Genomic DNA, 115,343 nt, shown 5'->3' on the forward strand with positions numbered 1-115,343 from the left:
CGGTACTAGCTCAGTTGGTAGAGCGCGACCTTGCCAAGGTCGAGGTCACGAGTTCGAGCCTCGTGTACCGCTCCAATCTTTTTATATCCTTTCAAAATTCTCTGTATTAAAAATCATAAATAAAATTATAATTTAAAATCTCTCTTATCTACTTTATTCTTTGTGCAATATTCAGCATTAAAGTTTTGGTTGTTAGAAGCTATGGTTTCTCGCGCGAGCTATACGCCTACAATAAAGGTGTTGTACTTTGAAGTTATGAGGTATGAGTGAGGTAAAGAGTCAATACTTTGAAACCGAGAGCTTTTATTAAAATAGCTCCCCTTGAATAGTTGCTATAACTCGTCTAGAGCCACCAGAATCGCGATGTTCACCTAAATAAATACCTTGCCATGTACCTAACGCTAAATAACCATTTGAAATAGGAATATTTAACTCGCAGCCTAACGTGCTGGTTTTTATGTGTGCAGGCATGTCGTCGTCACCTTCATAATCGTGGCGATAATAAGGTTGACGCTCAGGAACGAATTTATTGAAATGGCTCTCCATGTCCATACGAACAGTGGGGTCTGCATTTTCGTTTATTGTAAGGCTCGCTGAGGTATGCTGAATAAATAAGTGCAACAAGCCTATTTTGTAACTCGCCAGTTCTGGAAGCTGAGACAATATTTCGTCATCTATTATATGAAAACCTCGCGGGCGAGGCTTTAATGTAATTTGCTTTTGCTGCCAACTCATAATTTATCGAAACTAACTTCAATGTTTGCATTACCAGCATCACAGCTAAATGGCATGATGATTTTTTTACCTTGGCTTTTGTGAGTAATTGTATGACCCTTACCAGATACCACAATAGGCGTTGCCATATCAAAGTCGAAGCCTTTCTCGCCAAGTAAATTTTTAGCACCACCGGTCACCATGTTGGTTATTTCGCCAACCATATCGGTAACTTCTTCATCTATAGCATCAGGGCGTTCGCCAAGCATACGCTCCATGATGGTGAGTGCTAATTCTTCGTCGAATGTAATTGAAAATGATCCTCGCGTTTGCGGGCCAACCATCCCAATCAAACCTGATACATCACCACAGGCTATCTCATCAGTTTTAATGCGAGGTTTACCTGGCTTCAATTGAGTTTGAGCCATAGTGCTCAAAACATTAATTAAAGAAGATAAAAAGGGATTGATGAATTCTACATTCATAGTGGCTACTCTTAAATTTGTTCTGTGAAATGACTATATAGTTTGAGTATAGTCACTAAGGATAACTTTGAAGGATTATGATGCTCTGCAAGATTCACATTTACCATGTGCTTCTATTGTTTGCCCTGATACAACAAAGCCACCTTCGGCAGCTAAATTATTTAGCTCATGCGAAATTACACTCGAGTGTAATTCTTTGACAAAACCACAGGTATCGCAAATTAACAATTGTACTGGGTGTATATGATCAAAATGATGACACAGCATAAATGCATTTGTGCTTTCAATTTTATGAATAAAACCTAGCTCAGCTAAAAAGTCTAATGCACGATAAATAGTTGCAGGTTTAGCACCCGTTTCAGTTATTTTTAATTGCTCAAGCAAATCGTATGCACCAACACCACCTTGTGCGCTGGCTAATAGGCGAAATACTTTCTCGCGGATAGGCGTAAAACGCGCGCCACGGTTGTCACAAACTTGTTTTGCTTTACTTACGAGTGATTCTATATTCATCATTACTCTTATCCTTATGCTACCGTGATATACTAACATACTGTGTTGTAGTTGCAGCGTTTTTATTAAGCGCTTTTTACCTAGGAAACCCAGTAATGCACGAACTATTAGCTATATTTATTTTCTTTTTTGCGGTTATTGACCCCATTGGTACTGTACCTGTATTTATTGCAGTCACACGTGGTGATGATGAGAAATTTAAACGTAAAGTTATATATAAAGCGGTAGGCGTATCTGCATTAGTGCTCTTATTTTTTGTACTTGCAGGTGAGCAATTACTTAACGCAATTGAAATTCCGCTTTCGGCTTTTCAAATAGCTGGCGGTATCATATTACTTATTTTTGCGCTCTCAATGATATTTGGTGAAAGTAAACCGGAAGCCGAAATTAAAAGTGTACGCGACAGCACTGAAACCGCTATTTTTCCGCTTGCGATTCCCTCTATTGCGAGCCCTGGCGCTATGTTAGGCGCCGTATTAATGACTCGTAATGAAGAATATACCTGGGTTGAGCAGTTACTAACGTCTTCGATGATGCTTGCTGTATTAGCGGTTGTACTGGTTTTGTTACTGCTTGCAACACATGTACATAAATTAATTGGTGATAGTGGTGCAAGTATAATAAGTAGAATTATGGGGCTTATTTTAAGCTCGGTTGCGGTTACCAATATTTTAAATGGCATAGCCCATTATTTTGGCTTGCAGGTTTTCTCTTAACATTGATGCTCGCTAGGCTTTTGTGTAAAATGCAGCGCCTTTTAAGCTGTGCTTAATAACTTTAATACCCTGAGGTTTGCTTTGAATAAATGTACTTTGGATAGACGCTTTTCTGTGGCCCCCATGCTTGATTGGACTGATCGCCATTGTCGTACTTTTCATCGCAAAATGACTAAACATACTGTGCTTTATACTGAAATGATAACCACAGGGGCTATTTTATTTGGTCGCGGCGACTACTTACATTTTAATAAACACGAAGGCCCAGTTGCACTGCAACTTGGTGGCTCAGATCCTAAAGCGCTTGCGCAATGTGCAAAGCTCGCAGGTGAGCGTGGCTATGACGAAATAAATTTAAATGTAGGTTGCCCGTCAGACAGAGTTCAAAATGGCCAATTTGGCGCATGTTTAATGGCTGAACCTCAATTAGTTGCTGAGTGTGTTGCAGCAATGAAAAACGAAGTAAGCATTCCTGTTACCGTTAAAACGCGTATTGGTATTGATGAGCAAGATTCGTATGAGTTTTTATGTGCGCTTATTGAAGCGTCTCATAAAGTAGGGTGTGATGATTTTATTATTCATGCTCGTAAAGCATGGCTTAATGGTTTAAGCCCGAAAGAAAATCGTGAAGTTCCACCGCTTGATTACCCACGTGTTTATCAACTTAAAAAAGATTATCCGCAGCTAGATTTAAGCCTAAATGGCGGTGTTAAAACAATTGAGCAGAGCCTAGAACATTTGCAACATATTGATGGCGTAATGATTGGGCGTGAGGCTTATAGCAACCCATTTATGCTCAATGAGGTTGATGAGAAAATTTATGGTGATGCTGCAAATACGCAGTCACGCCACGATGTAGTGCGTTCAATGTATGACTACATTGAAGAAGAAATGCGTTTGGGTGCTAATTTTTGGCATATTGCACGTCACATGCTCGGTATTTTTCAGGGGCAGCCTGGTGCGCGAGGTTTTAGACGCCACCTTTCTGAAAGTGGTCACGGTAAGCAAGCTGATTTATCGGTAATGGATAAAGCATTAAGCTTTGTACCAGAATAAAACTAAGCTTGAAAAATTCTAAATTTAAGCCACTTTCGAGTGGCTTTTTTGATCCTAAAAATTAGTCAAAATCATAATTTATTGGCTAATTACACTCTATGTTGTTCAGCTTAAAGTCACTAAAATTTAGAGTGGTTGTTATTTACCATTATGATTTTAAATGCTTTATTTTATTTTTGATGGACTTGGCACAACTCTTGGAATCTTCTTGTTGAAATTAATTAAAAATCAACAGGAGAATACCATGGGAATATTTAACCGCGTAAATGATGTAATTCAATCAAACATTGTCGCCATGCTTGATAAAGCAGAAGATCCAGAAAAACTTTTAAACCTAATGCTTACCGAGATGCAAGATGCATTGAATGAGTGTCGTAGTACAGCAGCCGCTTTATTGTGTGAAGAGAAAGTAATTAATCGCCAAATTGATACTAAAAAAACAGAATTAGCAGCTTGGCAAATGAAAGCAGAACGTGCGGTTGAGAAGGGCAGTGATGACCTTGCTAAATCAGCTTTACTTGAGAAGCAACGCGTTAACGAAAGCATTGAAAATAAGCAAACTCAACTAGAAATATTGCAAAAGTCTATTGCAAAAATTAAGTCTGATTGTGAACGCTTGCAGCAAAAAATGGCTATGGCTAAAACTAAGCAAGCTCAGTTAATGCAACGCCATAATGTTGCTATTGCTAGAGGGCGAATCAGTACGCAACTACAAAGCGATAAAGTAGCTCATGCGTTGTCTCGTTTTGAACAAATAGAGCAGCGTGTTGAAGGTATTGAAGCTCAAGTAGAGGCTTATGAGCTGACTGATACAGCAAGCTCTACCAGTGCCCAAATTGAGTCGTTAGTTAAAAATGAAAAAATTGATGCTGAGTTGGCTCGCTTAAAGGCGAACTTAAATACTAATTTAAAACACACTGCTTAGGAGATTGCTATGAACAGCTTTAATCGTCAACAAGGTTGGTATAAAGATACTCTGAATAAAAAAATATCGGGTGTTTGTAGTGGTTTAGCCCATAGATTGGACTTTCCGGTTTGGGCAACCCGCCTAGTTACTATTTTATTATTTTTGAGTTTTCCGTTTGCAATTGCACTTGGTTATTTTATAGCGCATTGCTGTCTTGAAAATAAAGAGTATTAATAGCAACAGGCATAAATATTTGAACAATTTAACGAATTAAATCACCCTATAACGTTATTAAAAATTTTAATTTAGAACAGCTAAGTATAAAAATTTTTGCCTAGTTATAGCGCAATTTTCTTATCGTTAAATAGGCCTCATATATAAGCCGGTTGGTATAAGGAGAATTACTATGAAAGCTTTGGCAGTATGTGTATTTATCTATTTATTACTGTTTACTGATTTAATAACGTTTGTGCAGATTGATTCTTGGCAGTTGCCGTTATGGATTGCTGATATTAGTTGGGCTGGGCTCGAGCTTGTAGGTGCTTTAGCCGCAATTATTGCTGTAGTTGCGGTAGTGGCTTTAATTACTATGGGATTAGTTGGTGCGGGTGTAGTGGCATTAGCAGGGACTGTTTTAGCGCTTTTATTCGGATCTATAATGATTGCATGGCCGTTACTATTTGTTGCAGTGTTGTGTTGGCTTGTTGCCGATAACAAAAAAGTAGCCTCTTAATCCTTAATTTGACTGACTATTATAGGTTAACTATGTTAAATTTAGCCTGTAATTTAAAGTTTTCATAAGGATAAGAATGATGACGAAACTATGTTTTTCGATGGCTTCTGCATTAATATTTAGTTTTTTTTCGTCATCGTTGGCGGCGCACTCAGGGCACGATCATGGTTCTGATGTGGCTGTGCTCGAAGTAACTAACGCGCAAGTTAGAGAGTTTTTACCTGGCAGTACTTCAACTGTAGGTTATTTAACCCTTATTAATCACAGTGGTGCCGCAGCAACTTTAACTAAGGCAACTATTGATGGCTTAGGGCGTGTTGAAATACACGAGCATTCACATGTAGACGGCATGATGAAAATGCAACAAGTTGAATCGGTTGAAATTAAGGCGCACGAAAGTGTCAGCTTTCAACCTGGCGGTTATCATTTAATGGCATTTGAACCACAAGAGCCATTAAAAGTAGGACAAGAACGTAAACTCACACTATATTTTAGTGACGGTAATCGCTTATTTACTAATGCTCAAGTAGTGTCGCTTGAAGCGCAAGCTAAGCAGTCAAAACCATCTACTCAACACGCTCATCATTAGGAGTACACATGTCGCAACATAAAGGAAAAATAGCAGGAATAATTGTTTTACTGCTTATCATTTTTTACGCAATTGCTGTTTATTGGAGCACAGAACCTTCGCGTTTTGACGTTGTTGCAAACGCGAAAGAGCAAGCGCAGCTTCGTAATGAAAAAATAGTAACGGGTTATGTAACTACTTCTACATTAATTACGGTAGCCAATACCTTACTAGAAAAACCGGGTGGCTACTTATCAAATGATGTAATACCACCAAGTATTATTATGGATGATATGCCAGCGTGGGAATATGGCGCACTAGAAATGGTACGTGATTTATCGCTTTCTATGCGAAAAGATTTTAGCCGTTCTCAATCACAATCAACGGAACATGAAGCCCTTAAAAAGGCGCAGCCGCAGTTTAATATAAGCTCTGAGGCATGGGCATGGCCAAGTGCCGAAGGTGAGTACCAAAAAGGTATTGACTACTTAATGGTATATCGTGGACAAATTGCTAATGAGCATGAGCGCGATAGCCAATTTTACGCACGAGCAGATAACTTACGTAGTTGGCTTAAAGAAGCTGAAAAACGTTTAGGTAGCTTAAGCCAACGTTTAAGTGCCAGTGTAGGCCAAGAAAAAGTGAACACCGACTTAGCGGGTAATTCATCTAATAAACAAGCAACTCTTGCGCCACTGCAGCAGCAAGTAAGAACACCGTGGTTAGAAATTGACGATGTGTTTTACGAGTCGCGGGGTGCAACTTGGGCATTACTGCATTTTTTACAAGCGATAGAGTATGACTTTAATGACGTGCTTGAAAAGAAAAATGCACGTGTAAGCTTACAACAAATCATACGTGAACTTGAGGCGACTCAAGAAACAGTATGGAGCCCACTTATTTTAAACGGCAATGGTTTTGGCTATGTGGCAAACCATTCTTTAGTTATGGCAAATTATATTTCTAGAGCCAATGCGGCTTTAATCGAACTCAGCGAACTACTAGCTCAAGGATAAAAAATGAAAAAGTATTGTTTAGCAGCAGCCCTTTCAATGGCATGTTTAGCACCGGCAGCGCAAGCTGACACTCTACTAGGTTTATATGTAGGTGTTGATGGGTGGAAGTCAGATAACGATGGTCAATTTTCTTATAAAGATAAAGCATCTCAAGGTTTTGATTTTGAGGATGAAACATTTGTAAGCTATTACGCAGCACTTGAGCACCCAGTGCCGCTAGTTCCAAACATTAAGCTAAAATATACAGAGCTTGAACTTGATGGTGATGCGGTTATTGGCGATACGTTTAGCTTTAATGGCAGTACCTTCGATACAAACAGAAAAGTAAATACTGTTAGTGATTTATCGCACATTGATTATATTCTTTATTATGAAATTTTCGATAATGATTTAGTTTCTATTGATTTAGGTTTAAATGTTAAGCAGTTCGACGGTGAAATTACAGTAAGCTATGATCCTGAAGAAAAGCTTTCTCAAACTGAAACAAAAGACTTCTCTGGTTTTGTTCCTCTTGCATATGGCCGTGCCGAAGCAGGCTTACCATTTACTGGTTTAAGTGTATTTTTTGAAGGTAGCTTTTTGGCTATTGACGATAGCAAAGTACAAGATTACCAAGTAGGTGTAGCGTGGGAACTTATTGATAACCTAGCAGTAGATGTTGCTGTTAAAGCAGGTTACCGCTCTATGGTATTAGAACTTGATGATGTAGATGATATTACGACTGATATTGATGCATCTGGCCCATTTGCGGGTATTCAGGTTCACTTTTAATTAGTATTTTCTAATTAAACAAAGCGTGGCATATTATTTTATTGCGTGCCACGCTAAATCAAACTCTCCCTCCAGCGCATTATTAATTAACTGCTTATAAATTTTATTTACAGGAAAATTAATGAGTTTAGATAACTCATCACCTGTTTGCGTGAATTTATAATAGCTTAATACCAAATCACTGCTTTTTGCTTTTAACGTTACTTTTTGCGATAAAAATGAAAGGGTAAGTTCTTGTCCCGCTTTAAGCACTGCAGATTCAATTTCTTTTCTATACAGTAAATTAAGATCCATAAGTGTTAAAATATCAGGAAAACTAATACCTGTTTTACCTAAATTTAGAGACACTTTATTGCCTTTTCGTAGCAAATCAAACAATGACGGTTTTTTGTAAAAGCCGAGTAATATAAAGTGGCTGTCGTCTTTTTCGTTATAGCCTGAGAGCGACACACATTTTTGCAAAGAGTCAGCTTCTCGCTGTGTCATATGCTTTAACGTTTGCAGGCTTTTAATTGAAAACGTACCAGGGTTGAGTGTTTCTCCCGTTAAAATTTTGGCCCATAAAGTTTGCATTGACGCATTTGAAGTATCTTCGCACAGTGCGATAAAATGCTCTACCCAGTCAGCATCAGGTTGTTTAGTACTTGCTACATCGGGGCAAAACCCCATAGCCATTGCTAAAATTGACTCTATATTTTGTTGTTGTTTTATTAGTAGTAAATCTTGGCGCTTTTGGGCACGAGCTAAAACAGAGTTTTCACTGTTGATATGATAAAGCGGCTTAACTTGGCCTTTAATATCGTAATTTTGTTCGGGGGTAGGCAGTATTCCGTTACTGCCTATTTTTGTTATAGGGTAACCAAGTAAGGATTCGATAATGTTAGCAAGGTTAATTCTCGCTTGTGCTGTCTTGACTGGCATGGCTGTGCATTGTCCTTTGTGAATGACTAAGCTGAGCAACAGTTTTAAGGTTATTTAACCCCATTGAAACTGTATTACGGAGCACATATTCGCTCAAAATTGCGGTGTAACCCGATATTAAAGGGGCGGTTGTTTGTCCGTTAATCTTACATATTAAAGTGACGATACCGTTTTGCTCACTAAAATTAAAAGTCCCCCTAATAATATGCTCAGCATTTAAAAGTATATTAAAGCTGACCTTATTTTGACTCACCGAAGTTATGATCATTTCACCATACCCCCATTTGCCCTTCCAAGACTGATGAGCACCCAGGCCAGAGCTTGGTTCGCCCAAGGTAAAACGTATACTGGGGTCTACTTTTTCCCATGGAGACCATTTTTGCCATTGATTAAAGTCAGTAATAAGCGGTTTTACTGCGTCAATATTTGCATTGATTTCTATTGTTTTATTTACATTATAACTTTGGGGAAGTATCAGCCCTACCAGCACTAATACCAATAACAATAACAGTACGCCTTTGATTAATATTTTTAATGGTTTAATAAGCACACCTTTTATTAGTTTTTTGAGTTGAAATACAACAACTTTTTATTAATCGACTATAGTATGAATTAGATTATAAACCAAAAATAATTTATAAATTGCTACCTAGGAGAGCGAATGTCGTCAGATCAAAACGATTTTTTATTTTTTGAACAAGACTATGAAGATGATGCAGTAATTGAGCCGACTAAGTTTTGGGATATTTTAATTGTTGATGACGAACCTGAGATCCACTCTGTAACAAAGTTGGCTTTGTCTGGGGTTGAGTTTTGGGGGGCAGGCTTGCGATTTCATGATGCCTATTCGGGAGCTGAAGCAATAGAGATTTTAGCTAAAAATAACAATATTTCAGTTATTTTTTTAGACGTTGTTATGGAAACTGACGATGCTGGCTTGCAGGTTGTAAAAAGGGTGCGTGACGAATTAAATAATCAACATGTAAGAATTATTTTAAGAACAGGGCAAGCTGGTAATACACCAGAGGAAAAAGTAATACGTGAGTACGACATAAATGATTATAAAACTAAAACAGAACTCACTCGCTCTAAATTAGTAACATCGCTCATAACCGCTATTCGCTCTTACGAGCAGGTATGCCAGCTTGAATATCAAAGTGATGCAATGAACACGATTGTTTCTGCATCAAAGTCTATTTTAGGGCTTACTGATATTAAGCAACTATGCAAAGAAATCATCAAGCACATGAGTATTATTTTAAAGTGTTCACCTCGAGGGCTTGTGTGCAGCAAATTAGATGGCGATGACTTTATTCAAGTCTTAGGTGGTTGTGGGCATTACGAAAACTACTTTGGTGAAAAATTAATTAATGTTGATAGCAAAGTATTTAAACAAGTCGAGTCGTGTTTTGATTTATCAAAGCATCAACATACAGACTCAAGTGCAACATTTGTATTAAAAAGTAAGCATAGAAAAGCGGCTTTATATATAGAATGTGACCATGTTCCTTTGCAAGCACAATTGCAGTTTGCTGAAATCTTCTTAACAAATGTGAGTGTGGCCCTCGATAATATAAGGCTGTTTGTAAAGTTAAGAGATGCAGCTTATAAAGATGTGCTTACAGGTATTTCAAATCGTACCAACTTTATTGAACGGGTAGGGCGTTATCAAAAGCCGCACGTGAATGATTATGTATTTGTACTACTTGATATAGTTAATTTTGCTGATATTAATAACGGCTTAGGGCAAGAGGTCGGCAATAAAGTATTAATTGGCATTGTGCAAAGGTTAAAAGAAAACTACCCAACAGCTAAATTATTATCTCGTATTGGTGCTGATGTTTTTGGTTTTATTATTCGTCAAGATGAACTCGACCTAAAAAAATTGAATGAGCAGTTAGGTGTACCATTTTGCGCAGAAGAGCATACATTGCCTATCGATTTTAGATTGGGTTTATGCCAACAGCAAGACTTTCAAAGTAGCGGGATTGATACACTTAAAGTTGCTTATATTGCACTTAATCAAGCTAAAAAAACAAAACACAAAGAGGGAATTTATTACAGTGTAGACATGCAAGATAAAATGGCTTGGCGCATAGGAATTATTAGACAATTACGCCATGATTTTGCTCGAAACAAGTTAGAGGTATGGTATCAACCTCAACTTTCATTAGATGACTTGTCTTTAATTGGGTGTGAGGCATTACTTAGGTGGCCCACTGGTAATGGATCATATATATCGCCAGCGGTATTTGTTCCACTTGCAGAAGATGCGGGTTTGATTGTTGATATAGGGCAGTGGGTTTTAGAGCAAGCTTGCCAACAACAAAAGCGCCTAGAAAATATGGGTACCGAAATTTGTATTGCGGTTAATGTGTCTGTTCCGCAGTTTAAAGTAAAAGGTTATGCTCAAAACGTTAAAAATACATTATTAAAATATGGTGTTAAGCCAAAAAACATAGAATTAGAAGTCACTGAAAGCGTAGTAATGGATGAACTCGAAACTGTTATTAATACACTTAGAGAGCTTCAAGAGCTAGGGATGGAAGTTGCTATTGATGACTTTGGGACTGGCTTTTCATCGCTTAGTTATATACAAAGTTTACCCTTGGATAGATTGAAAATAGATCGTGCATTTATTAAAGATCTGCCAAATGATGACACTGGCGCTATTGCTGCCTTAGTTATTTCTCTTGGTGCTAAGTTGGGTTTAAAAACGATTGCTGAAGGCGTTGAAACACAAGAACAAGCCCAGTTCTTAAAAAACTTAGGCTGTGATGAGGTACAAGGTTTTATGTATGCTAAACCCATGCCTGAGCATGAATTGATAGAATTTATAAATAAACGCTAAAAAAGATTAACTTATTATTTAAGCTAATGAACGATTTAGAATTTAAAGCGCGATATGCTTTGACTACTTTGTATATATAAAGAATTTAGTAGGGTATAATTCGCGCCTTTTGTTATTCTACGGCCACAATTATGAGCACACTCAAAGCTAAGCGCGCCTTATTTTCATACCCTAAATACTGGGCTGAATGTTATGGCACCGCGCCATTTTTACCAACTACACGTGAAGAAATGGATGCACTTGGCTGGGATAGTTGCGACATAATAATAATTAGTGGTGATGCGTATGTTGATCATCCTAGTTTTGGGATGGCGGTAATTGGCCGTGTACTTGAAGCGCAAGGCTTTAGAGTGGGGATTATTGCCCAACCGGCATGGGACTCTAAAGATGCATTTATGGAACTTGGCAGACCGAATTTATTTTTTGGTGTAACAGCCGGCAACATGGATTCGATGATCAACCGCTATACAGCGGAAAAGCGCATGCGCCACGATGATGCTTACACGCCTAATAACGTTGGCGGTAAGCGCCCAGATCGCGCCGTGATGATTTACTCGCAAAAATGCCGTGAAGCATACAAAGGTATCCCAATTGTTATTGGCGGTATTGAAGCCAGCCTTCGCCGTATTGCTCATTACGACTATTGGCAGGAAAAAGTACGCCGTAGTATTTTGTTTGATGCAAAAGCCGATATTTTAATTTACGGTAACGCAGAGCGCCCGCTAGTTGAAGTTGCACACCGTATTGCGGCGGGTGAAACGATGGATACGATTCAGGATATTCGCGGCACGGCTGTTATTCGAAAAGAGCCTCTACCTGGTTGGCGTGGCAGTGATTCTACCGCTATTGATAAAATTGGTAAAATCGACCCTATTCCAAACCCATATGGCGCGGATGATGTTGGCTGTAGTAAATCAGAATTTAAACAAGCCGGTATTGATTTAAAAGCAGAAGCGGCAAAACCAATCATGGTTCAGCCTGCACGTCCTAAGCCGTGGGAAAAAACTTATGTTAAGTTACCTGCTTATGAGCAAGTAAGTGTTAACAAACCTTTATACGCCCATGCCTCGCGAATTTTACATCAAGAAACAAATCCTGGTTGTGCAAGGGCGCTTTACCAACGACATGGCGATCGCTCTATTTGGGTAAACCCGCCAGCTTATCCATTAGAAACACATGAAATGGATGCTGTATTTGGTTTGCCATATCAGCGTATTCCTCACCCAAGTTATGGTGATGCTAAAATCCCTGCTTACGATATGATTAAAACGTCAGTTAATATTATGCGTGGCTGTTTTGGTGGTTGTTCGTTTTGCTCAATTACAGAGCATGAGGGGCGCATTATTCAAAGTCGTTCGCAAGAATCTATTATTGAAGAAATTGAACAAATTAGAGATAAAGTCCCCGGCTTTACTGGTGTTATTTCTGATTTAGGTGGCCCAACGGCGAATATGTATAAGCTGCGCTGTACTAGTAAAAAGGCCGAGAGTACCTGTAGACGCTTATCATGTGTGTATCCAGATATTTGTAAACACATGGATACAGATCATACGCCAACAATAGATTTATATAAAAAAGCACGTGAAGTTAAGGGTATTAAAAAGGTATTGATTGCTTCAGGTGTACGTTACGATTTAGCTGTACGCGACCCGCGTTACGTTAAAGAATTAGTAACGCATCATGTAGGCGGTTACTTAAAAATAGCGCCAGAGCATACAGAGGATGGTCCATTATCAAAAATGATGAAACCAGGTATGGGAGCGTACGATCAATTTAAAGAACTATTTGATAAGTACTCTAAAGAAGCCGGTAAAAAGCAGTATTTAATACCTTACTTTATATCTGCTCACCCAGGTACAAAAGATGAAGACATGGTAAACATGGCTTTATGGCTTAAATCAAACGACTTTAAGCTTGATCAGGTACAAAATTTTTACCCATCACCTATGGCTAATGCGACAACTATTTACCATACAGAGATGAACTCTTTACGTAATATAAAAAACAACTCAGAAGTTGTTCCAGTACCTAAAGGCGCACGCCAACGTAGATTACATAAAGCTATTTTACGCTACCACGATGCAGCTGGTTGGCCAATGATACGTGAAGCTCTACGTAAAATGGGTAAAGCTAATTTAATTGGTAAAGGGCCTAACTGTTTAGTGCCAGAAGAAGGGCGCGATGAAAAAGCAGGTAAAGGTGGTAAAAAAAGTGGGCGTCCGGCACTAACGCGACATAGCGGTTTTAGCCAATTTAAAAAGGCAAACACTAAGCCAAAAGTGGGCGGTAATCGTCAAAGCACACGTTAGTAATTTTATTTGCTAATAGATAAGTTTAATTGCGGTACGCGCTTTTTCATGCGCAAATTAAGTAAGCCTTGCTCTTTATTATCTATATTATTGTAGGTGATAAAGGGTGAGGTTTTAGAGCCCCTCTCTTTAGATATCCTGTGCTAAGTTTAGCTTTTTTAAAGCATTGATGATAACCACAAACGCAATTTAAGTGACCATAACGGCTGAATGCCGGTGAGTCCTTGCGTCATTTTATTATCTTTTAAGATTATATAAGATGGCGTGACTTGTCCCTGCCAATCGGAAAATATCTCCCCGTGTTGATCGTTAACAGTACTGAAGCTGTAGCCTTGCTCATTTAAATAATCATGCAGCTCTTGATCAGAGCCTGATTTTATCGCGATGCTCACAACGGGGTATTTATTCTCGTTTGCGAGTTCGTTTATGGCAGGGGAGGTAATACTACAAATAGGGCACCAAGTTCCCCAAAAATACACAAGCGTGGGTTTATCTTGGCTCATTGCTGCTAAATCAATGTTTTGCCCTTTATAATCGATTAATTGTAATTGAGGATTTGCTGGCATGACAGGTTGCCGCCACCAATTGACGGCGGTATAAATGACAAAAAATATAGAGCCATATACCAGTACACTTTTTAATATGGATACGCTTTTTTGTTTTAGCGTTTTTTTAGGTATGTCATTTTTATGTTTGGTATCCGTTGCCATAGCTACTGATTTACCCTAAGTATTTTTACTGTAGTTTTTACATTTAAAGCGTTTAATTTATATCAGCAACCATGTAGCAGTACCTAAAAAGGCGAATATACCAACAATATCTGTCACCGTGGTTAGCACCACACTCCCTGCAAGAGCAGGGTCTATATTCATTCTTTTAAGAATTATTGGAATACTTGCACCAGCAACACCTGCCACCACTAAGTTCATAAACATAGCGAAGGCAAGTACGCCACCAAGCATAAAGTCCCACTGCCATAGCGCAATAACACCCGCAATTAATAGTGACCATAAAATACCGTTTAGCGCGCCAATGGCCAGTTCTTTCATCATCAAGAAACGTTGGTTTGTTTGGTTTATATGACCTACAGCAATACCACGGATAACAAGCGTTAATGATTGGCTACCAGCAACACCACCCATAGAAGGGACAATACCGTTAAGCACAGCCAAAATAGGGAGCACATCTAAAGTGCCTTCAAAAAAGCTAGCTACAAAAGCAGCAGCAAGTGCGGTTAGTAAATTAACTCCTAGCCAAACTGAGCGTTTTTTAGAGCTTTTTAGTACAGGCGCGAATGTATCCTCTTCATCATCAAGACCGGCTAGGCTTAATAAGCTATGCTCGGCATCTTCTCGGATTACATCAACGATGTCATCGATAGTAACACGACCGAGGAGTTGGTCGTTATCGTCCACCACAGGGGCCGATATCCAATTATGACGCTCAAATAATTGCGCTACTTCACTTTCATCCATTGAGATTGGGATAGACTCACAATCTTCATCCATTAAATCGCGGACAATTTTTTCTGGCGGATTAGTTAATAATGTACTCAGCGATAAAGCGCCTATAAAGCAGTTATGTTTATCAACAACATATAAATCATCTGTACCCTCTGGTAGCTCACCACGCAGCCTAATATAACGAAGTACAACATCGAGTGTTACATCAGGGCGAATGGTCACCGTATCGGTGTTCATTAGCGCACCAGCTGAACGCTCTTGATATGACAGTGCTTGCGTGGCACGTTCACGGTCTTGAATGTCCATCGCGCTAACAACGTCTTTATAGACGGTATCTGGCAGGCTACGTAATACTTCACCTAAGTCATCGTGGCCCATATCTTCAGTTGCGGCGGCAATGTGCTTAGGTTCCATTTGGGCAATAATGCCTAAACGAACATCTTCAGATAATTCTTCAAGAACATCACCCTGCACATCAGGATCGACCAATTGCCAAAGCAGTCGGCGAATTTTATGCGGTGATGATTCTAATAATAATGCGGTATCACAAGGAGCCGTTTTTGCGAGCATGCGCCTAACTTGAACAAATTGACCACTATTGAGTGACTTCGTCACCTGTTTTAGTTGTTGTAGTGGGTAATCTTGTTCAAAAGCTTCTGGCATTGGCGTCCTTTATAAATTGTTATATTACTTTATGGGGGGAGGTGAGTTAACTGGCGTTACTAACCTATTTATTTTATATATCTGTCTTAATTGAAGCATTAGTAATGCGAATATTGTTTTTATAAAACAGGTTATTCTTGTTCATTAAAGCGTTGTGCTATTAATTCTCCAACAGCGTGTAAAGCTTGCTCAGAATCAGGGCCTTTACAAACAACTTTAACTTCTTTTCCTTGGCTACTTTCAAGTAACATTAATGCAAGTACGCTATCGCCTGCGGCTTCTTTGTCATCTTGGAATAATGTGATTGTAGCATCAAATTGTACTGCTAATTGCGCAAGCACAGTAGCTGCTCTGGCGTGTAAGCCTAATTTGTTTTTTATTAAAAAGGTATCTTCACAATGCATAACTTACTCTACCTAAGCTGAACAGGTGATTATTCAGCTATATTATTTTTCTTGCTCGCGATGGCGAATTTTTACATTGGGATGTGTCATTGCAAAACTTTCACCGATAGTTTGCGCTAAATACACAGAGCGATGTTGCCCGCCTGTACACCCAATAGCAATGGTTAAATAACTGCGGTTATTTCTTTCTAAATGCGGTAACCACGTTTGTACAAATGTTTGAATTTGCCATGTGAATTTTTGCACTATGCTGTGATTAGCTAAATAGTCTTTAACCGGTTGATCTAACCCATTTAAAGGCTTCAACTCTGGTTCCCAGTGTGGATTTGGTAAAAAGCGTGCATCAAATACGTAGTCTGCTTCTTTTGGTATACCGTGTTTAAAACCAAATGATTCAAATGTGACAATCAGTTGCTTATCTTTTTTACCTAAAATCTTTTCACGAATAGATTCAGCGAGTTGATGAACACTTAAATCAGTCGTATCTATCATAAAGTCGGCGCGAGTGGTTAATACATCAAGTAATTCTTTTTCTTTTTTGATGGCTAAATCAAGCGGCAACGAGTCTATTGATAGTGGGTGTAATCTGCGTGTTTCTGAAAAGCGTTTGATCAATGTCTGATCGTCGCTATCTAAATAAAACAACGTAGGGTTTGCAAAGCCAGGCAAGTATTCAAGAATATCGTTAAATTCATCTTGTTCTTTAGGGATGTTGCGCACATCAATGCTAACAGCAATTTTATCGTAGCTATCAGACACACTGCGAACTAATGAAGGTAGTAGGTTTACTGGAATATTATCAACGCAATAATAACCTAAATCTTCTACAACGCGCAAAGCAACCGACTTGCCAGAACCAGAACGGCCGCTTATGATAATTAACTCCATTTAACACCCTTTATAAAACTATGATTGATCGACAATAACTTGGTAAAGCTCAGTATCAGATTTTGCACTGCGTAACTGTTTACAAAAATCTTTGTTGTTTAGTTTATCAGCAATGGTTGCTAGAGTCTTTAAGTGCTGCTGGTTATCGCCATCTGGTACGATGAGTGCGACAAAAATATCAACAGGGCGATTATCGATTGCATCAAAGTTTATTGGAGTTTCGCTAACGAGCACTAAAGCCAAAGGCTCTTCTGCACCGCTCATTCTTCCATGAGGAATAGCAATGCCACGTCCTATACCTGTACTACCTAATTTCTCTCTGCTCATTAAAGCATTAAGAATATCTTGTTGCGGTAAATACGGAAGTTTGTCGTGAGCAAGTTCGCTAATGAACTCTAAAATTCTTTTTTTGCTATTAAAAAGGACCGCAGCTTTGCTGCAGTCCTGGCATATAAGTGAACTTAATTTCATCATATTAGTGTCGAGCAAGCTTCTCTTTGTGTTTGATTACTTGGCGATCGAGCTTGTCGATCAACGAGTCAATAGCGGCATACATATCTTGATGTTCTGTAGAGGCAAATAGCTCAGCACCGCTTACGTGTATTGTGGCTTCTGCTTTTTGATTTAATTTTTCTACATCGAGAATGACATGAACATTATTTATATGATCAGAGTGTCTTTCAAGCTTCGCAAATTTAGTATTAATATAGTCTCTTAGTGAATCGGTTAATTCTACGTGACGACCAGTTAAGTTTAGTTGCATAAGCATTACCCTCTTAGTTTAGCGTCTTAAATCAGACTTTTACGCTGATTTGACGGTGGAATAGCAAGAGATTCGCGGTATTTTGCGATTGTACGTCTTGCTACTTTAATTCCTTGCTCAGCCAATATATCCGCTATTTTGCTATCACTCAATGGTTTTGCTGAGTTTTCTGCTGCGATTAATTTTCGGATAAGCGCACGTATTGCTGTAGATGAACATTCACCACCGTTTTCAGTACTTACATGGCTTGAGAAAAAGTATTTAAGCTCAAATATACCACGGGGTGTATGCATGTACTTTTGAGTAGTTACGCGTGAAATTGTCGATTCGTGCATTTCTACCATTTCAGCGACATCATTTAAAACCATTGGTTTCATGGCTTCAGGGCCATGTTCAAAAAAGCCTTGTTGTTGCTTAACAATACAATTAGTAACTTTTAATAGCGTGTCGTTTCTACTTTCTAAGCTTTTAATAAACCATTTAGCTTCTTGTAAATGTGAGCGAATAAACTGGCTGTCGCCACTTGATTTTACAGTGCGAGACATTGCCGCGTATTGGCTATTAACACGAATTTTAGGCATGCTATCTGGGTTTAATTCAACAACCCAGCGGCCTTTAATTTTTTTAACTGACACATCAGGAATAACATACTCAGATTCTTCCCTTACAATAGTATCTGCAGGTTTTGGGTTGAGAGTATGTATTAGTGTCATTACTTCTTTAAGCTCTTCTTCTTTGAGCTTAGTTTTTTTCATTAATGTACGATAGTCGCGAGCTGCTAATAGATCAATATGCTCGGTTAAAATCATTTTCGTTTCATTAATGTAAGGTGTTTCTTTATCAAATTGATTAAGCTGAATACACAAACACTCTTGTAAACTACGTGCAGCAATACCAACAGGATCAAACAGTTGGATGCGTTTTAATACCGCTTCAATTTCATCAAGTTCAACTTCGTTATCATCTTCGTTTTCTTGATTAAAGCTTTCTAAAATTTCTTCGCAACTGAGAGTTAAAATACCTGAATCATCGACGGCTTCTACAATCGCAATAGCGATGGCTTCATCGGTAGGGCTAAATGGTGTTAGTTGTAATTGCCACATTAAATACTCATGGAGCGTTTCAGTAGAGGCGCCTTGGTATATTGATTCGTCTTCAGGCATTGGACCTGATGAGGCTGCAGGAGCGGCACTCATGTACTCATCCCAACTAACATCCATAGCCATGTCGTCACTTAGCGTGTCTTTTGCAAGTGCTTCACCAGTATCTTGTTCGTATTCGCTCGGAGCATCATCAGCAGATGCGCTAACAGTTATGTCATCGGTATCAGCTTTTTGCTCGTTTTTACCAGCAGCGTCTTCAGAATAGTCTGCCTCTTCAACCTCTAATAGTGGATTACTGTCGAGAGCTTCTTGTATTTCTTGCTGGAGATCCAATGTACTGAGTTGCAACAAACGAATAGCTTGTTGCAACTGTGGAGTCATTGTAAGTTGCTGGCCCATGCGCAGCTGTAGTGATTGCCTCATGTATCTCTAACAATCCTTTTATGTTGTTATAATTAATACTAGCAGATGCTTAAAGACATGGCGTAAATGTTACAGCCTAAATTGCTCGCCTAAGTAAACATCGCGTACTGTTTTATCATTTAATACGTGTTCTGGAGTACCTGATGCAATCAGCTCCCCATGAGAAACAATGTAGGCTTTTTCACAAACATCAAGGGTCTCTCTTACGTTATGGTCGGTAATTAATACACCAATCCCACGATTTTTAAGATGTTCTATTATTTTCTTTATATCTAATACCGAAATAGGGTCAACACCGGCAAACGGTTCATCCAGTAGTATAAATTTAGGATCTGCTGCCAGCGCTCGTGCTATTTCTACACGACGACGTTCTCCACCCGACAATGCCATACCTTGGCTATCACGAATGTGTTGTATGCTAAATTCATCTAATAAGTTATTGAGCGTGTCTTCTCTGGCTTGTTTATTTAGTTCTTTGCGCGTTTCTAAAATGGCCATTAAGTTTTGATAAACAGTCAGCTTTCTAAAAATTGATGACTCTTGCGGTAAGTAGCCTATGCCTAATCTAGCACGACTATGCATAGGTAAAAGAGTAATATCGTTATCATCAATAGATATTTTACCTTTGTCGCTAGGAACAAGCCCTACAATCATATAAAAAGTCGTTGTTTTACCAGCACCGTTAGGGCCAAGTAAGCCAACTATACTGCCAGCTTGTACTTCAAGGCCGACGTTTTTTACAACTTCACGACCTTTATAGCTTTTTGCCAATAGTTCTGCTTTTAATGTGCTCATGGTTGACCTTTATCGCCTTTTTTACTTTTTTTAGTTTCGATCGGTACTAAAATTGTGTGAACGCGGTCAGTTGAGTTTTCATCTTTTTCGGCACTGATGAGCTGCTGCTCTATGTCGTAGGTAATGCTTTTAGCATTTATTTTTTGTCCGGCTTGCGATACTTGTGCATTACCAACAAGCGTTAAAAAACGCTTAGATACATCATAACGTACTTCGTCAGCACTGGCGCTCATAGTCGTGCCGTCTGATTGCTTTTCTTCAAAGTGCGCAGGGCTACCTGTGGCAATTAATAATTGTTTATTATCACCAAGTTCATCACGTTTGTGTACTTCTAGGCGATCGGCTGTAATGCGGCGATCACCGTGAATTATCTCAACGTTTTTCTCAAAAATACCCACATTAGCTTTCAATTGACCTTCTTGCTTGTCGGCACTTATTGAAATTTGATTGGCAGCAGGTTGCGTGTTTTGCTCTGCAGCACTACTATTAAACGCTAGTATAAGTGTAGGAATTATCAGTGATTTTAATATTTTATTGGTCATAATATATGGTTCGCGTATGGTTAATTAGTTTTATCACTTCGGTTTTTAAGTCGGCCTCTAGGCCTTTACCAGTGATTTTTAAATTGGGTCCAGTGATAATGACGGGTTGCTCCGAACGCATTGTTAATAGCTTTATATCTACCTGAATATTATCAGCATTGATTTTGTCTATCATGGCGTTATCGGTTAAATTTTTGGCAACCACATTACCTTCTAAAATTAATTGTTTATCTTCGTATAATGTTGCTTCGTCTGCATTTATTTGCCACGTTTGTTGTTCGTTATATAAAGTAAAAATGGGTTTTTCGAAAAACGTGAAACCTAATTGCTGGTATAGCTCCATTTTAGCCGCAGTGACTTTGTGGCTAATTTTACCTTGCTCATCATATGCTGTCTGTTTGAGCTCAATAGCTATGTAATCAGGCTTAGCAATAACTTCTGGCTCAGCCTGAGGCACAATATTTGTTTGTGTAAAATAAGGGTACCAAAGCCAAACCATACAGCTAATGAATAAAACGCTTAATATTATGCGCGCTGCATTCATGAACTAGTGCCTTGTGTAGTCAATGCTTTACCATTTTCAAGCATGAGCAAATCGGTGAGCTCTCTCACAGCACCAAAACCACCAGGCATTTGCGTTACATAGTGTGACAAACGCTTAATAAGTGGGTGGGCATCATTTACTGCAACGGCAAAGCCTACTAACTCCATAACAGGCATGTCAGGACCGTCATCACCAATATAAGCAATTTGTTCATCGCTAAGGTTGAGTTTATCTTTTAATTCTTGATAGGCAATGAGCTTATTTTCTTGGCCTTGATAAATATGCTGTACGGTTAAGCTGCTCATACGTTGTTGTACTATCTGTGAATGACGACCAGTAATAACAGCTACTTCAAAGCCACTGTTTATAAGTGCTTTAATGCCAAAACCATCTTTTGTATTAAATGCTTTTAGCTCTTCACCTTGATTGCCAAGGTAAATACGGCCATCAGAAAATACACCATCAATATCGCATATAAGTAGTTTTACTTTTTTAGCGCGTGCTTTTGCATCATCGCTCAGCGGTTGATAGAGTTCTTCAAATTGCATTTATAACACTCCTGCTTTTAATAGGTCTTGCATATTTAATGCGCCAATAGGTTGGTTTTTCTCATTGACGACGATTAGGCCATTTATACGTTTACGTTCCATAATATTGAGCGCTTCAGCGGCTAAAATATCTTGTGTAGCTGTAGTGCATGACTTAGTCATAACAACATCTATTTGTGTTGTATGAATGTCAATTCTTTGCTCTAAAATACGACGTAAGTCACCATCGGTAAATAACCCTACGAGTTGCTGATTTTCATCAACAATGGCTGTCATACCTAACCCTTTAGCTGACATTTCTATTAGGGCATCTTTAACTGTTTGTGAAACATCAATAATAGGTGTATTTGCGCCGCTGTGCATAACATCTTTTAAAGTAAGTAATAAGCGCTTGCCTAAACTACCACCTGGGTGAGATAGCGCGAAGTCATCAGCTGTAAAGCCGCGAGCTTCTAATAATGCAACTGCCATGGCATCGCCCATCGCAAGCGTTGCAGTGGTACTTGATGTAGGGGCTAGACCCAATGAACAGGCTTCTTTTTCTACTTTAATGCACACATGTACATTAGCAAGGGCCGCCATGGTTGATTGCGTATTGCCAGTCATCGCTATCATTTTGGCACCAAGTCGTTTTAAAACCGGAATGATATTTAAAACTTCGCTGGTTTCCCCTGAATTAGAAATAAGCATAACCACGTCATTTTTAGTGATCATACCTAAATCACCATGACTTGCTTCACCAGGATGAACAAAAAACGCAGGGCTGCCAGTGCTTGCAAGGGTTGCCGCTATTTTATTGCCAATATGGCCTGATTTTCCCATGCCAATAACAATAATACGGCCTTCACAGTCGTACATTAATTGGCACGCGTTATGAAAATTTTCATCTACATATTGTGCAATATCACTAAGTGCTTGGCGTTCAACATCTAAAACGCGAAGGCCTTGTTCAATAAAGTTTAGCGTTGCCATCATTTACCCTACTTGACTAAAAATATACCCTTGGTAACCCAAAAACGCTATTAGCAATAAGCCGCCTTCTACTCTATTGATACGCTGGGTGCCTCTAAAGTTCAATGACATAATAATAAGAGCAAGTGTTGCACCAATCATAATTAATATATCTCGGCTTACTAACGATGGATCAATTGCTGAAGGATTAATAATACCTGCTAGAGGTAATACAGCTAAAATATTAAATATGTTTGAGCCAACAATATTACCTAGTGCTAAATCATCTTCATTTTTAAGTACACCTGCAACCGAGGCGGCAAGTTCAGGCAAGCTAGTACCAATGGCAATAATTGTTAAACCAATGACTAAGTCGCTTAAGCCGAAGTATTTAGCAATATCAACAGCTGAGCCGATTAAAAAATGAGAACTAACCGGCAGGAGTATCATGCCGACAATTAACCAAAATACCGCTTTTTTAGTAGGTACATCGTTTGGTACATCGTCGCAGGCTTCTGAGACAAATGGGTCATCTTGGTTTTTTGCACGCATAGATACAATAATTAACCCACCGATGAATACGATAAAGCCAACTAAAAGCGCAACACCTTCACTAAATGAAAAGTAGTTATCTGAGAACACATACCAAGTAGCTAAAGATACGAGCATAACTAATGGCATTTCACGTTTTAACGTACTAGATGAAACTGAAAGAGGGCGAAATAGAGCAGTGATACCTAACACAAGTAAAATGTTTGTAATATTAGAGCCAACAGCATTGCCAACCGCTGTGTCGGTTTTGTTAGCCAGAGCGGCAGAGGCTGAAACCATCATTTCAGGGGCTGAAGAGCCCATGGCTACAACGGTCAAACCAACAATAAGTGTAGGTACACCAAAGTTTTTAGCAAGAGCCGCAGCCCCATAAACAAACCTATCGGCACTCCAAACAAGAGCTGCAAAACCAAGAATTAAAATAACAAACGAGGTAACCATTGTGTTAAGCCAGTTATACAAAATACGGATGGCGCGAATAGTAACAAAAGCCAAGATGAAAGTATAAATAAAAGAGTAAGGTCAACTAGGTAACAATGTTGCTTTTAAACAGCTAATTTAAAAATTTAAGCCGGGGTTAAGCTGTTTTGAGCGAGTCTTATAATCCTTTTCATGGGTGTATTACAAAATCTTACGAATTGTTTTTTCCATCTTTGACAAAAAAGCTTTAAAATAGGGGCACTAGTGAACATTTTTATGGAGAGCGACTTGTCGCAATCAATAGTAGAAGTCAAGGATGTTAGCTTTTCGAGAGGCAATAGAACCATATATAAAAATATGAGTTTTAGCGTTCCTAAAGGTAAAATTACTGCGATTATGGGGCCAAGCGGAATTGGCAAAACCACTATGTTGCGTTTAATTGGTGGTCAGCTTAAACCAGATTCAGGTGATATTTTATTTGAAGGTGGCAGCATTCCTAAAATGTCTCGTAAAGAGTTATACGAAGCACGTACTAAAATGAGTATGCTTTTTCAAAGTGGTGCGTTGTTTACTGATATGTCGGTATTTGACAATATCGCGTTTCCTATAAGAGAGCACACAAAGCTAAGTGAAGACCTGATTCGATTAGTTGTGTTAATGAAATTGCAAGCGGTTGGACTACGTGGTGCTAAAGATTTAATGCCATCTGAGTTGTCTGGCGGTATGGCAAGACGTGCCGCACTTGCACGCGCTATAGCACTTGATCCAGAGCTAATCATGTACGATGAACCATTTGCAGGACAAGATCCTATTTCGATGGGCGTATTGGTTAAGCTAATTAAATCGCTTAACGAAGTATTAGGTTTATCGTCTTTAATCGTGACGCACGATGTAACAGAGGTAATGAGTATTGCCGAACACGTTATAATTATCGCCGATCAAGGGGTAATTGGTTCTGGTACTCCAGATGAAATGCGTAATCATGAATCTCCTTTAGTTCAACAGTTTTTAAAAGGCTTGTCGGATGGTCCTGTACCATTTCATTTTCCGGCTCAGGCTTATGCAGACGAACTACTTGGAGAAAAAGCATAATGTTGGATTTATTTCAAAAGCTAGGGCATAAAACGCTAGGACGTTTTGCGGCTCTTGGCCGTTCTGCTTATATGCTGTTTAGTGCATTAGCGCATGTTCCTAATTTTAAAAAAGGCACCCCGTTACTTGTTCGCCAGCTCTATATGGTTGGTTCGCAATCGTTACTCATTATTATGGTGTCGGGTTTGTTTATCGGCATGGTGTTGGCTCTACAAGGTTACACCGTATTAGTTGGTTATGGCGCTGAGGATAGTTTAGGGCCGTTAGTGGCACTGAGTTTATTGCGAGAGTTGGGCCCGGTTGTTACTGCATTACTATTTGCAGGACGCGCAGGTAGCGCTTTGACCGCTGAAATTGGCTTAATGAAAGCAACAGAGCAACTTTCATCACTTGAGATGATGGCAATCGATCCGCTAAAACGTATTATTGCACCGCGCTTTTGGGCGGGTTTTATAAGCATGCCATTGCTTGCATTGATATTTTCAGCTGTAGCAATTATAGGCGCTCATTTAGTGGGTGTAGATTGGCTGGGGGTTGATACAGGTAGTTTTTGGTCAATCATGCAATCGCAAGTGTCGTTTCAGCAAGACATACTAAACGGTATTATTAAAAGTTTTGTATTTGCCATAGTGGTGACCTGGATTGCGCTTTATAAAGGATATGACTGTGTGCCGACCTCAGAAGGGATCAGCAAAGCAACCACCGAAACGGTTGTTCATTCGTCATTAGCAGTTTTAGGTTTTGACTTTATTTTGACAGCGGTAATGTTTACCAGCTAATAGGGTATAGATAATGAATTCACGGAAATTAGAAATTTTAGTTGGTTTTTTTGTAGCACTTGGCATTTTAGCTTTTGCGATGCTTGCACTTAAAGTTGCCAATTCAGGTATTAGTGGCTCTGGCGAAACATATACGCTTAATGCCAAGTTTGAAAACATCGGCTCGTTAAAAGCGCGTGCGCCGGTAAAAGTAGGTGGTGTTGTAATTGGTCGTGTTGAATCAATTTATGTTCACCCACAAGAGTTTTTACCAGTCGTTAATATGACCATTGACGCACAGTACTTATGTCGTTTTTCAGACACAAGCTCAATCTCTATTTTAACGTCGGGTATTTTAGGTGAGCAGTACTTGGGTATTCACCCTATAATTTCTCCAGATTCTGCTAAGCAACGTTGTTTAGGCGAAACAGTGACAGAAAACAAGCAAGATGAAGCAATTGACGATTTATTCGGTGTGGAAAGCAAGGCACTAGGTGATGGCGATTCAATCACTGATACTAAGTCTGCCATTGTACTTGAAGAATTAATCGGGCAGTTTTTATTCAACCAAGGTAGTGAGTAATTATTATGTTGAAAAAGTTTTTAGCTATTGTAGCAATTGGCACAATGACGCTAACTCAAAGCGTAAGTGCAGCAGATGTGAAATTAATCGATCCTAATAAAATGGTACGCCAAGTTGCCGATAATACATTTGCGCGCATTAAAAAAGATCAGCCATTAATTGTTAAAGATCAAGAATACCTTCGCGTAATAGTTGAAGAAGAATTAATGCCTTATATCGACTATAAATATGCAGCACTTCGTGTACTTGGCAGTGAAGTATCTAAAGTTCGTGCAATTACCGACGAGGCTGAAAAGGCCAAAGCAATTAAAGAAATTCAACGCTTTATTGGTGTATTTAGAGAGTACTTAGTTGCTACTTATGCAGGTGTATTTACTCAATACACAAACCAGAAAGTTGAGTTTGGTGCAGAGCAAGCGTTTAAAGGCAAAGACGTTGTTGTTGTTAAGACTAAAATTATTGAAGACGGTAAACCTGATATCAGAATCGATTTTAAAGTACGCGAAGACCGCGACGGTGAGTGGCGCGCGTACGATATGATTGCCGAAGGTATTAGTTTACTAGACGCAAAGCAAAGCGAGCTGCAAGGTATTTTGCGCCAGCAAGGTATTGATAATGTAAGTAACCTTTTAGAGCAAAAGAGTCAGCTACCAGTTCAGTTTAGAGGCAGTAACTCGAATGACTAAATTGGCAATAAGCCAAGTTGATGGACAACATTTTGGAGTAAGCGGTGAGCTTACTCGAAATTCAATTGGCGATGAACAGCTTCTGAACAATAAGTTATTAACTAAGCATAAAATCATCTATTTCGACCTAAGTGGAGTATCAAGGGTTGACACAGCAGGCTTAGCTTGGTTAATTCACTCTTTTGCAGAATTAAAGCAGCAAGGCATTCGCCTTGAATTGCAAAACCTACCTGAGCAATTGCAAAATTTAATGCAATTGGGTCAGGTTACAACCCTATTTGAGTGAGAGTTATGGAAACTAGCCAAGTCGAAACATTATTACGCGAAGAACTTCAATTAGCTGAAGTACATGTAAAAGCCAATGGTAGTCATTATGAAGTTGTTGCGGTAGGCGAATGCTTTGACGGTTTAAGCCGAGTTAAAAAGCAGCAGCTAGTTTATGGTCCATTAATGAATACAATTTCAGATGGGACAATTCACGCAGTATCTATTCGTGCATTTACTCCTGTAGAGTGGAAGCGTGAACAAAAATTCATTTTACCGCAATAACTAGGGCCTCCTAATGGATCAATTTGTAATTCAAGGTGGCACTTCACTTGCTGGTGAAGTGACTATTTCGGGCGCTAAAAATGCCGCACTTCCTATTTTATTTGCTTCACTATTAGCTGATGGTAAAAGTATATTTACTAATGTACCGCGTCTTCGCGACATAGTGACCACTGAAGCCTTATTAAAAACTTTAGGTGCAGATGTTAATTGGCAGGGCGATACGCTAGTAATTGACGGTGCAACGGTTAATAAAACATTAGCGCCTTACGACTTAGTAAAGCAAATGCGTGCCTCAGTGCTTGCATTAGGCCCTCTAGTTGCACGTTTTGGTGAAGCTCAAGTCTCTTTACCTGGTGGGTGCGCTATTGGTGCTCGCCCAGTTGATATTCATATTCAAGGTTTGGAGCGCATGGGCGCACAAATAAACGTTGAAAATGGTTATATTAATGCCAAGGTAAATGGTCGCTTAAAGGGCGCTGAAATTTTTATGGAAATGGTAAGCGTAGGCGCTACCGAAAACCTATTAATGGCAGCGGCCCTTGCTGATGGTAAAACCATACTTGATAATGCGGCACGCGAGCCTGAAATAATTGATTTAGCTAACTGCCTAATTGCTATGGGCGCTAAAATCACAGGTGCAGGTACTAGCCGCATTGAAGTTGAGGGCGTTGAGCGTTTAGCGGGTTGCGAGCACAGTATTTTACCTGACCGAATTGAAACTGGGACGTTTTTAGTCGCAGCAGCAATGGCTGGCGGTGAAGTACTTTGTAAAAATACAGACTTTCATTCTCTTGAGCCTGTGATTGAAAAACTACGTGCTACGAATGCACACCTAGAAGTACATAACGATAGTATTTATCTTGATATGCGCGGCCGAGAACTTAAAGCCGTGAATATTAAAACAGCTCCACACCCAGGTTTTCCTACGGATATGCAAGCTCAGTTTACAGCATTGAATGTAGTAGCAAAAGGTAGTGCAACGATCACAGAAACGATTTTTGAAAACCGTTTTATGCATGTACCAGAGTTGCAGCGTATGGGCGCTAATATTCGTTTAGAAGGGCATACCGCAATTTGTGGTGAGACTGAAAGCTTAACGGGTGCGCAAGTGATGGCAACCGATTTACGCGCTTCAGCTAGTTTAATTTTAACGGGTATAGTGGCACAAGGTGAAACGGTTGTTGACCGTATTTATCACGTTGATAGAGGTTATCAGCGCATTGAAGATAAGCTAAGTGCGTTGGGTGCAAACATTAAACGTAGAAGTAGCTAAGTAGATAACTAGTTAAGCTATTTTAAAAAGGTCGGATACGCAAATTGCTATCCGACCTTTTTATTGACGATTGGTATTACTCTTTATTAAAGCTTTGTTTCAAGCTCAGCTACCACTACCATGATTTTTTCTATTTTTCCATCTCTGTAAAGCTCAAATTCTATTTCTTTACCGGGCTCTGTATTACCTATTTTTTCAAGCACTTTTTGTGGGTTTGCTACCGAAAGCCCTGCAATTTTAATGACGATATCTTGCTCTTCAATACCCGCTTGCCATGCTGGCCCCAAAGGGTCTAAATTAGTAATGCGCATGCCGGTAACCGGCGTTAGGCTGTCGTTTACTTCTTTACCTGTACTATCTACTGCTGTGCCTTCAAAGCCTAAATAGCCGCGTACAACGCGACCGTGACGAATGAGTTTACCCATCACTTTTTTAGCAAGTGAGTAAGGAACCGCAAAAAATATTCCTTGAATATTCAAGTTCTCACGGGTTTTAAATTGTGCAGAAGTAATGCCGACTAAATCACCATTGGAGTTAACTAATGCGCCGCCGGAGTTGCCCACGTTAATAGCTGCATCCATTTGCAATAAGTTATTGTAAGGGCTATCTGTAATTTTTTGCTTACCCGTTGCACTAATAATGCCTTGAGTGATTGTTTGCCCTAAGTTAAGCGGGTTGCCTATAGCAAGTACAACATCGCCTACATTTGATACATAGCTATCGTTTACGGGAATCACCGGGAGGTGATCTGCATTGATTTTAAGTAAGGCTAAATCAGTAATGGTATCAAAACCAATTAGTTGCACATCAAAAAAGCGTCGGCCATCGGTTAAGATAACCATAATTTGGTCTGCATTATTCACAACATGGTAGTTAGTAAGAATATAACCGTCTTGCGACATAATGACGCCAGAGCCTAGCTCTTGTACCGTGTTTTTTCTTTTATAACGAGGTTCTTTGGAAATGCTTTCTGAAAAAATAGTAACTACAGAAGGAGCTGCTCGTTTAACTGCATCAGAAAAACTCAAGTGACTCGCACTCATCGCGCTTGGAAGGGGAACATTAGGAAGTAAGGCGGCTCGCATATTAGGGCTGAAAAAAACCACTAAAAAAGCAATACTTAGACCTGCAAATAAAGGGGGAAGAATAAATTTTATTAATTTCAGCACAGTTTTCTTATTATGTAAGTGAGCAATCTCTTTATGATGACATAAAAAAAATAACAGCGGCAAGTGCCACTGTTATTTTTATTACATTAATAGTGCTATTTATTACTGAATTAAAATAAATATAGACTCACGACCACGTTGCACGCCAAGTACGATATTACCTTTAGTGTTTTCGATAATCTTGTTCATATCACGAATAGTCTCTACTCGTTGGCGATTCACTTGCATAATAATATCACCTTCTTCAAGGCCAACACGGGCAGAAGGTGAGCGAGGGTCTACAGACGTAACCTCTACACCTTTATTACTATTTTTTTGCACGTTTTCAAGTGTCGCGCCTTGGAACGCAGGATGCAGCTCTTCGCCAGTCGCTGTAACACCTGATGCACCATCAAGAGTTACTTTTACCGTTTTAATTTTACCATCGCGGTAAATACCAAGTTTTATTTCGCGGCCTTCACCTAGCGTAGCAATTTTGCTGCGCAGCTCGTGGAAACCACTAATATCACCGCCATTAATGCTAACAATTACGTCACCTGCTTTTATACCTGCTTTACTTGCAGCAGTGTCGTCCATTACTTGCATTACATAAGCACCTTGTTTAACGTCAAGTTGCTGCGCTTTAGCAAGGCCTGCATCAAGTGGGCGGCCAGAAATACCCAGCGAACCTCGGCGTACTTCACCGTGTTCAACAATTTGATCAACTAAGTTTTTCATCATGTTTGATGGAATGGCAAAACCAATACCCACGTTACCGCCAGAAGCACCTAAAATAGCAGTGTTAATACCAATCAATTCACCGTTTAAGTTAACTAATGCACCACCAGAGTTGCCTTGGTTAATAGCAGCATCGGTTTGAATGAAATCTTCGTAGCCCTCAATATTTAAACCACTACGGCCAAGAGCACTAACAATACCAGATGTAACTGTGTGGCTAAGTCCAAATGGGTTACCAATAGCGACAGCAAAGTCGCCCACTCGTAAACTATCTGAATTTGCGAGTTTTATTTCAGTTAAGTCATCAGCGTCTATTTGTAAAAGAGCGATGTCTGATTCTGTATCAGTACCAATTTTAGTTGCTTCAAATTCACGGCCATCTTCGAGGGTTACTACCATTTTTTCGGCATCTTGGATTACGTGATTATTAGTGACTACATAACCCTCATCAGCATCAATAATTACCCCAGAGCCTAATCCACTAAATTGACGCTTTTGACTGCGAGGCTGTTGCTGTCCAAAAAAGTATTCAAGCGGATCTGCACGGCGGCGTACTTCTTTTGAGCCTGAAACTTGGATACTTACAACACCTGGAGATATTTTCTCTAGCATGGGGGCAAGAGTTGGTAGTTGTTGACCATTTACTGCAATTGGCATTTTTGCATAAGACGCTACAGGGCTCATTAACAAGCTTGTAGATAGAATAGCTGCGCTGATAAGTGATAATTTCATTTTCATAGTCAGGGGTAACTCCACTTAAGATAAAGCAAAACAAAAAGGGCTACTTTACAGCAGCCCTTTTCGGTTTATTAAGATAAAACAACAAAGCTGTTATATCTAAAGACTATGGGGTCAAAAAAAAGTTCATCAAGATGCTTTAGAATGTTCTGAAACTTTATTTTGACCAGCAAATAAACCTGATTCACCTGATACATAATCAGCTGGTTGTGCTGCGGCTGTAGAACGATCGCATTGACGCTCTTTTAATGAAGCCTGCAGTTGTTCTGTTGTTTCTTTTGAAAAAAATGGTTCAGCTGGTGCTTTATTTCTATCTTCTAGAAGAAGCTGGTTTGTTTCTTCAACGTGACTAAGCAGTTGATCATAGTTTTCTTTCATTTTATTTACGAGCTTACCAGTATTCGCTAAATGATCAGCTACATCTTGGCGATACTGCTCTAACGCATTTTCAGCTTGCTCTGCTTGCTCTTTTAATTCATCTTGTTTGAACTGTTTTTTAGTAACAAATGCGCCAATAAAAAATGCTACAACAGCAACAATAACAATCAAACCTACCCACATAACTGTGCCCATAAAAACTACCCCTTTGGGAAAATAACTAACGAATGCCGATTCAATTATAAATCATACTAAGTGTAATATACCCCGAGTTATGATGCGTGTTAATATGCTTTGCAAATTAAACTGTGTTTTAACTGTAAATAGATATGACTCCTTGGCAAACATACCAACAAGACTTAAAGCGAGATGACTTTGTACACGACGCAGCACAAGAAAATGCTGTGCGCCATTTACAACGTCTATACGATGACCTAACTCAGACAAAGCCAAAACAAAAAGGCTTTTTTGCTAAGTTATTTAGTAAAGAAGAACCTGCGCCTGTAAAAGGTTTGTACTTTTGGGGGGGAGTAGGGCGTGGTAAAACTTATTTAGTTGACACTTTTTACGAATCATTACCGGGCACACGTAAAATGCGTGTGCACTTTCATCGATTTATGCACCGAGTGCATAATGAGCTTAAAAAGCTAAATAATACGGCTAATCCATTAGAAAAAATTGCTGACACTTTTAAAGCTGAAACAGACATTATTTGCTTTGATGAGTTTTTTGTACAAGACATTACTGATGCCATGCTATTAGGTGGCTTAATGGAAGCGCTATTTGCACGGGGCATAGTACTTGTAGCAACCTCTAATATAGTGCCTGATGAACTTTACAGAAATGGCTTACAGCGAGCGCGTTTTATGCCAGCAATTGAGCTTGTTAAAAAAAATACCGAGATAGTTAATGTAGATTCAGGTATTGATTACCGATTACGTACTTTAGAGCAAGCTGAAATTTTTCATAGTCCGTTAGATGAAGATGCGGATAAGAACCTATTTGAGTACTTCGATAAGTTATCGCCAGAGCCAGGACAATTAGATGAGCCGATAGAAATAGAAGGGCGAAAAATCAAAACGCGTAAAGTAGCTAAATGCGTTGTGATGTTTGAGTTTAGTGAATTGTGCGAAACAGCACGTAGCCAGGTCGATTACATGGAGATTAGCCGCTTATACAATACGGTGATTATTTCTAACGTAAAGCAGCTAGGGCAAACTAATGATGATGCTGCTAGACGTTTTATTGCTTTAGTGGATGAATTTTACGAGCGCCATGTAACTTTAATTATATCGGCTGAAAAACCTATTACCGAACTTTATACCCAAGGTAATTTAAACTTTGAATTTAAGCGTTGTATTAGTCGTTTACAAGAAATGCAATCCTTAGAATATTTAGCTAGAGAGCATTTAGTTTAAATAAGTAAGTAAATGTGTAATAGGGCAACTATAAAAAAGAGGTACATATATAGTACTTCTTATTTCTGAAATTTCTTGTGGAAAAAACAACCGGTGAGTAGCAATGTGTTTTAAGTGCTGGTATACTCCCGCGTCTGCCACGTTGCGTTCTATGTCCTCATATAGTCTAGCCACTTGTGAGCGGCGCAAAAGTCTAAAACTCGAAGGGGTTATAGCAAACTTAGAGCAGTAGTTAATATTAACTACTTGTGGTTTTAATTGAAAAACATTGGATTTTTATAAATGAAAACGTTTGTTGCTAAACCAGAAACAGTAAAACGTGACTGGTACGTAGTTGACGCTGAAGGTAAAACTTTAGGTCGCATCGCTACTGAAATCGCTCACCGCCTACGCGGTAAGCATAAAGCTGAATACACTCCTCACGTAGATACTGGTGATTACATCATCGTTATCAACGCTGAAAAAGTTACTGTAACTGGTAACAAATTCAAAGATAAAGTGTACTACGCTCACTCTGGTTTTCCAGGTGGCCTTAAGTCTACTACTTTTGATAAACTTCAAGCTGCAAAGCCTGAAATGATCATCGAGAAAGCTGTAAAAGGCATGTTGCCACGTGGTCCTTTAGGCCGCGCTATGTACCGTAAACTTAAAGTTTACGCAGGTACTGAGCATAACCATGCTGCACAACAGCCTCAGGTTCTAGACATTTAAGGAGCACCATCATGGCAAATCAATACTACGGTACAGGTCGTCGTAAAAGTTCAAGTGCTCGCGTATTCTTACGCCCAGGCACTGGTAACATCGTAATCAACAAACGCTCTCTAGAAGAGTATTTTGGTCGCGAAACAGCACGCATGGTTGTTCATCAAGCTCTTGAGCTAGTTGATATGACTGAAAAATTTGACCTTTACATCACCGTTTCTGGTGGTGGTACAACTGGTCAAGCTGGTGCTATCCGTCACGGTATCACTCGTGCACTTATGGAGTTTGACGAGTCACTACGTCCACAACTTCGTAAAGCAGGTTTTGTTACACGTGATGCACGTAAAGTTGAACGTAAGAAAGTGGGTCTTAAGAAAGCGCGTAAGCGTCCACAGTTCTCAAAACGTTAATCTATACGTTATCAAGAATTCAAAAACCCAGCTTATGCTGGGTTTTTTGTTTTCAAATCAAAAAGTTTACATTTGCTACTTAATTTAAATTTGTTTATAGCGGTCGCCATACTTGGTATTGCTGTAATTAATGATGATCAAATTTATTAATAACTGCGTATTAATCGAACGAAAGTTAAAAAACACTCAGATAGCTGCAAAAAAGTTAAATAATTATCGTAATTAGTTTAAATCCATCAGTTAATTGGTGGAATTTTTTGCTACAATTGGCGTGGAAGTAAAATGAGTGAGTTTAACGACACTATGTACAGTTTTTACTGTTTCCTCTTAGTGGTGTTGATCTCGGTCAGTATATTGTTTTTACAGAAGCGTTATTATAGTCGTTCGGCTTTATTCTCGAGCTAGCTTAATCAAATTTTTGATCAAGTCAGGTTTATTCGAGCATGGGGCTTTGAATAACCTTGTTTTAATCAAGGGTTTTAATTATGATCGCTTCTATTTTAAAAATTTCGAATAATTAACCTGCTGTAACTGATGTTCTCAATATAGCAAGTGTTGAGAATCATAGTGGAGATAAGTGGATGAGCAATGCGCCTGTAGACAATGGCCGACGTCGCTTTTTAACCATAGCTACCTCTGTTGTAGGTGGTGTTGGTGCGGCTGGGGCTGCTGTTCCTTTTATTGCGTCTTGGAATCCAAGTGAGCGAGCTAAATCTGCGGGTGCGCCTGTAGAAGTAGATATCAGCAAACTTGAGCCTGGACAATTAATACGTGTCGAGTGGCGTGGTAAACCTGTATGGGTTGTATCACGTACCCCAAAAATGCTTGAGCAGATGAAAGAACATGAAGGTCAACTTCGTGATCCGCAATCGCAAGAGCCACAACAATTAGAATCATCAACAAATGATTACCGTTCATTACGTCCAGAAATATTTTTGGCTGTAGGTATTTGTACGCATTTAGGATGTTCACCAGGCTTTTTACAAGGTAATTTTGGTGAGAAAGTAGAAGGGACTGATGACGGTTTCTACTGCCCGTGCCACGGTTCTAAATTTGATATGGCTGGTCGAGTATTTCAATCGGTACCTGCACCATTAAACTTAGAAATACCACCTTATACTTTTCTAGATGACACCACTATTTTAGTGGGCGAAGAAAGAGGGGTAGCCTAATGTTTGGTAAGATTATTGGTTGGATAGACGACCGAATCCCAATGACACGTGTTTGGAACATGCACATTGCACAGTATCCAGCACCTAAAAACTTTAACTTCTGGTACTTTTTTGGCTCACTAGCCATGTTAGTACTAGTAAACCAAATCCTAACAGGTATTTGGTTAACGATGAACTTTGTTCCGTCTGCTGAAGGTGCTTTTGCTTCGGTAGAGTACATCATGCGTGATGTAGAATATGGCTGGTTACTACGTTACTTGCACTCAACAGGTGCATCAGCGTTTTTCATCGTTGTATATATGCATATGTTCCGTGGCATGATCTACGGTTCTTACCAAAAACCGCGTGAATTACTGTGGTTATTTGGTATGTTCATTTTCTTAGCGCTAATGGCTGAAGCATTCATGGGATACTTATTACCATGGGGCCAAATGTCGTTCTGGGGCGCACAAGTAATCATTTCATTATTCGGTGCTATTCCGGTTATTGGTGATGACTTAACACTTTGGATCCGTGGTGACTACGTAATATCAGGTGCAACGCTTAATCGCTTCTTTGCATTACATGTAATTGCACTACCACTGGTTATTGTAATCTTAGTTTTCTTACACATTGTTGCTCTACACGAAGTGGGTTCAAATAACCCTGAAGGTATTGAGATTAAACGTAAGAAAGGCTCAGTAGCTGAAGAAGATAAGCCTAAATTTAAATTCCACGAGTATTACACTAACAAAAAAGACATTGTTGATGCGATACCGTTCCACCCTTACTACACAGTTAAAGATATTGTGGGTGTGGTTGGTTTCTTAATACTGTTTTGTTGGGTTGTGTTCTTTATGCCGGCGATGAATGGCTTCTTTTTAGAAGGTCCAAACTTCGAGGCAGCTAACCCACTTAAAACACCTGAGCATATTTTCCCGGTTTGGTACTTTACGCCATTCTATGCAATCTTACGTGCAATCCCTGATAAGTTAATCGGTGTTGCGGCGATGGGGGCATCGATTGTAGTACTTGCATTACTACCTTGGATAGACCGTGGTAGAGTTAAATCGGTTCGTTACCGTTGTGGTTTCCATAAATGGAACATTGCAGGCTTTGTTGTAACTTTCGTTCTTCTTGGTTGGGTGGGTGCAACTCCACAAACTGATATGAAAACGATTATTTCTCAAATCTGTACTGTGACTTACTTTATGTTCTTCGTACTGTTGTTTGTATACAGTAAGAACGAAAAAACTAAGCCATTGCCAGAGAGGTTAACGAAATGATGAAGAAGCTTATTATTGGTTTATTTGCTTTATCAGTAAACTTGTTGCCTAACATGGTTATGGCAGCAGGACCGTCGGTTCCTTTAATGGAAGCGAATAACGACCTTACTGATCAACCATCTTTACAACGCGGTGCAAAGTTGTTCATGAACTACTGTCTTGGTTGTCACCAAATGCAGTATCAACGTTATGAGCGTACTTTTCGTGATATCGGTATCCCAACAGAAGTTGGTTTAGAGCAGTTAATTTTTGACGGCTCTAAAGTAGGTAGCCATATCACCAACGCAATTACAAAAGACGATGCAGCAAAATGGTTTGGTGCGGCTCCGCCGGATTTAACTCTTATTGCACGTGTAAAATCACCAGATTATATTTACACGTACCTAAAATCGTTTTATAAAGATGAATCTCGCCCGTTTGGAGTTAACAATATTGTTTTTCCATCGGTAGGTATGCCTCATGTTCTTCAAGAACTACAAGGTTTACCAACGCCTATCACTAAAGAAGTAGAAGAACATGGCCACACTGTGACCAAAGTTATTGCTACTGAAACTGATGGTACGGGTGAATTAAGCGTAGATGAATACGACCAAGCGGCTCGTGATTTAACAAACTTCCTTGAGTACGTGGGTGAACCTTCACGTCTTGAATCGGAAGCGCTAGGTATTAAGGTAATAGGATTCTTAATAATTCTATTTATCTTGGCATTTATGCTTAAGAAAGAATACTGGAGAGATGTTCATTAAGTTGAACATTTTTAAAGGTAATTTTGCAATAGGGGCTTAAGCCCCTTTTGCTGTTTTAGTTATTTAATGGAGGTATAGGCATGGCCGTAGCTGCCAATAAGCGCCCTGTAATGACCCTTTTTTCTGGTGCTAACTGTATGTATAGCCACCAAGTACGTATTGTACTTGCGGAAAAAGGTGTAAGTGTAGATATTCATTTGGCTGAAAAAGATAACTTGCCAGAAGCACTTCACGAAATTAACCCTTACGGCACAGTGCCAACACTGATTGACCGTGAGCTTGGTTTATACCAGGCAAACATCATCATGGAATACCTTGATGAGCGTTTTCCTCATCCTCCACTAATGCCTGTTTACCCGGTAATGCGTGGTCGTAGCCGCTTAATGATGCATCGTATTGATACTGACTGGTACAGCCTAGCTGACAAAATCAGTAACAACACGTCAGATGCTGCTCAAGCTCGTAAAGAGCTAACAGAAGCATTACTTGCTGTAGCACCTATTTTTAGCGAAGCACCTTACTTTATGAGTGAAGAGTTTAGCCTAGTAGATTGTTATTTAGCTCCACTATTATGGCGTTTACCAGAGTTTGGTATTGAGCTTAATGGTGCAGGTTCTAAAGAGCTTAAAGAGTACATGATCCGTTTATTTGAACGTGAGTCATTCCAAGCCTCTTTAACTGAAGCTGAGCGTGAGATCCGTTTATAATGACGCCTAATCGTCCTTATTTATTACGTGCTTTTTTTGATTGGATAGTCGATAACGAGTGTACACCGCATTTAGTGGTAGACGCTGGGTTTGCAAATGTACAAGTGCCAACACAGTTTGTTCAAGACGGACAAATTGTTTTAAACATAAGTCCATCAGCGGTCACACAGTTTTCGTTAGACTTAACCCAACTTAGCTTCAATGCGCGCTTTGGTGGTCAGCCAATGCAAGTGTATGTGCCTCTAGGTGCTGTGCTTGCAATATACGCGCGTGAAAATGGCGAAGGAACAGTCTTTACTGCAGATGAGTTTTTAGAGGACGAAGACGATTTTGTGCCTGAGCTTGAAAGTGTTGATTCATCAGCTGAATTTATTGATGAAACACCACCAGAAAAGCCACAGAAGAAAAAAGGCTCTCATTTACGCGTTATTAAATAATAAGTAAATGCAAAAAAAAACCGCTTAATAAGCGGTTTTTTTATGTCTGTATTTTGTGTTTACATATATTCAAATACTTTAATTACCCGCTCTACGCCAGATACATTTCGGGCAATGTTTACAGCTTGAGTAGACTCAGAGTCAGATACTAAACCCATTAGAAATACTTCAGCGTTTTCAGTAACTACTTTAATGTTATTACTGCTAATGTCTTTTGCTGTTAGTAGTTGAGCTTTAACTTTAGAAGTTAACCAAGAGTCATGAGTTTGTGTAGTAATGCCAATATTTGAGCCAATACGAATTTGGTTATGTATCTTACGAATACCTGAAACGCCCTCAATGGTACGCTGTGCTTCGTTTCTCATTTCTTCATTAGATACTTGGCCTACAAGTAAAACAATACCGTTAACGCTTACAGCGCTTATATTGGCAAACTTTTCAAGGCGTTCTACTTCGCTAAGTGCAATACTCGCTTTTATTTCAATATTGTTATCGTCAATTTGAGAGCCAATGGTACGGCGATCGTTCGCTGCAGTTACTGCACTGGCTGTACCTGCAACAACAGCAGCTGCGCAGCCTTGTAGTAATACAACAGTACCTAAAACAATAAGAGAGCGTTTAAACATAATTTTCATCCTGAGGGAAAAGCGTTAAATCAACAAGTTCGCTTAAACAATGTAAGTTAACTAAATGGGATTCGATAATGCGGCTAGGGCGTTTAGATGGGGATCTAATTTCAACATCGTTAGGGCCAAGTAGGCCAACCAACTCGCCACCATCATCACCAACCATAACTATGACCTTCATATCTTTAGTTAGTGCTGCTTCAACGGCAGAAATAACATGCTTTTCGTTACCGTTAATAGCCAGTACGAGCAATAAGTCGCCTTGCTGGGCAAAAGCGCGGACTTGACGAGCAAATGTATCGTGATCGTCTACCTGAGTACTTTGCCCAAGATTAACGTTTTCTTGCGATAGAGCGATTGCAGGTAAACAAGGACGCTCGGTTTCATAGTGATTAACCAATACACCCGCCATATGCTGAGCGAGCATGTGGCAATTTGCAGTACCGCAGCAAATGAGTTTATTTCCGTTGATCAGACTTTGTGCAATAGTAAATGCAGCTGACTCAAGCGCACTAGGTAGCACTTCACCAGCAGCGATTTGAACTTGAATGCTTTCTGTAAAAATTTCTTTAATTGTGTCTTGCATAGCCTACCAATAATTTATCTTTGTATTTGCGTTTAAAATACATTTTTAAGCCAATTAATATTAGGAGATGCTTCTCCTGTAATGGCTACATAATCAATTCTTAGTGCTTGGTTAGTTAAATTTTTAGCTGCTAAGTAATGATAAATACTACGTTTTAATCGAGCTTGTTTTTGTGGGCTAAGTGCATAGTTGGCACCGCCACGGGCATTATTTTTGCGAAACTTGACCTCAATGAATACAAGGGTGTCGCCTTCTTTCATAATGACATCAAGCTCGCCAAAGGGGCAGTAATAATTACGTTCAATGGGTGTTAAGCCTTGAGTAACTAAGTATTTTTGCGCTTCAAGCTCATAATACAGGCCTTTTTCGCGACTATTGTGCCACAGCTCTTTAAACCACGACATGCCGCCCCCTTAACTTAATAAAGTTTAATTTATAGTTTGTATATCACCCGCTGATTGCATAAACAATGGTACCGGGCGTTGTGTTTCTAATTGCACAGGCTTAATGCGACGGTTTGTATATTGAGCCCAGTCGAGCATACGTTCTATATGGCCGCTGGTATTAACAGACAACTTACCACTTAAACCACTATATTGATTACCAGGCATTACGCTTAACTGTCTAATGTCATGTAATATTGATACTGCATCGTATGCCATTGCAAATAAGCGTTGGCTAATATCAATTTGCTCTGGCCATAGAGAGTTGTACTGCTGGCGTAAATTATGTTGTTTAATTTGTGAATCAAGCATCCACGGTAATTCAGTGAAGTATAGGCCGTCTAAGTCGCCTTTGTCTGTACTGTCAATTTGTTTACTATGACTTTTAGAGCTTGCATAAAGTGGGATACGATCAGCAAATGTACTGACGTTTACATCAAGGTAAGGTTTAATTAAGCGAGTTTCTATTGCATCACCCAAAATATAAATAACGTCTATATCACTGCGTGAACGCGTTTCGTTTTCTACTTCTTGCTTAAATAATGCTTTAACTGTTTGTATGCGATCTTTTGACTTATCAACTTCTAATAAGCTGGTAATTGTGTTCGGCATATCTTTTTTATCATTATAAAAACCGATTTGTGGCTTGGTTTCGCTGTAGCGTTGCCACTGTAGGTTAAAATAATCAACTAAACGTTGGCCATTTGCATTATTTGGCGCAAGCAGCATAGGCTTTTGATAGCCCTTAGTTAAAAAGTGTTCCAGAGCTTGTTGTACTTCGTGCTCAGGGTTCAATGCAAAGTAATAATGCTGAAGCGAAATGCGCTCACCATCAAAGGTGTTTAAATGCAGTACCGGAGTATCAATAAGAGTTTGTGCATTGGCTAGTTTATCAATATTTGCTTTAAGTAGAGGACCAATTACAAAATCAGGCTTTATTTCTTCAAGTTGCGCTGCAATTTCTTCTGTACTTAAGTTTTCATCAATAAAAATAGTGTCGTTGATAGTTTGCGTATCAAGTGCAGCTAACACACCGGCTTTAAGCGCATCACCTAAGCGTTCGTTAGGGCCTGATTGTGGAAACAACACAACTAAACGCTCTATATTAATAGGGGCGAGCTCAGTAAGCATTTCGTCTTGTTCAGGTAATACAGAAAAAGCCGGATGCCCAATATAGCGCCTGCGCCAATTATTAATTGCTTGGTCTAGCTCCACGCCACTACTAGCATATACTTGATAGTATAGACCAAGGTTTACCCAGCCTTGCTGGATAACCGAACCACGGTTAAAACGTTCAAGCGCATATGAAGAGAGCTGTTTTAAGTTATCCCACAAATTTTGATTGAGCTGAGGGATTTCTATATTGTTTTTTGTTGCTGTTTCAGAGGCTCTAAAGAAATAGGGGGCAGCTTTTTTAGGAAAATTTTGCGATGCATAAATACTGGCTGTTAAAAACTGATGCCAAGCAAAATGCTCAGGTTGAGTAAGTTGTCCGTCAAGCGATTGTAAAATCACCAAAGCTTGATCATTCTTATTCTGTTGTTTTTGTGCAAATGCAATATAAAGACGGTTTTGGATTTGATCAACACTTGCGGTTAATTCAAGCTCATTACCAATTTTCTCTAACAAAGGCCAGTTTTGCTCACTAATTGCAGCATCACGGGCGCTATACAATAACTGTATTTTATCGGCACCTTGGCGGTTTTGCGCCAATTGATAGATAGATTGCGCACTGGTTGCCTGATTTTGCAGTGCATTAGTGCGGTTACTTACGTTATCGCTGTTTTTAGTTGGTTTTTCGGTTGTGCTACACGCCGATAACCCTGACAATATAATTAATAGACTAACTAGTTTAAGTCGCACAATGATTTCCCAATACGTTAACGCGATTTGCTTATATTACTGACTGACGCAGGAGACCTCAATGTTAAATGAGGAGAATTCACAGAAAATTGGCACTCTTTACATTGTTGCCACCCCAATTGGCAATTATGACGACTTAAGTCACCGTGCCATTGCGACATTATCGCAAGTTGACTTAATAGCTGCTGAAGACACTCGCCATACCGGCAAGCTACTTAGCCACTTTGGAATTAAGGCAAAAACGTTTGCATTACACGACCACAACGAAAAGCAAAAAGCACAACAAATTATTGATCAACTTAATCAAGGTTTAAATATTGCTTTAGTATCTGACGCTGGTACGCCACTAATTAGTGATCCAGGCTATGCGGTTGTAAATCTATGTCGCGAACAAGGCGCTCATGTTACACCTATCCCAGGTGCATGTGCTGCCATTACAGCCGTATGTTGTTCAGGCTTACCAACCGACCGCTTTCAGTTTATTGGTTTTACGCCAGCTAAAAGTAAAGCTCGCCAAGACTTTTTTATCGAAGCTGTTAACTCAGGTATCACCAGCATAATGTACGAAAGTACGCACCGTATTATGGCAAGCCTTGATGATTTAGCACTAGCACTTGGCGACGATCAACACGTTGTGTTTGCTAAAGAGCTAACCAAAACCTTTGAAACATTTTTTAATGGTAGTGTAAGTGAGCTTAAACAGTTTTTAACTGATGATCCTACCAAGCAGCGCGGCGAAATAGTGCTTATGCTTGCGGGCAAACCAAAGCAAATAGACGATGTTCCGCCTGAAGCGCGCAAAATGCTGGCACTTCTTGAAAGTGAAATGCCAATGAAAAAAGCCTGTGGAGTTGTAGCCGCATACTTTGGAATGAAGAAAAACGCTTTATACAAAACAATTATTGAAGAAAAAGAGTAAATTTTACTGCGCTTGGTATTAGCCTCATGTATACTGCGCGCCGAGTCAGCCAAGATGATCGCTGCCTGTGACGAAAATGATCAGGGGGAGGAAAGTCCGGGCTCCATAGGGCAGAGTGCCAGCTAACGGCTGGGGGGCGTGAGCCCACGACAAGTGCAGCAGAGAGGAGACCGCCAATTTTCGGATTGGTAAGGGTGAAAGGGTGCGGTAAGAGCGCACCGGGCCGCTAGTAATAGTCGGTTGCAAGGTAAACTCCACTCGGAGCAAGACCAAATAGGGTTCTATCATTTTAAATAATGAACGCGTGGCCCACGTGAGAACCGGGTAGGTTGCTTGAGCCATAGAGCGATTTATGGCCTAGACGAATGATTATCACTTTCTTCGGAAAGGACAAAACCCGGCTTATAGGCTGACTCACTCATTCAACAGAAAAGCCCGCAGTTAACCCTGCGGGCTTTTTTGTGTCTAAATTTTAGTTAATACAATTTAAGCATCTTTAAATAATATTTTTACCTTGTTCTGGGTCTCTTGATTGCTCTGCTTGTTCACGTATTTCGTCGGTATCACTGCTCACATCATCAAGCGTTTTAGTTTGATCAACAGTTTCATTTTTTTCGCTTTGTATTTGCGATGGTTGTTTTTCCTCTAAGCTAGAAACATTTTCACTAGGGTCGGTGAGTATAATTCTTTCTCGTGCGTCATCAGGCATACTGATGTTTTGTTTTGTGAATTCATTGACTAATTCGCGCATAAGCTGGGAAGCTACTTTTAATGGACTGTGTTGCTCGCTATTAACCCAAAAATACAAAACGAAGTTAATAGTAGATGAGCCTAAGTTTTTTATTAAAACTTGCGCGGGTGGATCGCTAAGCACCGCATTTTGTTGATTGGCAATATCTAGGGCGAGGGTTTGTGTGCTGCGTATATCGTTATCATAGCCAATACCAATTTCTACTTTTCCGCGCATTTTTGGATTGGCAGTCAGGTTTTTAATGGTATTTTTATATACCGTCGCATTGGGTATTTGAATATGATTGCCATCGTAATCAACAAGTGTGGTTGCTCTTGCGGTTACTTTTTTAACAACACCTAAACGATTGTCTACTTCAATTACATCGTCGATTTTGAAAGGCCTTTGTATGCTCAGTAATAAACTAGCGATAAAGTTCTCAGCTATGTCTCTAAAGGCAAAACCTAATATAAGTCCAATTAGTCCCGTGCCACTCATAATGGCAACAGCAAACTCGGTAAGCCCTGCTAAACGCAGGAATAAGTACACGCCAAATAAAATAATTAAAGTGCTTATACTGCGCCTTACAACTAGATGAACTAGTTTACTGTCAGTCATGTAGTCAATAGGCTTTATAAGCAATCGAGAAAGTGGCCCTGCAATTAAATAGCTCAATGCTAAAAGTATTATACCGAGTAATAGTGTGGGTAATATTTGCGCTGTTGCATGAAGTAATTGCACAGCTTGTTCATGAAAAAACTGCCACGTAAACACATCGCCTTGAAAACTTTGCGTGCTGGGAGGCGTATTGTTTAAAGCTATAATGTTTGATTGGCTACTAGGCATGGTTTATCGTCCGTGTTTGGTTTTTATAATCGTTAATATTAGGTAATAGCAAGTTTAGTACCAAATACTTTATTTAACTTGGCAAACATTTTGCTGTAGTAATGTAATACAAATATTGAGGTTTAGAATGAAAGAAGCTAAACGAGGACAGCAAGCTGAGCAGCCTGGTCATATCCCTTTTATAGGTTGGTGGGATATTGTTAAACGCATTTTTAAGCAAATGAGTGAAGATAACTTATCTATAGTGGCAGCGGGTGTGGCATTTTATGCGTTACTTGCTATTTTTCCGGCCATTGCGGCGATGGTATCTGTGTATGCGTACTTTTCATCCCCTGCAGATATAAGTGAGCATTTAAGTAAAATAGTTACTTTGCTCCCACCAAGTACCAGTGAACTAATTTTATCTCAGGTTTCTAGCCTTGCAAAAACATCAAGTGCCAGCTTGAGCTTAAGTGCAATCGGTACGCTTATACTTACTATTTGGAGTAGTTCTAAGGGCAGCCAAGCACTTATTACTGCGTGTAATATTAGTTATCGTGAATATGAAAAGCGTTCATTTTTTCAGGCTCAATTAGTACGCTTTTTATTTTCAGTAGGGGCGATTGTTGTCGCAATTTTTGCGCTACTAATTATTGGTATTTTACCTATTGTGCTTAATTTAGTGGGGCTAAAAGAAAGTATAGATTTATTAATTAAACTCATCTCTTGGCCATTATTAGCTTTTACCTTTAATTTTGCATTGGTACTTTTATATCGTTATGCCCCACATCGTAAACCGGCCAAATGGCGTTGGATCACGATGGGGTCGTCTATTGCTACTGTGCTTTGGATTTTGGCATCTATAGGTTTTTCTTTTTATGTGTCGCGTTTTTCTAGTTACAACGAAACTTACGGCTCACTAGGTGGTGTAGTGATCATGTTGATGTGGTTGTATATCAGCGCTTATATAATCACATTAGGTGCTGTAATTAATGCAGCTACTGAGCAGCAAACAGGTAAAGATAGCACTGTAGGACCGGCTAAAGAGCGTGGACAGCGAGGCGCCTATGTAGCAGATCACCTCGATGTAAAAAATGAATAGCTATTAGCTAGCTAAGTTAGTGAGAGCCGTAAGCTGCTCTTTAAACTCTTGTGCTGCAGGACCAAGCCTGTCGTTGTCGTTGCACATTAAATATAAATTAAGGGTACGGGTTGTACCTTGGTCTAAATTAAGTGGGATGAGCGTTTTATTTTCAATTAAATGTGCTATTTGTGTTTTTGGCAGCCAAGCGTAACCCAAATTTTGACTAACCATATCAATAGAGTTGCGTAAATGGCTGACTGTCCAGCGCATATCAGCACCTAACCAGCCATCATTGTGACTGGTGTGTGTTGCTGAGTCGCGAACTACTATTTGCCGGTGTAGCTTTAAATCGCGAAAGTTGAGTTGTTCAGTTTGTTGGTGTAATACATGGTCTTTATGCGCAACGGCTATAAACTCTATATCGCATAACGTACTGCAACTAATTCCATAGATAGGGATTGATGAAATGGCTAAATCAACCACTGAGTTATGTAATAATTCGTTTGCACCGGTTAGCACGCTTTCTACTAAATCAATTTTTAAAAGCGGGTAAAGTTCACTCGTTTTAGCAAGTGCCTGGTATAAAATGGTGTGTGGAAAAACCTCATCAACAGCTATTTTTAACGTGCTTTCTACGCCTTCGCTTAGTGTACTTGCTACCGATTCTATTTTAGTTGCTTCTTCAATTAAAAATTCAGCTCTGCGTAAAATTAGTTTACCGCTATCGGTTAAAAATGCTTTACGACCTTTTACTTCAAGCAACTTAATTTGCAAGGCGGCTTCAAGTTTTTGAACAGCATGGTGTACGGTTGACTGACTTTTATGTACAGCCGCACTTGCGCCTGCAAATCCGCCGTGATCCACAACCGCTTTAAACATTCGCCATTGCTCTAATGTTGCTTTTGCCATTTTTAAATCCTGTTACTACTTATATCTGATTGCTTAACTTGACCGCGCAGACGCATTATTTATTGCGTAACAGTGATTTTTTGTTTATTTATTTTAATAAAGCGACTTTTTTATCAGCTAGAAGTGCCATAAAACTGCTTTTATTTAAAGGTCTTGAAAATAAATAACCTTGTCCGTAATCACATCCGGCTTCAAGTAATAGCTGCATTTGTAATTTAGTTTCAATTCCTTCGGCGATTACTTTTAAGCCCAGTTGATGCGCCATAACAATTATTGCTTCACACAGTGCAAGTTCTTGACTGCCTACTTGGATATTATCAACAAAACGTTTATCTATTTTTAAATAATCGGTATCCATTTCTTGTAAGTAAGCGAGTGACGAATATCCTGTACCAAAATCATCAAGGGCAAGCTGCATCCCTGATTTTACTATTTCTTTTAAGCGACGTTGCGTTAATGCTTCGGGGTTAATCATTAGGCCTTCAGTTATTTCTGCCACAATTGAGGATGCAGGTAATTTTGCAGCTTTTAGCATATCGTACCATTCATCTATACCACTCTCTGGCGTGGATAACTGCACTGGCGACACGTTTACACTTATTTGAAAAGTGTCATCGGTTAGGGTTTTTATATCGTTAAGCGTTTGCAGAGTTTGAGCAAATACAAATTGGCCAATTGCATTTATTTGCCTGGTCTCTTCAGCAAGAGGAATAAATGCGACAGGGCTAATTAGGCCTTTTTCGGGATGTTGCCAACGAATAAGTGCTTCAGCTTTATGAATATGTAAATCATTCAAAGCAACAATGGGCTGATAAAACAACTCAAACTGTTCAAGTTCAATGGCACTTCGTAAGTCTTTTAATAGCACCATGCGCGCGTGTGCATATTCGCGCATGTCAGCAGAGAAAAATTCAAAACAGTTACGACCATTACTTTTTGCTTTATACATAGCCTGATCGGCTGCTTTTAAAAGCTGTTCAGTATTTTCACCATCATTAGGGGCGCATGCTATGCCCATGCTGGCGCTAATAAATAATTCTTCGTTTTCAAGATGTAAAGCCGACGATAGGCTAAGCAAAATATTACTGGCAATTTGATTAATATGACGCGTACTTTTTATACGATTAAATACAATAACAAACTCATCACCACCAATACGTGCCACAAACTCAGCATTTTTTGCCGACTGAACTATGCGTTGCGATACGAGTTTTAATAAGTTATCGCCATAGTGGTGGCCTAATGTGTCATTAATATCTTTAAAGTGATCAATATCTAAAAGCATGACAACCAATTGATTGTCGGGAGTAACAACATTTGAAAATCGTTGACTTAATCGCTCCTTTAACTCTAAACGATTTGGTAAGTCAGTTAGGTGATCATAGTGAGCTTGTCGCCAAATTGTTTCATCGGCTTGTTTTTTCTCAGTGAGGTCTGTGAATATCGCGATTCGACGAATAGGTGCTTTGTTTGTATCATAAACCGTATCGATTGTGAGCCACTCAGAGTAAAGCTGCCCGTTCTTTTTACGGTTAATAACCTCGCCTTGCCAGCGGCCTGTTTGCTGTAATTCAGACCACATTTTATTGTAAAAATTCTTATCATGTTTTCCTGATGAAAGAATTGAAGAGGATCGCCCAATAACTTCTTCTTTATTATATAAAGTCGTTTTGCAAAACGCAGGGTTTACATCAAATATTATACCCGCTGGATCGGTGATTGCCATGCCTTCACTACTGTTGTTATACACCAGCGAGGCAAGGTGGAGTGCTTCTTCATTTATTTTTCGTTGTGTTATATCCCTTAGCACAACAACGTATTCATTTTTACTTTGCATTGCACTAATACGCGCTTCAAAGCTGCGTTTAGGATCTGATTTTTCGAGTGTAAATTCTAAATTACTCGAAACATCAAGCTTAGATAACTGCGATAACAAAAGCTGCACATTGTTGTGAGAAAGTATTGATGATAAATGAGGTGCTGCAGTGCTGTTTGGGTTTACTTGAGGCTTAAATTGCCCCGTTATGTTGAGAATATCGCCATGGATGTTAATTCTAACGTAACTGTCGGGTAGAGTATTAAGCAAGCTGGTAAGCTCATCGTGCTTGTTTTTTAAATTAGCCTCGGCTGTTAACCTGGTTTGCGCCATTGATTTAAAGCGCTGATAGAGAGTATTTAGCTCTGGATTATTTGGCTGTATTTTTTGTGACGGCATTTCGCCCTTAGCCAACACGTTTGTTGCATTTGTTAGATTATTAATTGGGTCGATAATGCTGGTTTTAAGCAGCTTACGGGCAATTAAACATAGCACTAGCAGTGATAAAATAAACACACCAATCGCTATAAAAAAATTATTATTTATTTGCTTTAAAGCATGAGTAATAGGAAGTGCAATATGTATATTTAAGCTGTTATTACTCGGATCTTTATAAATAATAGAGTGATGAAGCATTCGATCTTCACCCTCAATAGATTTTATTTTTGTTGATGCCTCATTATCAATCGAAGAATCAGTTGCTAATAAAGTCTTTGCAATATTATCGCCAAGGGCTGCAGTTGTTGGTGGGTAACGCGCTAAAATTTTTCCATTAGAATCAGCGATTGCAGCAATAGAGCCAGTCGGCAGTTCAATATTATTAAAAGCATTGTTCCACCAGTCAAGCGCAACAACGATAACTACAACGCCCTGAATTACATTTTTTTTATTAATGATAGGCAACGCAAAGTTAAGGGTGTTTTTTTGCAGGCTTCGGTCGTGCTGAAAATAACCTACCGACAATTGGTTACTTTTTAAGGCATTTTGAAAATACGCACGATCTGCAATACTTATAGTTTTGGCTAACCCGCTTGTTGTACACATAACAATGCCATTTGGATCTATAATCCCGATATTGGCAACATGGGCATAAATAGCTCTAAATTGATTAAAATAATTAGGGCAGGACGTTGCTAAATTTTCTTTTTTACTTTCCTCTTTAGCCAAATAACGCGCTAAACGGTTAATATCATCGACTAAGTGCTTTTGCTGTAAAATTAATTGCTTAGCAATGTTTTCTACTTTTTTTTCACTTTGCTCAATAGAGTGGTGGCGTTCAAGCAGCAGAGTAAAAATAATTACAGCTGTGCCCGGAATGCTTAGCAATATAAGCAAACGATAAAGCTGATGTTTGAGAGAATAAGTAAAAATAACCATTCCTTAGTTTCGTATTTTGCAATAACAATTGTAGCCAAATTCACTCCAAATAACCATAGTAATTATAAGGTTGAAAATGTAACCAATGAATCAATGTCGTTCTATTTATTAGAACCTTAAGCTCGATTTAAAGACATAGTTGTTTTGTTTAATGAATGATTTAATAGCCTCATAAACTTATTCTTTAGAGTGAATTAAAAAATGAAAATATCAAAAATACTTACAGCTTATGCAACTCAAGATGGCGATGGCGTGAGCATTAGCCGTATACCTGGGTTTGATGGTAAATATTTAGATCCATTTTTGATGATTGATGAACTTAAGTCAGATGACAAAAAAGATTATATGGGAGGCTTTCCTGAGCATCCGCACCGAGGAATTGAAACGTTTACTTATATTCTAAAAGGTGGCTTTGAACATCGTGACCAAATGGGTAACAGAGAAGCAATTAAAGCAGGCGATGTGCAATGGATGAGTACAGGGCGCGGCGTCATGCACAGTGAAATGCCACTCGCTGATGCTATAGATGGTCTGCATGGCTTTCAAATTTGGATAAACATGCCAAGCGCAGAAAAAATGCGTGATTCACGTTATCAAGATACGACTAAAAGCCCAGCCCCGAGTTTCACAAACACGCAAGGCGTGACGTTAAAAACACTTGCGGGATCGTGGCAGTTCGAAAGTGAAACGCTTACAAGCGAGCTGCAAAGTTTAGCTGCTAATGCGGCGCTCGCTGATATTACGTTACCTGCTGGTAAAAGCACTTATTTAGAGCCTCTTAGCCAACAAAAAGTAATGCTTTATATTCATAGCGGCTCACTAATTACGAGCGACAATCAAACAATACCAGCGGGTAAGTTACTTATTTTAGAACCAGGCAGTGATATTAATATTAGCTCTGAACAAGGCGCTGGAGTTTTGGTTTTAGCAGGCGCTCCACTTAATCAGCCAATTGCTCATATGGGTCCGTTTGTAATGACGACGCAAGCAGAAGTACAGCAAGCAGTGCGTGATTATCAAAACGGTGAGTTTGGCAAAATATAACGGTATTTTTAGGAGAGTTTTATGGGATTATTAGTTAACGGCCAATGGCAAGATAAATGGTACGACACAGATTCAAGTAACGGTAAGTTTGAGCGCGAAACGGCGCAGTTACGTCACTGGGTAACTGCTGATGGTAGCGCTGGAATAACGGGCGAGGCCGGTTTTAAAGCACAAGCCAACAGGTATCATTTATATGTATCCCTTGCGTGTCCTTGGGCGCATCGAACGCTTATATTTAGAGCGTTAAAAGGACTGCAAGATTTAATTACGGTGTCTGTTGTTAGCCCTGATATGCTTGATAATGGTTGGGCTTTTGATACGCAAAACCACAGTACTGGTGATGCTTTATTTAATAGTAACTACTTACATCAAGTGTATACAAAAAATAATCCTGAGTATTCCGGGCGAGTCACCGTACCTGTATTGTGGGATAAAAAGCTAAATAAAATTGTCAGTAATGAGTCTGCCGATATTATACGTATGTTCAATAGTGCGTTTAATGAGTTAACAGGTAATAACGATGACTACTACCCAGAGGCACTACGACCAAAAATTGATGAATTAAATGCGTTGATTTATCCAAATATAAATAATGGTGTTTATCGTACGGGGTTCGCAACAACTCAAGATGCATACGAAGAGGCGTTTAACGATTTATTCAAAGCACTCGATAAAGTAGAGGGGATACTGAGCAAGCAGCGTTATTTAACAGATAATAGGCTCACCGAGGCAGATTGGCGACTATTCACCACTCTCATTCGGTTTGATAGTGTGTACGTTGGCCATTTTAAATGTAATTTACGCACAATTGAAAGCTATCCTGCATTAAGTGGATACCTTAGAGAGTTATATCAAGTTAAAGGAGTGGCTGAAACAGTTGATTTTTATCATATTAAGCGTCATTACTACTTTAGTCACACAATGATCAACCCAACACAAGTTGTGCCAAGTGGTCCAAGTATTGATTACTTATCTGATCACGGTAGAAATGTTTAGCGCTTAAGCTATTAGGTTTACTAGCCAGCCGTATTTTCTTACCAAACTGGTTTCGCTTTTACCAGCTTGAACTGCTGCACCTGCGATAAAGGCACTTGAAAGCCCCACTTTGGTTGCGGCAAAACGCTTTAGTCTATATTGAAACGCTGCATGATGTTGGCGTTTCAATTCACTGCGCGTATCCATTTGCTTACTTAGAGCATCAACGTTTTCATTAGGTGCTTTAATTAAGTAGTTAACTAACATACTAATTTCCTTGTAGGTTAAATAGCTGCTTTAAACTTTTAAGCGTTTTACTAAAGCCAATTTTATTGCTTAAGTAAACTGTATTTTTCCAAAGCCATATTAAACAAGCAACTTGTAGCAAAGTAGCTGTTGCAATACTTAGCCATACCGACCCAAAAACATCGTATACACCGTATCCAACAGCACCTAGAAATCCTGCCCACAACAAAACCAAACCACTGGCAAAGCATCCTAAAAATATAGTGATCAATGCAAGCGATCTAAGCGATAACCGCCATTCAGCTTTAGCAAGCTGGTGGGTGATCTTTCCTTGAGTTTGGTAATCATCCTTGAGCTGCTTAGAATACTCTAAAAGCATTGCAACATGATCTTGCCAATCGTCCTTTTGGCTATGTTGCTCAGTAGTTTGGTCTTGCGCATTACCATCCTTGGTTGCTGTTGTTTGTGGGTTATTCATCACTAATTACTTACGACGAAGTAGTGATGTGATTAGCATACCCGCAGCAAAAGCAATACCCGCCGTTGCTAATGGGTTTTCAGAAGCAAAAGCACGAGTTTTTGCAGTACATTCACTTAGTTTTTCACGTGCAATAAGTTGTTTTTCGCTTAATGCATCTGCTGAGCTAGAAGCTCCTTTACGCACACTGCTTTCAGCTGTTGCAGCTTTGCTAGAAAGTGCATCTACAGCATCGTGCGCCGCTGATGTTGCTTTCTCTGTAAGAGGAGACTCAGTATTTGTTAGTTTAACGTCAGGCTTAACATCTGAAGTTGTATTTGGTTTCGTATTCGTTGCAGTAGCCATAATCAATCCTTAATAAGTTAAAAATTTAAATAGTGATTTAGATGATGCAATGATTAAACCAAACTTGTTATTTATTTTAACCTAATGAATTTGATAGGTTTTGTTTGTATTTTTTTAATTTTTGATAATTAGTATTTTAAAATAAACAGTAACTATTACTACACGGCTAGGTAAATTTTACAAAGAGGATAAAAACGCCTTAAAAATTGTAAATATTCATTGGTTATTCAGTAAGCAATGCATGTAAACAGAAAGTTATAAAAGCAAAGCTGGTATTTTTCTTTACCTCAATCCCACTTTTTCCCACGTAATTCAAACGCTTCGCTTGAGCCCTTATTTTTTCTAGCTTTGAGACTCACTAAAGCTGGTCAGCTTACTTGACAAAATGGCTTGTCAAGCCCTAAACTGGAGCACTGTGGTAAAAAGTGGTTTTTAGTGGATCTCATTGGATAAAATAAACAAAAAATTGAATAAAACAATTTCAAAGTAGGTTTTTTATGTTTCGTGGTGCGAGTTCACTGAGTTTGGATGATAAGGGGCGTTTTGCGGTACCGACAAAGTACCGAGAATCTCTGTTGTCTGAAGATCAGGGGACAGTTATTTGTACCGTCGCATTAAATGAACCGTGTTTATGGTTATATCCATTGGCTGAGTGGCTCGAAATAGAAAGCCGTTTAGCGAAAATATCTAATATGAATCCACGAGCTCGACGAATGCAACGTATGTTGCTAGGTAACGCTACAGAGTATCAACTTGATAAAAATGGTCGAATTTTGCTTGCGCCGTCATTACGTGCCCATGCATCTCTTGGCAAAAAAATCATGCTGGTTGGTTTGATGAATAAGTTTGAAATTTGGGACGAGGCGCGTTGGCACGAGCAAATGCAGCAAGATACTGAGCTTGAAAGGCTTGGTGATTTTGAACCTAACCAAGATTTAGATAATTTTACACTCTAACGGCACAAAAAAAAGGCACACAATAGCTAATGACAGCGCAATTTGAACACGTATCCGTATTAATGGATGAGACCATCGATGCCCTTGCAATTAAGCCAGACGGCATATACATGGATGGTACATTTGGACGTGGTGGCCACTCTGGGCAAATTTTAGCACGCCTTGGTGATGAAGGTCGCCTGCAAGCAATTGACCAAGATCCACAAGCAATACAATCAGCTGAAAAATTTGCTGATGACCCACGTTTTGCAATTGCACACACTCGCTTTTCAAACTTATACGAAGTAGCACAGCAAAACGATCTAATTGGTAAAGTCGATGGCATTTTATTAGACATTGGTGTTTCGTCACCACAACTAGATGACGCTGAGCGTGGCTTTAGTTTTATGAAAGAGGGCCCACTCGATATGCGTATGGACCCTACAACAGGTCGCAGTGCAGCACAGTGGTTAGCAGAGGCTGAGTTGGATGATATTACCCACGTAATTAAAAAATTGGGCGAAGAAAAGTTTGGTAAACGCATTGCACACAAAGTACTTGAAGTTCGTGAGCACACGCCAATCACAACTACCAAGCAGCTTGCTGACCTTGTTGATGAAGCTGTACCGGTAAAAGATAAGTTTAAACACCCAGCTACCCGTACTTTTCAGGCTATTCGTATTTACATTAATAGTGAGCTTGAAGAAATTCAAACTGCGCTTCAGTCTGCAGTTAAAGTGCTAAAGCCAGGCGGACGTTTAGTGGTGATTTCGTTTCATTCTTTAGAAGACCGTATTGTAAAACAGTTTATTAGAAAACAGAGTAAGGGAGAAGCATTACCCAGAGGTCTGCCTTTAACTGATGCACAAATAAATAAAAATCTGACGTTAAAAGCAGTGGGTAAAGCTATTAAGCCAAGTGCTGCAGAAGTAGAGCGTAATCCACGTTCTCGTAGTTCTGTACTTAGGATTGCACAGAGGTTGGGATGAGTAAAAAAGCGAGCTATCGGCAACCTAATTTATTCTTTGAAATATTAAAAGGCCTAGGAGCTAATAAGCTAACCTCGGCCTTGTTGGTTGTGATATTCGCTTCTAGTTTAGCTGTTGTGCAAACAACCCACTTAGCTCGTGGCCAACTTATACAGCAAGATCAATTATTACAAGAACGCGATGAGCTCGATTTAGAGTGGCGCTACTTACTTGTTGAAGAAGAATTTTATTCGCAACATGCACGCATTGAAGAAGTAGCTACATCACAATTGAAAATGAAAAGACCTACGAGTCAAGATGAGCAGGTAATAATAGTACAATGAGAAATAGAGGCAAAAAACCAGTCACTAATTTAATCACATGGCGCTTTATGCTGGTGTGTGCAGTTGTGTTTATGGTGTTTGTAACACTCGTATCTCGCGCTGCTTATTTACAAGTAATAGAACCTGATAAAGCACGTTCAGAAAGTGACAAACGAACCGTGCGCGTTGAAAAACTACATGTGCAACGCGGGATGATTTTTGACCGTAATGGTAAAGAGTTAGCGGTAAGTGTGCCTGTGGTAAGTGTATATGCTGATCCTAAAGCATTGCACAAGTCGCTTGTCTCTAAAGTAATTAAACAAGCACGTAAAAGCGGCGAAGATCATTTATCTTTAGCTGAAAATACCGCCGAGCTTGATAAGCGTACTGCACTATATTATAAAAACGATTTACGCTGGCGTGAGCTTGCTGATGTATTGCGCATTGATCCTAAGAAGATTAACTCTCGACTATTAAACGATCCCTCGCGTCGCTTTGTTTATTTAAAGCGCCAAGTTACTCCTGCTGTAGCAAATTATATTGGCGATTTACGCCTACCAGGTATTCATTTGCTAGATGAATCTAAACGCTATTACCCCGCCGGTGAGGTTACCGCTCATGTTATTGGTTTTACTAATATAGATGGTAAAGGCATTGAAGGCATTGAAAAGCTATACGAAAACGCTTTAACGGGCGAGGAAGGCCGCCGCACTATACGTAAAGACGCACAAGGGCGTGAAGTAGAAGTGCTTGACGAGCGTGAGCGCGTAGAGCCAGAAAGTATAGAACTAAGTATTGACCAACGAATTCAAGCTATTGCCTACAAAGCTGTAAAATCAGCTGTACTGACTTACAAAGCCACATCGGGCTCAGCTATGGTAGTTGATGTTAAAACCGGTGAAGTACTGGCAATGGTAAATAGCCCTTCATTTAATCCAAACAACTTAAGCGATGCTGCACCTCATAAGCGTCGTAATCGCGCAATTACAGATTTGTTTGAACCAGGCTCAACTGTTAAGCCTCTAGCCATTTTGGCTGGGCTAGACTACGGCGCCATTCAGGCAGATGACACGATTGATACCTACCCAGGTTGGATGCGTTTAGGTGGTAGTTTAGTTAGAGATACTCGTAATCACGGCGAACTAACACTGCGCGAAATACTAAAGTACTCCTCAAATATGGGGGTTGCGAAGGTTACTCAGTTAGTGCCTAAAGATTACCTTGTAGGCTTATATCAAAAAGTAGGCTTTGGCAGTGACACCGGTACTGGAATGGTAGGTGAAAGCAGTGGTTTGTTTTATCCAAATCGTCGTTGGTCTGACTTTGAAATTGCAACTTTATCATTTGGTTATGCAATTTCGGTAAGTACTGCGCAAATGGCGCGCTTTTATACCATGTTAGGCGCTGGTGGAGTTAATCGACCACTGACTATTTTAAAGCAAGATAATATACCTGAAGGCGAACGTATTTTTAAACAAAAAGACGTAGAAGCCGTAGTCCACATGATGGAAAGTGTATTTGAAAAAGACGGTACTGCTCGCAACATAAAAGTTGATGGGTATCGTGCTGCCGGTAAAACAGGTACATCTAAAAAAGCCGTAGCAGGTGGTTATGGTGATGAATATGTAGGTTACTTTGCAGGTGTAGCACCGGCAAGTAATCCTCGTTTAGCCGTGGTAGTTATGATTAATGAACCAGGTGGTGATGTGTACTATGGAGGTGCCACCGCTGGCCCTGCATTTGCAGAAATCATCTCTAACGCATTAAGAATATTAAACGTAGCGCCTGACAAGGAAGAGGTTGCGTACGTACAAGGTAAAGATAACGATGCGTGATTTAAAGGATATTTTAAAATACATCGAAATAGATGCGCCCTCGCAACTGGTAAAACATTTACGCCTTGATAGCCGTGAAGTAACGCCAGGTGATGTATTTGTTGCTATTAAAGGCCATGCACTTGATGGCGGTCAATTTATTAATAAAGCAATTGAAAATGGCGCAACAGCTATTATTGCTGACAGATTATGTGAATTTGAAACAAGTTTTGAGCCACTATATTTAGTTTCGGAGCTTGATAAAAAGCTTCCAGAATTAGCAAGTCGCTTTTATAGCCAGCCAAGTCAGGCTCTTGATTTAATTGGTGTGACAGGTACAAACGGTAAATCGACAACCACAGCAATGATTGCCCACTTAGCGCAATTTTGCAGTACTGATTCGGCTATTATTGGCACTTTAGGTTATGGTCATCCTGATAACTTAATTCCACTGATAAACACTACGCCTTCAACAGTTGATTTACAGCATATTTTGAGCGATTTAAATTCGCAGCATAAAAAGCTGGTAGCCATGGAAGTATCATCTCATGGGTTAGTGCAACAACGCGTTGCTAAATGTCAGTTTAAAGCGGCTGTGTTTACTAATCTTTCGCGCGATCACTTAGATTACCATGGTGATATGGCAAGTTACGGTGATGCGAAATTAATGCTTTTCCGTGATTTTGAGCCGCAAGTTGTAGTGCTCAATCAAGATGACTTTCAAGCTGAGCAATGGCTTGAAAAGTATGATTTTAATAACCTAATTTGTTATGGCCGCAAAAACTTAGCTCCTAAGAATGCCCGATACGTTTATTTTTCTGATGTTGAATATTCAAGTGAAGGTATTTCGGCGCAGTTGTCGACAAGTTGGGGTGATATTTCTATTAAATCGCCTCTGTTTGGCGAATTCAACTTATATAACTTAACGGCAGCGCTCGCTACATTACTAGGGCTAGATTATCCGCTTGAGCAACTAGTTGCTGGTTGTGCGCAGTTACAGCCAGTCGCTGGTCGAATGCAAGCTTTTAGTCAAGCTGGCATGCCAACGTGTGTTGTTGATTACGCCCATACACCCGATGCACTTGCACTTGCATTACAAGCATTGCAGTTGCATGTGCCAGGTGGTGTAAGTTGTGTATTTGGTTGCGGTGGCGACAGAGACAAAGGTAAGCGCGCATTAATGGCGCAAGCTGCAGAGCAAAACGCTAATAAAGTTATTATTACCAGCGATAACCCTCGATCTGAAAATCCTGATGACATTATTGCAGATGTAGCAGGCGGTCTAACCCATCCTCAAAATGCACATTTAGAGGCTGATAGAGCAACTGCAATTCGTTTAGCTATAGAAAATGCTACAGCTGATGATGTTATTTTGATTGCAGGTAAAGGCCACGAAGATTATCAAATTATAGGCGATAAGCGCATCGACTTTTGCGATCGCCGCTATGTACAAGAACAACTAAAAAAAGCAGTAAGAGGGATAACACAATGATCCCAATGGATTTTGATTGGTTAGCTAATGTACTAACAACCGATTATCAAGGTGATAATCAACACGTGCTAAATATAAATACTGATACTCGTACAGTGTGCGATGGCGAAGTGTTTTTAGCACTGAAAGGGCCAAATTTTGATGGCCATAAATTTATAGCTGAGGCTAAACAAAAAGGCGCTATAGGCGTTATTGTTCAGCACAAAGTTGATGTAGATATTCCACAATTTATAGTAAGCGATACACGTATTGCACTAGGTGCAATTGGCACTGCGGTTATGGCGCAAGTGGCGCCTAAAACAATTGCAATTACAGGGAGTGTAGGCAAAACCACCGTAAAAGAAATGTGTGCGGCAATTTTGTCGGTTCACGGTGATGTATTAGCTACTAAAGGTAATTTTAACAACGATATTGGCGTCCCACTTACGTTATTGCGCTTAGAGCCTCAACATCGTTTTGCTGTTATTGAGCTAGGTGCAAATCACTTAGGTGAAATTGCTTACACAACGGCAATGACAAAACCAGATGTGGCCGTTGTATGTAATGTTGCAGCAGCCCACTTGGAAGGTTTTGGTAGCTTAATGGGCGTTGCAAAAGCTAAAGGTGAGATTTTTGATGGCCTAAAAGATGACGGTGTTGCCATTGTTAATTGCGATAGTGAATTTAGCCAGTATTGGTTAGATAAACTTGAAGGGCGTAATGTTAAACGCTTTTCTACAACCGAAAAACTAGACATTTGGGCAGAGAACATCACGCTTGATGCCAATGCACGTGCAAGCTTTACGCTTTGCACTAAAAACAAGCAAGTGCCTGTTACTTTGGCACTACCTGGTAAGCATAATATTAGTAATGCACTTATCGCTGCGGCGCTGACCAGTGAATTTGATGTAACCCTTGAAGAAATAGCCAATGCACTTGCCACAATGGGTGATGTAAAAGGGCGCGTTAATTTAATTGAAGTGTCTGATTTACTTACCGTGGTTGATGATACTTATAATGCCAATGTTAAGTCGGTAAAGGCTGCGATTGACTTGTTAAGTGATATGCAAGGTCACCGCATTTTAGCACTCGGAGATATGGGTGAGCTTGGTGAAGATGCACGTAAGTACCATCAAGAAGTTGGCGAGTATGCACTTGAACAAGGGATTGATGAGTTATTTACATTAGGCGTGTTAAGTAAATACGCAAGTGATGTGTTTGAACTCCCTAATCGTCACTTTTCGAGCCGCGAACAGATGCAGCAAAAAATTCAAGAAAGCATTAATAAAGTGAATAAAAAAACAACAATAGTAGTGAAAGGATCGCGCAGTTCTCGCATGGAATTATTAGTAACCGATTTAGTTAATGGCCAGCAACAAGCCATCAATGGAGTATCATAATGTTAGTTTGGCTGGCAGAGTATTTAACACAGTATTTTAGTGGTTTTCATGTTTTTTCGTATTTAACGCTACGTGCCATTTTAGGTATTTTAACTGCGCTAATTATGTCTCTTTATTTAGGGCCTAAGTTAATTCGTGGTTTGCAACGTATGCAAATAGGTCAAACAGTTCGCGACGATGGTCCTCAATCGCATTTGTCTAAGTCGGGTACACCGACTATGGGTGGCTTACTTATTTTAGCGGCTATTTTTACCAGCACGCTACTTTGGGCCGATTTATCAAATAAATATGTGTGGGCAACACTGTTTGTAATTGGCTCATTAGGTATTGTTGGCTTTGTTGATGATTACCGTAAAGTTATTCGTAAAGACCCAAAAGGTTTAATTGCTAAGTGGAAGTACTTTTGGCAATCGGTCATTGCATTAGTTGTAGCTACTGCTTTGTACTTTACCAGTGCACAAGCATCTGAGACATCTCTTGTTGTTCCATTTTTTAAAGACGTATTACCGCAATTAGGTTTGTTTTATATTGTGCTTACGTACTTTGCGATAGTAGGTACATCAAACGCGGTAAACCTGACAGATGGTTTAGATGGCTTGGCGATTGTGCCAATTATTTTGGTGGCTGCAGCATTGGCAATTATTGCTTACTTAACAGGTAATATTAACTTTTCGGCTTACTTACATATTCCACATTTACCGCTGGCGAGTGAGCTTGTAGTTGTGTGTACTGCCATTGTGGGCGCAGGGCTTGGCTTTTTATGGTTTAACACTTACCCAGCACAAGTATTTATGGGCGATGTTGGCTCATTAGCACTTGGTGGTGCATTAGGTATTATTGCTGTTTTAGTACGCCAAGAATTACTGCTTATTATTATGGGCGGTGTATTTGTAATGGAAGCACTATCGGTAATATTACAAGTGGGGTCGTATAAATTACGCGGACAACGCATTTTTAGAATGGCGCCGATTCATCATCATTATGAATTAAAAGGTTGGCCAGAGCCTCGCGTTATTGTGCGCTTTTGGATTATTTCTGTTGTGCTAGTGCTTGCTGGCTTAGCTACTTTAAAGATTCGATAAATGCAGTATTTAAACGAGATAAAAAACAAACAAATAACAGTGCTCGGACTCGGTGTAACCGGTCTGGGCATTGTGCGTTTTCTATTATCTCATGGCCTCACACCAAAGGTCGTTGATAGCCGAGTAACCCCGCCGGGGATTGATTGGTTAAAAGAGCACGCGCCAACTCTAGATACCCACTTCGGTAAGTTGGATGACGCAGAGCTTTGTTCAAGCGATATGATTATTATAAGCCCTGGGCTTAGCTTAAAAATACCAGCTGTTGCAGATGTAATTAACGCAGGTGTTGAAGTGATTGGCGACGTTGAGTTATTTGCACGCATTAATACAAAACCTGTTGTTGCAGTAACGGGCTCTAACGGTAAATCAACCGTGGTGACGCTCGCTTATGAGGTGTTAAAAGAAGCCGGCTATAAAGTTGCTTTGGGTGGGAATATTGGCACAGCGGTACTTGATTTACTCAATGATGATTTTGATGTGTATGTGCTTGAGTTATCGAGTTTTCAGTTAGATACCACAACGAGTTTAAAACCTGTGAGTGCAACGGTATTAAATGTGTCTGAAGATCATCTTGACCGCTACGACAGTTACCAAGCTTATATAGACTCAAAGCTAAGTATTTATAATTTTGCAGAGCTTATTGTTGTCAATGCAGACGATAGTCAAACACATCCTGTTGAGCGTGGTACGGCTCCTCTAATTAGCTTTGGTGCTCAACAAGGTGATTACCATTTAGCGCAGCACAATGGCGAAACTCACTTTATGGTTAAAGGCGATGCCTTTTTACCTGTTGATACGCTTGCGGTAGTGGGTAAGCACAATTATTTAAATACGCTTGCAGTAATGGCGCTTTTAAGTCCGTTTGAAGTAAGTAAAGCGCAATATAAGAACGCGTTAGGTCAATTTAATGGATTGGCTCATCGCTGCCAATTTGTAGCTGAGCTTAACGGTGTAAAGTATTTTAACGATTCAAAGGCAACGAATGTTGGAGCGACCATTGCTGCAATAGATAGTTTGGCTAGTGATGGTGAAAACCTGATTGTTATTGCAGGTGGCGATGCTAAAGGCGCTGATTTAAACGCACTTAAACCCTACATAGAACAGCATGTAAAAGCATTAATTTGTTTTGGTAAAGATGCAAGTGACTTAGCTGCGATTACCAATAAGAGCTATTTAACTAACAACATGGAAGAAGCCGTTGCTTTGGCCAACGTACTTAGTAGTACAGGCAATATTGTTTTGTTAGCACCCGCATGTGCCAGCATTGATATGTATAACAACTATATGCAACGTGGTGATGACTTTATTCAATGTGTTATGGCAGGGCAACTATGATTGCTTTTGCCGATATAAGAGATGCATTAACACCAAAACCTTCAGGTCAGTTGTATGATGTACCGCTGCTATACTGCGTAATTATGTTAATTGGTGTTGGTTTTATCATGGTAACCAGCGCTTCAATGCCGACCGCTGAGCGGTTATTTGATGACCCATACCATATTACTATTCGCCACAGCATGTTTTTGGCAATGTCTTTTGTGCTTTTTTGGATAAGTGTTTGTGTGCCAATGGATTGGTGGAAACGTTCCAACCCTTATTTATTAATATTAGGCATGGTGCTGTTAATAGCGGTATTGATTGTTGGGCGTGAAGTGAATGGTGCTAAACGATGGATACCTATTGGTCCTGTTGGTTTTCAGGTTGCTGAGGCCGCTAAATTATACTTTTTTAGTTATATTGCGGGTTATTTGGTAAGAAAACGCGAAGAAGTACAAGAAAATATTAAAGGCTTTGCAAAGCCAATAGCTGTATTTGCAGTGTATGCGCTGCTTATTTTACTGCAACCCGACTTAGGCACAGTGGTTGTTATGTTTGTAACAACGGTTGGTTTACTGTTTTTAGCTGGCGCTAAATTATGGCAGTTCTTTGTACTTATTTTAACGGGGGTCGGTTTGGTTGTATTACTGATTATTGTTGAACCATATCGAATGGCGCGTGTTGTCGGCTTTTTAGACCCTTGGGATGATCCTTTTGGTAAAGGTTATCAGTTGGTTCAATCGCTAATGGCTTATAGCCAAGGTGGTTGGTTTGGCCAAGGCTTAGGTAACAGTGTACAAAAACTGCAATATTTACCTGAAGCGCATAACGATTTTATTTTTGCTGTAATAGGTGAAGAACTTGGTTTAATAGGCGTTGTAAGTATTTTAATGGTATTAGCTACTTTAGTATTTAGAGCGTTATTAATAGGCCAACAAGCGCTTAAGTGTGGCAAAGAATACGAAGGCTATTTTTCGTTTGCCATTGGTATTTGGTTTGCATTTCAAACCATGGTGAATGTAGGTGCGAGCGCGGGTATTTTGCCAACTAAGGGTTTAACCCTGCCATTTATTTCTTATGGTGGTTCAAGCTTGTTAATTATGACCATTGCCACGGGCATTTTATTGCGCGTAGATTTTGAAACCAAAATGGCAACCAAACAAGCCACCTCACGTGGAGGCAAGCGATGAGTAAAAAATTAGTAGTAGTGGCTGGTGGAACTGGCGGACACATTTTTCCTGGTATTGCAGTGGCTGATTATTTAAAACAGCAGGGCTGGCAAGTTAGCTGGATTGGCACACCAGATCGAATGGAAGCAAGCGTTGTACCTAAGCATAATATAGATATTGATTTTATTAATGTAAAAGGTGTTCGTGGTAACGGATTAAAACGTCTTATTAAAGCCCCATTCATGGTAGTTAATGCAGTATTGCAAGCGCGTAAGGTATTGAAAGAACAGCGTCCAGATGTAGTACTCGCAATGGGCGGTTATGTTACGGGACCCACGGGAATTGCCGCAAAGAGTTTAGGTATTCCGCTGGTTATTCACGAGCAAAACGCTGTAGCGGGTATGAGCAATAAACTGCTAGCTAAGGTGGCTACACGTGTATTAGCAGCATTTCCAAGTGCTTTTGCACAGGGTCAAGCCGAGCTAGTAGGTAACCCAGTTCGCCAAAGCGTTATGAGTATAGCCAAACGCGATGTATCAAGCCCTATTAATATTTTAGTGGTAGGGGGCTCGCTCGGTGCACAAGTGCTTAATCAAACATTACCAGAAGCATTTAAAGTACTAAATAATACAGCTCCTATAAGCGTATGGCATCAAACAGGTAAAGGTCATTTATCTACTGTAGAAACAGCTTATAAAATGCATGGCTTTGCGGATGGTAATACAAAAATAGCTGAATTTATTGATGATATGGACGCGGCGTATAGCTGGGCTGATATTGTTGTTTGCCGCGCTGGTGCATTAACTGTTAGCGAAATTGCAGCAGCAGGTAAAATGGCTGTTTTTGTTCCTTTTCCACATGCCGTGGACGACCATCAAACAGCAAACGCACAATATTTAGTGATGGCTAATGGCGCATTATTAATGCCACAAGGGCAGTTTAATAAACAATCAATTGTTGAACTATTAAGCCCATATTTAGCCCAACCTTCATTAATTACTGAAATGGCTACAAATGCAAAAAAACAAGCCATTTTAGATGCCACAGCAAGCGTAGCAACGCACTGTGAGCAAGTAACAAATAAGAGAAAATAAGTGAAAGAAACGTCAGTACAAGAAAAACACACGCGCCCAGCAATGCGCCGAATAGAAACCATTCACTTTATTGGTATTGGTGGAGCCGGTATGGGCGGTATTGCTGAAGTACTCGCTTTTGAAGGCTACCGTATTACAGGTTCTGACATTGCTCATAGCGCTATGACAGATCGCTTAATAAAAGCCGGTGCTGAGGTATTTATCGGCCATCATGAAAATAACGTGAAAGATGCCAATGTAGTGGTTGTTTCAAGCGCGATTGATGAAACAAATCCTGAAATTATTGCAGCTAAAGCCGCAAGAATCCCTGTTGTGCGCCGCGCAGAAATGCTCGCAGAACTAATGCGTTTTCGCCACGGTATAGCGATTGCGGGAACGCATGGTAAAACAACGACAACAAGCCTAATTGCGAGTATTTATGGACAAGCAGGACTTGATCCAACTTTTATTATTGGTGGCTTGTTAAATAGCGCAGGTAGTAACGCAAAAGTAGGCAAAAGTGATTTTTTAATAGCAGAAGCTGATGAAAGCGATGCGTCGTTTTTACACTTACAGCCAATGGTCTCGGTGATCACAAATATTGAAGAAGATCACATGGATACTTATGGCGGCAGTCTTGAAAAAATGAAAGACACGTATGTCGATTTCATTCATAACTTGCCGTTTTATGGTTTAGCTGTTGTATGTATTGATTCTGAAGTTGCAGCAGAGCTTATCCCTCGCTTTGGTCGCCCAGTTATTACGTATGGTGAATCGAAAGATGCTGATTATCGCATGAGCGACTTTAGCCAATCAGCTAATACGTGCACATTTACAGTAACTAACAAACAAGGTGAGTGTTTAACTGCCACATTGAATATGCCAGGTAGACACAACGCACTTAATGCAACCGCTGCGATTGCTGTTGCAAAAGATCAAAACATTGCGAATCATGCAATTTTAGAAGCGCTGCAGAAGTTTGAAGGCATTGGTCGTCGTTTTCAGCACTATGGTGAATTTGAAAACGAGCGGGGCAACGTGATGTTAGTTGATGATTACGGGCATCACCCTTCAGAAGTTGCAGCAACAATTGCAGCAGTGCGTGAAGGTTGGCCTGATAAGCGTTTAGTAATGGTTTATCAACCTCATAGGTTTTCTCGTACACGCGACTTATACGAAGATTTTGTAAAAGTTCTTGCTGATGTAGATCAGTTACTATTGCTTGATGTGTATAGCGCTGGTGAAGATCCTATTGTAGGGGCCGACAGCAAAAGCTTATGCCGTAGCCTTCGCCAACGTGGCAAAGAGCCGCTTCACGTAGCAACAAATGCTGAGCTTGCAGGTGTTTTGGCCGCAAATTTACAAAACAATGATTTAGTATTAACCCAAGGCGCTGGTAATATAGGTCAGTTAGTTAAAACATTAGCTGCAACGGGTATGTCGATAGAAAAACTTAAGCAAGGTGAAGTATGACTCAGGTAAACACACAATTTGGTAAAGTAGCGGTACTGCTAGGTGGTAACTCAGCAGAGCGTGAAGTGTCTTTACGATCGGGTCAGGCTGTTTTAAATGCGCTGCAAAATTGTGGTATTGATGCAATTGCATTTGACCCACAAAGTCGTTCTTTGTGGGAGTTAAAAGAATTAAATGTAGATCGCGTTTTTATTGCTTTGCATGGCCGTGGTGGCGAAGACGGCACAGTGCAGGGTGCACTTGAATTTATGAACTTGCCTTACACGGGCAGTAATGTACTCGGTTCAGCACTTGCTATGGATAAAGTACGTTGTAAGCACTTATTTAAATCAGCGGGTTTAAGTACTGCACCTTATACCGTAGTTGATGCTAAAAAAGGCTTTGATGCTGCAGCCATTATGGATGAGTTTAAAAAGGTAATGGTTAAGCCATCGCATGAAGGTTCAAGCATAGGTATGGCGCAAGCAAGTACAACACAAGAGCTTGAAGATGCACTTGCTAATGCATTTAAGTTTGATAACCAAGTACTTGTAGAGCAGTGGATCACTGGTCGTGAGTTTACAATTACGGTGCTTGGCGACGATGTACAACCAGTCATTGAGATGACGACACCTAATGGTTTTTACGATTACCAAGCTAAATATCAATCAAATACAACCCAGTATCATTGCCCTGCAGATTTATCAGAGCAAGATACTAAGTACTTACAAGCCATATCGCTAGATGCGTTTGATTTAGTGGGTGCAAGTGGTTGGGGTCGTGTTGATGCTATGCAAGACGAGCAAGGGAATTTTTACCTGCTTGAAGTAAATACAGTACCAGGCATGACTGAAAAGTCACTAGTACCGATGGCTGCAAAAGCGAACGGGGCAACTTTTGAGCAATTAGTTGTTCGCATTTTAGAGCAAACGCTTTAATATGCATCCCCTTTTAGAAAAAGCTCAACAACTAAAACAGCAACTTAACTTTAATTGGTCGCTGATTTTTGGAGTGAGTTTTTTTCTGGTTGTGGTTATAGGCTTAGTACAAATAACCACCGGTGTATCTGATTGGTTAGTTGAAAATAAAGATGCTCAAATTAAGCACCTTACAGTGCAAGGGCATCCCAAATACACAGATGAAACGGCAATTATAAAAGCAATTAAAAAAGCCGATTTAAGTAGTTTTTTTGAACTTGATGTTAAGCACGTGCAGCAGCTAGTTCAAGACTTGCCTTGGGTTGCTACCGCTTCGGTACGTAAACAATGGCCTGATACTATACAGGTGTATGTAGTTGAACATGAAGTAGTTGCTCACTGGAATAGCGACTTGTTGCTCAACCAAAGTGGCCAAGCATTTCAAGCCAGCAGCGATAAGTTAGATGATAACTTACCGCAGTTATATGGCCCAGAAGGTAGTGAAGAAGAGGCGTGGGTTGCTTTTAAGCAATTTGATGAAATGCTCAGAGTTAATGGTTTAACATTAACAAGTTTGGCATTATCGGAGCGTTTTTCGTGGCAACTTTGGCTAGATAACGGGATTCGCTTAAATTTAGGGCGTAAAGATAAAGCCAAGCGTGTACAACGTTTTATAGACGTTTATCCACGAATGGAACAACGTGCAGATGCACAAGTAGATACAATCGATTTACGGTATGATACCGGCCTTGCAGTAAGCTTTAAGCCAATGCAAGAAGAACAATTACAAAATAAGAGTAAGGCATGACTAAGTCAGCAGAAAGAAACCTAGTAATAGGATTAGACGTTGGCACCTCGAAAGTGGTTGCCACGGTAGGTGAAATCACCGCAGATAACAAGCTCAGCATTGTTGGTGTGGGCAGCCAAGTATCTCATGGTATGGATAAAGGCGGCGTTAACGATTTAAACTTAGTGTCTGAGTCTATTCGACGAGCAATAGACGAGGCCGAGTTAATGGCTGATTGTCGTATAAGCTCTGTGTATTTGGGTATTTCTGGCAAACATATACAGTGTCAAAACGAAAGTGGCGTGGTGGCAATCAATAACACCGAAGTCACTGACGAAGATATTGAAAACGTAATACATATTGCGCGTTCTGTGCCTATTTCAGCAGAGCGTAAAATGCTACATGCATTGCCACAAGAATACAGCATCGATATGCAAGAGGGCATTAAAAACCCACTAGGCATGAGCGGCGTTCGTATGGAAGCGCGTGCACATATCATTACGTGCTCAAACGATATGGCAAAAAATATCGAAAAATGTGTAGAACGCTGTGGTCTTGAAGTCGATCAACTTATCTTTACTGCACTTGCGTCTTGCTATTCTGTACTAACAGATGACGAAAAAGAGCTAGGTGTTGCAGTACTTGATATTGGTGGCGGTACTATGGATATCACCATTTATATTAATGGCGCACTTCGTCACTCTGCGGTTATACCTGTAGCGGGTAACCAAGTTACTGGTGATATTGCAAAAATATTTCGCACACCTATATCACATGCAGAGTCACTCAAAGTACAATACGCATGTGCTAGTAGCCAAATGGCAAGTAGCGAAGACACAATTGAAGTACCAAGTGTAGGCGGGCGACCAGCAAGGTTAATGTCGCGCCATACATTATCTGAGGTGGTAGAGCCTCGTTTTAGAGAATTATTTGAGCTTGCGATGGAAGAAATTCGTCGTTCAGGCTTAGAAGACCAAATTGCGGCAGGTCTCGTTATAACAGGCGGAACTGCTAAAATGACTGGCGCTATGGAAGTGGCAGAAGACATCTTCCAAATGCCAGTAAGAATAGGCAAACCAATCGGGATGGTTGGTTTGACAGACTATGTAGATGATCCTTCGTACGCAACCGCTGTTGGTTTGTTACAATACGGGCGTACCATGCAATCGATGAATGCACAAAAGTCGAAAGCAGAGGATAACAATAATTGGTGGAACCGCATTACTAAATGGTTCCAAGGCGAGTTTTAAGACTCAAGTCGGAGAGTAAACATGTTTGATATAATGGAACAACACAGCGAAGAAGCTGTAATAAAAGTAATCGGCGTGGGCGGTGGTGGCGGTAACGCTGTTGAGCACATGGTAAAACAACAAATAGAAGGCGTGCGTTTTATAGCCGCTAATACGGATGCGCAAGCATTACGTAACTCTGCTGCCGATATCACAGTTCAACTAGGCACGCAAATAACCTCTGGGTTGGGTGCGGGCGCAAACCCTGAAGTAGGCCGTAAGTCGGCTGAAGAAGATGCAGATACAATTCGTGCCAGCCTTGAAGGCGCCGATATGGTATTTATTGCAGCCGGTATGGGCGGTGGTACAGGTACTGGTGCAGCACCGGTAGTTGCTAAAATTGCTAAAGAACTCGGTATTTTAACTGTTGCAGTTGTAACACGTCCTTTTGATTTTGAAGGTAAAAAACGTGCAGCAGCCGCTGAACAAGGCATTAATGAATTGTCAGAAATTGTAGATTCACTTATTACAATTCCTAACAATAAATTGCTTAAAGTTTTAGGGAAAGGGACTACACTTCTAGATGCCTTCGCTAAAGCTAATGACGTATTATTTGGTGCGGTACAAGGTATAGCAGAGCTAATTACACGTTCTGGTTTAATTAACGTGGATTTCGCCGATGTTAGAACTGTAATGTCTGCAATGGGTACTGCAATGATGGGAACGGCGTCTGCGTCAGGTCCTGATCGTGCACAAGAAGCTGCAGAAGCCGCTATCTCAAGCCCACTACTAGAAGACGTTGATTTAACAGGTGCTAAAGGTATCTTAGTTAATATTACCGCTGGTATGGACATTGCGATTGAAGAATTTGAAATTGTTGGTAATCACGTTAAAGCACTTGCGTCAGAAAACGCAACGGTTGTTGTTGGTGCGGTAATCGACCCAGAAATGACTGATGAGCTACGTGTAACGGTTGTTGCAACTGGTTTAGGCGGCGATCGTCGTCCACAGTTTGGTATTGTTGATAACGGCTTTAAAAAAGCATCAGGTTCTGATGTTGCAAGCACATCAAACCAAACGAGCAGTATGTACGTACCAAGCTTTGCAAGCCAAGATACAAACACTGAAGAAAATACGACTAAAGAGCAAGCGCAAAGCAAAGAAAAAGCGCCTTCAACGAGTTCAAGTAGTTCAAGTTCTTCAGCGCAAAATAGTAAAAAAGCAGATAAATCAGAAGGTGGTGATTATTTTGATATTCCCGCTTTTTTACGTAAGCAGGCAGATTAACATTTAATAATACTTTTGTTTGAAATATGTACAAATATTGAAAGGCAAAAGGATTTATGTTAAACTCCACCGTCTAACTGTAACTGATTTAAAAGTGAGCATACCTATGATTAAACAGCGTACGATTGCACAAGTAGTCAAAGCCATAGGAATTGGACTTCATAAAGGTGAGAAGGTCACAATAACTCTCCGACCTGCGAGCGCAAATACTGGGATTGTATTTCGTCGTGTCGACCTTGATCCGGTTGTTGATTTTGAAACAACACCTGAAGCCGTTGGTGATACGCAGTTGTGTACCTGTTTAATTAACAAAGATGGTGTTCGCTTATCAACTACTGAGCATCTTATTGCAGCCGTGGCTGCAATGGGGATTGATAATCTAATTGTAGAATTAGATAGCTCAGAAGTGCCGATTATGGATGGTAGTGCATTACCATTCATATATCTGTTACAAAAAGGCGGAATTGAAGAACAAAACGTTGCTAAACGCTTTATCCGTATTAAAGAAAAAGTACGCATTGAAGAAGATGGTAAGTGGGCTGAAGTTGAACCATATGATGGTTTTCATATCGACTTTGAGATTGCATTTAACCACCCAGCTATCAATGAAAGTCGCCAACGTATTGGGTTGGATATAACAACGCAAAGCTTTATTGAAGAAATTAGCCGTGCGCGTACTTTTGGATTTATGAAAGATATTGAATACATGCATGCAAACAACCTAGCGCTAGGTGGTAGCATGGATAGTGCTGTGGTACTTGATGAATTCAAAGTTTTAAATCCTAATGGCTTACGTTATAGCGATGAGTTTGTTAAGCACAAGATATTAGACTGTGTTGGTGACATGTTTATGACAGGTCATAATCTTTTAGGTAAAGTAACAGCATTTAAATCGGGTCATGATTTAAATAATAAATTACTACGTAAAATTATGGCTACAGAGTCAGCATGGGAGTGGGCAACATTTGAAACGCCTGTGACGATGCCTGCACCCGGTCTTGAGTTAGCTCCAGCCTAAAAGCAGTAAAAGAACAGCTCGCAAACAGTTATAAAAAATGACGCTAATTAGCGTCATTTTTTTTGCGTAAAATTTACTCTATTATAACTCTAAAAGATCTTGTAACTGATTTAAATGAGTTACTGTATAGGTTGGTTTTATTCCATCGGCTAATTGCTCACCAGGGTGTTGTAACCAGCAAGTATCAATACCTGCATTGTTGCCGCCAAGTATGTCGCTTGCAGCAGTATCACCCACCATAAGTATCTCGCTTTTATCAGGGTTACCCATTAGCTCAAATGTGTGCTCAAAAATCGCTTTATTTGGTTTTGCTATACCCACAAGTTCAGATATTACTAACCATTCAAACATATCTTTTAAGCCAGTATGCTCAAGGCGTACGGTTTGTAAGCGGGCAAATCCGTTAGTAATAATACCTAATCGAGCATTTGGCTTAAGTTTATTTAAAAGCTCAATAGCACCAGGTAATGGCTCGCAAATTTGCGCCATAGCATCTAAAAAAGCATCGTTTAGCTCTTTTGCGGGCACATTAAGTTTTGAAGCCCACTCATTAAAGCGTGTTACTTGTAAGTAATCTGCGCTAATAGTGCCATTTTGATAATCAACCCACAGCTGCTTATTGGTTTTTTGATAATGAACATAATCGTCTTGGCTAAAATCTACGTTGTAAGCTTTAAACATGCGAGTCATGCCCGCTAAAATATCAAACCTAAATAAGGTTTCGTCTGCATCAAACAATACATAGTTGTATTTCATTAAACTTCCTAAATTAATTTGTTTGGCTGTAGAGATCTACGTGTAGAAAGGGCGCCATAGCTAAAGTGAGTGCTTGTGTGTAGGTGCTTTCGCGCGTGGCGTGATTGTTTGTAAGTAACCCAATAGCGCCCCCTTTTTGTTTAACGTTGGTGGTATTAAATGCTTTGTCCATTACATCGCCAAGCTCTTCGCCATTAAGTAATGCGTTATAAAGCACTTGAGGCAAGGGGAGGTTGCTGCTGCGCCCTACAACCTGATTTAAGGCATTATCAATAACTACGTAAGCAAAGGTTGCTGCACCATAGCTAAATTGCTCTGCACCGCCTTCCATTGCCACGTAGTAGTGAGCTTGGTAATGCTCTTTGCAATAATTAACACGGTTTTGTGCGCCAACACGTGTTTCTTCTTCGCCAATAGGTTGATCTGGCACATTGGATGGAGCATCAACACCTTGGCAATCAATTTCATGTTCAGGGAAATACATTGCAAAAATATGTTTAGCAGCGTTAATTTTTACAGGGTTTTTAGAACCCACAATAATTTTTAATGAGTACAACACAATGTCCCTTATTGTTACTAAAAATCAGCAGTGTACGTGAGAGAGCTCAATCTTAGAAGAGGAGTTAAATAGGTATATCCAAAGGTGCTAAGTTTTCCAGTGCACGCTTTTTCAAAATAATATCTTTAATAAGTGGAGTAAGAACCAGCTCCATAGCTAAGCCCATTTTGCCCCCTGGTACTACAAGCGTATTAATACGAGACATAAAACTGCCTTCGATCATCCGTAAATAATAAGGAAAATCAACATCATCAATACCCCTAAAGCGAATAACTACAAAGCTTTCATCAAGAGATGGAATATCTTTGGCGCTAAATGGGTTTGATGTATCAACGGTCGGCACGCGTTGAAAATTAATATGGGTACGAGAAAACTGCGGGGTAATATGATTTATATAGTCATCCATACTGCGCACAATAGAGCCCATAACCGCTTCGCGAGAATGGCCTCGTTCGGATGTATCGCGTATTAATTTTTGAATCCACTCAAGGTTAATAATTGGAACCATGCCTATTAATAAATCGACATGCTTTGCCACGTCTACATCTTGATCAACTACACCACCGTGTAACCCTTCATAAAACAAAATGTCAGTATTATGATCAAGATCTTGCCAAGGTGTAAATGTTCCAGGTAATTGATTGTACGGAACGGCTTCATCAAAGGTGTGTAAGTAGCGGCGTAACTTTCCTTGACCTGTTTCGCTATAGTTTTCAAACAGCGTTTTTAAAGCGCCAAAGTCATTGGCCTCTCGGCCAAAGTAACTAATATGTTTACCTTCTTGTTGTGCTTCTCGAACTTTTTTATCCATTTCGGGGCGAGTGTAACGATGAAAGCTATCTCCTTCGACAAAAGCCGCTTGAATATTAAGGCTACGGAAAATATGTTTAATTGCATTCGTTGTGGTGGTTGTACCCGCACCAGATGAACCCGTAATCGCAATAATAGGATTTTTAGCTGACATGTTAATTCTCTTTTTTAGGACCAGGTTTATAACCAGACTAAACTTAACATTATTTTAAGTCGTTTGGGTATCTTAAGAGTTGACTGACTTAGCTCAAGTGACGCCATCAGCAAATAACGTTATCATGAGGTGCTTAAAATTAAAACGAGAGAAAGCATGAAACTTATTAAACCATTACTTGGATTATTTTCTATAGCAGCGCTGAGCCCAATAGTGGTGCAGGCTAGCATGCCAAAAAGCCAAGTATTACTTGCTGATTTAAATACACCTTTCGGGGTACAAGTTAGTATAGTGAGCGATAAAAATAGTTATAACAACCAACCGCACTTAACAAGTACAGGTTTATACTTTACTCATGAAGTAATTAATAAAGGGCAAAGCCAAACTGATATTGCTTATTATGATTTCACGTCAAAAAAAGTTACCAATATAACTAACTCTCCTGTAAGCGAATATTCACCAACGGTTATGCCAAGTGGTGATGCGATATCAGCGATTGTTGTAGAAGCTGACGGTAAGCAAAAATTGTGGCAATACCCACTCAAAAACGAAGATGCGCCAAGTCGTATTTTTGATTGGATTGAACCTGTTGGATACCATGCATGGGGTGTCCAAAATGATTTAGTGATGTTTATTTTAGGAAAGCCTCATACTCTTCAATATACTTCTGTTGCACAAGCGAAGGGGGAAATAGCTGCCAGTAATATTGGCCGAACGCTTATTTATAACAACTCAATGGCTGCATTTTTATTTAGTTACACTAAAAACGAGCAACACATTTTAGCGAGTTTTAATCCACAAGATAAACAAGTTGAAGACTTATTAAGGTTACCGGCTCAAGTTCAAGATTTTATTTTAAAAGATAATACGACCATTGCTTATGCTATTAAAAACCGCGTTTATCAGCGTAAACTTGATGGAAGTGATGAAGTATCGCAATGGCTTAATTTAAGCACCTACTGCGAAACAAATATAACAAGAATGAGTTACAACAATGAAAAACTCGCTTTTGTATGTGATATAACAAAGTAAAGCAAACAAATAAATTCAGATTTTATTGTGTGTATGCGTTAATCTAATACGCAAATTAACTAATAGGGATTACACGTGGCTTATAGTGCAGACGAGCTGACAGAACAGCTCATTAAATTACAGTGCAGAAGTAATTTTAAGATTAAAAATATTGCAGAGTACATGTTAGTAAACTCTAAAGAAGCATTTTATACCCACAGCGAAAGCGGCAAGGGTAAAATAGTAATTCGCCCAGCATTTGAGGTGTTTAGCGATGATTTTAATGATATTGATGGCGTGACGCGTGCGCAAGGGTACTTCCATAGCAGTGAGATGACACGCTTTCCTACGCGCATTTTTAAAAGCGCTCAACCTATTCACTACGGTGTTGCGTTTAAAATAAACTCTGAGCAAGCAGCCAAAGATTTTATAGCCAAGCTAACTATGATTATTGGCAACTAATTTTATATAAAAAGTAAAAAGCCGCTGAATTTATATTCAGCGGCTTTTGTATTTTTATAGCTCAATAAATCTAATAATTACTTACTTTTTAAGAAGCTATTAACCGATTTAAGTTCACGTGTTTTAAGCGCGATACAATCGTTTGTGCTTTCTTCAAGCTTACTTAATGTGCGCGCGTAACCAGCTACATCAGCTACTTTTTCGTTAAAGAAGGTTTTTGTTGTCGCTAAGCTTTCTGCATCACAGCTTGCAGTTGTAAAGTACGGCAAGTTAGGAATAAAGAAAGGCGGTAAACTTGCTGTTACTTTATCGTAGTTACTGTAAACCCAATCAATAAATAATGCCTGGCGCTCATCTGTGTAACTTTGACCTGACAAAATAGTACGCATGTCAGATGCCGTTACTTCATCCGTTAAGCTATAAGCTAATACTGCTTTTTGTAACTCAGGTTTACCAAAAAAGCCCATAGCTGCAAGCATGTTTGTGCGTACTTGCGGATCTTTAGTCGTTTTGAACGTTGTCATGAATTGATCAAGCAGTGCTTTATCACCATGAAAAGCAGCAAGAGTTAAGTACGTACCCGCTAAGTATGGGTCTACTTTTTGTGGATCATTTAAATAAACTTGCGTTTGTTCTTTGGCTTTATTGATGACGTTTTGATCTTCACCATCAAAACCTAAGCGTGATACAACGGCTGCACGAAGTTGTGCAATAGCTCCGTCTTCACCCGCTTTTGCTTCTAAACCATATTTTTTAGCAGCAGGCGTTACTGCACCGCGAATAAATTCAGGCCATAGGTCTTTATTGCTATCGTCTTTAAAAGTGCGCTGTTGCGATACTAAGTAACCTAGTGCAGTATTTGCTACGCGAGGGTGGCTATCGCTTACGAACACTTCAAGTGTTTGCATTAACTTAGCAGCAGATATAACACCAGCATCAAGTAGCGCATCAGTAGCCGATAGTAACGCTAAGCGTTCACGGTCACTCAGTACGCTTGGCGCCTTCTTAACAAGTGCGCTAAATTGTGCATCATCCATTACCCAGCGGTAGTAGCCTAATGCACCTTGGTCAGGATAAATCCACTCTGGTTCAAAGTCTAAATCTAGTGTTTGGCTTTGTTTATTAAGTAATACGTTTGCTGTTTTTACTTTATCGCCAGCACCATATTTAATTGCAACAGGTACATTCCATAGCTGCTCTGGCGCATCAACGCCTGCGTTTACAAAGCGGCTTTGTGAAATAGTTACTTTGCTACCTTGTTGAGTTACTTTAACTAGTGGGAAAGAAGATTGCTCAATAAACGATTTTAAAACACTCGCTACGTCTTTATTTGACGCTTTACCAAGTGCTTCCCATAAGTCGGCCGCTTCAGCATTTTTATATGAAAACTCTTTTAAGTAGCTTTGAATACCTCTTTGAAATGCATCTTCGCCAATCCAGTTTTCAACCATAGCAAGTACTGAACTACCTTTACTGTAAGCAAGACCTAAACCGTCCATAATGTCGGCTTCGGTTTTAATTGGCTTACGAATAGGCTTGGTGCTTAGGCGTGCATCAAGTGCCATTACGTTGTTTTGTGGCAGGTCTAAGTGCGATTCAAACTCAGGGTTAAGCTGCTTAGTAATTTTTGCAGCCATCCAGCTAGCAAACGCTTCGTTTAACCATAAGTCGTTCCACCATTTCATGGTTACTAAGTTACCGTACCATTGGTGAGCAAGTTCGTGAGCAATAATTGATACATTACGTTGTTTTTTACTGCGTGTTGCTGCAGCTAAATCAACTAATAAAATATCTTCTCGGTAGGTTACTAAGCCTGAGTTTTCCATTGCGCCAAATGGAAACTCTGGTACCGCTACTGAGTCTAATTTTTTGTAAACGTAAGGAATACCAAAATACGCTTCAAGTGCACCTAGTACTTTTGGCATGTTTTCTTTTGCGTATTGGGCTAAGTGAATTTTACCTTGAGGGGTAATTACACGACCAGGAATTGGCATGCCTTTAATATCTAACTCTTCAAATGGGCCAACAGCCATTGCGACTAAGTATGAAGGAATTGGCGGCGTTTTATCAAAGTAGTGTGTGGTCATATCGCCATCAACCGTTGCTTTAAGCTCAGGCGTATTTGAATATACTTTTTGTGATGTAGGCGCAGTAATCGTTAACTGAAATGGAATTTTGTAACTTGGCTCATCAAAAACAGGGAATGCACGGCGTGCATCACTCATTTCAAATTGAGTAAATAAATAAGGTGTTCCTTGGTCTAACGTTTTGTATAAACCAACACTTTGACGGTTATATGGCGCTGAAAAATCAACTTTAAGGGTGTATTTACCTGGTTGGATTTGCTCATCACAGCTAAATTTAACTTTACCTGTTTTAAGCATTTCGTTGTTTAAGTCACAGTTTTCGTCGCCAAGCAATTGCGCCATTTTAACAGCGTAAGCTACGCCATTTAATTCAATGTATTTTGTTGGTTTTAGTACTTCTAGGGAAATCTCAGTCATCCCTGTGAATGTATCTTGGCTCGGATCGAGTGTTAACGATACCTGTTGTGAACTTGGTTTTGCGAGTTTTTCAATAACGAATTCGTTAGCGTTTGCAGCACCCATTGCCAAAGCAACGCTCACTGTTAAGAGGCTTTTAAGAAACATAGTGATCCCTAGATTGTTGTTGTTAGAAACTACCCTAAATAGGCTTTTTTATGCTCATATTATTAGGGGGTTAGATATCCTAACAGTTTTTTTTAATAGAGTAATTGATTATAACGGTGACTTTAAGGGGAAATAGTAACAAAGTTTGTCAGTGGCTTTCGCGCGTTATAAAACGCTGCCAATGCAGGTGTGAGTTAATAATACGTATTTTTTGGATCACGTTATTTAATAAAAGAACGTCCTTAAATTCATTATGTGGGTATTCGTTAAATCCCATGAGGTAATTAAAGGCGTCTTTAGAGTTGGCTTGCAGAGCATGTATACGCACTTGTTGTTCAAAGTTAAGACGAAGGCTGCTTACGGCTGTTTTCATACCGAGTTGATCAACGTTTGGTATATCACACTTTTGTAAATAGCCGGCTCGCTCACCTTCACCTGAAAACCAAATACGGACTTTTTCACTGTATCTGCCAGTTTTAGCGGGTAAGTCGAACATTAATCGTTGTTGATTTTGTGATTTTATGAATGCTAAATATTCATTAAACCCGGCATCTATAAGTGCCTGATGCACAGGAACTAAGCGAGGTTTTATCTTACCGTGAGTATGAAAATTAAAACATAAGACATCTTTTTCAAGAGACAGATCATCAAGCGTTAGATAGCCAATTTCATCGCTATATGCACCACTGTAATATGCAATTAGAGGAAGCCAAAAATGCCAGTGTTTTGGTTGCTCACGTGCAACTTTAAAATCACTGTATATATATCCATTATAAAGAGTGTGCAGTTCCATGGCTGAAAAGGGCCGGCGACCAAGATGGGTTTTCAACGTAATACCTTGAAAATAATGATGTGTTTTATTTTATACCCAACTAGCAGTAGATGCTAGTCGGGTTTTATCCGCTCTTAAAATAAAGCGTATAAAGTATTACTCACTTAAAGCGCGAGCTAAACCAGTAGGTTCAATCTCTGTACATACTTGGTCATCATTCCAGTTAATGCCAACAAGTGCGTTATCTTCATTTAAATCTTCAACCCATGCATCTAAAAATTCATCAAGATTTATTTCTACAGGGCTGTAGTCTTTCCACTCTTCTTTACATTGCGCTTTAGCTGCTTCTTCACTTTCCCAAAGCAGTAGTACGTCAGTTTCGTCAAATTGGTTAGAATCGCACACTACAAAGCCATTATCTTCTGCACCAAGTGCCCAAATTACTTCGCTAACACGTACTTTTTCTACAAAGTTAACTAGTTGTGATTCAATTTCGATATCGCTCATGTGTTTACCTTTTTAAATTAGTGACGAGGATTAGTATCTATTGCTGCTTGACGCTTGCCATATTGCTTATGAAAAGCAACAAGCTCTGAATACTGACTAAAGTCAGTTAATTCACGAAAGCAAATCCAATCAAGCAGGCAGTATAAACTGATGTTGAGGTATTCACAGCTTTTAAATTCTTCATCGCTTAAATGGGTATTTAAAAAGCTTAATGTTTGTTCAATTCGTTCGTTTTGCAAATTAAAAAAGAGTTTATCGCTTTTGGTGTCAAATCCAGAGCGTTCACATAGCAGCATTTCTACTAGCGAATCGTTACAGGCATTTATAGTCGTAAGTAAGTGCTCTTGCGGCCACGTTAGTTTTGGTTGCCCTGTTTTTTCAAGTAAATAGCGCAATATAGAATTAGAGTCACTAAGTGTTAAGTCGCCATCTACCAGAATGGGAATCTTTCGAGCTGGATTTTTACTGGCCATAGTAGGGCGATCTTGCTCAGAAAATATATCAAGACTCACAAGCTCTAGTTTACAGTTGTTTTGTTGTGTCCAAATTCTAATTCGGCGCACGTAAGGTGAAGGTACAGAACCAATTAATTGCATAATTACTCCATAAAAAAGCCGCATAAGCGGCTTTTATAAAACGTTACTTACGATACAGTTAAATTTATTCTGAACGGCTAGTAACTTCAAGTAAATGATAACCAAATTGAGTTTGCACAGGGCCTTGTACTTGGTTAATTGGAGCTGAAAACACAACTTTATCAAACTCTGGAACCATCATACCAGGACCAAACTCACCAAGAGCACCGCCATCTTGACCTGATGGGCAGTTTGAATGCGCTTTGGCTAATTCAGCAAAGTCTTCGCCTTGCTCAATTTTTGTTTTTAAGTCTAAGCATTGTGCTTCACTGTCTACAAGTATATGTCGTGCGCTTGCTACTGTCATAAAATCTCCCGAGTATAGTGTGGTGTTTTTTTAACCGAATTAAAATATCATTCTAGTTAGTTTCAACTAATTGTACCAGTATAAACTTATTTATCAGAAAGCACAGTTTCAATTGCAGCAATCATTTGTTCTGAATCAGGTGCTGCTTTGCTGTTAAACCGTAAAACCGTCTCACGATCAGCAGACACTAAATACTTATAAAAGTTCCAATTTGGAGAGCTAGTTTGCTCATTCAAATATTTAAAAATTGGATTCGCTTTACTACCACGCACTTCGCTTGTAGCAAACATAGGGAAGGTTACACCATAATTTACAAAGCATACTTTTGCAGTTTCTTTTTCACTATCCTCTTCTTGAAAAAAATCATCAGAAGGGAACCCTAATACGACTAAACCTTGTTCTTTGTATCGCTGATATAGCGCTTCAAGGCCTTTAAATTGGGGTGTAAAACCGCAGTTGCTTGCCGTGTTTACTATTAATAAAGGCTTATTTTTAAATTGGCATAAATTAATAGATTCTTTTGAGCGCAGCTTTCGAATATCGACATTGGTAAAATCTTGACAGTCTTGGGTAGAGGTTTGGTTAATAGTTGATGATGTTTCAGCGTGGAGTGGGGCATTAATAAATAAAGCCATTAATCCTATTATAATTTTTTTTAGCATTACATTACCTAAACTTTTCAATTGTTTGATTGGATAATCATACGCTAATATGAAACAAATTGATCAACCTTTGAATGACCTATGACAACCCGTTTAGCAACTATTGATGATCTTAGTGAAATTGTAGCCATTTATAACGAAACCATTGCAGGGCGAATGGTAACTGCAGATACCGAAGAAGTTACTGTTGACGAAAAGCGTGACTGGTTTAATAGCCATAACGATAAAAGGCCTATTTATGTTTACTGCGAAAATAACCAAGTACTTGCTTGGGTAAGTTATAAGTCGTTTTATGGGCGCCCTGCTTACGATGGTACAGTAGAGATGAGCATTTACATTACCCGTAAAGCACAAGGTAAAGGGCTTGGTAAAAAGCTAATGATATTTGCTCAAACACAAGCTAAGCAATTAAATATTAAAGTATTGCTTGGTTTTATTTTTAGTCATAATTTACCCAGTGTTAAATTATTTAAGCATTTTGATTTTGAAATATGGGGCGAGTTGCCAAGCGTTGCCATAATGGATAACAAGCCCTACAGCCTGACTATTTTTGGAAAGCATCTTAAATAAACTGTTTTATGAAACCTTGTAATATTTTTTTACAAAAAAACGATAGGGCTTTATGCCAATTAAATAAAAATAGACTACGCTATTAGGATATTAAGTTTATTAATTTGAAGTGTGGCTTGATGATTCGAAAAATATTAATTATTGATAGTAGTAGTGTCATCGCGATGCGTGTGAAAGTGCTTTTAGAATTAATAGGGTGTGAAGTCGAATTAATTCATTTCAGCATGCTAGACATGTATACCAATATAGGCGATTACGACTTAGTTGTTGTTGCCCATGGTGTGCCTGTTGATTCTATAAAACCGCTTGTAAGCGAAGTAGCGCAAGAGCGCTTTATGCTGCTTGCGCCAAAAGCACAAAGCGGTGAACAACTAACTGCGTTTAGCGAGCTAAATCATATTGCGCCTGACGCAACCGTGGTCTACCCATTTTTTTCTAATAAAGAAATTACTTCTCTTTTAGAGAGCCTATTAGAATTAGGCTCTAACCATATTTTGCAATTACCTACTATTTTACTCGTCGACCATGTTCCTGAACGTCTCGAAAAAATGAAAAATAGCTTAATCGGTGCTCATATCGAGACTCATACTGCAACAACCTCCGCAGAAGCTTTAGAAATTAGTAAAGAAAAGCAAATAGATATACTGATAAGCGATTTTGTTTTAGATGACGGAACAGGTTTAGGAATTTTTTCAAATTTAAAAGTAACCCAACCGCATTGTCGTTGTTTGTTATTTACCTCACGCCCTGATCAAGTTTCAATGATCGAAGCAATTCGTCAAGGCGTAGAAGATGTACTCATTAAACCTTTAAACGATAGCTCACTATTACAATCAATACATAAATTATGGCAAACAGAGTTATTAAAACGTCATAACGCAGAGCTTGTAGAAAGGCTACAAGATACGGTTGATGCCCTGATTGAAAAAGACAGCCTACTTCAGGTTATTTATAAACATACGCCCGATGCAATTATGTTATTTGAAAAGTGCGGTAGAGTGATAGAAGCTAATGATGCTTGCTTGAGACTATTTAATTTACCGTTTAATGAACTCGAAGGTAAATCAGTATTTGATTTTTTAGACGATGATTCAATTTTAGGTATTAAAGATAAGATTTCGACATTAAATAGTAATCGACAATTTAGCTGCGATTTACGTTTATCTAAAACAGCAGGAGGTTATATACCCTTAGTTGGCTCTTTTAATGAGATAGATCACCATGGCGAAATAGCACTTGCGGTCATATTTAAAAATGTAACTCATCTTAAGCAAAAAGAGGATTTATTACTTGAAGCAAAAGATGTTCTTGAAGAGCAAGTAAGAGCGCGTACTTCACAACTCGAGCATGCTAAAAATGTGGCTGAGGCTGCAAACTTAAGTAAATCAGAATTTTTAGCAAACATGTCGCATGAACTGCGTACTCCTATGCACTCTATTTTAAGCTTTTCGCGTTTTGGTTTAAGCAAATTAGAAACTGGAGATTTTGCAAAAGAAAAACTCATTAAGTATCTATCGCGAATAGAGAGTAGTGGTGAGCGTTTACTGTCGTTACTAAATAATTTACTCGACCTATCTAAGCTAGATGTAGGTAAGTTTCCATTTAACCCTCGTCCCTATAATTTAGCGAATATTATTAAAACAAGTATTGACGATGTGTCTGGTACGGCAATGGAAAAAGAAATTGAGGTTATATTTACCGCACAGCCATTACCTGTAATTGCACAATGTGATGAAGAGCAAATAAACCAGTTACTTCGAAACGTACTAGGTAACGCACTTAAATTTAGCGAACCTAAAAGTAAAATACGGGTAAATTTAGAGTCAGATAATAAGCTTGCTACTATAGAGGTTACCGATAATGGGGTCGGTATACCAGAAGATGAGTTGGAGCATATTTTTACTAAGTTTGTGCAAAGCAGTAAAACAAATAGTGGTGCTGGTGGCACAGGGTTAGGCCTTGCATTGTGTAGAGAGTTTGTATCTTTACACCAAGGTGAAATCACTGCACGTAACAACGAAAATGGTGGTGCAACTATATCTATACAAGTGCCATTAGAAATAAACTTAGACGAGCATTTAGCTGAAGATCAGTTAATACAACACAGTAATTAATTGCTTTTTGGCATACCAAGTAACTTTTTAAAGAATTTGAATGGATGATAAATTATGGCCTTAACTAAAATACTTGCCGTTGATGACGAACCCTTTAACCTTGAAATTATTGAGGAAATTTTAGAGGAGCTTGATTTTGAATTACAAGTAGCAACAAGTGGTCCTGAGTGTTTAAACATGGTTGAAGGTTATATGCCTCAGGTTATATTACTCGACGTAAGTATGCCGCAAATGAACGGCTATGAAGTATGTAAAGCACTTAAAGCAAATCCAAATACCGCACACATTATTGTTATGTTTGTTTCTGCTCGCGGCACTGTTGAAGAACGCATGGAAGGCTATTCTGTTGGCGCAGAAGACTATATTGTAAAACCTTTTGGCCATGACGAACTTAAATCTAAGCTTAAAAATTTAAATCAAGTACTTGTTGAAAAGCAAAGTCTAGAAAAGCAAGTTGAAGATGCAACATCAACTGCATTTAATGCAATGGCCAATAGCAGTGAAATGGGGCAAATAGTTAACTACGTTGAAAACATTGGCTTTATTAACGATCCTCAAGAGTTAGGTAAAGCGCTTGTAGATTGCCTTCAGTCTTTTGATTTACAAAGCAATGTAGAATTTAGAGAAAATAATGAAATTAGCCACTTTGCACTAAACGGCGTGTGTTCACCTATTGTGGTGGAGCTATTTGAAATGCTGAAAAACAAAGGGCGCTTACATGAGTTTTCGCACCGAATTTTAGTTAACTATGAATTGATTAGCTTACTTATTTTAAATATGCCCGATCATGATCCTGATAAGCATGGCCGTATACGCGACCACGTATGTTTTATTGTTAGTGTTACCGAGCAGCAGCTACGCGCCATCATGACCAAGAAAATGCTTGAATCACAACGAGCGAAACTTAATGCCGTAGCAAGTACTGTTCATAGTAAGTTTCATAGCTTAATTAGCTTGTTGAATGAAAACCGTCAAAACAACGAAAAAGTGTTTAAACAGTTACAAGAAGAGCTCGAAGAACGTATCCCATCAATGGGACTGGATGAAGATCAGGAGGTGTTTATTTATAAAAAAGTAGATGAAACTATCCAAAACTCAGTAGCAAGAGAAGAGTCTGTTAAACAAGTCAAAGCAGCCTTTACAGAGATAGAACAAGATCTATCGTTACTTTTGAAAAACTAGTTACTTCGCAATATAAAGGTTTACTTAAGCGGTGCTATGCATCCCTTGGTAAGCCTTTTTCTACAATTCTAATTAACCTAGCTGTTTTACGAATTTGTAATCGTTGTTTATCGTTTTGCTGAGCAAGTGCCCATTCAATATGCTCTAAAACAAGTTCGCTGCATATTTGGCTTTTATCTTGTAGGGCATTAATAATAGCGGGGCTGAACTCTGCATTACCTAAACCAACTGCTATATTACGTAACCAACGTTCGTGGCCAATGCGGCGAATAGGGCTGCCTTCGGTATTTTTTAAAAATGTAGGCTCATCCCAAGCAAACAGCTCAAGTAAATCTTTATTTTTTAATTGAGTACGGGGATGAAAATCATTTTCGTCAGTTATTTGTCCATAACGATTCCAAGGGCATACTAACTGACAATCATCACAACCATAAACACGATTGCCTAATAAAGAACGGTATTGCTCTGGTATTGGCCCTTGGTGTTCTATGGTTAAATAGGATATACATTTACGTGCATCAACAACGTAGGGCTCTACAATTGCACCTGTTGGGCAAAGAGTAATACAAGCAACGCATTTACCGCAGCCTTCAAAGGTGTTTTCTGCATCAATTGGTAGAGGTAAATCAATAAATAGCTCGCCTAAAAAAAACCACGACCCAGCTTCTTGGTTAATTAATAAAGAATGCTTACCGCGCCACCCTAAACCGGCTTTTTCGGCAAGTTGACGCTCAAGTACAGGGGCTGAATCTACAAAGGGTCTAAAGCCATACTCGCCAATTTCTTGCTCTATTTTTTGGCCGAGTTTTTTTAAACGATTACGCATTAATTTATGGTAATCACGACCTAATGCATAGCGGCTTATATATGCTTTTTCTTTATTTTTTAAAGTTTTTGCAAAGCCAGCATCGGGAGGCAGATAATTCATTTTTACGGATATAACACGCTGTGTACCAGGCACTAATTCAGCAGGGCGGGCGCGTTTCATACCGTGGGCAGCCATATAATCCATCGAGCCGTGGTAGCCTGCATCCAGCCAACGTTGCAATTGGGCTTCGTGCTTAGATAAGTCAATATCAGTAATGCCCACTTCGCTAAAGCCAAGCTCTTGCCCCCAGGTTTTTATTTGCAGGGCTAATTTTTCATAGTCTGGGGTAGGGTTGCTCACACGCTTTACACACTTAAATTAATAGCTGCGTAATTTACCATATTTCTCTGAGCCCGAAAACGCTTCTTAGTGCACAAAGCGTTTTAACTGTTGTTGGGTTTGCAAGCTTAGCTGTTGAGATTGCTCGCTATCGGCTAATGCCGTATCTATTTGCTGTTTAGCTTGCTCCCCTAAAGCTACGATTTGCTCTACCGATTGGTGAGTCGTACTCTGGGTGCCCTCAAGCAAATGTACAGCACTGGCTATTTGTTGTAGCTGCTGCTGGTTGTGCTCAAATTCACTAAGCATTTTAGTAAAGCCATCACAGGTTGCACTAATTGAACTTTGTGCGTTATTGGAGTGAGTCATTAATTGCTCTGACTCTTTATTTGTCTCGTTTACCAAATCATTCATCTGATTTATAAAGTCGCTAATCTGTCTAGTTGCGCCACTTACTTTTATTGAAAGCGTGCGTACTTCGTCTGCAACTACGGCAAACCCTCTGCCAGCTTCACCCGCTCTAGCTGCTTCTATTGCGGCGTTAAGGGCTAACAAATTAGTTTGATCGGAAAACTCTTCAACCATTTTTAAAATACTACGAATGTTTTCACTGTTTTCTTTCAGTCCCGCAATTGTATTTGAAAAGCTACCTAGCATATTAGTAATAAGTTTTACCTGCTCTACTAAAGCAGCGAGTTCTGACGCAGATAGTTTTACAAAGTTAAGATGTTCATTATTAACGTTATGTACGCTATCTGTATTATTTACTATGTCCTGTAAGCTTTGGGTTATTTGCATACTGGCATTAATAATACTGTGGCTTAACTGTATTTGTTGCTCACTTGATTGCTCAGTATTTTTCATTGATTCAGTGACTTGTGTATTGCTGTGTGCACTAGCTTGAGCACTGTTATATGTTGTGCTGAGTAACTCACTTAAATGGGCTGTAAATATATTGTATTGTGAACTTAAATCTTTAAATTCGTCATACGAAAAGTGGGGAAGTTTTGCTGCTAAATTTGCATCTTGTTGGTTTATTTCTATCAAAGTATCGCGCATAGCAGTAACAGGGCGAACAATTAAAAAACGCATATAAAAAAGAGTAAAAATAAAACCAGATATAATCACAAGCGTAAGCAGCCAAAATAGCCCTGTACTTTGCTGTTGTTCGCTTAAGCTCTGATGCAGCCAAAATAACGTAATTGCTTGGAACAATAATACAAAACTTAAGTTACCGACTATTTTACGGGTTAACGTAAAAAAGAATGTTTGCTCTATGTAGTTATAAATTTTCATAAAACCACTCATTATGCTCAAGCCCTACGATTGTTATTTAAGTGAGGGGAATGTAAGTTAGCCTTTTTGTAACGACAACAAGTAAGCTTTGGTTCGCGCTGGGTAATTTGTAAAAATTCCGTCTATGCCATACTCAAGCATTAGCGCTATATCTTCTTCCCTATCGACTGTATAAGCATAAATCTTTAGGCCTCTTTTTTTTGCATCGTCTGCAAAAGCCTTATTTATAAAGGTTTTATCTGCATGTACGCTATAAGCGTTTAAATCACTAGCAAACTTTGCATAGTTAATTGGAATAGAAGAAGTAAGGGCACCTATTTTAAGCCATGGTAGCTTGTTTTTAAGCCACTGTAGTTGATGATGATCAAACGATGATACTAAAATATTGGCTTTCGATATTTTTTTAGCTTCAATGTTTTGTTCTAATTGAGCCACAAACCTTTCTAGTGCAAACGTGTGTTTAAGCTCAATATTTAATAAAGATTTATTGTTATTCCAATCAAACAGCTGCTGAAGAGTAGGAATTTTTTCACCATTTCCAGCATCAAGCTTAGAGAGCTCATGAGCAGTAAAGTTACTCACCCTACCTTTACCGCTGGTGGTTCTATCAAGCCATGAGTCATGTATTACCATGTAATCATCTAAGGAACTTTGAATATCTACTTCAATACCATCAACACCTACTTTTAACGCTTCTAAAATAGCGCTTTTGGTGTTTTCAGGAAAATCCCCACTGGCACCACGGTGTGCAAATACTTTCATTGTCGAGCCTTTTTAGTGATTGACCACGTTTCAAAACAAGCGGCACTCACTATGAGTGCACCACCAACTAACGTCATAACAGTAGGACGTTCATGGATAATTACTATAGCCAGTATGGTGCCATAAAGTGGCTGCAAGCAAGAAATTAACCCCGCAGTTGCCGCTGATAAATGCTTTAAACTTGCTGCAAATAACGAGTGCGGTGTAGCTGTAAATATAACACCCGCTACAGCAATTAAAATCAGGTCGTGATTACTAACCTCATACACTGGTACTTCTATAAATGCACACAACATAATGCTTGCCACTAAGGTTTGATAAAACATCGTTTGCGGCCCGCCATATTGGCTAAAGTAGCGCTTATGAGTAATGTTTCTTATTGAAAAAAACAATGCCGATATCACACCTGTTATTACACCTAGGGTTACATCATCGCCTAAGTTTGCACTTGGTACTAATAAGTAAATACCTAAAACAACCACCGCTGCACTTATTATATCTTTTGCTTTTGGCCTGCTTTTATTAAATAAGGGTTCTAAAAACACCGTCATTACGGGATAGCTAAAAAATGCCAGCATTCCAATAGTTATACCGGCCATTTGCATACCAGCAAAATAGGTAACCCAGTGAATACCCACAGCAACACCTAAAAATAATGCAATAAGATAGTCTTTAGGTTTGTTGAGTTTAATTTGTTTTTTTTGAAAATAAAGCATGGCTAAAATAGCCATTCCTGCAATTGCAGTTCTGTAAACGGTAATATCTAAAGCATTTAAACCAATAAGTTTGGCAAATAGAGCGGTCCCGCCAAAAAGTAATACCGCTATGTGTAAATAAATTAAACTTTGTTGCTGAGGTTGCATTTAATTTCCTTGTTGTACTTTTTGAATATATTAACATTGCTTAAAAATTCTTAAGATGAATTTTTTCCGCATGACAAAAGTCATTAAAGTTGATGACACTTCACACTCTTATTATTTTTGTACGCGGGCATAGTTACCTTACTCAACAGGAGATAATTATGAATTCTTTAATTTTAATCAGCTTAACTATTAATGAAGTGCTAGAGGCGTTAAGTTTTACGATTACGTACGCAGATTGCTTTATGCTGGTATGCATTTTTATGTTATTTATATTTATTAATAAAAATAGTGCTATAAGTAAAAATAATATGCCTGAGGTATTAGTATGAGCTCGTTAAGCAGCTTTTCTCAACAAAGCGATAAAGGTTTTTGGAAATATGGACATTTAATTTTTACCGGCTTTTATTTACTCCCGCTAATAATTAATTTTGCGAGCTTTACAGTTAACCAAATTGTTATGTCTTTAGCCTTCTATATTGCTTTTATTCTTTTGTATGTAAAAGCAATAAACTGTAAAAGTGCAGGGGTGACTAAGTTATTTTTAGCCATGCTCTTAATTTGTTTTTGCGCTACTTTTTACACCACAGGTACGCCTACTTTATTTGGTTTCGTAGCTTATATAGCAGGCTACTCTTACAGCTCCCGTCAAAGAATTTATGCTGCGATCGCAATTATATTCACGGTTTTATTAAGCACATATATTGGAGATATAGGTAAGGTTCAATACTTTTTAGGCGTTGCTTTGATTCTATGCGCCACATTATTTAGTTACGGTATTGCAGCAAAAAGAGAAAGCTTATACAAAAAGCGCGAACAAGAAAGCGCTAACCAACTAGAGCAATTAGCAGCTATTGCAGAGCGAGAACGAATAGCTCGCGACTTGCATGATATTTTAGGCCATTCACTTTCATCTATTGCTTTAAAAGCTGAGCTTGCTAATAAATTAAACCAAGGAGAGCGCTACGCTCAAGCAAATAGCGAAATTGCACAAGTGGCCGATTTGGCAAGGCAGTTACTTAGCGATGTAAGAAGCGCCGTAAGTGATTTAAAACAGCTTAATCTTGTCAGCCAAGTAGCACAGTTAAAGCAAAGGTTAATAGAGCAAGGATTTAACGTTTCATTTAATGTGGTTTTAAATGCTCTGCCCGCTAAAGTAGAGGGTATAGCAGGCCTTATAATTAAAGAGGCAGTTACTAACTTATTACGCCATAGCAACACAAAAAATTGCGAAATAAATATAGAACAAACAGCGCAGCAGTTACTTATAACCGTAATTGACCATGGTCCGTGCAGTACATTGAATTCGGGCAATGGCCTAAATGGTATTAAAGAGCGAGCAGAGCAACTAAATGGCAGTGCAGCATTTACCTGTGGCGATAATTTTACTTTAAAAGTAGTGCTGCCAATTACAGCTAAGGATTTATAATGATCAGAGTATATTTAGTGGAAGATCAGGCGCTTGTACGCGACGCAGTAGCAGCATTGTTAGGGCTTGATTTTAATATTGAGATTATTGGGCAAGCAAGTAACGGGCAAGATGCACTTAATGCAATTGAGGCGCTTGATAGTGATTTACATCCCGATATAATTTTAACCGATATAGAAATGCCAACCATGAATGGTATAGAGCTTAGCGAAAAAATAGCTGTTAAATTTCCTACTATAAAAATGGTTATTATGACTACATTTTCTCGTGCGGGTTATATTAGGCGAGCGCTTACGACAGGCGTTAAAGGTTTTATTTTAAAAGAAGCACCAAGTGAAGAGTTAATAAATGCGCTTAAAAAAGTAATGCAGGGACAAAAGGTAATTGACCCAGAGCTTGCTATTAATGCATTGGACGATGCAGATCCACTTACCGATAAAGAACGCAAAGCCCTTAAACTTGCAAGCGATGGCCTTAAAACAAGCGACATAGCCAAGCAGTTATTTATTAGCGAAGGGACTACGCGTAACTACCTATCGGATGCCATTGCAAAATTAAACGCCACTAACCGCATAGATGCTGCGCGTATAGCTAAACAAAAAGGGTGGCTTTAATTAGCGGGTTTATAAATTATAAGCAAAGTATTACTATGTTATGTAAAAGTAACGAACAGCGCTTAAAACTAGCTTAAAAAGCGCTAAAAGAGGTTTTAATGGCAAACTTAATAGAACTAACAACTAAAAATAATATCGCTATACTCACTATGAATACCGCTGAAAACCGCCACAACCCAGCGTTTTTGGCTGAGTTTAATTTACACCTAGACCACATTGAAGCAGAACAAAATATTAAGTCAGTTATTTTAACGTCTTCAAGTGATAAAAACTGGTCATTGGGTATCGACCTTCAATGGATGTCTAATCCAAGTATTTTACCTGCAGCAATTTCAGACTTTATGATTCAAATAAGTGACTTATTTAAACGTATAGTTACTTTTCCTATGCCTATTATTGCTGCGTTAAACGGGCATACCTATGGTAATGGTTCTGTACTTGCGTGTGCGTGCGACTTTAGATTTATGAAATCAGACAAAGGCTTTTTTTGTTTTCCTGAAGTGGATGTAATGGTGCCATTTGTTCCGTCGATGTTTCCTATAATTAATAAGGCTATTTCGCAAACCTTCTTTAATCGTCTAGCTATGTCAGGAGAGCGGGTTGGTGCACAGCAGTTGCTAGAGAACAAAGTAGTTGAAGCTGTGTTTGCAAATAACGATGAACTACAAGCGGGTGTACTTGAGTTTGCCCAGCAGTTTAATAAAAACCGTTGGATTTACGCTCAAAATAAAACACAAATGAATAAGCAGATTTTACTTACGATGAAAGAAGAAGACCCAAGCTTTATTGATAATATAAGTAAACTGCTGTGGAAAAACCTACAAAAAAAATAGTATAGATTTTAGCATTGCTACGAGATGACTAAACACTTTGCAGTTAAGGGATCGTTAAGTCCCATTGCGCTAGATTTTTAAACTATACAGTAAGGTAAAAGTGCTTTCTTAAAAGTTTAATAGCTTTTACCTGTCTCATTATAACTATATGGGTTAAAATACCTACATAACCAACTAACAAGATAGTGAATGTCAAACCAAGATCCAAATCTCAGTCGAGAACAAGAAAAGTACGAAAACCCAGTCCCTAGTCGTGAGTTTATACTTACTCACCTTCAAGAGCGTTCAAAGCCTGCTAACTACGCGCAATTATGTGAAGAACTAGCAGTAAACGATGACGAACGCCAAATAGCATTTAAACGCCGCCTTCGCGCTATGGAGCGTGACGGACAGCTGTATTTCAATAAATTTAAATGCTACGCCCTAATTGACGAAGCCGGTTTAACCAAAGGCAAAGTAATAGGCCACAGAGACGGTTTCGGCTTTTTAGAAGTTGAAGGCGAGAGTAAAGATTGGTTTATTGCTAAGCACCAAATGAATATGGTGTTACATGGCGACATTGTACTAGCTAAAGGCACTAAACGTGGTTCTGGCTCAAAATGCGATGCACGTATTATAAAAGTGCTTACTAACGAGCGCGCGCCAATTGTTGGCCGTTACTTTGTTGAGCACGGTGTTGCTGTTGTAGTCGCTGAAGACCCGCGCATAACGCAAGATATAATGATTTTACCAGGCAACGAAAACGGTGCCCGCCATAACCAAATGGTGCAGGTTAAAATTACGCAAAACCCAAGTCGTAACATGAACGCGGTAGGTAAAGTTATAGATGTACTTGGTGAGCATTTAGCCCCAGGTATGGAAATTGAAGTTGCACTGCGCAATCACGATATTCCACATGTATGGCCAGAAGAAGTTGAAGCACAAGTTGCTCATCTAGGTGAATTTGTTGAAGAAGCTGACAAACAAGGTCGTGTAGATTTACGTGATTTACCACTTGTAACTATTGATGGCGAAGATGCACGCGACTTTGATGACGCCGTATATTGTGAACCTAAAAAATCAGGTGGCTGGCGCTTATGGGTTGCCATTGCCGATGTATCGCATTACGTAGGAATGAACACGCCGCTTAACAAAGAAGCAATTTTGCGTGGTAACTCAGTGTATTTTCCTGAGCAAGTAATTCCGATGCTACCAAAAGTGCTTTCTAACGGATTATGTTCACTTAATCCAAAAGTAGATCGCTTATGTATGGTTGCCGAAATGACCGTGTCGAGCGCGGGTAAACTTTCGGGCTATAAGTTTTACGAAGCGATAATGAACTCGCATGCACGTTTAACTTACACCAAAGTAAATGCCATTTTACAAAACGACGAAAAACTACGTGAAGAATACTCAGCCGTTGTGCCACATTTAACTGACTTACAGCAAATGTATATGGCACTTAAAGCTGCACGCCAAGACCGTGGTGCCATTGAGTTTGAAACCCTAGAAACACGTTTTGTATTTAACGCTCAGCGTAAAATAGAATCAATAGTGCCTGTTATTCGTAACGATGCGCACAAACTCATTGAAGAATGTATGATTTTAGCCAACGTATCAGCGGCTAAAATTCTTGAAAAGCACGAAGCGAGTGCGCTTTATCGTGTGCATGACGAACCAGACCAAGAAAAACTAGGTAACTTTACTAAGTTTTTAGGCGAGTTAGGTATTGAAAGCACATTAAGCGACGAGCCAACACCAAAAGAAATAACGCAAGTATTAGCGCGACTAGGTGACCGCCCAGAAGCTGAACTTATTCAAACTATGTTACTGCGTTCAATGAAACAAGCTGTATATCAGCCAGATAACATTGGTCACTTTGGTTTAGCGTTATCGGCTTACGCGCATTTTACATCGCCAATACGTCGTTACCCAGATTTAGTAGTGCATCGTGCTATTAAAGCAGTAATAAAAGCACAAGGTCAGCAAACGTCTGGCGAATATGCTTACACCGACGACGAAGTTGATCAACTAGGTGAGCAGTGTTCTACAACAGAGCGTCGCGCTGACGATGCAACTCGCGAAGTAGCTGATTGGCTTAAATGTGAGTTTATGCAAGACCATGTAGGTGAAGAGTTTGATGGTGTTATTTCATCGGTTACCAATTTTGGTTTGTTTATTCGTTTAGACGATTTACAAATTGATGGGCTTATTCACGTTACTAATTTAGGCGACGAGTTTTTTGCGCATGATGCTGCAAAACACACCCTAATAGGTGAGCACTCTCACAAAGTTTATCGCCTTGGCGATAAAGTAACAGTAAAAGTTGCGTCGGTTAGTTTAGACGATCGCCGTATAAACTTAACGCTTAAAGGCGATGTTGCACAAGACAGATACTCACGTCGTCGTGCACCAAAAAAAGGCTCAGGCAAATCTGAGCATGCGCCAGCAAGTGTGCGTTCGCAATTAAAAGCAGGCAAAGTACCGGGTAAAAAGTCGCACAGCGATGACAAACCAAAAGGTAAAAAAAAGCCAGCAAATAAAGATAAAGGCAAGCCTGCAAATAAGTCTGCAACAAAACCTGCAGATAAAAAAGCAGCAGACTCTGCCGTAAAGAAAAAACCAAAAAAGAAGGCCGTTAAAAAGCCTAAAAGAGCAGGTAAAAATGCCCGCAAACGTACTAGCCCAGGAGCAGACAATACGTGAGTAATGAATTAATTTTTGGCTTTCATTCTGTTGAAGCAATTTTAGAAAGCGAACCAGAGCGCTTTGTGGAAATTTACGCCCTTAAAGGTCGTGACGACAAACGCTCAACTCCGATTATTGATGAAGCACGTAAATTTGGTATTTCAGTACAGTTTATGCAGCGTAAAGCCCTTGATAGCAAATCAAAGGGTGAGCAGCATCAAGGTATTATTGCCAACGTAAAAGCAGCGCCAACGTTTAATGAAAAAGATCTTGATGCGATAATCGCTCGTGAAGACACACCGTTTTTACTTGTGCTTGATGGTATTACCGATCCGCATAATTTAGGTGCATGCCTACGTAGTGCAGACGCGGCAGGTGTTCACGCTGTGATTGTACCTAAAGATAAGTCGGCTAAGCTTAACGGTACCGCACGTAAAGTAGCCTGTGGCGCAGCCGAAACAGTACCGCTTATTCAAGTGACTAACCTTGCGCGTACGCTTCGCGAAATTAAAGATGCAGGCGTATGGGTTGTAGGTACCGCTGGCGAAACTGATAACCACGTATTTGATGCAAGCTTAACGGGGCCAATGGCTATTGTTATGGGCGCAGAAGGCGAGGGCATGCGACGCTTAACGCGTGAGCATTGCGATATGCTTGTTAAAATCCCAATGGCGGGTACTGTTTCAAGCTTAAACGTATCGGTAGCCACGGGTATTTGTTTGTTTGAAGTATTACGCCAACGTAACGCAAATAACTAATATATAAAACGATAAGTTTTATGTATTAAAAAGCCGAGATTGAAATTCAATCTCGGCTTTTTTGTGTCTGTAATTTACGCTTTAACTTTGTAAGCTTTGGTAAACGGTTTAAAAACAAGGCAATAATTTTTGGTCTTACATAAAAAATTATTAACGCTGTTAGTGAACCGTTTAACCAGCTTTCAATTTAGAATGAGTAAGTGTAGCCCATCTGTACAGTACGCGGCTTACCTGGTTGAATGCCACCGTTTGAACGGTTAGCAACGTATGTTTTATCAAACAAGTTATCAACGCTTAGGTATACTTTTTGATTTTCATCGATTAAGTATTTAGCAGCTAAATCCCATACTACGCGGCTATCAATTGCGTTTAAGCCCGACTGCGTTAAGTTAGCATGCGCGTCAGATACGTAACGTATTTGGCTGTTAACTACAAACGCAGAAAACTCAGCACCTAACGATAACGCTACTTGGTTTTCTGGTACGTAAGGCATTGCATCGCCTTTTTCTACCGCGCCCCAAATTTCTGAATCAAAATCGTTTTTAAACTCAGAGTCTGTGTAGGTGTACGTTAATTTAACTGGGAACATCGCTGTATCAGTTGCAAAAGTACGTGCTGCACTAAATTCAAAGCCCGCTACTTCTACTTCACCGTAGTTGTATTGGTCGCCAATGTTGTCGTCGCTACAACCAACCGCTGCAGTACAGTTACCGTGCATGTTGTCGTAGTCTGAGTAAAACGCAATTACTTCACCGCTAAAGCCATCCATATTAAAGCGAGAGCCAAACTCAATGTTTACACTTTCTTCTTCTTCTTGGTCAGCATTACCAGGTGCAGCTGGTGCATACCCTTTTTGAATGCCCGCAAGTAGCGTTACGTTTTCGTTAAGCGTGTATGTAGCGCCTAACGACGGCACTAAAATTTCAGTGTCGTTCGACACATCTTTAGTTAAACCGTTGCTGCGTGTTGGATCTGATTTAGACCACTCTTCACGCGTAATAGTAATGTCTTCATAACGAAGACCTGCACTTACTACTAATGCATCAATTGTCCACTCGTCTTGAATAAACAAGGTACTTGCTTCTGCGCTATCTACACGGTTGCTGTCTGAGCCCGGAACGCCTTGCTCTGTAAGCGTTAAGCTTAGGTCTTGATTAAGTGTGTATTTGTCTTCCCATTGAAAACGATCCATTTCGTCTTCGTGGTAACGTACACCAACAGTCACATAGTGATCGCCTGCAGGAATATGTAATTCAGACTGAATACCTTTAGCTTGGTAGTCGCGGTTATTAGCTTTAACGCCAATACCTTCAATGCCTTCGCTTGTTGGGTTTGCTTCAAATTCACTGTATTGCTCAAGGTAGCTTTCGCTTACTTTGCTGGCTTTATACCAGTTACGATGAAAATCGTTTAAGTAAGCCGTAGCTAAAAACTCATAGCCATCACCAAAACGGTACGCGTAGTTAAGTTGGTATGCGTTGTGGCGCGTATTCATTTCATCGTTTTGCGATGCAGCATAACGACGGTAAGGACTTTTTTGATAGTCTTCGTCAGTTAAGCCCATGTATGTTTCGTCTGATGTTTCGTCAGAGTACTTAATTTTTAGCTCAAGATTATGCGCATCGTTTTGACCAAACGTATGGCCAAACTTTAATAGTAAATCTGTTTTTTCAAAGCCGGTGTTGTCATTGCCTACTGGCAGCTCTTTAAAGCCATCTGCGCCGTAAGTAAATACTTCAATTAAACCTGCTGTGTTATTTTTTTCTTTACCAAAGTAAGCGTGGCCTTTGTAGTAACCGTCGCTACCAAGGGCTGCATCTACCATACCTTTTGAGCTATTTGGCTCAGTTGGTAAGCTGCGCGAAAGTAAGTTTAAAACACCACCCGTAGTACGCGGGCCGTACTTAACTGAGGCTGCGCCTTTTAATACTTCAATAGATTCCATACGACCCATAGTAGGGAAGTAGTATGCAGAAGGTGCTGAATATGGTGCTGGTGCAACTAATACACCGTCTTCCATTACTGATATTTTATCGTTACGGCCAGTACCTGTACCGCGCATACCAATGTTAGGACGAAGGCCATAACCGTCTTCTTCTTGCACGTAAACGCCCGGAACAGACGCTAGAACGCGAGAAATATCGGTAAACTGGAATTTTTGAAGCTCTTCTTCAGAAATAAACGTAGCCGAACCAGGAATATCGTTAATTGCTTGCTGTGAGCCAATAACAGTAATTTGTTCAAAGCGTTGTTCTTTATTGCTGGTGTCTTTTGCTATTGCAGTAGCACTAAAAGACAAAGCAACCGCAGTTGCCAAAGTAGATACTAAAAACTTAGGGTTCATTGTGTTCCTAATCATGTCAATTATCTTAATTGGCGTAATTTGAACACGTTAACGAATACGAATCAATGTTATTAACTATTTAATTATTCAGTTTAATAGAACTAAAAACACCTGCTTATGCAACTTAATTAACTAAATTGTTTCTTTTGTATTATTTTGTAATTGTTTTACTAACTATAAAGGCTGAACGAATTATATGTGCTACGTAAGCGCTAGCCCAAGCGTAGAGCTATAAATTCAGCGAGTTTATCTACCGCATTTTCCGACTCACCCGAACTTTTAACCAAGCTAATACCAATATTACCAAGAGCTGGTAAATGCTTGGTTTGAACCTGATAGTTAAGCTCACTCGGTACTGTACTTTTGGCAAGTACCGTAATACCTAAGCCTTCTTTTAATGCAGCAATAAGGCCGGTTAAATCGGCGTTGCTATAAACTATTCGGTATCTAATGCCTGCACTTTTTAACGCATCAGTAGCACGGCGACGATAAATACACCCCTCTGGTGCGGTAACTAGGGTAACCACCTCATTATGCGCAAGTGACAGGTCGCCCACCCACACTAGTTCGTCTTGCATAAAAATAGGAAACTTATCAGAGTTGAGTCGCTCATTTAGCGCAAGTACTAAATCAAACTGATCTTGGCGAGAAGCCGAAAGCAAATGCTTACTTAAACGCGACTTAACCTCTAACGACACCTCAGGGTAGAGCGCCACAAAGTCGCCAATAATAGAAGGTAGTATGCGCGCTGCAAATTCGCTCGGAATACCCAAGCGCACTTTACCTGCGATGTTTTCTGAGGTGAACTGCTGCAAAATAGCATCGTTGTGTTGCATCATTTGTTTTGCCATAGGCAATAATAGCTCGCCGTACTGGTTTAATACTTGGCGCTGCCCTTGTTTTTTAAATAGTTTATAGCCAAGCACGTCTTCTAAGCGCTTTATTTGCAAACTTACAGCAGGTTGCGACAGGCCAAGTAAATCGCCTGCTTTAGCAAAGCCACCTATTTCAACTACCATTACAAAAGTACGTAAACCGTCTGTTGATATGTTTTTCATATTTAAAATTACAATTTATATAGCCATATATATAAGTATTATTTATCAATTGATAAATAATTACAATTTGTTGTTGATAGGCGTGGGCAATATACTTTTGTAATCGAAAATACACAGGTGTTTGTTATGACTTTTAGCCCAATAATGTTTGCCCGCCACAGCAACGCAAGTAGTGCGGTTACTAACGCTTTGCAAACTAACAACAATCACGTTGTAATGGATTTTAGCGGCACCGAAACCAGTGTATTTTTAAGCACTATTTTAGGCCTTGATTTAACTAAGCTTACCGCCAGCGGTTTAGGCTTAAAAGGCACGCTTGATGGCGACTATAATTCTGACTACAGTTTTGCTGTTTATTACTTTAGCGAAACCGCCTTTAGATTCGTACTGCCACACAACGCAAGCCTTCAACTACAAGCGCTTATAAACGAGCAGCAATTACGTTTTGATATTGATTATGTAGTACGCACCGATCTGGCAAGCTTTATTTTAAGTGGCGACAACGCCTTTGATACCCTAGTTAATGCTTTTAAATTAACACCAGGTTTGCGCCTTTCTGACGCGAAACTTTGCTACGGTGCACAAAGCGGTGATGTATTTATTACCGCCATTGATAAAAACGACGAACAACACTTTGTATTAGTAGCTAAACAACAAGAATTACAAAAATGGCAAAGCTACATGCAAGCGCAAGGTTTTGCACTTATGCATAGTGAAGCCGCATAACGAATAAAAACAACAGGTGAGCATTACAATGTTTACCTGTTTTTATATCTATTTAAGCCACGCCCTAAACAGGGTTAATTTAAACGTGAAGGAATGTTATGACTTCTAAAACTGTACTACATGCTAAGCACCTAGAAGCGGGCGCAAAAATGGTTGATTTTCATGGCTGGGAAATGCCAATCAACTACGGCTCACAAATAGAAGAACACAATAGCGTACGTACCGACGCTGGTATGTTTGACGTATCACACATGACTATTGTTGATATTGAAGGGCCTCAAGCAAAAGCATTTTTACGTAAGCTAGTAGCTAACGACGTTGCAAAATTAACCGTACCAGGCAAAGCGCTTTACACAGGCATGCTTAACGAGCAAGGCGGTGTAATAGACGACTTAATTATTTATTTCTTTAGCGAAACCTTTTACCGCCTAGTTGTTAACTCAGCAACGCGCGAAAAAGACCTAGCGCATTTAGCTAACGTATCGAGCGACTTTGACGTAACTGTTACAGAGCGCCCAGAGTTTGCAATGATTGCAGTGCAAGGGCCTAACGCTAAAGCAAAAACAGCTACTCTTTTAAATGCTGAGCAACAAGCCGCTGTTGAAGGTATGAAGCCGTTTTTTGGTGTTCAAGTAGGTGATTTATTTATTGCCACAACGGGTTATACTGGCGAAGACGGTTACGAAATAGTAGTACCGAACGACCAAGCAGCCGATTTATGGCAACAACTGCTAGACGCAGGTGTTAAGCCTGCTGGTTTAGGTGCACGCGACACGCTACGTTTAGAAGCAGGTATGAACCTTTACGGCCTAGATATGGACGAAAGCGTATCACCACTTGCAGCTAACATGGCATGGACCATTGCATGGGAACCAGAAGATCGTGACTTTATTGGTCGTGACGTACTTGTTAAGCAACGCGCAGAAAAAAGCACTGACAAACTAGTTGGCTTAGTGTTTGAAGAAAAAGGCGTTTTGCGTAGCGGTTCTAAAGTAATTGTTGACGGTGGGGTAGGGGTTATTACCTCAGGTACTTTCTCACCAACACTTGGTTTTAGTGTAGCCCTTGCACGTGTACCACGTTCAACAGGCGATACAGCTCAAGTAGAAATGCGTAAAAAATTAGTAAACGTTAAAGTAGTAAAGCCTAGCTTTGTACGTAACGGTAAATCAATAATTTAAATAATTTGGTTATATCAATCAGTGTAATTACAGTGATTGATATCCTCCCAATATAAACCAAAGGACAAATAAAATGAGCAACATTCCTAGCGAGTTAAAATACGCACCTTCACACGAGTGGGTTCGTAACGAAGGCGACGGTACATTTACTGTTGGTATTTCTGAGCATGCGCAAGAGCTTCTTGGCGACATGGTATTTGTTGAATTACCAGAAGTTGGCGACGAAGTAGACGCTGGCGAAGACTGTGCAGTAGCAGAGTCAGTTAAAGCAGCATCAGACATTTACGCACCTATCAGTGGCGAAATTGTTGCTATTAACGAAGAACTTGAAGACTCACCTGAAACAGTAAACAACGACGCTTACGGCGACGGTTGGTTATTCCGTATTAAAGCATCTGACGAGTCTGAGCTAGACAACTTATTAGACGCTGAAGGTTACTCGCACACTATCGACGAAGAATAATTATTCTTTGTAGATAACTAAAAGCCCCGCGTGTTTTATTTAGATATCGGGGCTTTTATGATTTTACAGTTAACTTTTCCATACAAAGTGGGCTGTTAAATCATAAGAACTTTAAGTTATTGCTGTTTACCCATCAGCAGTAGCCACATTTTTTGGATCATAGGAATCTGGACACATGTCAAACGCCAAATCTCTTGAAGAACTAGAGCAAAAGCAAGATTTTATTCGCCGCCATATTGGGCCAAGCCCAGCACAAGTAAGCGATATGCTAAGTGCTTTAGAAGTATCGAGTGTGCAAGAGCTCATTGACCAAACTGTACCGGCTAGCATTCGTCTAGAGCAACCGTTAACAGTTGGACAAAGCCGTACTGAAGTTGAAACACTAAGCTACTTAAAATCAGTAGCCAGCAAAAATAAAGTTTTCAAATCGTACATTGGCCAAGGCTACCACCCAACTAACGTACCGCACGTAATTTTACGTAACGTACTAGAAAATCCAGGTTGGTATACAGCGTACACACCGTATCAGCCGGAGATTGCACAAGGGCGTTTAGAATCATTATTAAACTTCCAGACTATGACCCTAGATTTAACCGGTCTTGATTTAGCAAGTGCATCACTACTTGACGAATCAACAGCCGCTGCAGAGGCTATGGGCCTTGCAAAACGCGTATCAAAAGCTAAAAAAGCCAATGCCTTTTTTATTGCCGACGACGTACACACACAAACAATCGACGTAGTAACAACGCGTGCCGAGCAGTTTGGTTTTGAAATAATTGTAGGTAAAGCAGAAGATGCCGTAAACCACGACATTTTTGGCGCATTGTTCCAATACCCAACTACATCAGGCGAAGTGGTAGACATAACTGACCTAATTGCTGGCGTACAAAGCAAAAAGGCGATTGCCTGTGTTGCTGCCGACATAATGAGTTTATTACTGTTAAAAGCACCGGGTAAACTAGGCGCAGACGTAGTACTTGGTTCGGCTCAACGTTTTGGCGTACCTATGGGTTACGGCGGCCCACACGCTGCATTTTTTGCAACACGTGACGCATACAAACGTTCATTACCAGGTCGTATTATTGGTGTATCTAAAGACCGTTTAGGTAACGATGCACTACGTATGGCAATGCAAACGCGCGAACAACACATTCGTCGCGACAAAGCCAACTCAAACATTTGTACAGCGCAAGTATTACTTGCCAACATGGCAGCGTTTTACGCGGTGTACCACGGCCCACAAGGCTTAAAAACTATCGCGCAGCGTATACATCGCTTTGCTGATATTTTAGCAAGTGGTCTTAAAGCTAAAGGCATCGCACTTAAGCACAGCACTTGGTTTGATACGCTAACAGTAGTAAGCGATAGCAAAGACGACGTAATAGCGCGTGCAATTGCAAAAGGCGTAAACTTTGCAACAAATCACGAAGGCGAGTATTCAATTTCGGTATCAGAGACAACAACACGCGCCGATATTACTGAGTTATTCGATATTATTTTAGGCGAAGGCCATGGCCTAAGTGTTGACGCTATTGCAGCAGACGTTGAAGCAAATGGCAGCGAGTCAATTCCTGCAAGTTTAGTACGTGATGACGAAGTACTAACGCATCCAAACTTTAACAGCTACCACAGCGAGACAGACATGCTTCGCTACATTAAGCGACTAGAAAGCAAAGACTTATCGCTTAATCACTCAATGATCTCGTTAGGCTCATGTACCATGAAACTAAACGCAACAGCTGAGATGATCCCAATTACGTGGCCTGAGTTTGCAAACCTTCACCCATTCTGCCCGCTAGATCAAGCAGAGGGTTACCAAATAATGATTGGCGAGCTACACGACTGGCTTGTAAACATTACCGGTTACGATGCAGTATCACTTCAGCCAAACTCTGGTGCACAAGGTGAATACGCAGGCTTAATCGCGATTCGTAAATACCACGAGTCACGAGGGGATGCACACCGTAATGTATGTTTAATACCAAGCTCTGCGCACGGTACTAACCCTGCATCAGCGCAAATGGCGAGCATGAAAATTGTGGTAGTTAACTGCGACAAAAACGGTAACGTAGACATGGCCGACCTTAAAGCGAAAGCTGAGGAAGTGTCTGAAAACTTATCGTGCATCATGATCACATACCCGTCTACGCATGGCGTATACGAAGAAACAATTCGCGAGATTTGTGACATTATTCATGAGCACGGCGGCCAAGTTTACATGGACGGCGCTAACATGAACGCGCAAGTTGGTGTAACAAGCCCTGGCTTTATTGGCTCAGACGTATCGCACTTAAACTTGCATAAAACGTTTTGCATTCCACACGGCGGCGGTGGTCCAGGTGTTGGCCCAATTGGTGTTAAATCGCATCTTGCGCCGTTTATGCCAAACCACAGCGTAATTAACGTACCAGGTACTAACATTGGTAACGGTGCGGTATCGGCAGCGCCTTACGGCTCAGCCGCTATTTTACCTATTTCATGGGCTTACATCACCATGATGGGTTCAGAGGGCTTAAAACAAGCTACTGAAATGGCAATTGTTAATGCTAACTACTTAACGCATGAGCTAAGCAAGCACTTCCCAATTTTATACCGTGGTCGTAACAACCGTGTTGCTCACGAATGTATTGTTGACCTGCGCCCGCTTAAAGAGCAATCAGGCATTACTGAAATGGACGTAGCTAAGCGCTTGCAAGATTACGGTTTCCATTCACCAACTATGTCGTTCCCAGTAGCTGGCACATTAATGATTGAGCCAACTGAGTCTGAATCAAAAGGTGAGATTGACCGCTTTATCGAAGCAATGGTGTCAATTAAAGGCGAAATTGAAAAAGTAATCTCTGGCGAATGGTCAATCGAAAACAACCCGCTAGTGTTTGCACCGCATACACAAGGCGATGTGTTAGGTAACGAATGGGACCGCGCGTACGACCGTTTTTACGCTGCATTCCCAGTGCCTGCAGTAGCTAAAAACAAGTTCTGGCCAACCGTTACACGTATTGATGACGTATACGGCGACCGTAACTTAGTGTGTGCTTGTCCACCGGTTGAGACTTATCGCGACTAAGAACAGAGACTAATTTTTTGACCTTTAATGGGTAGTAAGTCCCATTATAGTTTGGGAATTTATCAAAATTAAAAAAGTCGTTGCAGCAATGCAACGGCTTTTTTGTGTGTGGTGATTCGCCATAAATTATATGGGCGTAGGTTGGGTAGAGTGAAACGAAACCCAACGAATCACAAATATACTTACTCGCTCACAAACCAAGAGTATGTGTTATTTATTGTAGGCGTTTAGCTTGCTGACGCGCGGGCGGTAGCCCGAATAAGTATTTGAATAGGTGTTTGAGGTTATCATCACCGATAACGCGAATACGTTTGGTACTTCTAGAAATTAGAAACCTTATTCGAGGTTTTTTGCCAGATTGCTGGCGGCAACCAAGGGGCGGCTAACGCCGACCGCCCCTTGGAACCCCACGGCGCCCCGAGCATCACGCTTAATCCTTCAAATAATTAATTGATGTGAACGTAAACGGCGAAGATAGGCCATCCATGGCCTAGTTTCGCCTTATCGCGCATCCATGCGCAATATTACTCATCAATTGCTTTTTTCAGGGCATGATGACGGGGGAGGGTGTTAAACGTGATTGCGGTGCTTGTCCTTGGCAAGATACAAGACTTGGCCCTCCGCATTTTTTGAACCTACACTCTGTTTGTATTCATATTTTTATTTACTATTTGTTGAAAGTTATGTATCAAAACAATAGAGTCTTACTTTGAGAAATATTTATAGGATCTAATATGGAAGTTATCGCTAATAATACTCAGCTTGTCCAAGAGCATGAAACTTTAATAAATAAAATAAAAGCAGGAAAAGCTATTCTGTTTACAGGGGCAGGTTTTTCGTATGGCGCGATTAACTCCCTTGGGAATGAGCCTTTAGGAGCTAAGTCACTGTCAAATAAGTTAAGCGAAGAGCTTGATATTGAAAAGCATGATGATCTCATGTTTACATCTGATTATTTTTTAAGTGTGAAATCTGATGTTGAGCTAATAAATATATTAAAAGAAAATTACACTCTAAAATCTACATCAAGCACTCAAAACTCTATATGTAGTCTTCCTTGGACCAGGGTATATACTACTAATTATGACTTATCGGTTGAGATTGCATCTCAGAATTCAGGTAAAGTTTTTGAAACCATTGATATTAGTCATAGTTTTGGCGAATTCTCACGCCGAGGAACGTCAATGTGTGTCCATTTAAATGGCTCAATTAACTCATTAAACTCAGAGAGCCTAAATAAATCCTTTAAATTATCTAATTCATCTTATGTATCTCCTGAATCATTTATTAATTCAGAGTGGCGTTATTGCTTCAAAAATGACTTAGATAGAGCTAATGCAATAGTTTTCATTGGTTATTCACTTTATGATATTGATATTCAAAGGCTTTTATTTGATGACTCTACCTTGAAAGACAAAACTTACTTCATAACAGTTGTAGAACCTGACATTCAAACGAAGTTTACTCTTTCGAAATATGGGAAAGTGATTTCTATCGGTGCAGACGGTTTTGCTGAGTTAATTGATAAATTTAAAGATAGTTGCACTATTGATTTTGATTATCACTTACAATCAATGAGTAAGTATGAAATCAGCAGCGATGAAGTTGATATTCGTGATAATGATGTTGAAAAACTATTACTTCATGGCAATATTCCGGATTCACATGTCGATTATTATATGCTTGGTGATATGAAAGTCCCATATCTAGTTCATCGAAATTATAGTGACATTGTTATTAACTCTAAATTTAACGATCGTCATAGTATTTTTTACTCATCATTAGGCAATGGAAAATCGTTGCTTCTAAAGCAGTTGAAAGTTGAACTTTCAAAAAAGGATCTTCATGTATATGAAATTGATGATATATATGGTGATTACCGAAGTGACTTAGATTATCTTTCAAAATTACCCTTTGATGTCGTCCTTATTTTGGATGATTATGAGCAACACATTGATGTTATTGAGTATGTATCTCGCTCTAAAATTGAAAATATAACTATTGTGGCTTCTGCCCGTTTAGCAGATCACGAGTTTTTAAGAGATCAATTAATAGGTATGGATTTTAGTTTTGATGAAACAAACATCGACCTTCTTTTCGATGATGAAATTACTGAATTAATTGCTATCTTTGATAATTTAGGGCAATGGGCTGATAAAGCAACTACGATTTCTGAGAAAAAAAGGTATATAAAAAGGAAAAATGAATCTCAAATTTCCTTAGCACTAATTGACTTCTTTAACTCACCGATTATCAAATCAAAAATAAAAGAACTAGTCGATAGACTTGAAAAAAACGATGACTTCAAAGAGACAGTACTTTCTATATGTTTGTGTAAAATTATCGGCGTTCCTGCCACCAAAAGCTTAATTTCAGATGTCTCAGGTAACGATGCTATATATACAAAAGAATTAACTAGCACAGATGAATTTAAACAGCTGTTTAATATACGTAATGGTGAAGTTATTAACTCTTCAAGTATTTTTTGTATATGTTTAATGAAAGAACATTATTCTGCGGCTTTTGTGACAAAAAACCTCCTGAGAATTGCATCTAAATTTGAGGGGATAAGTTTAAAAGATCCTGTTCAAGAAAAAGTTTTTAAAGCAATGCTCAAATTTTCTTTCATTGAAAGAATATTACCAAATACAACAAAGGTAGGTAATTTACAACGTTACTATGAAGATTTAAAAATAAATATCCCATGGTTGAGAGTTAACCCTCATTTCTGGTTGCAATATGCAATGACGTTCATCGCTTTTAAAGACTATGTAAAAGCACAGAAGTATTTAAATGAAGCGTATGACTATGCAGAAAAGAAACAAGATTACCATACAAACAATATAGATACCCAACAAGCACGGCTATGGTTGAAGCAAAGTAATATAATAACTGATGGTAATATCGTTTATAGCAACTTTGAGAAAGCGAATAATCTATTAAAAAGGTTAAGAGACGATATATATAAATATAGGCAAGTTAGTGGTTACTATGAGTTTTTTGAGACTAACTTTATAAAGCTATCTAAGAAAAATAAAGTTAACTTTATCGATGCATGTAACAGAATGCTAAAGCAAATTAATAAGTTACAAGAAGATGATAAGGTAGAATTTCACTACTTAGATAAAACAAAAAAACATCTTGAAGCTATACTTAAATAAAACTAAAAGAAACCTAATGGGGTCAAACCTAATGGGTGACCCTATTACTTATACGAAAAACTCGAGGAGCCACGAGGAGCCAAAGTGGTCACCCATTAGAAAGTTCCGGTCAAGTAGGCAGCTGTGTTTCCTTGATCTTTTTATTCAAAAACCAAGTGTTCTTATCATTTAAACTCATTTTAAATATGGCTACGCACCCAGTAATGACGTCGATTGGTGTGAATATGCACCAGTCACCCATATGAATTTAGGCAGTTTAATTAAGCATTATTGATGATTAATTAAGGCCCTTGGCTTTCGCCTCAGTCATCGTTTAGTACCAATGTCAGTCTAGTTTCTGGCTGTGTTTACACACTGCGCTGTAACAATTCTGTGGTTTATGCTTGAACATAACCAACCCTTTGTGGCTCAAACATTGGGCATATCCAGTATTTAAAATATGAGCGGTTAACGTGCAGGCTCAATCAAATCTAATGGTTTTACCAACCCCATTACGAGCTCAACACGTTAACCTAATTTTTTTATAGTCGCTAAGCAAACGCCTTGTATTCATCGAATGGTACATTGTCTTTAAGCACGTGATAACACGCTCTTGCGAGCTTATGCGCAACCGTTTTAATTGCGATAACTTGGTTCGTTTTAGCCAGTTTTCGTTGATAATATTTTTTGATTGTCGGGTTGTACCGAATGGCAAAATTAGCGGCCTCAGTAAACGCCCACGCTAAATAACGATTACCATTCTTCTGATTCGTAGCGCCTTTTTTCTTTCCATTACTGTACCTTGCTCCTTTAACACAGCGACAATACGATGAGAAATTACCTGGGCTATCAAAACGTTTGATAGTGCCTGTCTCTAACATAATGGTCAGTGCTAAGGTATTCCCAATTCCATCAATACTGGTTAAGTTCATAAACTCAGGGGAGAGTGATGTTTGTTTTAAAATAGCGCCTTCGATCACATTAATTTGCTGTTGAGCACAGCGTATTAATGAGAGGTTAGAAATGACTGACAGTGCTGTATTCATTGAGCTAAAGTCTGCGTGTACCTTCTCAGCATCAACGCCTTTTCTGATAGCGGCCATTTGTTTGATTTTGTTGCTACTGAAAAAACCAAAGAACCAAAGGAAAGAACCAAAGGGGTCAAATCTTGACTTCATACATCAATGGTCTAGATTTATAGTTTATTACTCATTGAGTTTATTATTATGTCTAGACCGTTGCGAATAGAGTATGAAAATGCGTTTTATCATGTGATGAATCGTGGAAGAGGGCGTGAAAACACTTTTTTGAGTGATGACGATTTTAAGCACTTTTTATACTGCATTGAGCAAGCAAGCCTTCGTTTTAATATTGAAGTGCATTCGTATTGCTTAATGACCAATCATTATCACCTACTTATAAAAACCCCTGATGCAAATTTAGGCAGAGCCATGAAGCATATTAATGGCCTTTATACGCAATATTTTAATAGAACACATAATACAGATGGTGCACTGTTTAGAGGTCGCTACAAGGCGGTGCTGGTGGATGCTGATAATTACTTACTACATGTTAGCCGTTATATACATCGTAACCCTATAGAAACAAGTACACCGCTAGTCGATGAACTCATTGAATATAAATGGTCTAGCTACTCAGCCTTCATAAAAAAAACAGCAACGCCAAAATGGTTGGTTCGAGACTTTATATTTTCGCTTCAAGGAAAAAATCGTAAATATGCTGCGTACAAACAGTTTGTTGAATATGAAAACAATAAAGAAATAAGTACCTTTTATGGCGCTAAAAAGTTATTTTCGGTGTTGGGCGGCGATGAATTTATTCAGAATATTAAGGAGTATATTGCAAAATCAGACAACGAAAAAAGTGTTGTTGTTCAGAGGCGTTCAACTGATGATGTTATTGCGTACTTAGCTAAATATTTTTGTATAGATGCACATGATATTGTAACGGTTAAAAAAGGGCGTAAAGAGAAAAACTTACCTCGTATGTTTGCCATAAAGTTGTGCCAAGATTTATCAGGGAAAAATTTGAAAGCGTTAGCCGTTGTTTTTAATGTTCAACATTATTCAGCCATATCCCAAACGGTATGCAGGCTAAATAAGTTAATAATTGAAGATGATAAGGTCAACTTACAGTTCGAAAAGCTTCGAGATAGTTTGATGTATGAAGTCAAGATTTGACCCCAAGCCTAGCCCTGACTAACTTGGGGTACTAAGTTGAAAGATATGCCTGCAAAAGGAGATATTTGGTATGCCTTACCAAGTGGTAAGTGGGGAAGTCTAAATCAGTTATATAAACTACCTGTACGTAGTGCGATTATGGAAATGCATAAAGAATTGTATGGAGAAGAGGTGGTACCTGACACGTGGGTGTTCAATGATTTCGGGCCTACTGCTATTCGTTGGTTTAAAGATATTAATGGGAATAAAATACTTGATGGAAAAGAGCGTCTATCAGGGCAAATGTTTCACACTACGCCAGAGAACGAAGCCGAAAAAACAACAGGTTCGACTGTTCGATTGGTACCTTCGCATGGGTGTATTCATTTAAAACCTAACGATAGAGATCGCTTATTCACCATAGGTGCTTTTAAACGAGGCACTTCATTTACGGTATATAAATATCATGAACGTTATAAATCAAATTAATAAAAGTATCTGCATTTTATCAGTGACGATGAGTGCTTTTTTTTTATTTAGTAATAACCTGCTTGCTGCAAGTATGTACTTGCTGCCTAACGGTAATGAAGTATCTATTGAACTTGATAGCGTATCTACCGTTTTTGACTCAGATAATGGCTGGTTACTTGGAGGTTATAAAATAATAAATGGTAGTAACGCTTCATATGTGAGTTTTATTCCCTATAACAAGGAACCAATAAAATACTGGCCTTTAACAAGGGGTTATGTATCACAATTTTTCAAAGCTAATAATAAATTTTATGTTATTAGTTCAGCTGGAGATGCTCTTCAAATTGAAGAGAATGGTCTAACCTCAACAGGCTTTAAAGTTAAGCCTAAGTCTACAGTGGTAGCTGTAAAACCTTATTTAATTGCATGCTATCCGCGCGGGTGGGCAAAGCTTAGTTCTATAAATACAGGCAGTTGCTATAGGTTGGATGGTACATGGGATATTGAATTATCGTGGACTCAAATAAATATTCCACCAAAGCTGTGTAAGGGGAACTTAAAAGTATTAATAACAACCAATAAAAACCAAAATTGGGATGTTATAACCCTTGATACAGAAACAGGAAAAACACTAACAAGTAAAAAAATAGCAAAACCAAAACATGAAATGTCGTTGTGTGAGCTATAGAAGTTAATAGATTAAAATACTGTATCTATTTTAATAGACTAAATGATCTTGGATTTTGATGTATTGAACACTTTGCTTAATGCGGGTTATAAAAGGGCAATATTATTGCCCTTTTTTATGCGCTTAAATTGGTAGTTTTAAACTATAGCGCTACTAAGCTTTGCTCTAGCATTGCCTTTATTTGTTTTACTATTTTAGCTTCTGTTTCAGGTTCGAATTATTGTATTCGTGGAGTATGAATATGCCCTGTAGGTATACTTGAATTAAGCGCATTGCGCAGGCGAATACTTCGGTACGATATTTCGTTAGATAGGTAACCACCGCCGCCGCCATTAACCGCAATACTATTTTTAAGCTCGCCGTACCACTACAAACCGGCTTTATAGGTTTTATCATGCGATGAACATTGGAATAGGGTGTGAAAATACCTTCTTGAGTGATGACGATTTTAGATGTTTTTTATACTGCATTGATCAAGCAAGCCTTTGCTTTAATATTGAAGTGCATTCGTATTGTTTAATGACGTGAACAGCTCTCATCTCCTTTGTACAAATTAATATAATTTTTATAGATTGTATTTCTAATTATCCTAGGGTGTTTTATTGATTCATTTTTTAATATATGTAAGCATTGAGATATGTAAAAAAACTACATGATGTAGTATGCTTTTTAGAGTAATTAATAACGCAAGGAGCGAATATGACTGATCAATTCTTAGTACCAAACGACTACGCGATTCATATTGTAGAAAAGCGAATGAGTATAGATGCTTTAATAATCGCACTTTATAACACCCCTTCTGAAAAGACATTTAAACACTTTAAATTTGTAAACTCACATATTGTTGATGGCTATGCAAAGCCAGGGCAGATCGTGTTGATATCGCCAATCAATACAATGGAGTGCACTGAGCTAGAACAGCAATTTCAGGCTTCAGCTCTTGAAGTAGATAAAAAGCTAAGAGAGCTCGATGAGCATGAAAAAGAAATACTTTCTAAGCGTTATGAGCTGCTTAGTAATGTCGCTAAGTATAATGGGTTGTATTTAGGTGTTGCTAACAACTCTTGGAATTCACACGTTGGGCAAGTTAAAGCGATTTTAAAGGAGTTAGAAAAGACATATGTTAATCAATACAATGCGCATGGCAATTTAAATAACCAACAGTTTTTCCATAGGCGCAAACTTCTTTTTACTCGTTTAGATACAGCCCTAAGCCGCTTTGCTCAGCCAGCCTTAGGCGGAAGTTTAGTGGCGGGTGATATAAGGCGAAATTTAGGATTAAGCTCTAAAAGCATGATACATCATTGGCAACAACAAGGTGGGATGGCTAAAAGTATTCCTGAATTTGCCCAAAACTATAAAACAGTAGCCAATATGGCCAAAAACCTGAAAAGAGTTGGGTATGTTGGGATTGCGCTGACAGGTGTCGAGGCAAGTGCAAATATTGTAAAAGCATGCACAGAAGGAAATGAGCAAGCTTGTACTAAGGCTAAGTATGTTGAGACAGGCAAAGCTGGAGGTGCAGTTTTAGGAGGTGCAGCGTTAGGCTATCTTGGGTCCTATACATTATGTAGTGTAGTTTTTGGTTTACCATCCGGAGGAACGAGCCTTTTGTGGTGTGGTATCGTAGCGGGTGGAACAGGTGGTGTACTTGGAGGTTTTGGTGGAGGCCATGCTGGAGGGGTTGCTGGCGAGTTAATATATGAGGTTGTTGAAAAGTAATGGAGCCTATTAAATTGTGGTTCTTAACTCTATTTCTTACATCTGCGGGTCTTTTCTTTTTTTTAATATTACCAATATTAATAGCTATAAAAGATAAAAAAACACGTCTGATAGAGGATGCTCTAGATGATGGAAACCGTTTTTATTCATTAAATATCATAACTGCTGGTAGCGGAGCATTACACTATGGTTCTATATTTCTATTCGACTGGTATGCAAGACGTTATAAAGTAATAGAAAAAAGAAAAGAGGTCCCGAAAAATTTACAGGTGTGGTTTAAGCTTTATTATATTTTATTTATAATATTTAGCTCTATGTTTTTATTAGCATGCCTTATTGCATATTTGGGTTTAGATTGACTGTTTTTCTTCTTTGTTGATTAAATAATGGATTTGATATTTTTCGGTGTTGGCCTAGGTGTCATTTTTATCATTATTTTACCTTTAACCTTTTATTTAAAAGAGAAAAAGCTCAGAACAGTTGAAGATATTTTAGAGTCAGGAAACCGCTATTATTCCCTAAATATTTTTATGGTGCTCCATGGTTTACTTCATTATGGCAGTGTATTTTTATTTGATTGGTATGCAAAATGTTATAATTTATTAAGTGATAGAAATAAGGTGCCAGCTCAAGCCTCGATACTATTTAAAGTGTATTTTGTAATTTTTATGCTTTGCGTACTTTTAATGTTTTTATCTACATTATTTTTTGAATAATGACTTTAGGCTATAGAAAAACCAGAGGGATCACCCATTAGAAAGTTCCGGTCAAGCAGGTAGCTGTTTTTTCTAGATTTTTTATTCAAAACCAAGCGTTCTTATTATTTAAACTCAATTTAAATATGGCTACGCACCTAGTAATGACGTCGATTGGTGTGAATATTGAAAAAAACGCCATATAAATTAATGCCCTTGGCTTTCGCCTGAGTCACTGTTTAGCGCCAGTATCAGCCCAAGCTATAAATATCTTGAAATTATACTTTTAAGCTCTATAATTACACGTAACAACACCCCTCCCGCTACCCGTAAGCTCAGCGCCCTGCGAGGGGTTAATTATTTCTATAGCATGGTAAAAGGATTTAGCCTTCATGCAGTTCCCTAAAGCCCCCATAACATTTGCAAAGCAAGTCGACTTACTTGAAGAGCGTGGGCTAGTAATTAATGATAAAGAAGCAGCAGCCTTTTATCTTAGTCATATCAATTATTACAGACTAGGCACTTATTGGTGGTCGTTTATTGAAGATCATCAAAATCATACTTTTAAGTCTGGTACTACGTTTGAGCAAGTGTTAAATCTGTATTCTTTTGATAGAGAGTTAAGGTTGTTACTACTTGATGCCATTGAGCGAATAGAAGTATCTCTGCGAACTCAGTGGTCATATCATTTAGCAAAAAAGCATGGCTCACATGCACACTTAGATCCTACTGCATTCACTTCTAAATTTAACCATAATGACTTTGTTAGTAATATTTGTGCTGAAATTCAACGAACGTCAGATACAAATATAAAAAAGCAAAATCAGAAATATAATGAAGAAACCCCCGCTATTTGGATTGTTGCTGAAGTAATGAGTTTTGGCTGGCTTTCTAGAAGTTATGATGCAATAGGGCGACGAGCGCTAAAAAATGATATTGCAGATTCATATAAAGTAAAAGAAACAATACTCTCATCTTTTTTACACCACATAACGACGGTACGTAATATCTGTGCCCATCATAGTCGCTTATACAACCGAGATTTTACATTTACGATGAAGCTGCCAACAAATGGCGACAGTGTTTTACTTAATAGCTTTAGCGATACAACTAAACAGTTATACAACACACTCGTTATGTGTGGTTATTTTATGGATTTAATTAGCCCTAACCACCATTGGAAACAAAAGCTAGCTAGCTTAATTGAGGCATATGATATTAAAGTAACCGAAATGGGCTTTCCTGAAAATTGGAAAATGTTACCTATCTGGAATAGCATTAAATAAACTAAGAGCTAATTAAGCCCTCAGTTAACTGTAAAACCAAAGGCGCCAAACTTTTATTACACATCAAATATCTAGCTTTTTAGTTTATTGCTCATCAAGTCAATTACTCTGTCTAGACCACGACGAATAAAGTTTAAGAATGCGTTTACCATGTGATTAACCGTGGGAGAGTGCATGAGAATAAAGGGCAATATTATTGCCCTTTTTTATGCGCTTAAATTGGTAGTTTTAAACTATAGCGCTACTAAGCTTTGCTCTAGCATTGCCTTTATTTGTTTTACTATTTTAGCTTCTGTTTCGGGTTCGAACTGTTGTATACGTGGGGTATGAATATGCCCTGTAGGTATACTTGAATTAAGCGCATCGCGCAGGCGAATACTTCGGTACGATATTTCGTTAGACAGGTAACCACCACCGCCGCCATTTACCGCAATACTATTTTTAAGCTCACCGTACGAAGGCGCTTTATAGGTTTTTTCAAGCGTGGTGACTTCATGATTGTCGATAACTTTATAAGGGCCTTTGGCGTTTTGCATGTAAGTTACAGGTAAGCTAAATTTTACAAACTCGTTGCCCGGGAGTGGTCGGCCATTAAGCTTTGGTATCACTGGGCTTGTTTGCGTTCCGCCATATACAATATTGGCATTATCGGGGGCGGTTACACTGCGGCGTTTACCTGGGAAACGCTCTAAATCAAATTCTGTTCTGCCCATACTTACGGTTACTACCATGTCTACATTATTAAGTGCGTAGTAGGGGGCAAGTAGCGACTCTATTATGCCTTGATCAAAATCTTCGTAGCGCACAGGCACCATAACGGTATTAATTTCTGCGCTTATGCCGTTGTAATTAATAACTTGGCCGTCGAGTAATAACGCCGCAACACCTGAGGGGTTACTTTGGTTTATGTTTTTATCGAGTAAAAAAGGGTCAAAGCCCGTTAGTAATATTTTTTTAGTACTGCCTGATGAAAAAGCAAGATCGGTACGTCCTCTGCTGCCTTCTTCAAGTAGGGTTAGTAAAGTATTTAGTTGAGCCTGCGTAATTGAAAATTTAGGTGACGTTGTGCGTATTACTTTGCTTGAAAGCAGGCGTGCCCAGTAGAGCTCTCGGTCGTCGTAGTTACTGGTTTTTATTATGCGTTGTTTGGCGTTTTCCCACAGTTCAAAGCTAAAGCTTTGTACTAATGCTTTTGCACTTTTAAAGTCGTTTAATTCTTTAAATTGTTGCTCAAAACTTGATACTTGTGGGGTAAATGCTTTTAAAACATTTGGCATTGCTGATTGAGCTTTGTTGATGCGCTGTTCTTCAACAGTTAAAGGATTACTTAAAGCAGCGAATGAAGAGGCAATTAAGCTGGTCGCTAATAATACTTTGATCATAATACTCCTAAGATAAAGCTATTGTTTTATGTGTAATTTACTATCCTATTATTACTAACTTAGGGCAACCAATTAACGTTGAATCGACTGAAATTTGCTTTTGTTGTTTGTTATACAATTCAATACTGCAACATACCAAGGAACTCAGTGCGGCCTTGTTCTTCTTATTTTTCAGCAGTATTGAGTACAAGCGCTTGCTGTTTTATTTGCACTGCAGAGTGTTTTTCTATTAATAAAATCGCAAATTAGCGAGCTGCTAAAAAGTGGAGTCGGGATGCGGGCATTATTCAAAAGCTTGTAGACGGGCAACAACTGTTGGTTGGTTTGGGATAGGCGAAAGCCAACGCATAGCCAATGTAATAAATTCAGCTACAGATAAATACCAATGCTATTGGTTGTCGGCGCTTAGCTTGCTGGCGCGTCGGGCGATAGCTCGAAAAGTTTTACAAAATTGTCTACAGACGCCTCTACTATTAATAAAGCCTAAGTTACTTT

Annotated in this window: 115 protein-coding genes, 1 other RNA gene and 1 pseudogene; 68 read left to right on the forward strand and 49 right to left on the reverse strand. The window is 39.3% G+C overall.

Features of this window, described 5'->3' with window-relative positions; genetic code table 11:
• Positions 1-306: 306 nt before the first annotated feature.
• The 3 genes from QMA08_RS03210 to QMA08_RS03220 all read right to left on the reverse strand — a co-directional run bounded on the left by QMA08_RS03210 (position 307) and on the right by QMA08_RS03220 (position 1,712).
• Complete coding sequence (locus QMA08_RS03210) at positions 307-735, reverse strand: secondary thiamine-phosphate synthase enzyme YjbQ (RefSeq protein ID WP_138488530.1); 429 nt, start codon at positions 733-735, stop codon at positions 307-309.
• Positions 732-1,199: a chemotaxis protein CheX gene (locus QMA08_RS03215; RefSeq protein WP_024595807.1), complete on the reverse strand. Its 468-nt coding sequence runs from the start codon at positions 1,197-1,199 to the stop codon at positions 732-734. Before QMA08_RS03215 ends, QMA08_RS03210 begins: the two co-directional genes overlap by 4 nt.
• Before the next feature lie 75 nt (positions 1,200-1,274).
• Entirely contained in the window at positions 1,275-1,712 is a 438-nt protein-coding gene (locus tag QMA08_RS03220; protein WP_002957918.1) for a transcriptional repressor, read from the reverse strand.
• Positions 1,713-1,807: 95 nt separating this feature from the next.
• Between QMA08_RS03220 and QMA08_RS03225 the strand changes: the two genes are divergently transcribed.
• The 8 genes from QMA08_RS03225 to QMA08_RS03260 all read left to right on the forward strand — a co-directional run bounded on the left by QMA08_RS03225 (position 1,808) and on the right by QMA08_RS03260 (position 7,479).
• On the forward strand, positions 1,808-2,428 hold the full coding sequence (locus QMA08_RS03225) for a MarC family protein (RefSeq protein ID WP_002957920.1): 621 nt from the start codon (positions 1,808-1,810) through the stop codon (positions 2,426-2,428).
• 123 nt (positions 2,429-2,551) lie between these two features.
• Positions 2,552-3,484: a tRNA dihydrouridine(20/20a) synthase DusA gene (dusA, locus tag QMA08_RS03230; RefSeq protein ID WP_290173980.1), complete on the forward strand. Its 933-nt coding sequence runs from the start codon at positions 2,552-2,554 to the stop codon at positions 3,482-3,484.
• Between the two features lie 244 nt (positions 3,485-3,728).
• Positions 3,729-4,409: a PspA/IM30 family protein gene (locus QMA08_RS03235; protein WP_290173698.1), complete on the forward strand. Its 681-nt coding sequence runs from the start codon at positions 3,729-3,731 to the stop codon at positions 4,407-4,409.
• 9 nt (positions 4,410-4,418) lie between these two features.
• The gene (locus QMA08_RS03240) at positions 4,419-4,625 is read left to right on the forward strand and encodes a PspC domain-containing protein (protein WP_149602125.1); all 207 of its coding nucleotides are present in this window, start codon (positions 4,419-4,421) and stop codon (positions 4,623-4,625) included.
• A gap of 172 nt (positions 4,626-4,797) precedes the next feature.
• A complete protein-coding gene (locus tag QMA08_RS03245; protein WP_024595804.1) occupies positions 4,798-5,124 on the forward strand; it encodes a hypothetical protein in 327 nt (108 codons plus the stop codon).
• 76 nt (positions 5,125-5,200) lie between these two features.
• Positions 5,201-5,713 carry a copper chaperone PCu(A)C gene (locus tag QMA08_RS03250; RefSeq protein WP_084324646.1) on the forward strand — a complete coding sequence of 171 codons (513 nt, stop codon included), beginning with the start codon at positions 5,201-5,203 and terminating at the stop codon, positions 5,711-5,713.
• An 8-nt stretch (positions 5,714-5,721) separates the two neighbouring features.
• Positions 5,722-6,708, forward strand: coding sequence for a DUF2333 family protein (locus QMA08_RS03255; protein WP_193225859.1), 987 nt, complete (start codon positions 5,722-5,724; stop codon positions 6,706-6,708).
• Positions 6,709-6,711: 3 nt separating this feature from the next.
• A complete protein-coding gene (locus QMA08_RS03260; RefSeq protein ID WP_182747521.1) occupies positions 6,712-7,479 on the forward strand; it encodes a TIGR04219 family outer membrane beta-barrel protein in 768 nt (255 codons plus the stop codon).
• 33 nt (positions 7,480-7,512) lie between these two features.
• Here QMA08_RS03260 and QMA08_RS03265 read toward each other — a convergent pair whose 3' ends face one another.
• Both QMA08_RS03265 and QMA08_RS03270 read right to left on the reverse strand, forming a co-directional pair.
• Entirely contained in the window at positions 7,513-8,400 is an 888-nt protein-coding gene (locus QMA08_RS03265; RefSeq protein ID WP_039485422.1) for a TIGR03899 family protein, read from the reverse strand.
• The gene (locus QMA08_RS03270) at positions 8,369-8,950 is read right to left on the reverse strand and encodes an SRPBCC family protein (RefSeq protein WP_080945049.1); all 582 of its coding nucleotides are present in this window, start codon (positions 8,948-8,950) and stop codon (positions 8,369-8,371) included. Before QMA08_RS03270 ends, QMA08_RS03265 begins: the two co-directional genes overlap by 32 nt.
• A gap of 111 nt (positions 8,951-9,061) precedes the next feature.
• On the opposite strand from QMA08_RS03270, the gene QMA08_RS03275 reads away from it, so the two are divergent.
• Positions 9,062-11,251, forward strand: coding sequence for an EAL domain-containing protein (locus tag QMA08_RS03275; protein ID WP_290173699.1), 2,190 nt, complete (start codon positions 9,062-9,064; stop codon positions 11,249-11,251).
• 131 nt (positions 11,252-11,382) lie between these two features.
• Positions 11,383-13,560 carry a YgiQ family radical SAM protein gene (locus QMA08_RS03280; protein WP_290173700.1) on the forward strand — a complete coding sequence of 726 codons (2,178 nt, stop codon included), beginning with the start codon at positions 11,383-11,385 and terminating at the stop codon, positions 13,558-13,560.
• 158 nt (positions 13,561-13,718) lie between these two features.
• On the opposite strand, the gene QMA08_RS03285 is transcribed toward QMA08_RS03280, so the two are convergent.
• From QMA08_RS03285 to QMA08_RS03345, 13 genes are all read right to left on the reverse strand, one after another.
• Complete coding sequence (locus tag QMA08_RS03285; RefSeq protein ID WP_239022708.1) at positions 13,719-14,126, reverse strand: protein disulfide oxidoreductase; 408 nt, start codon at positions 14,124-14,126, stop codon at positions 13,719-13,721.
• A gap of 201 nt (positions 14,127-14,327) precedes the next feature.
• Positions 14,328-15,686: a magnesium transporter gene (mgtE, locus tag QMA08_RS03290; protein ID WP_002957935.1), complete on the reverse strand. Its 1,359-nt coding sequence runs from the start codon at positions 15,684-15,686 to the stop codon at positions 14,328-14,330.
• A gap of 131 nt (positions 15,687-15,817) precedes the next feature.
• Complete coding sequence (locus QMA08_RS03295; protein ID WP_002957937.1) at positions 15,818-16,090, reverse strand: HPr family phosphocarrier protein; 273 nt, start codon at positions 16,088-16,090, stop codon at positions 15,818-15,820.
• Positions 16,091-16,132: 42 nt separating this feature from the next.
• The gene (gene rapZ / locus QMA08_RS03300) at positions 16,133-16,978 is read right to left on the reverse strand and encodes an RNase adapter RapZ (RefSeq protein WP_002957938.1); all 846 of its coding nucleotides are present in this window, start codon (positions 16,976-16,978) and stop codon (positions 16,133-16,135) included.
• A gap of 18 nt (positions 16,979-16,996) precedes the next feature.
• The gene (ptsN, locus tag QMA08_RS03305) at positions 16,997-17,449 is read right to left on the reverse strand and encodes a PTS IIA-like nitrogen regulatory protein PtsN (protein ID WP_024595797.1); all 453 of its coding nucleotides are present in this window, start codon (positions 17,447-17,449) and stop codon (positions 16,997-16,999) included.
• Between the two features lie 4 nt (positions 17,450-17,453).
• Positions 17,454-17,741, reverse strand: a complete 288-nt coding sequence (gene hpf, locus QMA08_RS03310) for a ribosome hibernation promoting factor (protein ID WP_007580301.1) — start codon at positions 17,739-17,741, stop codon at positions 17,454-17,456.
• Positions 17,742-17,767: 26 nt separating this feature from the next.
• On the reverse strand, positions 17,768-19,267 hold the full coding sequence (locus QMA08_RS03315; RefSeq protein ID WP_002957941.1) for an RNA polymerase factor sigma-54: 1,500 nt from the start codon (positions 19,265-19,267) through the stop codon (positions 17,768-17,770).
• Between the two features lie 69 nt (positions 19,268-19,336).
• Positions 19,337-20,062: an LPS export ABC transporter ATP-binding protein gene (lptB, locus tag QMA08_RS03320; protein WP_002957942.1), complete on the reverse strand. Its 726-nt coding sequence runs from the start codon at positions 20,060-20,062 to the stop codon at positions 19,337-19,339.
• Positions 20,059-20,604, reverse strand: a complete 546-nt coding sequence (lptA, locus tag QMA08_RS03325) for a lipopolysaccharide transport periplasmic protein LptA (protein ID WP_290173701.1) — start codon at positions 20,602-20,604, stop codon at positions 20,059-20,061. The genes lptB and lptA overlap by 4 nt, the downstream gene beginning before the upstream one ends.
• Positions 20,594-21,148 carry an LPS export ABC transporter periplasmic protein LptC gene (gene lptC, locus QMA08_RS03330; RefSeq protein ID WP_024606357.1) on the reverse strand — a complete coding sequence of 185 codons (555 nt, stop codon included), beginning with the start codon at positions 21,146-21,148 and terminating at the stop codon, positions 20,594-20,596. The genes lptA and lptC overlap by 11 nt, the downstream gene beginning before the upstream one ends.
• Positions 21,145-21,696: a 3-deoxy-manno-octulosonate-8-phosphatase KdsC gene (gene kdsC, locus QMA08_RS03335; protein WP_007580311.1), complete on the reverse strand. Its 552-nt coding sequence runs from the start codon at positions 21,694-21,696 to the stop codon at positions 21,145-21,147. Before kdsC ends, lptC begins: the two co-directional genes overlap by 4 nt.
• Positions 21,697-22,668 (reverse strand): KpsF/GutQ family sugar-phosphate isomerase, encoded by a 972-nt coding sequence (locus tag QMA08_RS03340; RefSeq protein ID WP_138489995.1) that lies wholly within the window; start codon positions 22,666-22,668, stop codon positions 21,697-21,699.
• A gap of 3 nt (positions 22,669-22,671) precedes the next feature.
• Positions 22,672-23,640: a calcium/sodium antiporter gene (locus QMA08_RS03345; RefSeq protein WP_002957947.1), complete on the reverse strand. Its 969-nt coding sequence runs from the start codon at positions 23,638-23,640 to the stop codon at positions 22,672-22,674.
• Positions 23,641-23,895: 255 nt separating this feature from the next.
• Here QMA08_RS03345 and QMA08_RS03350 point away from each other — a divergent pair, with 255 nt between their 5' ends.
• Genes QMA08_RS03350 through murA form a run of 7 tightly spaced genes read left to right on the forward strand, consistent with a single transcriptional unit; the run spans position 23,896 to position 28,560 of the window.
• Positions 23,896-24,711 (forward strand): ATP-binding cassette domain-containing protein, encoded by an 816-nt coding sequence (locus tag QMA08_RS03350; RefSeq protein ID WP_080945050.1) that lies wholly within the window; start codon positions 23,896-23,898, stop codon positions 24,709-24,711.
• A complete protein-coding gene (mlaE, locus tag QMA08_RS03355; protein WP_002957949.1) occupies positions 24,711-25,490 on the forward strand; it encodes a lipid asymmetry maintenance ABC transporter permease subunit MlaE in 780 nt (259 codons plus the stop codon). The genes QMA08_RS03350 and mlaE overlap by 1 nt, the downstream gene beginning before the upstream one ends.
• Positions 25,491-25,503: 13 nt before the next feature.
• Entirely contained in the window at positions 25,504-26,052 is a 549-nt protein-coding gene (mlaD, locus tag QMA08_RS03360) for an outer membrane lipid asymmetry maintenance protein MlaD (RefSeq protein WP_290173702.1), read from the forward strand.
• Positions 26,053-26,057: 5 nt separating this feature from the next.
• Positions 26,058-26,738: an ABC transporter substrate-binding protein gene (locus QMA08_RS03365; RefSeq protein WP_002957951.1), complete on the forward strand. Its 681-nt coding sequence runs from the start codon at positions 26,058-26,060 to the stop codon at positions 26,736-26,738.
• On the forward strand, positions 26,731-27,024 hold the full coding sequence (locus tag QMA08_RS03370) for an STAS domain-containing protein (RefSeq protein ID WP_002957952.1): 294 nt from the start codon (positions 26,731-26,733) through the stop codon (positions 27,022-27,024). Before QMA08_RS03365 ends, QMA08_RS03370 begins: the two co-directional genes overlap by 8 nt.
• A 5-nt stretch (positions 27,025-27,029) precedes the next feature.
• Positions 27,030-27,287: a BolA family protein gene (locus QMA08_RS03375; protein WP_002957953.1), complete on the forward strand. Its 258-nt coding sequence runs from the start codon at positions 27,030-27,032 to the stop codon at positions 27,285-27,287.
• A gap of 13 nt (positions 27,288-27,300) precedes the next feature.
• Positions 27,301-28,560, forward strand: a complete 1,260-nt coding sequence (gene murA, locus QMA08_RS03380; protein WP_290173703.1) for a UDP-N-acetylglucosamine 1-carboxyvinyltransferase — start codon at positions 27,301-27,303, stop codon at positions 28,558-28,560.
• 86 nt (positions 28,561-28,646) lie between these two features.
• Here murA and QMA08_RS03385 read toward each other — a convergent pair whose 3' ends face one another.
• The 3 genes from QMA08_RS03385 to QMA08_RS03395 all read right to left on the reverse strand — a co-directional run bounded on the left by QMA08_RS03385 (position 28,647) and on the right by QMA08_RS03395 (position 31,757).
• Complete coding sequence (locus QMA08_RS03385) at positions 28,647-29,729, reverse strand: trypsin-like peptidase domain-containing protein (protein ID WP_024595792.1); 1,083 nt, start codon at positions 29,727-29,729, stop codon at positions 28,647-28,649.
• A 102-nt stretch (positions 29,730-29,831) separates the two neighbouring features.
• Positions 29,832-31,184 carry a Do family serine endopeptidase gene (locus QMA08_RS03390; protein WP_024606350.1) on the reverse strand — a complete coding sequence of 451 codons (1,353 nt, stop codon included), beginning with the start codon at positions 31,182-31,184 and terminating at the stop codon, positions 29,832-29,834.
• Between the two features lie 129 nt (positions 31,185-31,313).
• Positions 31,314-31,757 (reverse strand): YhcB family protein, encoded by a 444-nt coding sequence (locus QMA08_RS03395; RefSeq protein WP_002957957.1) that lies wholly within the window; start codon positions 31,755-31,757, stop codon positions 31,314-31,316.
• A gap of 134 nt (positions 31,758-31,891) precedes the next feature.
• Between QMA08_RS03395 and zapE the strand changes: the two genes are divergently transcribed.
• The 8 genes from zapE to QMA08_RS03435 all read left to right on the forward strand — a co-directional run bounded on the left by zapE (position 31,892) and on the right by QMA08_RS03435 (position 38,419).
• A complete protein-coding gene (zapE, locus tag QMA08_RS03400) occupies positions 31,892-32,980 on the forward strand; it encodes a cell division protein ZapE (RefSeq protein WP_002957958.1) in 1,089 nt (362 codons plus the stop codon).
• A gap of 282 nt (positions 32,981-33,262) precedes the next feature.
• Positions 33,263-33,691, forward strand: a complete 429-nt coding sequence (gene rplM / locus QMA08_RS03405) for a 50S ribosomal protein L13 (RefSeq protein WP_002957960.1) — start codon at positions 33,263-33,265, stop codon at positions 33,689-33,691.
• An 8-nt stretch (positions 33,692-33,699) separates the two neighbouring features.
• Positions 33,700-34,092 carry a 30S ribosomal protein S9 gene (gene rpsI, locus QMA08_RS03410; protein WP_024595789.1) on the forward strand — a complete coding sequence of 131 codons (393 nt, stop codon included), beginning with the start codon at positions 33,700-33,702 and terminating at the stop codon, positions 34,090-34,092.
• A 581-nt stretch (positions 34,093-34,673) separates the two neighbouring features.
• The gene (petA, locus tag QMA08_RS03415; RefSeq protein WP_002957962.1) at positions 34,674-35,264 is read left to right on the forward strand and encodes a ubiquinol-cytochrome c reductase iron-sulfur subunit; all 591 of its coding nucleotides are present in this window, start codon (positions 34,674-34,676) and stop codon (positions 35,262-35,264) included.
• Positions 35,264-36,529: a cytochrome b N-terminal domain-containing protein gene (locus QMA08_RS03420; RefSeq protein WP_002957963.1), complete on the forward strand. Its 1,266-nt coding sequence runs from the start codon at positions 35,264-35,266 to the stop codon at positions 36,527-36,529. Before petA ends, QMA08_RS03420 begins: the two co-directional genes overlap by 1 nt.
• Complete coding sequence (locus QMA08_RS03425; protein WP_002957964.1) at positions 36,526-37,275, forward strand: cytochrome c1; 750 nt, start codon at positions 36,526-36,528, stop codon at positions 37,273-37,275. The genes QMA08_RS03420 and QMA08_RS03425 overlap by 4 nt, the downstream gene beginning before the upstream one ends.
• 80 nt (positions 37,276-37,355) lie before the next feature.
• Entirely contained in the window at positions 37,356-37,982 is a 627-nt protein-coding gene (gene sspA / locus QMA08_RS03430) for a stringent starvation protein SspA (RefSeq protein ID WP_002957965.1), read from the forward strand.
• Entirely contained in the window at positions 37,982-38,419 is a 438-nt protein-coding gene (locus QMA08_RS03435; RefSeq protein ID WP_002957966.1) for a ClpXP protease specificity-enhancing factor, read from the forward strand. The genes sspA and QMA08_RS03435 overlap by 1 nt, the downstream gene beginning before the upstream one ends.
• 59 nt (positions 38,420-38,478) lie before the next feature.
• Here the strand turns inward: QMA08_RS03435 and dolP are convergent, their stop codons facing one another.
• Genes dolP through QMA08_RS03455 form a run of 4 tightly spaced genes read right to left on the reverse strand, consistent with a single transcriptional unit; the run spans position 38,479 to position 41,937 of the window.
• Complete coding sequence (gene dolP / locus QMA08_RS03440) at positions 38,479-39,045, reverse strand: division/outer membrane stress-associated lipid-binding lipoprotein (protein ID WP_039485369.1); 567 nt, start codon at positions 39,043-39,045, stop codon at positions 38,479-38,481.
• Positions 39,038-39,631, reverse strand: a complete 594-nt coding sequence (locus QMA08_RS03445) for an SIS domain-containing protein (RefSeq protein ID WP_002957968.1) — start codon at positions 39,629-39,631, stop codon at positions 39,038-39,040. The genes dolP and QMA08_RS03445 overlap by 8 nt, the downstream gene beginning before the upstream one ends.
• A gap of 32 nt (positions 39,632-39,663) precedes the next feature.
• A complete protein-coding gene (locus tag QMA08_RS03450; protein WP_149602130.1) occupies positions 39,664-40,035 on the reverse strand; it encodes a YraN family protein in 372 nt (123 codons plus the stop codon).
• 24 nt (positions 40,036-40,059) lie between these two features.
• Positions 40,060-41,937, reverse strand: coding sequence for a penicillin-binding protein activator (locus tag QMA08_RS03455; protein WP_002957971.1), 1,878 nt, complete (start codon positions 41,935-41,937; stop codon positions 40,060-40,062).
• 61 nt (positions 41,938-41,998) lie between these two features.
• On the opposite strand from QMA08_RS03455, the gene rsmI reads away from it, so the two are divergent.
• Both rsmI and rnpB read left to right on the forward strand, forming a co-directional pair.
• Positions 41,999-42,856: a 16S rRNA (cytidine(1402)-2'-O)-methyltransferase gene (gene rsmI / locus QMA08_RS03460; protein WP_290173704.1), complete on the forward strand. Its 858-nt coding sequence runs from the start codon at positions 41,999-42,001 to the stop codon at positions 42,854-42,856.
• A gap of 41 nt (positions 42,857-42,897) precedes the next feature.
• Positions 42,898-43,277: RNase P RNA component class A (rnpB, locus tag QMA08_RS03465), an RNA gene on the forward strand.
• 75 nt (positions 43,278-43,352) lie between these two features.
• Here rnpB and QMA08_RS03470 read toward each other — a convergent pair.
• Positions 43,353-44,432, reverse strand: a complete 1,080-nt coding sequence (locus tag QMA08_RS03470; protein WP_200219926.1) for a mechanosensitive ion channel family protein — start codon at positions 44,430-44,432, stop codon at positions 43,353-43,355.
• Between the two features lie 127 nt (positions 44,433-44,559).
• Between QMA08_RS03470 and QMA08_RS03475 the strand changes: the two genes are divergently transcribed.
• Positions 44,560-45,513 carry a YihY/virulence factor BrkB family protein gene (locus QMA08_RS03475; RefSeq protein WP_290173705.1) on the forward strand — a complete coding sequence of 318 codons (954 nt, stop codon included), beginning with the start codon at positions 44,560-44,562 and terminating at the stop codon, positions 45,511-45,513.
• Between the two features lie 3 nt (positions 45,514-45,516).
• Here the strand turns inward: QMA08_RS03475 and QMA08_RS03480 are convergent, their stop codons facing one another.
• Both QMA08_RS03480 and QMA08_RS03485 read right to left on the reverse strand, forming a co-directional pair.
• Complete coding sequence (locus QMA08_RS03480) at positions 45,517-46,404, reverse strand: LysR family transcriptional regulator (RefSeq protein WP_138488550.1); 888 nt, start codon at positions 46,402-46,404, stop codon at positions 45,517-45,519.
• 88 nt (positions 46,405-46,492) lie between these two features.
• On the reverse strand, positions 46,493-49,597 hold the full coding sequence (locus QMA08_RS03485) for an EAL domain-containing protein (protein WP_290173706.1): 3,105 nt from the start codon (positions 49,595-49,597) through the stop codon (positions 46,493-46,495).
• A gap of 201 nt (positions 49,598-49,798) precedes the next feature.
• On the opposite strand from QMA08_RS03485, the gene QMA08_RS03490 reads away from it, so the two are divergent.
• Both QMA08_RS03490 and QMA08_RS03495 read left to right on the forward strand, forming a co-directional pair.
• The gene (locus QMA08_RS03490) at positions 49,799-50,641 is read left to right on the forward strand and encodes a pirin family protein (protein WP_290173707.1); all 843 of its coding nucleotides are present in this window, start codon (positions 49,799-49,801) and stop codon (positions 50,639-50,641) included.
• Positions 50,642-50,662: 21 nt separating this feature from the next.
• Positions 50,663-51,637: a glutathione S-transferase family protein gene (locus QMA08_RS03495; RefSeq protein ID WP_290173708.1), complete on the forward strand. Its 975-nt coding sequence runs from the start codon at positions 50,663-50,665 to the stop codon at positions 51,635-51,637.
• Between the two features lie 3 nt (positions 51,638-51,640).
• Here QMA08_RS03495 and QMA08_RS03500 read toward each other — a convergent pair whose 3' ends face one another.
• From QMA08_RS03500 to QMA08_RS03510, 3 genes are read right to left on the reverse strand one after another with little or no spacing between them, the layout of a single operon-like run.
• Positions 51,641-51,883: a hypothetical protein gene (locus QMA08_RS03500; RefSeq protein ID WP_149593511.1), complete on the reverse strand. Its 243-nt coding sequence runs from the start codon at positions 51,881-51,883 to the stop codon at positions 51,641-51,643.
• Position 51,884: 1 nt separating this feature from the next.
• Complete coding sequence (locus QMA08_RS03505) at positions 51,885-52,340, reverse strand: hypothetical protein (protein WP_024596382.1); 456 nt, start codon at positions 52,338-52,340, stop codon at positions 51,885-51,887.
• 6 nt (positions 52,341-52,346) lie between these two features.
• Entirely contained in the window at positions 52,347-52,685 is a 339-nt protein-coding gene (locus tag QMA08_RS03510; RefSeq protein ID WP_002957982.1) for a hypothetical protein, read from the reverse strand.
• Between the two features lie 497 nt (positions 52,686-53,182).
• Here QMA08_RS03510 and mraZ point away from each other — a divergent pair, with 497 nt between their 5' ends.
• The 16 genes from mraZ to lpxC all read left to right on the forward strand — a co-directional run bounded on the left by mraZ (position 53,183) and on the right by lpxC (position 70,927).
• Positions 53,183-53,641 carry a division/cell wall cluster transcriptional repressor MraZ gene (gene mraZ / locus QMA08_RS03515; protein ID WP_007582904.1) on the forward strand — a complete coding sequence of 153 codons (459 nt, stop codon included), beginning with the start codon at positions 53,183-53,185 and terminating at the stop codon, positions 53,639-53,641.
• A 29-nt stretch (positions 53,642-53,670) separates the two neighbouring features.
• A complete protein-coding gene (gene rsmH, locus QMA08_RS03520; RefSeq protein ID WP_290173709.1) occupies positions 53,671-54,609 on the forward strand; it encodes a 16S rRNA (cytosine(1402)-N(4))-methyltransferase RsmH in 939 nt (312 codons plus the stop codon).
• Complete coding sequence (gene ftsL / locus QMA08_RS03525) at positions 54,606-54,932, forward strand: cell division protein FtsL (RefSeq protein ID WP_002957986.1); 327 nt, start codon at positions 54,606-54,608, stop codon at positions 54,930-54,932. Before rsmH ends, ftsL begins: the two co-directional genes overlap by 4 nt.
• On the forward strand, positions 54,929-56,746 hold the full coding sequence (locus tag QMA08_RS03530; protein WP_002957987.1) for a peptidoglycan glycosyltransferase FtsI: 1,818 nt from the start codon (positions 54,929-54,931) through the stop codon (positions 56,744-56,746). The genes ftsL and QMA08_RS03530 overlap by 4 nt, the downstream gene beginning before the upstream one ends.
• Positions 56,739-58,217: a UDP-N-acetylmuramoyl-L-alanyl-D-glutamate--2,6-diaminopimelate ligase gene (gene murE / locus QMA08_RS03535; RefSeq protein WP_290173710.1), complete on the forward strand. Its 1,479-nt coding sequence runs from the start codon at positions 56,739-56,741 to the stop codon at positions 58,215-58,217. Before QMA08_RS03530 ends, murE begins: the two co-directional genes overlap by 8 nt.
• A complete protein-coding gene (gene murF, locus QMA08_RS03540; protein WP_149593516.1) occupies positions 58,214-59,596 on the forward strand; it encodes a UDP-N-acetylmuramoyl-tripeptide--D-alanyl-D-alanine ligase in 1,383 nt (460 codons plus the stop codon). Before murE ends, murF begins: the two co-directional genes overlap by 4 nt.
• Entirely contained in the window at positions 59,596-60,678 is a 1,083-nt protein-coding gene (gene mraY, locus QMA08_RS03545) for a phospho-N-acetylmuramoyl-pentapeptide-transferase (RefSeq protein WP_002957990.1), read from the forward strand. The genes murF and mraY overlap by 1 nt, the downstream gene beginning before the upstream one ends.
• A complete protein-coding gene (gene murD, locus QMA08_RS03550) occupies positions 60,679-62,013 on the forward strand; it encodes a UDP-N-acetylmuramoyl-L-alanine--D-glutamate ligase (RefSeq protein WP_290173711.1) in 1,335 nt (444 codons plus the stop codon).
• Complete coding sequence (ftsW, locus tag QMA08_RS03555; protein WP_024606332.1) at positions 62,010-63,185, forward strand: cell division protein FtsW; 1,176 nt, start codon at positions 62,010-62,012, stop codon at positions 63,183-63,185. The genes murD and ftsW overlap by 4 nt, the downstream gene beginning before the upstream one ends.
• Positions 63,182-64,258 carry an undecaprenyldiphospho-muramoylpentapeptide beta-N-acetylglucosaminyltransferase gene (murG, locus tag QMA08_RS03560; RefSeq protein WP_290173712.1) on the forward strand — a complete coding sequence of 359 codons (1,077 nt, stop codon included), beginning with the start codon at positions 63,182-63,184 and terminating at the stop codon, positions 64,256-64,258. The genes ftsW and murG overlap by 4 nt, the downstream gene beginning before the upstream one ends.
• Positions 64,259-65,710, forward strand: coding sequence for a UDP-N-acetylmuramate--L-alanine ligase (gene murC, locus QMA08_RS03565; protein ID WP_039485322.1), 1,452 nt, complete (start codon positions 64,259-64,261; stop codon positions 65,708-65,710).
• Positions 65,707-66,627: a D-alanine--D-alanine ligase gene (locus tag QMA08_RS03570; protein WP_290173713.1), complete on the forward strand. Its 921-nt coding sequence runs from the start codon at positions 65,707-65,709 to the stop codon at positions 66,625-66,627. The genes murC and QMA08_RS03570 overlap by 4 nt, the downstream gene beginning before the upstream one ends.
• Before the next feature lies 1 nt (position 66,628).
• Positions 66,629-67,414: a cell division protein FtsQ/DivIB gene (locus tag QMA08_RS03575; protein ID WP_002957996.1), complete on the forward strand. Its 786-nt coding sequence runs from the start codon at positions 66,629-66,631 to the stop codon at positions 67,412-67,414.
• The gene (gene ftsA, locus QMA08_RS03580; RefSeq protein WP_007582937.1) at positions 67,411-68,643 is read left to right on the forward strand and encodes a cell division protein FtsA; all 1,233 of its coding nucleotides are present in this window, start codon (positions 67,411-67,413) and stop codon (positions 68,641-68,643) included. Before QMA08_RS03575 ends, ftsA begins: the two co-directional genes overlap by 4 nt.
• A 21-nt stretch (positions 68,644-68,664) precedes the next feature.
• Positions 68,665-69,909 carry a cell division protein FtsZ gene (ftsZ, locus tag QMA08_RS03585; protein WP_002957998.1) on the forward strand — a complete coding sequence of 415 codons (1,245 nt, stop codon included), beginning with the start codon at positions 68,665-68,667 and terminating at the stop codon, positions 69,907-69,909.
• 106 nt (positions 69,910-70,015) lie between these two features.
• A complete protein-coding gene (lpxC, locus tag QMA08_RS03590) occupies positions 70,016-70,927 on the forward strand; it encodes a UDP-3-O-acyl-N-acetylglucosamine deacetylase (RefSeq protein WP_002957999.1) in 912 nt (303 codons plus the stop codon).
• Positions 70,928-71,008: 81 nt separating this feature from the next.
• Here the strand turns inward: lpxC and yjjG are convergent, their stop codons facing one another.
• The 3 genes from yjjG to QMA08_RS03605 all read right to left on the reverse strand — a co-directional run bounded on the left by yjjG (position 71,009) and on the right by QMA08_RS03605 (position 73,206).
• Positions 71,009-71,683, reverse strand: coding sequence for a pyrimidine 5'-nucleotidase (gene yjjG / locus QMA08_RS03595; RefSeq protein WP_182754461.1), 675 nt, complete (start codon positions 71,681-71,683; stop codon positions 71,009-71,011).
• Between the two features lie 13 nt (positions 71,684-71,696).
• The gene (gene yjjX / locus QMA08_RS03600) at positions 71,697-72,242 is read right to left on the reverse strand and encodes an inosine/xanthosine triphosphatase (RefSeq protein ID WP_100218333.1); all 546 of its coding nucleotides are present in this window, start codon (positions 72,240-72,242) and stop codon (positions 71,697-71,699) included.
• A 64-nt stretch (positions 72,243-72,306) separates the two neighbouring features.
• On the reverse strand, positions 72,307-73,206 hold the full coding sequence (locus QMA08_RS03605) for a phosphoribulokinase (protein ID WP_002958002.1): 900 nt from the start codon (positions 73,204-73,206) through the stop codon (positions 72,307-72,309).
• Positions 73,207-73,362: 156 nt separating this feature from the next.
• Between QMA08_RS03605 and QMA08_RS03610 the strand changes: the two genes are divergently transcribed.
• A complete protein-coding gene (locus QMA08_RS03610; protein ID WP_290173714.1) occupies positions 73,363-74,238 on the forward strand; it encodes a hypothetical protein in 876 nt (291 codons plus the stop codon).
• Between the two features lie 75 nt (positions 74,239-74,313).
• Complete coding sequence (locus QMA08_RS03615) at positions 74,314-74,679, forward strand: hypothetical protein (protein WP_007376965.1); 366 nt, start codon at positions 74,314-74,316, stop codon at positions 74,677-74,679.
• Between the two features lie 77 nt (positions 74,680-74,756).
• Here QMA08_RS03615 and QMA08_RS03620 read toward each other — a convergent pair whose 3' ends face one another.
• The 6 genes from QMA08_RS03620 to QMA08_RS03645 form a co-directional block, all read right to left on the reverse strand.
• Positions 74,757-77,330: a M1 family metallopeptidase gene (locus QMA08_RS03620; protein WP_290173715.1), complete on the reverse strand. Its 2,574-nt coding sequence runs from the start codon at positions 77,328-77,330 to the stop codon at positions 74,757-74,759.
• A gap of 148 nt (positions 77,331-77,478) precedes the next feature.
• Complete coding sequence (locus tag QMA08_RS03625; RefSeq protein WP_290173716.1) at positions 77,479-78,159, reverse strand: hypothetical protein; 681 nt, start codon at positions 78,157-78,159, stop codon at positions 77,479-77,481.
• Positions 78,160-78,258: 99 nt separating this feature from the next.
• Complete coding sequence (locus QMA08_RS03630; RefSeq protein ID WP_002958007.1) at positions 78,259-78,609, reverse strand: DUF2750 domain-containing protein; 351 nt, start codon at positions 78,607-78,609, stop codon at positions 78,259-78,261.
• Between the two features lie 17 nt (positions 78,610-78,626).
• A complete protein-coding gene (locus tag QMA08_RS03635) occupies positions 78,627-79,205 on the reverse strand; it encodes a glutathione S-transferase family protein (protein ID WP_290173717.1) in 579 nt (192 codons plus the stop codon).
• A gap of 64 nt (positions 79,206-79,269) precedes the next feature.
• Complete coding sequence (locus QMA08_RS03640) at positions 79,270-79,551, reverse strand: peptidylprolyl isomerase (protein WP_002958009.1); 282 nt, start codon at positions 79,549-79,551, stop codon at positions 79,270-79,272.
• Positions 79,552-79,637: 86 nt separating this feature from the next.
• The gene (locus QMA08_RS03645) at positions 79,638-80,213 is read right to left on the reverse strand and encodes a glutathione peroxidase (protein ID WP_002958010.1); all 576 of its coding nucleotides are present in this window, start codon (positions 80,211-80,213) and stop codon (positions 79,638-79,640) included.
• A gap of 81 nt (positions 80,214-80,294) precedes the next feature.
• Between QMA08_RS03645 and QMA08_RS03650 the strand changes: the two genes are divergently transcribed.
• The 3 genes from QMA08_RS03650 (at position 80,295) to QMA08_RS03660 (ending at position 84,079) form a co-directional block, all read left to right on the forward strand.
• A complete protein-coding gene (locus QMA08_RS03650; protein WP_149602143.1) occupies positions 80,295-80,783 on the forward strand; it encodes a GNAT family N-acetyltransferase in 489 nt (162 codons plus the stop codon).
• Positions 80,784-80,902: 119 nt separating this feature from the next.
• Positions 80,903-82,897, forward strand: coding sequence for an ATP-binding protein (locus tag QMA08_RS03655; RefSeq protein WP_290173718.1), 1,995 nt, complete (start codon positions 80,903-80,905; stop codon positions 82,895-82,897).
• Positions 82,898-82,951: 54 nt separating this feature from the next.
• A complete protein-coding gene (locus QMA08_RS03660; protein WP_002958014.1) occupies positions 82,952-84,079 on the forward strand; it encodes a response regulator in 1,128 nt (375 codons plus the stop codon).
• A gap of 34 nt (positions 84,080-84,113) precedes the next feature.
• Here the strand turns inward: QMA08_RS03660 and queG are convergent, their stop codons facing one another.
• The 4 genes from queG to QMA08_RS03680 all read right to left on the reverse strand — a co-directional run bounded on the left by queG (position 84,114) and on the right by QMA08_RS03680 (position 88,147).
• The gene (gene queG, locus QMA08_RS03665; protein ID WP_290173719.1) at positions 84,114-85,247 is read right to left on the reverse strand and encodes a tRNA epoxyqueuosine(34) reductase QueG; all 1,134 of its coding nucleotides are present in this window, start codon (positions 85,245-85,247) and stop codon (positions 84,114-84,116) included.
• Positions 85,248-85,313: 66 nt separating this feature from the next.
• Positions 85,314-86,534, reverse strand: coding sequence for a methyl-accepting chemotaxis protein (locus QMA08_RS03670; RefSeq protein ID WP_182715725.1), 1,221 nt, complete (start codon positions 86,532-86,534; stop codon positions 85,314-85,316).
• Positions 86,535-86,579: 45 nt separating this feature from the next.
• Positions 86,580-87,284: a glycerophosphodiester phosphodiesterase family protein gene (locus QMA08_RS03675; RefSeq protein ID WP_002958017.1), complete on the reverse strand. Its 705-nt coding sequence runs from the start codon at positions 87,282-87,284 to the stop codon at positions 86,580-86,582.
• Positions 87,281-88,147: a DMT family transporter gene (locus tag QMA08_RS03680; protein ID WP_024594632.1), complete on the reverse strand. Its 867-nt coding sequence runs from the start codon at positions 88,145-88,147 to the stop codon at positions 87,281-87,283. The genes QMA08_RS03675 and QMA08_RS03680 overlap by 4 nt, the downstream gene beginning before the upstream one ends.
• 325 nt (positions 88,148-88,472) lie before the next feature.
• Here QMA08_RS03680 and QMA08_RS03685 point away from each other — a divergent pair, with 325 nt between their 5' ends.
• The 5 genes from QMA08_RS03685 to rlmB all read left to right on the forward strand — a co-directional run bounded on the left by QMA08_RS03685 (position 88,473) and on the right by rlmB (position 94,445).
• Positions 88,473-89,573 carry a sensor histidine kinase gene (locus QMA08_RS03685; RefSeq protein WP_290173720.1) on the forward strand — a complete coding sequence of 367 codons (1,101 nt, stop codon included), beginning with the start codon at positions 88,473-88,475 and terminating at the stop codon, positions 89,571-89,573.
• The gene (locus QMA08_RS03690) at positions 89,573-90,187 is read left to right on the forward strand and encodes a response regulator transcription factor (protein WP_138488568.1); all 615 of its coding nucleotides are present in this window, start codon (positions 89,573-89,575) and stop codon (positions 90,185-90,187) included. The genes QMA08_RS03685 and QMA08_RS03690 overlap by 1 nt, the downstream gene beginning before the upstream one ends.
• Before the next feature lie 98 nt (positions 90,188-90,285).
• Positions 90,286-91,020 (forward strand): enoyl-CoA hydratase/isomerase family protein, encoded by a 735-nt coding sequence (locus tag QMA08_RS03695; protein ID WP_002958021.1) that lies wholly within the window; start codon positions 90,286-90,288, stop codon positions 91,018-91,020.
• A 189-nt stretch (positions 91,021-91,209) separates the two neighbouring features.
• Positions 91,210-93,705, forward strand: a complete 2,496-nt coding sequence (gene rnr / locus QMA08_RS03700) for a ribonuclease R (protein WP_058154169.1) — start codon at positions 91,210-91,212, stop codon at positions 93,703-93,705.
• The gene (rlmB, locus tag QMA08_RS03705) at positions 93,702-94,445 is read left to right on the forward strand and encodes a 23S rRNA (guanosine(2251)-2'-O)-methyltransferase RlmB (RefSeq protein ID WP_002958023.1); all 744 of its coding nucleotides are present in this window, start codon (positions 93,702-93,704) and stop codon (positions 94,443-94,445) included. The genes rnr and rlmB overlap by 4 nt, the downstream gene beginning before the upstream one ends.
• Positions 94,446-94,632: 187 nt before the next feature.
• Here the strand turns inward: rlmB and QMA08_RS03710 are convergent, their stop codons facing one another.
• Together QMA08_RS03710 and QMA08_RS03715 are read right to left on the reverse strand one after the other, a co-directional pair.
• Positions 94,633-96,789 (reverse strand): TonB-dependent receptor, encoded by a 2,157-nt coding sequence (locus tag QMA08_RS03710; RefSeq protein ID WP_290173721.1) that lies wholly within the window; start codon positions 96,787-96,789, stop codon positions 94,633-94,635.
• A 212-nt stretch (positions 96,790-97,001) separates the two neighbouring features.
• Positions 97,002-97,847: a LysR family transcriptional regulator gene (locus QMA08_RS03715; RefSeq protein WP_290173722.1), complete on the reverse strand. Its 846-nt coding sequence runs from the start codon at positions 97,845-97,847 to the stop codon at positions 97,002-97,004.
• 126 nt (positions 97,848-97,973) lie between these two features.
• Here QMA08_RS03715 and QMA08_RS03720 point away from each other — a divergent pair, with 126 nt between their 5' ends.
• The 5 genes from QMA08_RS03720 (at position 97,974) to QMA08_RS03740 (ending at position 106,445) form a co-directional block, all read left to right on the forward strand.
• Positions 97,974-98,573: a hypothetical protein gene (locus QMA08_RS03720; RefSeq protein WP_290173723.1), complete on the forward strand. Its 600-nt coding sequence runs from the start codon at positions 97,974-97,976 to the stop codon at positions 98,571-98,573.
• A gap of 98 nt (positions 98,574-98,671) precedes the next feature.
• Positions 98,672-99,754 (forward strand): glycine cleavage system aminomethyltransferase GcvT, encoded by a 1,083-nt coding sequence (gcvT, locus tag QMA08_RS03725; RefSeq protein WP_200219944.1) that lies wholly within the window; start codon positions 98,672-98,674, stop codon positions 99,752-99,754.
• Positions 99,755-99,827: 73 nt separating this feature from the next.
• The gene (gene gcvH / locus QMA08_RS03730; protein WP_002958029.1) at positions 99,828-100,217 is read left to right on the forward strand and encodes a glycine cleavage system protein GcvH; all 390 of its coding nucleotides are present in this window, start codon (positions 99,828-99,830) and stop codon (positions 100,215-100,217) included.
• Between the two features lie 175 nt (positions 100,218-100,392).
• Positions 100,393-103,284: an aminomethyl-transferring glycine dehydrogenase gene (gene gcvP, locus QMA08_RS03735; RefSeq protein WP_290173724.1), complete on the forward strand. Its 2,892-nt coding sequence runs from the start codon at positions 100,393-100,395 to the stop codon at positions 103,282-103,284.
• 734 nt (positions 103,285-104,018) lie between these two features.
• The gene (locus QMA08_RS03740) at positions 104,019-106,445 is read left to right on the forward strand and encodes an SIR2 family protein (protein WP_290173725.1); all 2,427 of its coding nucleotides are present in this window, start codon (positions 104,019-104,021) and stop codon (positions 106,443-106,445) included.
• A 530-nt stretch (positions 106,446-106,975) separates the two neighbouring features.
• Here the strand turns inward: QMA08_RS03740 and QMA08_RS03745 are convergent.
• The gene (locus QMA08_RS03745; RefSeq protein WP_290173726.1) at positions 106,976-107,602 is read right to left on the reverse strand and encodes a transposase; all 627 of its coding nucleotides are present in this window, start codon (positions 107,600-107,602) and stop codon (positions 106,976-106,978) included.
• Between the two features lie 48 nt (positions 107,603-107,650).
• On the opposite strand from QMA08_RS03745, the gene QMA08_RS03750 reads away from it, so the two are divergent.
• Genes QMA08_RS03750 through QMA08_RS03760 form a run of 3 tightly spaced genes read left to right on the forward strand, consistent with a single transcriptional unit; the run spans position 107,651 to position 109,763 of the window.
• Complete coding sequence (locus QMA08_RS03750; protein ID WP_290173727.1) at positions 107,651-108,625, forward strand: transposase; 975 nt, start codon at positions 107,651-107,653, stop codon at positions 108,623-108,625.
• A gap of 45 nt (positions 108,626-108,670) precedes the next feature.
• A complete protein-coding gene (locus QMA08_RS03755) occupies positions 108,671-109,093 on the forward strand; it encodes a hypothetical protein (RefSeq protein WP_290173728.1) in 423 nt (140 codons plus the stop codon).
• 28 nt (positions 109,094-109,121) lie between these two features.
• A complete protein-coding gene (locus tag QMA08_RS03760) occupies positions 109,122-109,763 on the forward strand; it encodes a hypothetical protein (protein WP_290173729.1) in 642 nt (213 codons plus the stop codon).
• Between the two features lie 142 nt (positions 109,764-109,905).
• On the opposite strand, the pseudogene QMA08_RS03765 reads toward QMA08_RS03760, so the two are convergent.
• Positions 109,906-110,166, reverse strand: a pseudogene (locus QMA08_RS03765) (hypothetical protein); the annotation flags it as partial.
• Between the two features lie 296 nt (positions 110,167-110,462).
• Between QMA08_RS03765 and QMA08_RS03770 the strand changes: the two are divergent.
• The 4 genes from QMA08_RS03770 to QMA08_RS03785 all read left to right on the forward strand — a co-directional run bounded on the left by QMA08_RS03770 (position 110,463) and on the right by QMA08_RS03785 (position 113,466).
• Positions 110,463-111,485, forward strand: a complete 1,023-nt coding sequence (locus tag QMA08_RS03770; protein ID WP_182723928.1) for a hypothetical protein — start codon at positions 110,463-110,465, stop codon at positions 111,483-111,485.
• A complete protein-coding gene (locus QMA08_RS03775; protein WP_211014134.1) occupies positions 111,485-111,844 on the forward strand; it encodes a hypothetical protein in 360 nt (119 codons plus the stop codon). Before QMA08_RS03770 ends, QMA08_RS03775 begins: the two co-directional genes overlap by 1 nt.
• A 27-nt stretch (positions 111,845-111,871) precedes the next feature.
• Positions 111,872-112,201, forward strand: a complete 330-nt coding sequence (locus QMA08_RS03780) for a hypothetical protein (protein ID WP_182732795.1) — start codon at positions 111,872-111,874, stop codon at positions 112,199-112,201.
• A 371-nt stretch (positions 112,202-112,572) separates the two neighbouring features.
• Positions 112,573-113,466 carry an Abi family protein gene (locus tag QMA08_RS03785; protein WP_182738738.1) on the forward strand — a complete coding sequence of 298 codons (894 nt, stop codon included), beginning with the start codon at positions 112,573-112,575 and terminating at the stop codon, positions 113,464-113,466.
• A 233-nt stretch (positions 113,467-113,699) separates the two neighbouring features.
• Here QMA08_RS03785 and QMA08_RS03790 read toward each other — a convergent pair whose 3' ends face one another.
• A complete protein-coding gene (locus QMA08_RS03790; RefSeq protein WP_290173730.1) occupies positions 113,700-114,848 on the reverse strand; it encodes a hypothetical protein in 1,149 nt (382 codons plus the stop codon).
• Positions 114,849-115,343: the final 495 nt, after the last annotated feature.

The sequence above is a fragment of the Pseudoalteromonas sp. APC 3355 genome (assembly GCF_030407615.1).
Taxonomy (GTDB): domain Bacteria; phylum Pseudomonadota; class Gammaproteobacteria; order Enterobacterales; family Alteromonadaceae; genus Pseudoalteromonas; species Pseudoalteromonas distincta.

What these genes read in the sequence shown, in the direction of transcription:
- gcvP (WP_290173724.1), top strand. Translation starts at nt 100,393, where the DNA reads ATGTCAAACGCCAAATCTCTTGAAGAACTAGAGCAAAAGCAAGATTTT.
- QMA08_RS03375 (WP_002957953.1), top strand. Translation starts at nt 27,030, where the DNA reads ATGGAAACTAGCCAAGTCGAAACATTATTACGCGAAGAACTTCAATTA.
- lptA (WP_290173701.1), bottom strand. Translation starts at nt 20,604, where the DNA reads ATGACCAATAAAATATTAAAATCACTGATAATTCCTACACTTATACTA.
- QMA08_RS03220 (WP_002957918.1), bottom strand. Translation starts at nt 1,712, where the DNA reads ATGAATATAGAATCACTCGTAAGTAAAGCAAAACAAGTTTGTGACAAC.
- QMA08_RS03370 (WP_002957952.1), top strand. Translation starts at nt 26,731, where the DNA reads ATGACTAAATTGGCAATAAGCCAAGTTGATGGACAACATTTTGGAGTA.
- QMA08_RS03480 (WP_138488550.1), bottom strand. Translation starts at nt 46,404, where the DNA reads ATGGCAAAAGCAACATTAGAGCAATGGCGAATGTTTAAAGCGGTTGTG.
- QMA08_RS03295 (WP_002957937.1), bottom strand. Translation starts at nt 16,090, where the DNA reads ATGCATTGTGAAGATACCTTTTTAATAAAAAACAAATTAGGCTTACAC.
- QMA08_RS03645 (WP_002958010.1), bottom strand. Translation starts at nt 80,213, where the DNA reads ATGCTAAAAAAAATTATAATAGGATTAATGGCTTTATTTATTAATGCC.
- QMA08_RS03245 (WP_024595804.1), top strand. Translation starts at nt 4,798, where the DNA reads ATGAAAGCTTTGGCAGTATGTGTATTTATCTATTTATTACTGTTTACT.
- mlaE (WP_002957949.1), top strand. Translation starts at nt 24,711, where the DNA reads ATGTTGGATTTATTTCAAAAGCTAGGGCATAAAACGCTAGGACGTTTT.
- QMA08_RS03250 (WP_084324646.1), top strand. Translation starts at nt 5,201, where the DNA reads ATGATGACGAAACTATGTTTTTCGATGGCTTCTGCATTAATATTTAGT.
- mraZ (WP_007582904.1), top strand. Translation starts at nt 53,183, where the DNA reads ATGTTTCGTGGTGCGAGTTCACTGAGTTTGGATGATAAGGGGCGTTTT.
- QMA08_RS03505 (WP_024596382.1), bottom strand. Translation starts at nt 52,340, where the DNA reads ATGAATAACCCACAAACAACAGCAACCAAGGATGGTAATGCGCAAGAC.
- QMA08_RS03745 (WP_290173726.1), bottom strand. Translation starts at nt 107,602, where the DNA reads ATGAAGTCAAGATTTGACCCCTTTGGTTCTTTCCTTTGGTTCTTTGGT.
- rplM (WP_002957960.1), top strand. Translation starts at nt 33,263, where the DNA reads ATGAAAACGTTTGTTGCTAAACCAGAAACAGTAAAACGTGACTGGTAC.
- kdsC (WP_007580311.1), bottom strand. Translation starts at nt 21,696, where the DNA reads ATGCAATTTGAAGAACTCTATCAACCGCTGAGCGATGATGCAAAAGCA.
- QMA08_RS03680 (WP_024594632.1), bottom strand. Translation starts at nt 88,147, where the DNA reads ATGCAACCTCAGCAACAAAGTTTAATTTATTTACACATAGCGGTATTA.
- QMA08_RS03340 (WP_138489995.1), bottom strand. Translation starts at nt 22,668, where the DNA reads ATGGCAACGCTAAACTTTATTGAACAAGGCCTTCGCGTTTTAGATGTT.
- rsmI (WP_290173704.1), top strand. Translation starts at nt 41,999, where the DNA reads ATGTTAAATGAGGAGAATTCACAGAAAATTGGCACTCTTTACATTGTT.
- QMA08_RS03450 (WP_149602130.1), bottom strand. Translation starts at nt 40,035, where the DNA reads ATGTCGTGGTTTAAAGAGCTGTGGCACAATAGTCGCGAAAAAGGCCTG.
- lpxC (WP_002957999.1), top strand. Translation starts at nt 70,016, where the DNA reads ATGATTAAACAGCGTACGATTGCACAAGTAGTCAAAGCCATAGGAATT.
- QMA08_RS03215 (WP_024595807.1), bottom strand. Translation starts at nt 1,199, where the DNA reads ATGAATGTAGAATTCATCAATCCCTTTTTATCTTCTTTAATTAATGTT.
- ftsA (WP_007582937.1), top strand. Translation starts at nt 67,411, where the DNA reads ATGACTAAGTCAGCAGAAAGAAACCTAGTAATAGGATTAGACGTTGGC.
- QMA08_RS03785 (WP_182738738.1), top strand. Translation starts at nt 112,573, where the DNA reads ATGCAGTTCCCTAAAGCCCCCATAACATTTGCAAAGCAAGTCGACTTA.
- QMA08_RS03435 (WP_002957966.1), top strand. Translation starts at nt 37,982, where the DNA reads ATGACGCCTAATCGTCCTTATTTATTACGTGCTTTTTTTGATTGGATA.
- QMA08_RS03720 (WP_290173723.1), top strand. Translation starts at nt 97,974, where the DNA reads ATGACTTTTAGCCCAATAATGTTTGCCCGCCACAGCAACGCAAGTAGT.
- QMA08_RS03495 (WP_290173708.1), top strand. Translation starts at nt 50,663, where the DNA reads ATGGGATTATTAGTTAACGGCCAATGGCAAGATAAATGGTACGACACA.
- QMA08_RS03365 (WP_002957951.1), top strand. Translation starts at nt 26,058, where the DNA reads ATGTTGAAAAAGTTTTTAGCTATTGTAGCAATTGGCACAATGACGCTA.
- dusA (WP_290173980.1), top strand. Translation starts at nt 2,552, where the DNA reads ATGCTTGATTGGACTGATCGCCATTGTCGTACTTTTCATCGCAAAATG.
- QMA08_RS03575 (WP_002957996.1), top strand. Translation starts at nt 66,629, where the DNA reads ATGCATCCCCTTTTAGAAAAAGCTCAACAACTAAAACAGCAACTTAAC.
- QMA08_RS03650 (WP_149602143.1), top strand. Translation starts at nt 80,295, where the DNA reads ATGACAACCCGTTTAGCAACTATTGATGATCTTAGTGAAATTGTAGCC.
- QMA08_RS03670 (WP_182715725.1), bottom strand. Translation starts at nt 86,534, where the DNA reads ATGAGTGGTTTTATGAAAATTTATAACTACATAGAGCAAACATTCTTT.
- QMA08_RS03425 (WP_002957964.1), top strand. Translation starts at nt 36,526, where the DNA reads ATGATGAAGAAGCTTATTATTGGTTTATTTGCTTTATCAGTAAACTTG.
- QMA08_RS03345 (WP_002957947.1), bottom strand. Translation starts at nt 23,640, where the DNA reads ATGGTTACCTCGTTTGTTATTTTAATTCTTGGTTTTGCAGCTCTTGTT.
- QMA08_RS03610 (WP_290173714.1), top strand. Translation starts at nt 73,363, where the DNA reads ATGAAACTTATTAAACCATTACTTGGATTATTTTCTATAGCAGCGCTG.
- QMA08_RS03445 (WP_002957968.1), bottom strand. Translation starts at nt 39,631, where the DNA reads ATGCAAGACACAATTAAAGAAATTTTTACAGAAAGCATTCAAGTTCAA.
- QMA08_RS03605 (WP_002958002.1), bottom strand. Translation starts at nt 73,206, where the DNA reads ATGTCAGCTAAAAATCCTATTATTGCGATTACGGGTTCATCTGGTGCG.
- QMA08_RS03775 (WP_211014134.1), top strand. Translation starts at nt 111,485, where the DNA reads ATGGAGCCTATTAAATTGTGGTTCTTAACTCTATTTCTTACATCTGCG.
- rnr (WP_058154169.1), top strand. Translation starts at nt 91,210, where the DNA reads ATGTCAAACCAAGATCCAAATCTCAGTCGAGAACAAGAAAAGTACGAA.
- QMA08_RS03510 (WP_002957982.1), bottom strand. Translation starts at nt 52,685, where the DNA reads ATGGCTACTGCAACGAATACGAAACCAAATACAACTTCAGATGTTAAG.
- QMA08_RS03255 (WP_193225859.1), top strand. Translation starts at nt 5,722, where the DNA reads ATGTCGCAACATAAAGGAAAAATAGCAGGAATAATTGTTTTACTGCTT.
- mraY (WP_002957990.1), top strand. Translation starts at nt 59,596, where the DNA reads ATGTTAGTTTGGCTGGCAGAGTATTTAACACAGTATTTTAGTGGTTTT.
- QMA08_RS03695 (WP_002958021.1), top strand. Translation starts at nt 90,286, where the DNA reads ATGGCAAACTTAATAGAACTAACAACTAAAAATAATATCGCTATACTC.
- ftsL (WP_002957986.1), top strand. Translation starts at nt 54,606, where the DNA reads ATGAGTAAAAAAGCGAGCTATCGGCAACCTAATTTATTCTTTGAAATA.
- murA (WP_290173703.1), top strand. Translation starts at nt 27,301, where the DNA reads ATGGATCAATTTGTAATTCAAGGTGGCACTTCACTTGCTGGTGAAGTG.
- QMA08_RS03350 (WP_080945050.1), top strand. Translation starts at nt 23,896, where the DNA reads ATGGAGAGCGACTTGTCGCAATCAATAGTAGAAGTCAAGGATGTTAGC.
- QMA08_RS03685 (WP_290173720.1), top strand. Translation starts at nt 88,473, where the DNA reads ATGAGCTCGTTAAGCAGCTTTTCTCAACAAAGCGATAAAGGTTTTTGG.
- ptsN (WP_024595797.1), bottom strand. Translation starts at nt 17,449, where the DNA reads ATGAAATTAAGTTCACTTATATGCCAGGACTGCAGCAAAGCTGCGGTC.
- yjjG (WP_182754461.1), bottom strand. Translation starts at nt 71,683, where the DNA reads ATGAAATACAACTATGTATTGTTTGATGCAGACGAAACCTTATTTAGG.
- gcvT (WP_200219944.1), top strand. Translation starts at nt 98,672, where the DNA reads ATGACTTCTAAAACTGTACTACATGCTAAGCACCTAGAAGCGGGCGCA.
- QMA08_RS03715 (WP_290173722.1), bottom strand. Translation starts at nt 97,847, where the DNA reads ATGAAAAACATATCAACAGACGGTTTACGTACTTTTGTAATGGTAGTT.
- QMA08_RS03655 (WP_290173718.1), top strand. Translation starts at nt 80,903, where the DNA reads ATGATTCGAAAAATATTAATTATTGATAGTAGTAGTGTCATCGCGATG.
- hpf (WP_007580301.1), bottom strand. Translation starts at nt 17,741, where the DNA reads ATGCAACTAAACTTAACTGGTCGTCACGTAGAATTAACCGATTCACTA.
- QMA08_RS03500 (WP_149593511.1), bottom strand. Translation starts at nt 51,883, where the DNA reads ATGTTAGTTAACTACTTAATTAAAGCACCTAATGAAAACGTTGATGCT.
- mlaD (WP_290173702.1), top strand. Translation starts at nt 25,504, where the DNA reads ATGAATTCACGGAAATTAGAAATTTTAGTTGGTTTTTTTGTAGCACTT.
- QMA08_RS03755 (WP_290173728.1), top strand. Translation starts at nt 108,671, where the DNA reads ATGCCTGCAAAAGGAGATATTTGGTATGCCTTACCAAGTGGTAAGTGG.
- QMA08_RS03530 (WP_002957987.1), top strand. Translation starts at nt 54,929, where the DNA reads ATGAGAAATAGAGGCAAAAAACCAGTCACTAATTTAATCACATGGCGC.
- QMA08_RS03770 (WP_182723928.1), top strand. Translation starts at nt 110,463, where the DNA reads ATGACTGATCAATTCTTAGTACCAAACGACTACGCGATTCATATTGTA.
- QMA08_RS03210 (WP_138488530.1), bottom strand. Translation starts at nt 735, where the DNA reads ATGAGTTGGCAGCAAAAGCAAATTACATTAAAGCCTCGCCCGCGAGGT.
- QMA08_RS03620 (WP_290173715.1), bottom strand. Translation starts at nt 77,330, where the DNA reads ATGTTTCTTAAAAGCCTCTTAACAGTGAGCGTTGCTTTGGCAATGGGT.
- QMA08_RS03570 (WP_290173713.1), top strand. Translation starts at nt 65,707, where the DNA reads ATGACTCAGGTAAACACACAATTTGGTAAAGTAGCGGTACTGCTAGGT.
- sspA (WP_002957965.1), top strand. Translation starts at nt 37,356, where the DNA reads ATGGCCGTAGCTGCCAATAAGCGCCCTGTAATGACCCTTTTTTCTGGT.
- QMA08_RS03470 (WP_200219926.1), bottom strand. Translation starts at nt 44,432, where the DNA reads ATGCCTAGTAGCCAATCAAACATTATAGCTTTAAACAATACGCCTCCC.
- murE (WP_290173710.1), top strand. Translation starts at nt 56,739, where the DNA reads ATGCGTGATTTAAAGGATATTTTAAAATACATCGAAATAGATGCGCCC.
- rsmH (WP_290173709.1), top strand. Translation starts at nt 53,671, where the DNA reads ATGACAGCGCAATTTGAACACGTATCCGTATTAATGGATGAGACCATC.
- petA (WP_002957962.1), top strand. Translation starts at nt 34,674, where the DNA reads ATGAGCAATGCGCCTGTAGACAATGGCCGACGTCGCTTTTTAACCATA.
- rapZ (WP_002957938.1), bottom strand. Translation starts at nt 16,978, where the DNA reads ATGGAGTTAATTATCATAAGCGGCCGTTCTGGTTCTGGCAAGTCGGTT.
- QMA08_RS03790 (WP_290173730.1), bottom strand. Translation starts at nt 114,848, where the DNA reads ATGATCAAAGTATTATTAGCGACCAGCTTAATTGCCTCTTCATTCGCT.
- ftsZ (WP_002957998.1), top strand. Translation starts at nt 68,665, where the DNA reads ATGTTTGATATAATGGAACAACACAGCGAAGAAGCTGTAATAAAAGTA.
- QMA08_RS03390 (WP_024606350.1), bottom strand. Translation starts at nt 31,184, where the DNA reads ATGAAAATGAAATTATCACTTATCAGCGCAGCTATTCTATCTACAAGC.
- lptC (WP_024606357.1), bottom strand. Translation starts at nt 21,148, where the DNA reads ATGAATGCAGCGCGCATAATATTAAGCGTTTTATTCATTAGCTGTATG.
- QMA08_RS03420 (WP_002957963.1), top strand. Translation starts at nt 35,264, where the DNA reads ATGTTTGGTAAGATTATTGGTTGGATAGACGACCGAATCCCAATGACA.
- QMA08_RS03280 (WP_290173700.1), top strand. Translation starts at nt 11,383, where the DNA reads ATGAGCACACTCAAAGCTAAGCGCGCCTTATTTTCATACCCTAAATAC.
- murF (WP_149593516.1), top strand. Translation starts at nt 58,214, where the DNA reads ATGATCCCAATGGATTTTGATTGGTTAGCTAATGTACTAACAACCGAT.
- mgtE (WP_002957935.1), bottom strand. Translation starts at nt 15,686, where the DNA reads ATGCCAGAAGCTTTTGAACAAGATTACCCACTACAACAACTAAAACAG.
- murG (WP_290173712.1), top strand. Translation starts at nt 63,182, where the DNA reads ATGAGTAAAAAATTAGTAGTAGTGGCTGGTGGAACTGGCGGACACATT.
- QMA08_RS03260 (WP_182747521.1), top strand. Translation starts at nt 6,712, where the DNA reads ATGAAAAAGTATTGTTTAGCAGCAGCCCTTTCAATGGCATGTTTAGCA.
- QMA08_RS03285 (WP_239022708.1), bottom strand. Translation starts at nt 14,126, where the DNA reads ATGCCAGCAAATCCTCAATTACAATTAATCGATTATAAAGGGCAAAAC.
- QMA08_RS03395 (WP_002957957.1), bottom strand. Translation starts at nt 31,757, where the DNA reads ATGGGCACAGTTATGTGGGTAGGTTTGATTGTTATTGTTGCTGTTGTA.
- QMA08_RS03640 (WP_002958009.1), bottom strand. Translation starts at nt 79,551, where the DNA reads ATGACAGTAGCAAGCGCACGACATATACTTGTAGACAGTGAAGCACAA.
- QMA08_RS03690 (WP_138488568.1), top strand. Translation starts at nt 89,573, where the DNA reads ATGATCAGAGTATATTTAGTGGAAGATCAGGCGCTTGTACGCGACGCA.
- gcvH (WP_002958029.1), top strand. Translation starts at nt 99,828, where the DNA reads ATGAGCAACATTCCTAGCGAGTTAAAATACGCACCTTCACACGAGTGG.
- ftsW (WP_024606332.1), top strand. Translation starts at nt 62,010, where the DNA reads ATGATTGCTTTTGCCGATATAAGAGATGCATTAACACCAAAACCTTCA.
- QMA08_RS03760 (WP_290173729.1), top strand. Translation starts at nt 109,122, where the DNA reads ATGAGTGCTTTTTTTTTATTTAGTAATAACCTGCTTGCTGCAAGTATG.
- QMA08_RS03660 (WP_002958014.1), top strand. Translation starts at nt 82,952, where the DNA reads ATGGCCTTAACTAAAATACTTGCCGTTGATGACGAACCCTTTAACCTT.
- QMA08_RS03225 (WP_002957920.1), top strand. Translation starts at nt 1,808, where the DNA reads ATGCACGAACTATTAGCTATATTTATTTTCTTTTTTGCGGTTATTGAC.
- QMA08_RS03240 (WP_149602125.1), top strand. Translation starts at nt 4,419, where the DNA reads ATGAACAGCTTTAATCGTCAACAAGGTTGGTATAAAGATACTCTGAAT.
- QMA08_RS03675 (WP_002958017.1), bottom strand. Translation starts at nt 87,284, where the DNA reads ATGAAAGTATTTGCACACCGTGGTGCCAGTGGGGATTTTCCTGAAAAC.
- QMA08_RS03235 (WP_290173698.1), top strand. Translation starts at nt 3,729, where the DNA reads ATGGGAATATTTAACCGCGTAAATGATGTAATTCAATCAAACATTGTC.
- dolP (WP_039485369.1), bottom strand. Translation starts at nt 39,045, where the DNA reads ATGTTTAAACGCTCTCTTATTGTTTTAGGTACTGTTGTATTACTACAA.
- QMA08_RS03275 (WP_290173699.1), top strand. Translation starts at nt 9,062, where the DNA reads ATGTCGTCAGATCAAAACGATTTTTTATTTTTTGAACAAGACTATGAA.
- murD (WP_290173711.1), top strand. Translation starts at nt 60,679, where the DNA reads ATGCAGTATTTAAACGAGATAAAAAACAAACAAATAACAGTGCTCGGA.
- QMA08_RS03475 (WP_290173705.1), top strand. Translation starts at nt 44,560, where the DNA reads ATGAAAGAAGCTAAACGAGGACAGCAAGCTGAGCAGCCTGGTCATATC.
- QMA08_RS03265 (WP_039485422.1), bottom strand. Translation starts at nt 8,400, where the DNA reads ATGCCAGTCAAGACAGCACAAGCGAGAATTAACCTTGCTAACATTATC.
- QMA08_RS03750 (WP_290173727.1), top strand. Translation starts at nt 107,651, where the DNA reads ATGTCTAGACCGTTGCGAATAGAGTATGAAAATGCGTTTTATCATGTG.
- QMA08_RS03315 (WP_002957941.1), bottom strand. Translation starts at nt 19,267, where the DNA reads ATGAGGCAATCACTACAGCTGCGCATGGGCCAGCAACTTACAATGACT.
- lptB (WP_002957942.1), bottom strand. Translation starts at nt 20,062, where the DNA reads ATGAGCACATTAAAAGCAGAACTATTGGCAAAAAGCTATAAAGGTCGT.
- zapE (WP_002957958.1), top strand. Translation starts at nt 31,892, where the DNA reads ATGACTCCTTGGCAAACATACCAACAAGACTTAAAGCGAGATGACTTT.
- QMA08_RS03740 (WP_290173725.1), top strand. Translation starts at nt 104,019, where the DNA reads ATGGAAGTTATCGCTAATAATACTCAGCTTGTCCAAGAGCATGAAACT.
- QMA08_RS03630 (WP_002958007.1), bottom strand. Translation starts at nt 78,609, where the DNA reads ATGAGCGATATCGAAATTGAATCACAACTAGTTAACTTTGTAGAAAAA.
- QMA08_RS03490 (WP_290173707.1), top strand. Translation starts at nt 49,799, where the DNA reads ATGAAAATATCAAAAATACTTACAGCTTATGCAACTCAAGATGGCGAT.
- QMA08_RS03710 (WP_290173721.1), bottom strand. Translation starts at nt 96,789, where the DNA reads ATGAACCCTAAGTTTTTAGTATCTACTTTGGCAACTGCGGTTGCTTTG.
- QMA08_RS03485 (WP_290173706.1), bottom strand. Translation starts at nt 49,597, where the DNA reads ATGGTTATTTTTACTTATTCTCTCAAACATCAGCTTTATCGTTTGCTT.
- QMA08_RS03635 (WP_290173717.1), bottom strand. Translation starts at nt 79,205, where the DNA reads ATGCAATTAATTGGTTCTGTACCTTCACCTTACGTGCGCCGAATTAGA.
- QMA08_RS03780 (WP_182732795.1), top strand. Translation starts at nt 111,872, where the DNA reads ATGGATTTGATATTTTTCGGTGTTGGCCTAGGTGTCATTTTTATCATT.